Consider the following 115,343-nt stretch of genomic DNA (forward strand, 5'->3'; position numbering starts at 1 on the left):
TGTTAAAAAAGCTAATACACCCCATATCTTTTGGGTATTATTTTTAAACTTCCAAAGACCTCTAAAAATTTCTAATTTGTGTGCGTGTGCCATTATTTATGCTTTAAATTTCTATATATAGAAATGTATATCTATATTTTATTATTAAACTAAGTAGAAAAATGTAAATACAAATACCCAAACTAAATCTACAAAGTGCCAGTATAATCCAACTTTCTCTACCATTTCATAATGCCCTCTGCGTTCATACGTACCAAGAACCACATTAAAGAAAATTATAAGGTTTATTATTACCCCTGACAATACGTGAAAACCGTGAAAACCTGTAATAAAGAAAAAGAAATCCGCAAATAACCTACTACCATATTCATTATGAATAAGATTGGCCCCTTCTACAACCTGAGTAGCACTTTTAAGCTTTGCTAACGATTCTTCTCTAGAAAGCAAGGTCTTATGTCCTTTTTCATTTATTGTTTCTGTACGTACTAAAATATTTGAATTTGCTTTAAACCCTTTTACTACTTCGTTCACAGTATAACTTGGTAAACTACCTTCCCCATAGAACCAAACACCATTTTTGCTTTGATGCTCTGCTCTCTCTCCAGGAATTGCAACAGCAAAATCACTTAAAGCAGCGCGTTCTCCTGTATCTGCTTTAACAAATTGCAATATTCTTCCTCCTTTAGTTTCCAAAGCACCTTTGTCTCCTTTTATAAAGGTATTCCACTCCCATGCTTGCGAACCAACGAATATAGCTCCACCTATTACGGTTAAAAACATATACCATATAACCTTGTTCTTTTGCATTTTATGACCTGCATCTACAGCAAGAACCATAGTCACAGAAGACATAATTAAAATAAAAGTCATTAGTGCTACGTATATCATTGGGTAGCTACCATGTGTAAATGGAACGTGCGTAAAAACTTCATCAGCTATTGGCCAAGTTTCTATAAATTTAAAACGTGAAAATCCGTAAGCTGCAAGAAATCCTGAAAATGTTAGGGCATCTGAGACTAGGAAAAACCACATCATCATTTTACCATAACTTGCTCCTAAGGGTTGGTGACTACCGCCATTCCAAACATTTTCTTCTGTACCTGTTGTTACCGTTGTACTCATAAAAAGATTACTATATTAATAGAATTTCGACAAAAATACTTTTTTTTTTGACTAAGAAAAAGTGATTCTCTATCAAAACCTAATTTATTTAAAAATATTACTCTACAATAGTCATAAAGAGGATTAAATATACCCACAGCAGGCCTAAGAAATGCCAAAAAATGCCCCCAAGCGAAACTCCAAGTATATCTTCCGAGGAATATTTCCCTTTAATTTGATTGTACAAGACTACCAATAAAGATATTATTCCTGCTACTACATGTGCAATATGCACCATAGCTATTAAAAATATATAAGACATTTTTATACTACTAGTAGGCCCTGTGAAGTAGTAGCCTTGGGCTACCATCTCCGAAAACCCCTTAAACTGAAAGACTATAAAAACAACCCCCAACAAAAGAGTTACCCATAATAGCGCGGTGCCTTGTTTTCCTTTGTTAGTTTCAATAGCTTTTTTTGCCAAAAAATAAGTTACACTACTAATTATAATAATAAGCGTACTAATATAAAAAGATGTTGGTAAGTTAAATTCCTTTATCCAATCTTCCCTTTTGCTACTAATAATATACGCACTTGTCCACCCAGCAAACCCCATAAGCAAACTAACAATACCAAACAAAAGCATCATTTTTTTTGCTCTACTATTTTTCTCTTTCTCCGTTCCTTGTGTTAAATCCATTGGTATTATATAAATTTATCAATAACATAAACTATTTGTATTAGTGTAATATAACTTACACTAGCGAGCATTAATTTCCTTGCGGACGGATTATCCCTTTTCTCGTACAATTTAAATGCGTACACTAACATAACAACACCCATTACAAAAACAATAACTGCAGCAACAATAGATAAATGCAATCTTCCTGTAAAACCGAAAGCAGGGATTACAGATACCACAATCATCCAAATAGTATACATTATTATCTGTAAAGCTGTTCCTTTATCTTTTTTACCTGTTGGCAACATCTTAAAACCACCTTTTTTATAATCCTCATCTAACATCCAAGCTAATGCCCAAAAATGAGGAAATTGCCAAAAAAATTGAATCATAAATAAGGTTCCAGGCTCAACACCAAAATCATTTGTTGCCGCTACCCAACCCAACATGAAAGGAATTGCCCCAGGAAAAGCTCCCACAAAAACAGACAAAGGTGTTTTTGTTTTAAGAGGTGTATACACACTGGTGTAAAGAAAAATAGAAATTGCCCCAAACATTGCTGTTTTAGGATTTAGAATATATAATGAAATAATTCCTATTACCGTTAAAACAACAGCCATGATCATAGCTTTATTAACAGATATCCTTCCTGCTGGTATAGGTCTGTTTTTAGTCCTATTCATTAAAGCATCTAAATCTTTTTCAATGATTTGATTGTATGCATTAGAGGCTCCAACCATGCAATACCCTCCAAAAGCCAATAGTATAATTGCCCAAAAATCGATTTCAGTAGCACCTAAAAGATATCCTGCAATAGAAGAAAAAACAACACTTACAGCAAGTCTTGCTTTCGTAATTTCTTTAAAATCAGCAAATAACAATCCAAAAGAATTACTCTTTACCGAGCTAGTTACAGTCTTCATTTCTAATATTCTAGTCAAGGGCTGCAAATATAAGTCCAAGTCTAATTCCTCACAAAGATTTACTTCAATTAAATTCTATTTTTACATGCAGAAATATTTTATAATACAATGAAAACGAATTATTTACACCTATATATACATTACTATCCCAAATAATTTAATATAAAAAAGAAAAATGGCTATGAAATTTACACATAGCCATTTAAATACTAAACTTTTAATTTAACTGAAAATTTATAGGAATGCTAAAGGGCACTTTTACTGGCACCCCTCTTTGTTTTCCTGGTGTCATTTTAGGTAATTTCCCAATTATCCTAGCCGCCTCATTTTCTAATAATTTATGAGGTCCTCGTAATTCTATGTCTGAAATATATCCGTTTTTACCAATTCTAAAGCCTACATATACTTTTCCTCTTATATTCATCTCCTTAGCAGCATCTGGATACCTAAAATTTTTTTGAATATGCCTTTGTATTTTATCTGTAAAACAAGCTAAACGTTCGCCTTGCTCTACATTTTCACAACCAGGGAAAATTGGGGCATCTTCTACTAACCTAAAAACCATCTCTTCTATTACAGGAGGGTCCTTTACAAATTCAATATCACCAGGCTTTAAATCCATTGAGGAATCATCCGCAGGTATATCTATAAACTCTTCTTCTCCAGTGTCATTGTCATAATCATTCTCAACAACTTTAAACACTGGGTCTTTAATTTTTTTCTGAGTTACAAGTTTTTCCTTTGGAACTTTTTCCTCCACAATATACGTGTCGGGATAAAATTCTAAAACCTCTTCAATAGCATCCGTTTGGGCAACTTCCTTGGATTTTAAATTTTCAAAAGAAGCTTCCAAAGCAAAATAAACCAAACTCATGGCTATTATTAACCCAAACTGGAATCTTGTAGACCCTCTTTTTTGTAAATTTACACTGTGCTTGCCATTTCTATGGCTTGTGCTGGTACTCTTTCCGCTATTCTCATTGCCGTGAGAATTAGCTGTGTTACTTGCATTTTTATTCATAATATTACGTTTTAGACCCGATTATCGGGATTGTTATAATTATGTTAAAATACAATAAGCGTACCAAAAAAAAATCCCAAGCCTAGGCTTGGGATTTTACATATTTTATATGGAATATTTTACTGCAACTTGAACGTAATTGGAATACTAAATGGTACTCTTACCGCTCTTCCTCTTTGCTTACCAGGAGTCATTTTTGGTAATTTACCAATAATCCTTGCAGCTTCTTTTTCTAAGTTTTTATCCGGTCCACGCATTCTAACACCACCAATACTACCGTCTTTTTGTATAACAAACATTACACTAACACGACCTTGAACACCCATTTCCTGAGCAATTTCTGGGTAACGGAAGTTCTTACTAATGTGCTTTTGCATCATCTTGTTAAAACAAGCTCTCTTATTACTTTCTTTTTCACAACCAGGGAAAACAGGCACATTTTCAATAACCGCAAAAGGTACATCTACATCATCAAAAACTTCTTCAACTTCAACATCTTCTACTTCAATAACCTCTTCTTCTTGACTTGTTTCTGTTGACTCAATTACTGTCTCTTCAACCTCTTCCTCATCCTCAACAACTTCAATAATTTCTGGCGCAGCTGGTGGTGGTGGTGGTGGTGGAGTCTTAATTTGCTCTGTCATTGGAACTTCTTCATCTAAATCCTCATCTACATTCATAGAAACGTCATACTCATTTGTTTTTTCATACGTTTTCCATTCTAATGCTCGCCAAACAACTAACATAACTACAGCCAGCCCTATAACAAAGTACATGCTGCTATTTTTTGTTAAATCCGCTTTTGGATTCTTTTTAAGTTCCATATTTATATAATTTAGTGATTGCTAATTTAACTAATATTTTTTTACAAATCCAAATACTATTTCCATTTTAACGCCCATTTCTTTGAAAAATAGATTTTTGTAATAGCTCCTCCAAAAATTGCACCTATACTATTTGCCAACCCATCCAACACATCTCCTTGTCTATCAGCAGTATATACGGATTGAATAACTTCAATAACCATACCAAAAACAATTGCAACGCAAATCATTACAAATAAAGCTTTTATTAGGGAAGTTGAGCCTTGAGTTTTCTCTCTTATAGCAAACACCCCTAAAACTACAGCCATAAAGTAAAAAGTAAAATGAACGGCTTTATCTAGGTGAGGGATATTAAAACTTGGCGTACTTACCTCCGAAAAAGAAAATAAGCTGGAAAATGTTACGAACACCATCCAGCTTAAAAATGCGATTCTAAATATATATTTCTTAAGCACCTATCAGTTCTTTGTAACCCGCATCATTCAACAACCCATCTATCTGCGCTGGATCACTAATCTTTATTTTGATCATCCAACCTTCCCCATAAGGATCCGTGTTTACTTTTTCTGGTTCTTCTTCTAAACCTTCATTAAAAGCTATTATTTCTCCAGATAATGGCAAGAACAAGTCCGAAACCGTTTTAACAGCCTCTACAGTACCGAAAACCTCATCTTGGTCTAGGGTTTCATCTAATGTTTCAACTTCAACATACACTATATCACCAAGCTCACTTTGCGCAAAGTCTGTTATTCCTACCGTAGCAATATCTCCTTCCACACTTATCCACTCGTGATCTTTTGTATATTTTAATTCTGCTGGTATATTCATTGATTTATTTTTTAATTAGCAAAACAAATGTAAGGCATCTAAAAGTAGAATTCCAAAAAAAATATTCATTCCAGAGGCTCCTAACAAAACTTACATTAATTTCCGAAATTATATCTTAAAGTGAACCCTGCATTAATCGTTGTTTGCGGGAAAGCTGTAGAAACCGCAAACTGAGAGAATGAATGATCATAAAAGAACAAAGCATTTAAACTCTTGCTTAGAGCGTAATCTGCAGTAAACTTAATAGACAATAGATTTTGCCCAGAAGTTATTTGGTTATTATCTATATCTAGATTTCTAATAATCGTGATATTATCTCGCATTGTAACATCTGCCTTAAGGTTTAAATCCCCTTTAAGTCTTGTTTTTTCTCCTCCTATATGTGTCACGAATTGCACATCTTTTATTCTATAGCCTAAACCTACTGTATATTCCTTACCATTAATCTCTGTTAACAAGCTATTGTCAAAACTCAAAGACAAAGCTCTATCGGTACGAACTTCTGCAAGAATACTAACAGAGTTTTTCATTTCAAAATCAACTCGCACTAAAGGATTAAACTGATCTGTTAAAACTACATTGTTCATTATAAGTTCTGGCAAAAAATCTTGATTAGCTGCACCCGCTTCTATATCATTTACTCGGGCACCATTTTCTCTTTCTAAATTTGTCTGAAAAGAATTTATACTATAAGACGCTCTATAGCCATGACTTAAAGAAAAGCGTTTAAATTTCTTTTTAAACCATTTATTTCGCATTAAACCTGTATACTTTATATTCCAGTTAGGAATTGGTATTGCCCTAAAGGCATCTAAATTTACTCTATCTGCTTTTTGACCTGTATACGCTGCAAAAAATGCTGGCAACAATACATCTTGTTGTGTTTTACTATAACCCGCAGGAAAACCTTCAACATCCACCGCACCCGAAGATGGATTACCGCGATCTGCTTCTATTCTATTTGCAATAGTAATACGATTTTCTTTAAATTGATTAAAAGTCTCAGAATCGAACTCATCACTCTTACCAAATGCAGTACCAATCATGATAGTAGAAATACTAAAGTTTCCAAATTGATTTACAAGTCCATATCTGTCATCTTTCCAATCCTGAACACTATACGTTTCTTGATAGCTATTAGAATATTGCCTATCAGCAGATAAATCAATAGTTAAATCGCGAATTGGTTGTGCTGTTGCTGTAATATTCAATTGCTTATTGGTACGTTCTATATATTGTTCGTTAAAATCAGGGAACTCAGTTAACCAACCATTACGAGCAGCTTCAAAACGAACATCGGCCTGACTACCAAACACAAAACCAATAGATGGCCTGGTAGTTCCTATAAAACCAATAGATTGTGTATACCCTGGCAAAACCTTTCCATTACTTTCGTTATAATTAATATTTAAACGTTTTACCATAGTTAATACATCTACGGCTGTATTAAATAGTCCACTAGTTTTGCTCTTAGCTTTCTTTTCTTCTTTCCCATTACCTGCCTTATCTTTCCTCATTAGAGGATTTTTAGCTGCTGTGATTTTACCCGTTCTCTTTTTAAGTCCAAGCAAATCATAAAACTTCTGCATAGTCAAAGATGCAGTAAGATTATGTGTATTAGCATTTTGAACTGTATTTATAGAAACTCGCTCGTTAAAAAAATCTGATGCTACTTCAGCTAAAGCATCGCCTCCACGTTGCCAATCGAAATTACTTGTATAGCTATATTGTGCACTAATAAAATCTAGAGCAGGAATCTTATTGAACGGAATTTCGTAATTTAACTGCATTTCTTGCGCATGTCTGTTTGGTTCTCCTATATCAAAGAAACCATCCCACAATTCTAAGTCTTGATTAATTCTTGAATCCGGATTACCGTCTTCTTCAAAGTAATTACGCACAATATTAGTATTAGAACCTTTAAAGTTTAATTGTAAAGATTTAGTAATACTATAATTTAAGGCATATTGCCAGTTAAACTGATAATTTCTTTGTTGTAATTTTGGCAATTCTAATCTATCCACACCTTCTTCTAAAACATCTCTAAAACGTTGTTGGTTAAACTGCCTATTTATGTTAGAATTTACCGATATACTCGAAGGCAATAAATTCAAATTCAAATCTTTTAGCCATTTCCAATATTTACCCGTTAACATAGAATCTTTCTTCGCAAAAGGAGCAACTTCTACAGGATCAAAATTATGACTATATACGAAACCTGTATTCACGTTTTGATCTCTTAATTCTGCTATTTCAAAATCTCTATGATCGGTTTCATTATATGAATAATTGAACGTAAAGTTCTCCACATCATAAAAATTAGCATCCGCTTCTTCACCTCTATTCTTTCGAACACCGATTAGATTTATACTAGTACGTTTGGTATAATCTTCTGCTTGTTCTTCTATAACTTCAGCATTTTTTGCTATTTTCTCTGCTGCTACAGGATCTATTAATTTTAAATCATCATATTCTTTTTCTGCCGCTGTAATACGACTCTTTAATTTAAGATCATCATAAACAGGGTCAAATTCTGGTGTAATTACCTGTTCTGATATTCCATAGTTAAATGGAAGTTGAATACCCCATTTTTTTGGCAATAATTGCCCAACATTAACATTGGTAACCACATCATAAGTAATAGCGTCTTCTCTCGCTCGTTCATTAGGCATTTGATCTACTGCACCAAATCCCGAAGTACTTTTACTTCCTGTAGCAGAAACATTAGCAAAATCTGCAATATTTGCATCTACGGCTGCAACGGCTGCCCAACCTCCATTATTATCTAAACCAGCTAAACGAAGTTCATTAAACCAAACTTCTCCTCGAGCCCTAAGATTATCCAAGTTTTTTATACCAACCATCATAGAACGTATACTTCCTAAAGATGGATTTCCTTTTATTCCTATACGAATTCTACCCAAAGTTCTTGGAGCAAATTCCCCTACTGGAGTAATAGTACCGTTATTAATATCAAAATACTGCGCATCATCAAAGTTTCCGCTAGCTACTATTTTTGACTTAACTTCATTTAAATCGCTTACGGAAACCTCTAACTGATTAACATCTGGCCATATTTCGTTTTCAGAACTTGTTCCGAATGGTGTAAACTGCAAAGGCAATTCTATTTGGTAATAGTTTTCGCTAAAATCTGTACCTATTCTTAAGAAACCAACTAAAGGCGTTGCATTGTCTGAATAGTCACCATCATTTATTTTTTCTGCATGCATAAACATTTTCAGTTTTTTATACTGACGAATATCTATATCTAAATTTTTAAATACCCCACGAGAATCTTCAGATTCTAAATTCTCTACCTTTAAAGATAATGCTTGTTCATTCTGACGTATAATAGTGTTATTGTTATTTAATTGCTCCCTAACTACTCCTGGAGGCAATACATAAGGTATAGGTGTTCTAGTACCGTTTTCTTCTACATTAACTGTATTTACATCTAAAGTTGTCCCATCATCAGCAGCGTTATTATCTACATCATCTTCCTGTAAAGATTTTGTATAGGTACGCCAATCTCCACGAACTAAATCTAGAGTAGCAAAACGTAACACAGTAGGCGTTGTAAAACCGGTCATATACATACGCATGAAACTTACAGATCTAAAATCTGTAATACCACCAACAGCAGCTGAGAAATCACTTAACGGAATCTTATATTGGATCCACCTACGGTTAAGAGTAGAACCATTAGGTAGTTCTGGCGTAACACCTTCTTTTATATCTGTTACGTACGTATCATTAATACTAGTATTTGGTTTTATCTGAATACGATATTCATAATAACTATTTACCGTATTCATAGTTAAATCTCTATCAATATCTTCTACATCTGGCAAAGTTGTAGAACCACGATCCGTATTAGATACCGCAACAGGAGAGTTGCCGTCAGGGTTATTAAAATCTATATAACGTTCTAAAATACTTCCATCTCTGTTTAAATAGTATTGATAATTGTCTAAGGCCGGATCATTACCAGTATTATTGCTATATATAGCTCCTTCATCAGCATCATTTAAACCGTCAAAACCTACATCTTGCATTGTTCTATTTGCTTCTTCAGCATCAAAAGCATATACTAAAGCTTGCGTTTGCGGTACTACCCCCCAAGAAGTTGATCTAGTAGACTCCGTACCATTAGTATCTGGCAATCCGTTTTCATACTGTTTTTTACCATCCCTTAATACATCTTCGGAAATATTACCTAAGTTAAAAACCAATTCTCCTGAACTTGTAGCAATACCATCTACATAAGGATCCAATACCCAAAATTGTACAAACTCGACATTAGATTGTTCAAAATCGGTACTACTTAATGAACGCATAATTCCTGCCCATTTCTCTCCTCCTCCTTTATTTTCAAAACTTGGGTCATTATTATAGGGACCTTTGGCTTCTGGATAATAAGCAATATCTAAAGTACTTTGCACTTGTGTTTGCCCCTGTGCTACGTCTGTATTAGGAAAAACCTCATCTATAAAAACTCGACGACTAGGGTTTGTAGATATATCATCATCACTAATATCTGCTGGTCTTTGGTTAGTATAAAAAATAGGATCAATAGTATACCAAGCCATTTTAGCTCTTCCAAATCCGTTTCTTAAATTATCTGGATCTTCTATTCCTGAACCAAATAAAACATTCGCATCTCCAAATTCCAAAGGAGTACTCGCGAGTGTCCATCCTAAAGAAGCGCGGATATCTATTAATGCTTGGGCCCCTTCAAAATCATCTAAGTATGTGGTTGTTTCTCCTTGGAAATCTGCATTTTTAGGGGAATTTGGTCTTAACCAAGCAATTTCCGCACGCATAGAAACATTAGAAGGAACATCCGTATCTATATTAGGTAGCTTATTAACCATTCTTGTTAAAAAGGGAACTTCTGTAGAGAAATTACTGTTTAATCCAAAAATAGTATTATTTACAGGCTCAACTCCGTAATTCGATTTCTGTGTTAGTGGGCGCTCGTTCATATTCAAAAGCGTACCTCCTAAAACAAAATTCTTATTAAATTGATGTTCTACATTAACCCCTGTAAATCTTCTTGTTTGTTGCCCGAAAACCGCATTATTTTCAACAGAAATATTAATTGGCGTGTTAGATGCTTCTAAAGTAGGGTCTATTATTTGTACCGTACCTGCTTGATAATTTACGGTATAGTCTATGCCTTCTTGTAATTGACGACCACCAGCAGTAACTCTAACCGATCCTCTAGGCACATTAAAAGCCCCTATAGGAATACCATTATTCCCTTCTGATTTATAACGTCCTTTTAATAAAAACCTATTCTTTTCTGGAGTTTGTAGCGCTGCAGTTTTTGTTTGCTCATACATGTCTTTAAAGACATATTTCTTTTGATTTTCATTAAACGACCCCTCGTTCTCATCTGAATAATTACCACCTCCTAATTCCTCAAATAAAAACTCGCCAAACGGTTCTACTGTGGTGAATATAATTCTACCATTTTGAGTGTCTACGGTTAATCCGGGAATAAAATCGAAAAAACCATCTCCTCCTGGTTGTAAATCATTGTAAGCATTTAATCTGTCTAAATTAAAGACATCTAATAAAATTCTTTCTTCTAAATCTTTATTACCATTAATAGGCGCTGGAAAAGGCTCCACAGGGGTAATATAGTTTCTTGGTGTAGTTTCTGAATACAAAATATTCATTTTAAAGTCTTCTTGACTTAATCTATATGCCCCCGTAGCATATATATTTTTCATCATCAAATCCCATATTGGATCTGTAATATTTGTTATATTACTTTTTAGTAACTTAAGAATTAATGTGTTATTCTCAATTATTGGGTTAACTCCTCCTGAAACGGTTGTAGCGTCCAAACCACCATTAGCAAATTCACCAACTTGATACACTTCTCCATTATACGTATATTGAAACGCTACTCCTAAAACCTCATCATTACTTAATCTTTGGTTTAATGATAAATATCCTAATTGTGTATTATACTCATAATCTCTACCTGCCTCTAGTTTTCGAGCATTTTCTAGAATAGCATAATCAAACCCTTGATTTGCCTGATATCCTGGAATATTAAATCCTGCTTCTACGGTTGCAATATCTCTAATAGACTCGGTTAAAGCTCCTGAGCCTATATTGTCTGGATTGTAATCATTAGCGTCATTCCTAGGCAAACTATTACTAGGATTATTAAAAAACCCTGAAGGATTTCCATTTAATTGACCAATTCTACTAGTAGCCTCGGTAGCCTCTCCTAAATCCTGAATAGCTACAACATTCCTAACATTTAAAGTTTGCTGACTACGATTGGTAACCCAAACTTCTAAACGAGTAATTTGTATTTGACTACGGATGTACGGATAATTTGCTAGCGCATCATCATAATTATCTCTAAAGTAATGAGACAAGAAAAAGTGTTTATCCTCATCATAATCTAAAGCAGTTATAGAAAAATCATTAACTGTTCCTCCACCTTGCGCAACAACGGTATTATTTTGAGAACGTTGTTCTGAAAATACTGCTGTAACTTTGGTTTTACCAAATTGTAATTGAGTTTTAACCCCAAATAAGCTTTGCGCCCCAGTAATTAAAGAGCTATTCAAAGGCATATTTACATTACCCACTTCTATGGACTGAATAATATCATCCTCCGTAGGCGTATAATCTAACTTTACAATATTTTGAAAATCGAAAGTAGCTTCTGTATCGTAATTAGCAGTAACCTGAAGACGTTCTCCAATTTTACCCAACATACTTAAACTAATGCGTTGATCAAAATCGAAAGATAAATTGGTTCTATTTCTTGGTGATAAAGAGGGGTTATCATTTTTTTGCCATATAACCCCTAAGTCCATTGCAACAGAGCCTTGAGGCACTACTTCTATACCACCTTCTCCAAAAATAGATTGAAAAAACTTATTGTCTTTATAAAAAACAGGTAATAAATTCTTTTTTGCATCTTTACTACCAGCTTTTTTTCCTGAGAAAGCATCTGACTTTTCTTTAAAGTAAGATTTTATGCCTTCTCTTTTAATTAATTCGTAATACTCCGCAGGAGTAAGTATAATAGGGTAACCTATATCAAAATCACCAATACTCTCATTATAGATATAACGATCCAAATTTGCGTCATATAAATATTTAGACACAATACTGTTTGGATTTTCAAGTATTAACTTTCCTAAAGCATAGCCCGTCTTAACAGAATCTACCTGTTGTTCATTTGCTGTATCCCCAGTATTATCCTGTGCAACAGCGGTTACCGTAGCTCCAAAAAACAATACCAATAGGAAAGCAAACTTAAATGAAGATTTAAGATTTTTTTTTGCCCCTTGTTTCAAACTTCTTACAAATTTTTAAGCGCGAGTTTTATTATATCCTCGACGCTAAGTGTAGGATCTTGGCTAATGATCTTATCAACCACTTTTTCTGCTTGTCTTCTGACAAATCCAAGAACCTCTAAAGCAGATAACGCTTCATCTTTATTTGTATTGTTTGAACTAGTGTAAACTTCATCAATATCATGAACTTTCAAAATCTTATCTCTTAAATCTAAGATAACCCTTTGTGCAGTTTTAGCTCCAATGCCTTTTACAGACTGTATAGACGGCACATCTCCAGTTGCAATAGCATTCTTTAATTGTGTTGGATCCAAAGAAGATAACATAGTTCTTGCTGTACTAGAACCTATTCCAGATACGGACAGTAAAAGCCTAAAAATCTCCCTTTCTGATTTTTCTACAAAACCATACAAGGTGTGGGAATCTTCTTTAATTTGAAGATGTGTTAAAAGTCGAATATTTTCTGCATCACCAATTTTAGAAAAAGTATGCAATGATATATTCACAAAATATCCTACTCCTGCACATTCTATAATAACATGCGTTGGATTTTTTTCTACTAATTTACCGTTAAGATGAGTAATCATAATTTATGAATATAACTAGAATTCTTTAATGAAATCAGTCCTATTTTTGTCCCGTTTTTTCCTTTTTTCTCTTTTCTCTTTCTTGAGCATCTATCACCGCAACGGCAGTCATATTTACCATTTCATCTACACTTGCTCCTAGCTGAAGAATATGCACTGATTTTCTTAGACCAACCATTATTGGACCAATAGAATCTGTTCCATTCAGCTCTTTTAATAGTTTGTATGTGATATTCGCTGACTCTAAATTAGGGAATATTAAAGTGTTAACTTTTTTTCCTGCTAGTTTAGAAAAAGGAAATTTACTTTCTAATAGCTCTCTATTTAAAGCAAAATCGGTCTGGATTTCTCCATCCACTATTAAGTCCGGATTTGCCTGATGTAACATATTAACGGCATCCTTTACTTTCTTAGCGCTAGGATCTGTCGATGACCCAAAATTTGCATAAGAAAGCATCGCTATTACTGGTTCAAAACCAAAAGTCGTAGCTACATTTGCTGTCATTTGGGTTATCTCTGCCAACTCCTCAGCATTGGGGTCAATGTTAATAGAAGTATCTGCTAAGAACATTGGCCCTCTATCTGTATCCATAATGTGCACCGTAGAAACTTTCTTTACATTAGCTGCTCTACCTATAATTTCAAAAATAGGTTTTACAACCGAAGGATATGCTCTAGAGTAACCAGTTACCATACCATCTGCATCTCCTTCAACAACCATCATAGATCCGTAATGAGTGCGCTCTCTCATTTTACGAAGCGCCTCATACATACCAACACCGTTTCTTTTTCTATTTTGAAAATATGTTTCAGCATATTGCTTACGCTTTTCTAGTGCTTCATCTACTTTAGGGTCAATAATTTCAACATCCGCATCGAACTCTAGTTCTACTTTAAGTTCTTCAATAACTTCCTTTTTACCTAACAAAATAGGTATTGCTATTCCTTCATCGTAGGCAATCTGGGCCGCTTTTAATACATCTAGGTGGTCCGCCTCTGCGAAAACTATTCTTTTAGGATATCTTCTTGCCCTATCATGTAATAATCTAACAATTTTATTATCACTTCCTGAACGTTGTAAAAGTTCTTCTCTATACCTATCCCAATCTTCTATTGGCTCTCTTGCAACACCGCTTTCCATTGCTGCTTTAGCAACTGCTGGTGGAATTTCTGAGATTAATCTCGGATCAAAAGGTTTAGGTATTATATAATCTTTTCCAAAAGTTAAACGCGTTTTACCATAGGCAATATTCACTTGCTCTGGAACTGGCTCTTTTGTTAAATCAGCCAACGCTTTTACGGCTGCCATTTTCATAGCTTCATTAATTCCAGTAGCTCTAACATCCAAAGCACCTCTAAAAATAAATGGAAAACCTAATACATTATTCACCTGGTTAGGATGATCTGATCTACCTGTTGCCATTATTACATCTTCTCTTGTTCTACAAGCTAAATCATACCCTATTTCAGGGTTTGGATTAGCCATTGCAAATACAATAGGGTTGTTTGCCATTGAAAGCAACATTTTGGGCTTCACCACATCTGCAATGGAAAGACCTACAAATACATCTGCATCTTGCATAGCTTCCTCCAAAGTATCGATTTTACGATCGGAAGCAAATTCTAACTTCTCCTTTGTTAAATTATTGCGATCCTTTCGAATAACACCTTTGCTGTCGAGCATAACAATATTTTCGGCTCTTGCCCCAAAAGCTTTATATAATCTTGTGCAAGAAACAGCAGCTGCACCAGCTCCGCTTACCACTATACGTACTTCTTCTATTTTCTTTTCTGCAATCTCTAGAGCATTCAGTAAAGCCGCTGCAGAAATTATTGCAGTTCCGTGCTGGTCATCATGCATTACAGGAATATCTAATTCCTCTTTTAATCTTCGTTCAATCTCAAAAGCCTCAGGTGCCTTTATATCTTCCAAATTTATCCCTCCAAAAGTGGGTGCTATATTTTTTACTGTCTGAATAAATTCCTCTACATTTTCAGTATCTACTTCAATATCAAAAACATCAATATCTGCAAAAATTTTAAATAACAAACCCTTGCCTTCCATTACTGGCTTAGATGCTTCCGGACCTATATTACCTAGTCCCAACACCGCTGTACCGTTTGATATTACTGCTACTAAGTTTCCTTTTGCAGTATATCTATACGCATTGTTTTTATCTTTCTCTATTTCTAAACAAGGTTCTGCTACACCTGGGGAGTATGCCAAAGCCAAATCTCTTTGCGTTGCGTAAGGCTTAGTAGGAACAACTTTTATTTTACCAGGAATTGGTTTTGCATGATAAATTAGTGCTTCTCTTCTATTTCTTTGTTTACTCATACCTAAAGTTTAGAAATACAAATCTAAGAGTATTCTTTTGTATTTAACACTTAAATATTGGTTAAGTGCATTAATTTTTTTTATTCTCAAATAACAATTTGTTATACTATTATTTAAGAAATTTAATATTTCTTTGAAGCCCTAAGAATTTAGTTCTTTTTACAGCAGATTTCTGAAACACTTTTCTAAATACATCTTCTGTTATCTCTTCCCAATCTTTTTTGTTCATACTAAGCAGATCCGGATGCGGATTAAACAGAGGTTCGGAATGCGCTTTAGAAAATCTATTCCAAGGGCATACATCTTGGCAAACATCACATCCAAAAATCCAATCATCCATTTTACCTTGGAATTCTGATGGTATTTCTTCTTTTAACTCGATAGTTAAATAAGATATACATTTACTACCATCTACTTTATAAGGCTCTATTATTGCTTGTGTTGGACAAGCCTCTATACATGCAGTACATGTACCACAGTGATCGGTTACTCTGACATCATAAGATAAATCTAAATCTACTATTAGCTCTGCTATAAAATAAAAAGAACCGACTTGCTGGGTTAATAAATTACTGTGCTTACCAACCCACCCTAAACCACTTTTAGCCGCCCAAGCTTTATCTAAAACAGGAGCCGAATCTACAAATGCTCTACCTCCTACTTCTCCTATTTCTTCACTTATAAAATTCTGAAGTTCTCGTAATTTAGATTTTATAATATAATGATAATCATGTCCATAAGCATATTTAGACAACTTAAAACTGTCTTCTGTTTGATTTTTTTCTGGAAAGTAATTAAGCAATAAGGAAATAACCGATTTAGCACCGTCTACTAGTAAACGAGGGTCTAAACGTTTATCAAAATGGTTTTCCATATATTGCATCTTTCCATTTCTGTTTTCTTTTAACCAATTTTCTAGGCGAGGTGCCTCCTCCTCTAAAAATTCAGCTTTAGAAATACCACAAGAAAGAAAACCCAAGCGCTTAGCTTCTTCCTTTATTAATGCACTATGTTTTTCCCTTACATTCATTAATTAGCAAAAATAGGTATTCCCCTCTAGGCATACTTTATTATTTTAAAAATAGAAACATATCTGTAACAATTCTTATAAGATGCCTACTAACACAACAATGATTACTAAATCCTTCTTATGATTAAAATTGAGAATTTAACAAAATCCTTTACTACCAGCACAAGAAAAGGATTTAAAACTAATACAACGACTGTAAATGCCGTAAATCAAATTTCTTTTCAATGTGTTCCTGGACGAATTTTTTCTCTTCTTGGACCAAATGGAGCTGGAAAAACAACTACATTAAGAATGATTGCTGGTATTATAAACCCTACATCCGGGTCAGCTATAGTTGATAATTACGATATTTCTCAAGGAAGCAATGAAGTTAAAAAACGAATTGGTTTTTTAACTGGTTCTACTGGATTATACGAACGACTAAATCCTGATGAGACTTTAGATTTTTTTGGGAAAATTTATAAAATTCCCGAAGAAAAACTCAAAGAACGCAAAGCCTATCTTTTTGATAAATTAGGCATTAACGACTTTCGTAAAAAAAGAGTGGGCCAAATGAGCACCGGAATGAAGCAAAAGGTTTCTATTGCTCGTACGCTTATACACGACCCCGAGGTTCTTATTTTTGACGAACCTACTTCTGGATTAGATGTTATTACAGCGGAAAGTATAATTGACCTAATAAGAGAATCTAAAGAAAATAACAAAACAGTAATTTTTTCTTCCCATATTATGAGCGAAGTAGATTTATTATGCGATGATCTTGCAATAATTAATAAAGGCTCTATCATATACAATGACACCTTTCATAATTTTAAAAATGAAATGAAAGCCAACAACCTTACTCAAGAATTTATAAATAGAGTTAAAGAAGCATAAACTATGAGAGATTTACTTATAATTATAAAAAAAGAATTATCGGAGCTTTTAAGAGATAAAAAAACTATCATAAACTCTATAGTTCTTCCTACTCTATTAGTTCCAATTTTGTTATTTGGAGTGATGAAAGTTACCAAAATGATTGAGAAAAAGGAACAACATAAAACTATAAAAATTGGGTTAGTAAATGCTCCTAAAGCCTTTCTGCATTTAATTAAAACAGATACTTTAAATACAATAAGCACCTTTTCTGAAGGTGATGATTTTAAAAGCTTAATTGATAATAAAACTATCCATACCGCTATTGTTTTTCCTAGTAATTGGAAAACTCAGATGGATAGCTTAAACATTAGTTCTATTAAAATATACCGTAATAGTTCTAAAAACAACATAAATCAAAGAGTCTCAAAAGTTATTACTGCGTACAACACGCAATTAAAAGAAGACAGAATTGCCCAATTGCAGATTCCTATTGAGAAAATGAAACCTTTTACTAAAAATTATATTGAGGTCGGAGAACAAAAAGAGCTTATAGGTAAGCGCATCGGTGGTTTTATACCATATTTATTTATATTAACCATGTGGGGAGGCTGTCTTTTAGCTGCTATAGATTTAGTTACAGGGGAAAAAGAAAGAAAAACTATTGAAACAACCTTATCCTTACCCGTTTCTAAGTTCAAAGTCTTATTGGGTAAAGCATTTGTAGCATCTTTCTTAGGGTTTATACCTGCAGTATTAAATTTATTAGGGCTTATAATTGGATTAAAAATTGTTGACGACATTCCCGATTCTTTTAAATTAGTAATTAATGAGATGCTAAATTTTGAAGCTGTTACCTTAATACTATTACTTTTAATTCCTTTTTCTTTATTCCTTTCCGGACTTATTATTTCTTTAGTTGCCGGGGCATCTACATTTAAAGAAGCTCAAAGTAAAGCTACGCCAATAATAATGCTAATAATAATCCCTTTAGTTTTAGCTATGATGCCAGGTATAGAGCTAAGTTGGTCTACCGTTTTAATTCCTGTTTTAAATATTGGATTAGGGGTTAAAGAAATAATGGCAGGCACTATAGATATGATGCAATACGTAGTTATCCTACTATCTCTAATTGCCTTTGCTATAGGAACTATTTACTTTAGTTATAAAAAATTCTCTGATGAAAATGCTATTTTAAAATAAGCTATAATATATAAGAGCGATAGTCATAAAAACTATCGCTCTTTAGTTTTTAAAACATAAGAAGATTAGAACAATCCTCCTTGCACGTTTCCTTTTATTTTTCCTAAATGCTTATAGGCTTGCTCCGTTACTTCTCTTCCTCTAGGTGTACGCATAATAAACCCTTGTTGAATTAAAAAAGGTTCATATACCTCTTCTATTGTTTCAGGACTTTCGGACACAGCGGTTGCAATAGTAGAAATACCTACAGGCCCACCTTTAAATTTATCTATAATGGTAGTTAATATTTTATTATCCATTTCATCCAGCCCATGCGCATCTACATTAAGAGCTTTTAAGCTAAACTTAGAAATATCCATATCTATTTTTCCATTCCCTTTTATTTGAGCAAAATCTCGAACTCGTCTTAAAAGAGCATTACAAATTCTAGGAGTTCCTCTACTTCTCCCTGCTATTTCTATTGCTGCTTCATTTGTAATCGGCACTTGTAAAATTTCTGCACTTCGTTCTACTATGGTCGAAAGTAATTCCGTAGAATAATATTGCAACCTACTCTGAATACCAAAACGAGCTCGCATAGGTGATGTTAATAAACCAGACCTAGTAGTAGCTCCAATTAAAGTAAAGGGGTTTAAATTTATTTGTACTGTTCTGGCATTGGGGCCAGACTCTATCATTATATCAATTTTATAATCCTCCATAGCGGAATATAAATATTCCTCTACTATAGGGCTAAGTCTATGAATTTCATCTATAAATAGAACATCACGCTCTTCTAAATTAGTCAAAAGACCTGCTAAATCCCCCGGCTTATCTAGCACAGGACCGGACGTTATTTTAATACCAACCCCTAGTTCGTTTGCTAAAATATGAGCTAAAGTTGTCTTTCCTAAACCTGGAGGCCCATGAAATAATGCATGATCCAAAGCTTCTCCTCTTTGGTTTGCCGCTTCCACAAAAACTTGCAAATTTTCTAGAACCTGTTCTTGCCCAGTAAAGTCATTAAAACTTACAGGCCGTAAGGCTCTTTCTATATCAAATTCCTCTGAAGAAAAATTTTCTGTGGTAGGATCTAAGTTCTCATTCATATAAAACAAAGATAGGAAAATTCAAATGTTAAAATTTAAAGAAATATTCATTATTACAACGTTATAGTTAACTGACTATCAGGGAATATGACATATGTCATCTTTTTTATTTGTAATAATACCATCCTTTGTATAGAATTATTAACAACAACAAATACCAATTTTTAAAATAACGATAATGGCAACAAAATTTGATTTACACCAGTACGGAATTGAAACCGAAAAAATTTACAGAAACAGTAGTGTTCCTGTATTGTATGAACTAGGATTAAGATTAGAAAAAGGAACTGCTATTTCTGATGTAGGTGCGTTAATGACATTCTCAGGAGAAAAAACAGGACGTAGCCCAAAAGATAAGCGCATTGTAAGACACCCTGATTCTGAAAATAACATTGATTGGGGAGATATTAACATTGGATTAGATGAGCATACTTTCATGGTAAACCATGAACGTGCTTTAGATTATCTAAATACTTGCGAGCATTTATTCGTTGTTGATGCTTACGCAGGATGGGACCCTAATTACAGAATTAAAACAAGAATTGTTTGTACTCGTGCATACCACGCATTATTTATGCAGAACATGCTTATTATGCCAACAGAAGAGGAATTAGCTAATTTTGGAGAACCAGATTACGTTATTCTTAATGCTGGTCAATTTCCTGCAAACAGATATACTTCTGAAATGACATCTAAGACCAGTGTTGACCTAAACTTAGAAAGAAAAGAAATTGTAATCTTAGGTACAGAATACGCAGGGGAAATGAAAAAAGGTATTTTCTCTATCATGAACTACCTAATGCCATTACAAGATGTATTACCAATGCACTGCTCAGCCAATGTAGGAGAAGAAGGAGACGTAACTATCTTATTTGGACTTTCTGGAACAGGAAAAACTACTTTAAGTGCAGACCCAAAACGTAAATTAATAGGAGATGATGAACACTGTTGGACAGACGATGGTACTTTTAACATTGAAGGTGGTTGTTATGCAAAAGCCATTGATCTTTCTGCAGAAAAAGAACCAGATATTTTTAACGCGATTAAATTTGGTACTGTATTAGAAAATGTAGTGTACGACAAACAAACAAGAGCAGTAGATTATACCGATGTTTCTATTACCCAAAACACTAGAGCATCTTACCCAATACAATATATTGATAATGTGCAAATGCCTTGTGTTGCAGGACACCCGGTAAATATTATTTTCCTTACTTGTGATGCTTTTGGAGTTTTACCTCCTGTAAGTAAACTTACACCCGAGCAAGCTAGTTATCACTTTATCTCTGGATATACTGCAAAAGTAGCAGGAACAGAAATGGGAGTTACAGAACCCCAAGCAACATTTAGCGCTTGTTTTGGAGCAGCATTTATGATGTGGCATCCTAATAAATATGCCGAATTATTAGCAAAGAAAATAAAAGGCCATAAAGTAAATGCTTGGCTAGTAAATACAGGATGGAATGGTACAGGTTCTAGAATGAAACTGAAGCATACAAGAGCAATGATTGATGCTATTCACCATGGTGACTTTGACAATGTAGCTTATGTTAAAGATGAAGAATTTGGCTTCCAAGTTCCTACAGAATGTCCTGGTGTTCCAAGTGAAGTTTTAGTACCTATTAATACTTGGGATGACAAAGAGAAATATGCTGTAACTAAAAACAAACTTATTTCTTTATTTGCCGAAAACTTCAAACAATTTGAAGGCGGCGTAAACCCAGAAATTTTAGAAGCTGGTCCTAAATCACCAGAACTGGCATAATATTCTGTTTTTTTTAATAGCCCCTTGATTATAATAATATAATCAAGGGGCTTTTTTTTTGAGTTTAGTTTTTCAGATAATAATTGTAATTTCATTTTATGGAAAAACCAAAATACTCTAAAGCCACTTTGCAATACCTCCCTTTTTTTTATGTTATTTGGTCAGATGATTTGCTTTCTGCCTCTGAAACGAATGTTGTTAAAACGGCAATTTTAAAAGATAAATCTCTTTCCCAAAAAGACATAAAAATTTTAAATTCTTGGCTAAACAAAGAACAACCACCAAAAAATGAAGAATTTAAATCTTGGAAAACATTAATTGATTCCTCAAAAATTCAATTAATTGAAAATGATTCTTTCCCTTTGACTTTGTTTAGTCAAAAAATAGGAAATCTATATTATGATAATTGCCCTGTTAATGAGTCTTTAAAACATATTGAAACTAATTTAGGGCTACAACCTAACCACTATAATCATCTTTTTTCTACTCTAAGAGACAAGCCATTTAATTCTAAAGAATACGACTCCAAGATTATAGATTCGTTACTGAAAGGAAAACAAACCAAAGCCGTAAACAATTTTAGAGAAGAGCTTTCTTTTCCAATTTTTAAAAGGTCTCTTAGCAGGGACAAATCTATACATCGTAAAAAAGTATTAGAACAAGTTTCCTTTTTAGGAGAACGAGGATACGGTGCTATGGCCTACCCAAAAGAATACGGAGGAAAAAATGATATGGAAGGCTATGCTGCAATTTTCGAAAACATGATGTATGTAGATGGCAGCATGGCTATAAAATTTGGTGTACAATTTGGCTTGTTCGGAGGTAGTATTCAAAAATTAGGTACGGAAATACATCATAAAAAATATTTAGAAAAAACAGGAAAGGCTGAGTTACTGGGTTGCTTTGCTATGACAGAAACTGGTCATGGCTCTAATGTTCGTGGTATAAAAACTACAGCTACTTATGACAAAGTATTGGATCAAATTATAATTCATACTCCTGGTGACTTAGACAATAAAGAATACATAGGAAATGCTTTAGATTCCAAAATGGCATCTGTTTTTGCTCAATTAATTGTAAATGGAAAAAACGAAGGTGTACATGCTATTTTAGTACCCTTAAGAGATGAAAATCACAAACTGCTTTCAGGTATAAAAATAGAAGACAACGGATATAAACTTGGTCTGAACGGTGTAGATAATGGTAAAATTTGGTTTAATCAAGTTGCCGTACCTAAAGAAAACCTACTGAACAAATATGGCTCTATTGATTCTAAAGGAAACTATTTTTCCAATATAAAAAACCCCAACAAACGTTTCTTCACCATGCTTGGCACTTTGGTTGGAGGCAGAATATGTGTGGCAAGAGCTGGTCTAGGTGGCGCAAAAAAGGCCTTGACTATTGCAATAAAACATGCTCTACAAAGACGACAATTTAATGACAATAAAAAAGCGCAAGAAGACTTGTTAATGGATTACCCAACACATCAACTACGTTTAATTCCGTTAGTGGCAAGTGCCTACGTGTATCATATTACTTTGGATGATATGATGAAACAGTATTGCGATGATACTGTACTAGATAAAAGAAAAGTAGAAACCCAAGCTGCAGGGTTAAAATCTGTTATTACATGGTATGCAAATAATGCTATTCAAGAATGTAGAGAAGCATGTGGCGGGAAAGGATACTTGCAAGAAAACACTATTGGTGATTTAAAGAACGATGTAGACATCTTCACTACTTTTGAAGGAGATAATAACGTGTTACTATTATTAGCCGCTAAAGGCGTTCTATCAGAATTTAAAACCGAGTTTAATAGTGCAGGATTCACTTCTGTATTAAAACTATTAAGCATGCAGATAAATGATAAAATAACTAGTATAAATCCTATATATACCAACAAAGTAGATACGGCACATTTATATGATTCCCATTTCCACATACATGCTCTAGAATATAGAACTAGAAGACTAACCTATAGTGTGGCCATGCGTATACGAGATTATATTAAAAAAGGAATGCCTTCTTACCAAGCATTTCTAAAAGTACAGACACATTTATTAGCTCTTGGCAAAGCTTATAGTACAGCATTAGCGTATAAAAAATTCCATACTTTTAACTCCCAAATAAAAGACGATAAGTACGCAAAATTATTAAACAAGATTGGCACTCTCTATGCCCTACAAGAAATAAGACAAGATGCCAGCTGGTATTTAGAGCAAGGTTACATTAGCGGGACTAAATCGAAGGCTATAAGACAAAGGGTTGAGCGTTTATGTACGGAACTAAGACCTCATATTAATGTCCTAATAGATGGTTTTGGGGTTCCAGAACATTGCGTAAATGCTCCTATAGCCAGAAAAATTTAATTTTTACGTCGATAGAGCTCCGAAGTATCCAAGAACTCAGAAAGTATAATTTTACCTTCACCATAACAATAGGTTTTAGAGGAACCTGAAGAGGTAAGTTCTAAATGCTCTTGTGCATTTACTCTAGCAGTAGGAGATTCAATTAATGCAGCAATAACACTTGTTGCCTGTAGCTTTTCTGCCTTTAAATTAGATTTACCTTTTAAACTAACCATTAAGTTGTTTGTTGTACCATCCATCTTTGCTGAAGAAGTATCTTGCATATCCATAGAAACAAAACTACTTGTTGTATAGAGTCTAACATCTATGCGATCTTTTAAGTTAACTGATAAAGAATCCGTGTCGATATTAAAGTCCCCAGAACTATTATTTTCCATATTAACATGAACCAAGGGTGCATTCGCATTAAGCTCTAACTTAGAGGATTCAAACATATGCACAAACAACTCTTCAGAATTAACAACGTCATTCATTCTTATTCTACCAGCTCTAACGGTAATAGAATTTAAACTTTGGTAATTAACGGTTATCTCTAATTTCTTTTTACTTGTTATTTTATAAAAAGAACTAATATGTAAGGTACCATCTATCACTTTAAATTTAAGAACATCTATTAGGTTATCATCTGCGTTAAGTACATAACCTTCTACTCCCGTATTTTGAATATTAATATCCAAGTCATCCTTAAGTTCAATAGAAGAAAACACAGGTAACTCTTGTATTACTTCAACCACATTCTTATTTCCCTTTATTTTCGGTTTTCTTTGTGCGTGCAAATTCACACAAAACACAAAGACAAGTAATAAAACTATTCTTTTCATTATTGTTCTAATTAAATTAGTTAATGGTATTCTAACTTACAAAATAAATTGCAGAAAGATTAGGTTATCCAATAAAGTAATATCAAAAAAAATGCCCAACTCAGAAAGTTGGGCATTTTTTTAATTATATTATAAGATTATTAATGATGCATTTCTTCTTCACCATCTTGCAGCGGTACGGTCTGCGGAACAAAATCTTGCCCTGCAATAATGTACTCTCCATTCTCATCAACTTTACTATAATCATATGCCCAACGATGTACTTCAGGAATAGGTCCATGCCAGTTTCCGTGGAAATGCTCATGTGGCGTTGTCCATTCTAATGTATTCGACTTCCAAGGGTTTAAAGAACCTTTCTTTCCATAAAATATACTAGTAATGAAGTTATATAAAAATACCAACTGTGCAGCTGCCGCTATAATAGCAAACACGGTCATAAGCACCTGTACATCTGTCAATTCATCGAACATTGGGAACGCAGTATTTTCATAATATCTTCTTGGAACACCAGCCATACCAACAAAATGCATTGGAAAGAATACTCCATAAGCACAAACTGCTGTTATCCAAAAGTGCACATAACCTAAGTTCTTATTCATCATTCTACCCTCAAACATTTTAGGGAACCAATGATAAACACCGGCAAACAAGCCATATAAAGCAGATATACCCATTACCAAGTGGAAGTGAGCTACTACAAAATAAGTATCATGAACGTTAATATCTAATGTACTATCTCCTAATACGATACCCGTTAAACCACCAGTAATAAAGGTAGAAACTAAACCTATGGAAAACAACATCCCAGGATTTAGTTGCAAATTACCCTTCCAAAGTGTTGTTATATAGTTAAAGGCTTTTACTGCCGAAGGAATTGCAATTAATAAAGTCGTAAATGTAAATACAGATCCTAAGAATGGGTTCATTCCAGAAATAAACATGTGGTGACCCCAAACGATAGTGGATAAAAAGGCAATTGCAATAATAGATGCAATCATAGCTCTATAACCAAAAATAGGCTTACGAGCATTTGTAGACATTACTTCTGAAGTAATACCCAGTGCAGGTAATAATACAATATATACCTCAGGGTGACCTAAGAACCAAAATAGGTGTTCATATAATACAGGTGAACCTCCTTGATAGTGTAAAACCTCTCCTTGTATAAATATATCTGACAAAAAGAAAGATGTTCCAAAACTTCTATCCATAATCAACAATAAAGCCGCAGACAAAAGTACAGGGAAAGAAATAACACCTATAATCGCCGTTACAAAGAACGCCCATATTGTCAATGGCAACCTTGTCATTGACATTCCTTTTGTTCTTAAATTAATGACAGTTACTATATAATTTAAAGATCCCAATAAAGATGATGCAATAAAAATAGCCATAGAAACCAACCATAATGTCATCCCCATACCAGAACCTGGTTGCGCCATTGGCAAAGCACTTAAAGGAGGGTAAATTGTCCATCCAGCAGCTGCAGGGCCCGCTTCAACAAATAAAGAGCATAACATTATTACACTAGACAAAAAGAATAGCCAATAAGACACCATATTCAAAAAGCCAGATGCCATATCTCTTGCTCCAATTTGAAGTGGAATTAGTAGGTTACTAAAAGTACCACTTAAACCTGCTGTTAATACAAAGAATACCATTATGGTACCGTGTATTGTAACTAATGCCAAATAAATATCGGCATCCATAACTCCACCTGGAGCCCATTTTCCAAGTACGGCTTCAAAAATAGGAAAAGACTCTCCTGGCCATGCTAATTGCATTCTAAATAATATAGACATTGCAATTCCAATCGTTCCCATGATTAAACCAGTAATTAAATACTGCTTTGAAATCATCTTATGATCGGTACTAAATATATATTTTGTTACAAAGGTTTCTTTGTGATGATGCCCATGATCATCATCGTGACCTTCTACCTGTGCATGTGCTGTTGCTGACATAATCGAACTAGTTTTTTATTACGTTGAAATTTTACTTTAATTATTGTACAGATGCTACTGTTTGCTTAAAAGTTTGTTGCTCTTTAAGCCACTCATTGTATTCTTCTTCGGTTTCTACAATAATTTTCATCTGCATATTGTAATGAGACTTTCCGCAAATCTTATTACAAAGTAAAATATAATCGAACTCCCATGGATCAGAATTATCTTCTCCATTAGCAGCTTTCTTTGCTCTTATAGCATTAGTTCTTTTTACTTTATCAACCACATCCGGATTTAATCTCATCTCTGCGGTTGTTGTAATCGGTGTAAAAGAAAATTCAGTTATCATTCCCGGAACACAATTCATCTGTGCTCTAAAATGAGGCATATATGCAGAATGTAAAACATCTTGCGAACGCATTTTAAAATTTACTTTTCTACCAACTGGCAAATGCAATTCTTTTACAATAATATCATCAGCACCATAGTTATCAGATTCATCCAAACCTAAAACATTGGCATTATCAATATCAATCATCCTAACGTTAGCACCTCCAAGAACATTGTCTACTCCTGCATATCTAGCGGTCCAATTAAATTGCTGTGCGTATAATTCAACAATTAAAGGGTCATCCTCATCATTAATATCCATAATAGTAGTCCAAGTATAAAGACCCCAAAGTATTAAACCAGCCAAAACAATTACAGGAATAATAGTCCAAATAAACTCTAACTTATCATTATCTGCATAGAACAAAGCTTTATTTCCTTTCTTACCTCTATACTTATATCCAAAATAGTGCAATAAAGCCTGTGTAAGTGTTTGAACTATAAATATAATTACAAAAGACACCAACATCAAAGAATCATATTCTGCCCCATGTGCAGAAGATGCCGTTGGCAATAACACTTTAGTATACTTCCAAAAACTAAATATGGTTATACCATAGATAAAGATTAGAAAAGCGAACAATAGATAACCATTGTATTTGTTATCCTCATCGTTTGCAACTTGTGAATTTTCCGTTTTAAGCTGAGATAATTCAAAAATTTTAGTCATTTGCCAAATAGCAACTGCTACTAAAATTAATACAGCTAAAGTTAATAGTGTAGTCATTGTATGATTTAAAAATTATAGCTTATTAATAATGAAAATGTCTACTCTCCTCAATAAAAGGATTTCGTTTTGGTTGTAATGGCGCTTTACTTAATGCTCTAAAAACCCAGAAAATAAATAAGCCTGCAAAAAACAACACGGCGCCTATTTCTGGAATACCAATAAACCATTGATCCCCTACTGTAGAAGGCATAATCATATTAAAGATATCCAAATAGTGGCCAGCTAATATAACAACACCTGCCATAATAACAAACCAATTAACTCTTTTAAAATCGCTATTCATTAGTAACAATAATGGGAATACAAAGTTCATTGCTATCATTCCAAAAAATGGCAGCTTATAATCTTGTATACGTGTTACATAATATGTTACCTCTTCTGGAATATCGGAATACCAAATTAACATGAACTGAGAAAACCATAAATAGGTCCAAAAAACACTAATACCAAACATAAATTTAGCTAAATCGTGAATATGACTATCATTAACATCTGTTAAGTGACCTTTAGATTTTAAATAAATAGTTACCATAGCTATAACTGTAATTCCAGATACAAACATACTTGCAAATACATACCATCCAAACAAAGTACTAAACCAGTGTGGATCTACACTCATTATCCAATCCCAAGACATCATAGACTCTGATATTAGATAAAAAACTAAAAAGGCTGCAGAAATTCTAAAATTCAATTTAAAATTAGAGTCATCATTAGACTCATCCTGCTTTAAAGATAATTTTCTGGAATATTCTCTATACAAAATCCATCCCGCTAAAAATATCGCCGCTCTTATTAAGAAAAAAGTAGGGTTTAAAAATCCTTTTTTTCCTTGTAATAAATGATCATGAGCAACAACATCTGCATCCATCCAAACGAATAAATGGTTCATATGCAAGACAGACAATACTAAAATTACAAAAACAATAATACCACCTGGCACCAAATAAGATGTAATACCTTCCATTACTCTAAATAATAGAGGTGACCATCCTGCTTGTGCCGCTCTTTGAATAGCATAAAAGGCTAACACACCAAGAGATATCATCATGAAAAAGAAAGCCGCCACATATAGCGCTGCCCAAGGCTTATTTTGTAATTGATGTAATAAGTGTTCGTCATGAGAAGCATCATGCTTCCCGTGAGCTCCTACCTCTTCTCCATGCGCATCATGATGTGTGGTTTCTGCACCATGTGCATCACCATGACCGTCGGAGTGACTAGCAACAATAGCTTTCGCTTCTTCTATAGTTCCTGGAGCAGACAAAAACCCAGCACCAATACCTAATAATCCAACTGCCATCAATATGAAGGAAGCAATTTTTAATTTGTTTGAAAACGTGTACATATCGTAATTATCTATGTATTATTTTATTAAATCTTGTTTCAATGTCATTACATACTCAGAAACTTGCCACATTTCTTTTGTATTCAATTGGGATGCATAAGAACCCATAGAATTTAAACCGTATTGTATGGTATGAAAAGTAGTACCTACAGTAACATTCCTAGCAGCGTCAGCATAACTTGGCACACCAAGAATCTTTTCTCTTTTTACTAAATTTCCTTGACCTTTTCCTTTTGTACCATGGCAAATTCCACAATAGATAGTATACAATTCTTTCCCTTTAGCTAAATTGACCTCAGATTGTAATGAATCTAATGGACTAAGATTTAATCTAGCAATTTCCTTACCTTCAATTGTATTTTCAATGCCATAAGGTATCCATCCCCTCGAGATTGTATTTTCTACTGGCTTCATTGCCTCCATACTATTTGGCAAAAAATCTACTTCACTATACGTCTCATAGCCAACAGATTCATACATGTTAGGCATATATTGATAATTAGGTTTACTCTTATCAGCACATGATGCGACTAATAGCACCATTCCTAATACAATTACTATGTTTCTAAAACTGTTCATATTTAATGACTGTTTTTTTCTGATATATTTATTTCTACTGCTCCTGTATTTGCCAACAACTCTTTCAATTCATTTTCGTTATTATGAATTTCAATCTCCATTAAAAAATGGTCATCCGTTGTTCTAACGTCTGGATTTTCTGCTTTCTTAAATGGCCACAATCTACTTCTAAGGTAAAAAGTTATAACCATTAAATGGGCTGCAAAAAATACAGTAAGTTCAAACATTATAGGAACAAAAGCAGGCATATTTTCTAAATAGCTAAAACTTGGTTTTCCACCAATATCCTGTGGCCAATCTTCTATCATGATAAAATTCATCATAGTAATGGCTACTGTTAAACCTACACAACCATATAAAAAAGCTGTAATAGCTAATCTTGTTGGTGCTAATCCCATTGCTTTATCCAACCCGTGTACTGGGAAAGGACAATACACTTCATCAATATGATGTTTTGCTGCTTTTACTTTCTTAACAGCAAGCATAAGCACATCATCATCATCATAATAAGCATGTAATACTTTAGACGCCATATATCTATTTATTTGAATTTAACTTATTGGCCTGACCAGCCCAATCATCTCTTTGTGCACGCCCAGGAAATGAGCCTGTAATAGAATCTAACAAATCGTACTCTTTCTCTGTCATTTTTCCAACTTGAGCAAAAGTGTAAATTCCTATTTCGTTTAAAGTAACTTCCATTTTTGGACCTATACCTTTCACTTTCTTTAAATCGTCTGCAGTTTCTGTTTCTGCATCAAAAACTCCAATAGTATCAAACAAAGCAGAAACTTGCTTTTCATCTACTTCTATAGTTTCATTAACAATTTCTTCTGTCACTGTTTCTGTAACTTCTGTATTTCCATTAATTTGATATAATGGTTTTCCTGAATCTCTTAATTTCTTATATTTTTCTCCAGAAGATTTTAAAATAGATTTTACCTCTGCCTGAGCAATTACAGGGAATGTTCTAGCATATAACAAGAACAATACAAAGAAGAATCCTATAGTACCTATAAATATTCCGATATCTACAAAAGTAGGAGAGAACATTGTCCAAGAAGATGGTAAATAATCTCTATGTAATGATGTTACAATAATTACAAAACGCTCAAACCACATTCCTATGTTCACAATAATAGAGATAAAGAAAGAGAACATAATACTTGTTCTTAATTTCTTAAACCACATAAATTGAGGAGAAAACACATTACAAGTCATCATGGACCAGTAAGCCCACCAGTAAGGACCTGTTGCCCTATTCAAGAACGCATATTGTTCGTATTCTACTCCAGAATACCATGCCATAAACAACTCCGTAATATAAGCACAACCTACAATAGAACCTGTTAACATAATTACAATGTTCATTAACTCTATATGCTGTACTGTAATATAAGCTTCTAAATGACAAACCTTTCTCATGATAATTAACAATGTATTTACCATTGCAAAACCAGAGAAAATTGCCCCTGCCACAAAATATGGAGGAAATATTGTAGTATGCCATCCCGGAATTACCGATGTAGCAAAATCAAAAGATACGATAGTATGCACAGAAAGTACTAATGGTGTTGCTAAACCAGCCAATACCAAAGAAACCTCTTCAAAACGCTGCCAATCTTTTGCTCTACCACTCCAACCGAAACTTAATAGTCCGTATATTTTCTTTTGAAAAGGAAGAATAGCTCTATCTCTTAGCATTGCAAAATCTGGTAATAAACCGGTCCACCAGAATACTAATGATACCGATAAATAGGTAGAAATTGCAAATACATCCCAAAGAAGAGGGGAATTAAAGTTTACCCATAGAGAACCAAACTGGTTAGGTATAGGTAAAACCCAGTAAGCCAACCAAGGACGCCCCATGTGAATAATAGGAAACAATCCCGCTTGAACTACAGAAAATATTGTCATAGCCTCAGCAGAACGGTTAATTGCCATTCTCCATTTTTGTCTAAACAATAATAATACTGCAGAAATTAATGTTCCTGCATGTCCGATACCTACCCACCATACAAAGTTGGTAATATCCCAAGCCCAGTTTACAGACTTATTAAGACCCCATGTTCCAATACCAGTTGAAACTGTATAAATAATACAACCTAATCCCCAAAGGAATGCTATCAATGCAATGGAAAAAACAATCCACCAATGCTTATTAGCTCTTCCCTCTACAGGAGCAGCAATATCCACTGTTACATCGTGATAGCCTTTATCTCCAACTACAAGGGCTTTTCTAATAGGTGCTTCGTAATGCGACGCCATAAACTTCTATTATAGTTACTTTCTTATTATTTTTTTATGCTTCGTTTGTGTTTCTTACCTGTACATGATAAAAAACGTTTGGCTTAGTCCCAACATGCTCCAACAAGTGATACATACGGTCATCCTCTTTTAAATGAGCCACTTTACTATCCTTATCATTTACATCTCCAAAAACAATTGCACCATCGCCACAAGCAGCAGAACAAGCAGTCTGGAATTCTCCATCCTCAATAACTCTACCATCTCTTTTGGCATCCAAAATAGTTTTTTGGGTTTTCTGAATACACATAGAACACTTCTCAATAACCCCTCTTGAACGTACATTCACATCCGGATTAAGAACCATTTTACCCAAATCATTATTCATATGATAATCAAACTCGTCATTATTATTATATAAGAACCAGTTAAACCTACGAACTTTATAAGGGCAGTTATTTGCACAATATCTTGTACCTACACATCTGTTATACGCCATTTGGTTTTGACCTTGACGCCCGTGCGATGTTGCAGCGACCGGACAAACAGTTTCACAAGGTGCATGATTACAATGCTGACACATTACAGGCTGAAAAGCTACTTGCGGATTAGCCGAAGGGTCTTCCAATTCCAAGAACCCACCTAAAGAGCCATTATCACCCGAAAGACCATCAAAACCAGCTTTCTTAGCATCATCTCCTTCAAAAGATTCCTCAGAAGAATAGTACCTATCAATACGCAACCAGTGCATATCTCTAGACTTTCTAACTTCTTCTTTACCTACTACAGGCACATTATTTTCTGCATGACAAGCTATAACACATGCACCACAACCAGTACATGCATTTAAATCTATAGACATATTAAAATGATGCCCAATAGATCTATCAAAACTTTCCCATAAATCTACAGACGTAGCCTCAACCTCTTGATGATCCAAAGAAACCATTGGTTGAGGATTCCACTCCTTATGATTTTTAGTATTAAATATCTCTAGAGTAGTTTCTTTAATAATATCTCCTCTTCCCATAAGCGTCTTATGCAATTGCACACAAGCAAACTCATGATCCTTAACACCTTGCACTTTTTCAATAGACACAGACTGAGTATTCTTAAAATCTTGATACAAAGGAAAAGCATTAACTCCTGTTTGCATCTCTTCTTTTAACCCAACTTTCTTACCATAACCCAAAGAAAAACCAATAGAACTCTTTGCCTGACCTGGCTGAACAACTACCGGCACTCTATCTACAACAACTCCATTAACAGTAAGTTTAGCATAACTACCATCCATACCACCATTTGCCACATTATAATTTTCCAAACCTAACGCCTCTGCATCTGCTTTAGAAACTGTAACATAATTATCCCAAGCTACTCTAGTAATTGGATCAGGAAATTCTTGCAACCAAGGGTTACTAGCTTGTTGCCCATCACCCATTCCTGTTTTAGAATACAATGTCAATTCAAACTCACCCTCACTAGTAGCTCCTGATAATGCCCTTACAGCAGCATCAATTGAATTTTTCTTTACCAGTAACTCCTCTTCTATTTCATCAGAAACAGAAATAGAAGCAACTTCCTGCAAAACTTCATCTTTAACCACAAAGACACCATCATGCAAAGCCAAATTCCAATCTGCACCATTTAAAACAGATGCAGTCCATGTTTCTTTTACATAATCATAATAAGTAGATTCACTACCCATCCAATTTAACAAGGAAGACTGAAACTGACGCGTATCAAACAATTCCTTTATAGCTGGTTGAATTAAACTATAATTGCCTTTCTTAATCTCCACATCACCCCAAGACTCTAAGTAATGATTAGCGGCAGCAGTATAGGTAGTAACTTCTGTAGTTTCATTCCAATTCGTCGCGTAAGCAACAGAAACATCAACCTTCTCAATCCCAGATTTAAAAGCAGCAGAATTAGGCAATGAATACATTGGATTAACACCATCCATTACCAAAACACCAACTTTACCCGCATTCATATCTGCAACTAACTTATTAACTGCATTAACATTACCTTGTCTTACATACCTAGGAGCAACTGCATCATAAGCTCTACTTCCTAGCATTTCATTTATAGCAAGAACAACCGCCTGAGCATTCTCATCATCTAAACCTGTAACAACAACAGATCCTTTTTTATTTTTATTTATTAAAGCCGCCACACTATTAACCGCTTCTTCCGCATAAGCAGGTATTTCACCTGAAGCAGAAGTGCCAGCAAGCTTAGCGTATAATTTTGCCAAAGCTATTTTTTGTTGTGTCGGAGTTAAGGCCACACGTTTATCCGCATTTGCACCAGCTAAAGACATATTAGCCTCAAACTGCACATGCTTAGACATTTTCCCATTCTTTGGAATACGACCCTTAGAATAACCACTATTATAACCTCCACCTTGCCAATCTCCAATAAAATCAGCACCGAAAGAAACTATAACATCGGCTTTTTCAAAATCATAATCCGCTAAAGCCCTTTGCCCATATCTACTCTCAAAAGCATTTAAAGCAGCATCCTGCGAAATAGCATCATACACTACATGATTAACACTAGAATTAACCGTTTTAAATTGCTCCATTAATCTAGCTGTAGAAGGACTAGCGTATGTTTGCGTTAAAAAAACAGCTTGCTTACCCGTATCTTTCAACGCCTCTATCTTAGATTTAACATCTGCATTCAAGACACTCCACTCTACAGGCTCTCCACCCTTAGAAGCACCTTGCAATCTCGTACTATCATATAAAGATAAAACCGAAGCTTGCACTCTTGCGTTTGCAAAACCACCGACATTGGCATCCGTATTATTTTCAACCTTAATAGGCCTTCCCTCTCTAGTTTTTATTAATATACTAGCAAAATCAAAACCATTAGCAATAGTCGTAGCATAATAATTAGCCACCCCAGGAACAATATTTTCTGGTTGCACTACATAAGGAATAGTTTTTACCACCGGACCTTCGCAAGCCGCTAAAGAAGCAGCCGCAGTACTAAAACCAACATATTTTAGAAAATCCCTTCTATTGGTATTAGACTCAGATAAATTTTCTTTATCTCCTAAAAACTCATCAACAGGAATTTCCTCAACAAATTCATTCTGTTTTAGCGTCTCAACAATGGAATCGCTGGGATTTAACTCCGCTTCGTTTTTCCAATATTTTTTGTTTGATGCCATACTTTATATATGTAATTAGCTTCTTTTGATTAAATTAATAGTGACATTTTCCACATTCCAAACCACCCATCTGAGCAGCAGTAAGCTTATCAACACCATATTTTTTAGAAAGTTCAGAGTGTATTTTTTCATAATACGCATTCCCCTCAACTTTTACATTAGTTTCTCTATGACAATTAACACACCAGCCCATTGTTAATGGAGAATACTGGTACATAATTTCCATTTCCTCTACTGGCCCATGACAAGTCTGACATTCTACTCCAGCAACAGAAACATGCTGTGAGTGATTGAAGTACGCAAAATCAGGAAGATTATGAATACGAACCCACTCTACCGGTTTACTTTCTCCCGTGTAATTTTGATTTTCTTCATCCCAACCAACAGCCTTATATAGTTTTTTAATTTCTCCTGTATAAAACTCATTTGTATACCCATTTGCCAAATCCTCTGAAGAAGGCCCTTCAGCATTTCCTTTATACTCAAAAATAGACTTATGACAATTCATACAAACATTTAAAGCAGGTACACCAGAAGTCTTAGAAACCCTTGCAGAAGAATGACAATATTTACATTCGATTTTATTATCACCTGCATGCACTTTATGAGAAAAATGTATAGGCTGTATTGGAGCATAACCCTGATCCACACCCACTTGCATCATCCATCCATAAGCAAAATACGCACTACCCAACAACATTAACACAACTGTTACTAAAACCAAAAATTGATTCTGAGCAAAAGCTTTCCAAATAGGCAATCTCTTTTCTGCATTCTCCTGCTCCAAAGAAACCCCATTAGCCTCCGCAATACGTCTTAATGTTTTATTCACTAAGAACAACATCATGACCAAAAGACCAAAAACACAGGTTAGAGCACCCAATATTACCTCATTAGAAATTCCAGATGAAACACCTTGCGCCGCGGCAACACCTACACCTTCTGACGACTTCACTACAGGAGCAGCCGGAGCGGCCGCTGTATAAGCCAATATATTATCAATATCCGCATTAGACAATGTTGGAAAAGCCGTCATTGCAGCTTGATTAAACTCCGCATACACTTTATTAGCATAAGCATCACCCGACTTTATAAGTCCAGGGCTATTTTTAATCCAAGCATACAACCACTCTCTATCCAACCCTTCATCCTCAGAAAGACGCTCCTCCACTTTTTCCAAAGCAGGACCAGTCATTTTACGAGTTAAAGAGTGACAAGCTGCACAATTTTGATTAAACAACGCTTTTCCTTTCACAGGGTCACCTCCAGACGCATTTGCCTCGTCTTGAGCAAAAGCTGAAATAGAGAAAAGCAAGAAAAGCACTACACTGATATTTAGCACTTTAAAAATCTGATTGCGGTTTATAACCTTTTTCATATAATAGAATATTTCAATCGGAATTTATGGCATGATATTAGTCATTGTTATTTAAAATAACCACACCTCTACCTGAATTGATCGCAAAAATACAACATAGACTTTATTTTGAAAATGTTAAGGTATTTATAATTTGTAATTTATAACTATTCTAAATAAATAGAAAAAATCATGAAAATGACTTTTAAAATTTACATTTGCAAAGCTATAAAACGCATAAACACAATAAGATGAAAACATTACTAACAATAACAGCTTTTGCAGCATTTACAGCCTTTTCCCAAGCACAAGATGGACAAGTAACTATAAATCAAGACAATAAAATTGTTGAACTATTAGAGATATACAAGACTGCCACAAACAATGCCAACTACTATAGGATACAAGTTGGATTTGGCTCTTATGCTAAGGCTCAAAGAATTAAATCTAATGTAGAAATAGACTTCCCTGACCTTGTTTCTAAAATTGATTTTGACTCCCCTACTTACAGAGTAAGATTAGGTCGTTTTAAATCTAAATTAGTTGCTGAACGAAAATTTAAAGAAGTTAGAAAAAAATATCCCGAAGCGATATTACTAAAACCAAAAAAATCGACCAAATAGGTCGATTTTTTTATTTATAACATGAAGCTATTACCTTATTTTAACTTTTTCTTCACCGCTACTTCTTGGAAAGCTTCTACTACATCACCCTCCTTAATATCATTGTAGTTCTTAATTTGCAATCCACAATCATACCCTTTAGCAACTTCCTTAACATCATCCTTAAATCGTTTTAATGAAGCAAATTCCCCAGTATATATTACAACACCATCACGGATTAATCTAATATTAGAGTTTCTGAATATCTTCCCAGTAAGAACCATACAACCTGCAATAGTACCCACTTTTGATATTTTAAACGTTTCTCTTATTTCCGCTGTACCTGTAATCTCTTCTTTCATTTCCGGAGATAACATTCCTTCCATTGCATCCTTAAGATCATTAATAGCCGCATAAATAATAGAGTACATTCTAATATCTATTTCTTCTTTTTCCGCAACCGCTCTAGCATTACCCATTGGACGCACATTAAATCCAATAATTACAGCATCAGAAGCAGAAGCCAACAATACATCAGATTCCGTTATCGGACCAACACCCTTGTGAATAATATTCACCTGAATTTCATCTGTAGACAATTTCTGGAAAGAATCCGTAAGCGCTTCAACAGAACCATCCACATCCCCTTTAAGGATAATATTAAGCTCCTTAAAGTCCCCAAGAGCAATTCTTCTTCCTATTTCATCAAGAGTTATATGTCTTTGTGTTCTTACAGATTGCTCACGCTGCAATTGAGAACGTCTTGTCGCAATTTGTTTCGCCTCACGCTCATCTTCTAGAACGTTAAATTTATCACCTGCCTGAGGAGCACCATCTAAACCGAGTATAGAAATTGGTGTTGATGGACCAGCTTCTTTAATACTATTCCCTCTTTCATCGTGCATTGCCTTAATCTTACCACTAGTGGTACCCGCCAAGACATAATCCCCAATTTTCAAAGTACCCGCTTGTACTAATATAGTAGAGACATAACCTTTACCTTTATCTAGAAATGCTTCAACCACAGTACCTACAGCTAGTTTTTCAGGATTAGCCTTCAATTCTAGCAATTCAGCTTCTAACAGTACTTTTTCCAAAAGCTCTTTTACACCCTCTCCAGTTTTAGCAGAAATATCATGAGATTGTATTTTACCACCCCAATCTTCTACTAACAAGTTCATTTGCGCAAGACCTTCCTTAATCTTATCCGGATTAGCCGTTGGCCTATCTATTTTGTTAATCGCGAACACAATTGGAACACCAGCTGCCTGCGCATGACTAATTGCTTCTTTTGTTTGTGGCATTATATCATCATCCGCTGCCACTACAATTATAGCTATATCCGTTACTTGAGCACCTCTAGCACGCATAGCCGTAAACGCTTCGTGACCAGGCGTATCTAAAAATGCTATTTTCTGCCCATCTTCTAAAGTTACACCATAAGCACCAATATGCTGTGTAATTCCTCCACTCTCTCCTGCAATAACATTTTCTTTACGTATATGATCCAGCAAAGAAGTTTTACCGTGATCCACATGCCCCATTACTGTAACAATAGGCGCTCTTGATTTTAAATCTTCTGGAGCGTCCTCTTCCTCTACAATACTCTCCTCAATATCTGCAGTAATAAACTCTACCTCATAACCAAACTCATCCGCTACAATAGATAATGTTTCTGCATCTAATCTTTGGTTCATGGTAACCATAATCCCCAAGGACATACAAGCAGAAATTATTTCCGTTGTACCAACCTCCATCATAGTAGCCACTTCACTTGCCGTAACAAATTCTGTAACCTTTAGAATTTTACTTTCTAATTCTTGTTTCTCTAAATCTTTCTCTGTTTGCTGACGGTGTTGATCCCTCTTATCTCTTCTATACTTAGCTCCTTTTCCTTTTTTAGATTTACCCTGAAGTTTCTCTAAAGTCTCACGTACTTGCTTTTGTACATCTTCTTCTGTAGGCTCCACTTTAGCAACTTGACCAAAACGCTTACCTCCTTTATTAGGACCATTATTTCCTCTTGGACCAGTACCTCTAGCTCCTGGTCTTGCAGGACCTCTACCCGGAGCAGATCCTCCTCCATTGTTATTACTTACTATTCTTCTTCTGCGTTTTTTCTTATCTCCACCCGCATTAGAATCTTTAGTTTCTTCTTTTTTCTTTTTAGGCTTCTGAAACTTAGACAAGTCAATTTTAGCTCCTGTAATTTTAGGGCCACTCAACTTCTTATACTGGGTAGTTAATGTTTCATTTTCCGGAGTTTTTTCCTCTTGCTCAGAAACCTCCTCTTTCTTCTCGTCTTTTTCCCCTTCAACCGGAACAACAACTGGCTCCTTATCTTCTACCTCTTTTTTAACCTCAACTTTCTCATTAGTCTTTTCTTCCTCCTCCTTTACAGGTGCTTGAGAAACAACTTTAGGCGCTTTAACCTTAGGCACTTCAGCCCTAAATTCTACCTTCTCCGGAACAACAGGTTTTTCCTTCACTTTTTCCTGAACTACAGGGGCTTTAACTTCTTCAGCCGGCTTTACATCCTCAGACTCCTTTTTCTTAGGGTTTAAATCTATTTTACCAACAGTTTTAGGCCCTGAAAGCTCTACTTTAGCTTTTATTATGCGTTCCGAAGAAGCTGCTCTTTTCTCACGAACCAACCTTCTTTCTTCTTGCTCCTGTTCTAATTGAACTCGAATCGCCTCTTTCTCTTTTCTCTTTTCTTCTCCAACTTCTTTAGACGCAACCTTTTTACTCATGTCCGTCTGGAATTCATCCAAAAGGACTTGATACACCTCATCAGATATTTTCGTTGTAGGCCTAGCCTCTACAGTATGCCCTTTTGTAGCAAGGTGATCTACTGCCCTATCCAATGAAATATTAAGTTCGCGAAGAACTTTATTAAGTCTTATTTTTGCATTGTCTGCCATAAATACTGATTCCCGTTCTTAAAAATTACTGCTAATATATAGTTAATCTTCTAATTCTTCTTTTAGAATGCGAACAACTTCTACAATTGTTTCTTCTTCTAAATCAGTTCTTTTAACTAGATCACTAACATCTTGCTCTAAAACACTTCTTGCAGTGTCCATCCCAATCTTCTTGAATTCTTCAATAATCCAAGCATCGATTTCATCTGAAAATTCCGTCAACTCAACATCTTCCTCAACTCCTTCTCTAAATACATCTATCTCATAGCCAGTCAATTGACCTGCTAATCGAATATTATGACCTCCTCTTCCTATAGCCTTAGAAACCTCTTCTGGCCTTAGGTACACTTGAGCAGTCATCTTTTCATCATTAAGTTTCACTGAAGATACTCTTGCAGGACTCAATGCTCTTGTTACCAACAATTGCGGATTACTTGTCCAGTTGATAACATCTATATTTTCATTTCCCAGCTCTCTTACTATACCATGAATACGAGAACCTTTCATACCCACACATGCCCCTACTGGATCAATACGATCATCATAAGAATCTACAGCAACTTTTGCTTTTTCACCAGGAATACGAACTGCTTTTTTAACCGTAATTAAACCATCAAAAACTTCCGGTATCTCTTGGAAGAACAATTGCTCCAAAAATTTAGGAGAACTTCTAGACATAATTATAGTAGGCTTACTTCCTTTTAACTCTACACTTTCAATTATTCCACGAACGTTATCTCCTTTACGGAAAAAATCCGAAGGAATCTGTCTGTCTTTCGGTAAAATTATTTCATTCCCCTCATCATCTAACATTATAATAGCTTTATGTCTTATATGATGAACTTCAGCCGTATAAATTTCTCCTTCTAAATCTTTAAATTGCTTATATATAGTAGTATTATCGTGCTCATGGATTTTTGAGATAAGATTTTGACGCAATGCCAATATAGCTCTTCTTCCCAAATCTATCAGTTTCACTTCTTCTGAAACATCTTCTCCCACCTCAAAATCTGGTTCAATCTTACGAGCTTCAGTTAAGGATATTTCTTCATTAGGCTCTTCTACCTCACCATCCTCAACTACGATTCTATTTCTCCAAATTTCTAAATCTCCTTTATCTGGATTTATAATAATGTCAAAGTTATCATCCGAACCGAATTTCTTTTTCAGAGCGTTTCTAAAAACATCCTCTAAAATCGCCATAAGCGTAACTCGGTCGATAAATTTATCATCTTTAAATTCCGAGAAAGATTCAATCAGCGCAATATTTTCCATTTTTACCTATCTATTAAAATTTTAATACAACTTTTGCTTTCTTAATTTCAGAAAAAGGTATTTCAACTTTTTTCTGAACTGTCACTTTACCTTTACCTATTGGTTTAGGCTCTCTTGCCTTCCACTCCAGAGTAATAGATTCTTCACTTGCTTCCGTTAAATTACCCTCATAAGAAATACTCTCTGTATCCACTTCTACTTTTCTACCTACATTCTTCTTATACTGTCTTGGCAATACTAATGGCGAAGCCGCTCCTGCCGAAGCTACTTCTAAAGAAAAATCCTCCTCTTCCCTATCCAAATTATGCTCTATTGCCCTACTAACTCTTACACAATCTTTTACCGTAACACCGTTATCACCATCGATAACAACATTAATTTTATTATCCATTGTAATTGTAAAATCTATTAAAAAAATAGACTCATCTTCTTGCAAAGCAACTTCTAATAATTCTTTTACTCTATGTTTGAGCATAATTTTAAGTAATAAAAGAGGGGACAAAATGTCCCCTCATGAATACTTTATATCCTTTCAGTTTCGCAAATATACAATATTTTTGTTTTCTACAATGGACTATTACTAGTAATAAGTACCTAAAAACATGATAAACAATAAAAAATTGTAAAATCATTCCTTTTTCTACATATTTTTTATTCCTTTTTCTATTTTAGAAACATTATTTTTAGACATTCAACAAAAAAACCTAAAGACTTAGTTCATGGAAATATTCTCTTCTTACAATCTTATTATAGGCGCTTCCATTATTGTAGTTCTTTCTTTTTGGTTTAATGGAATATCCAAAAAAACCAATATTCCCTCTGTACTAATGCTTATTGTATTAGGTATAATACTACAATATGTTTTAAAATATTTTATTGCAGATTTACCTAATTTCGATGGAGCTCTAGAGCTCCTAGGTATTGTAGGACTTATAATGATTGTATTAGAAGCCGCCCTAGAACTAGAGTTAAAAAAGAGCAAGATTATACCCATCCTTAAAGCAATGGCTATTGCACTAATAGGACTAATAGGATCCGCCTACGTCGCTGCTTTAATTTTACATTATTTTATCCCTAATATGAGTATGCAATCTGCTTGGCTATACGCAACCCCTCTTTCTATTCTCTCAAGTGCTATTATTATTCCAAGCGTTAGTGGCCTAAGTGCCCAAAAAAAAGAGTTTCACATATACGAAAGCACTTTCTCTGACATTATGGGAATAATGATGTTCTACTTTTTAATAGGAGGACTAAACCCTGCCGAAGATTCTGGAGTAGCTGGTTTCGCAGGTAATATTGCCCTAACCATAGGAATTGCTCTTATAGCAAGTTACGCTATTATACTTATTTTTCAGCGCATAAAAAGCCAAGCAAAGCAATTTTTGCTTATCGCAGTACTACTACTTCTTTATGCTATTGGAAAAAAAATGCACTTATCATCTTTAATAATAATTCTCATATTCGGTTTAGTAATCGCCAATGTAAAACTCTTTTTTCCCGGCAAAACAAAAATCTTTTTAGAAAGCGAAAAAATACACCAAATATACCATGAATTACATATAATAACTTTAGAAACTGCTTTTGTGGTTCGTACTTTTTTCTTTGTAATATTTGGCATCACTATTGTTCTTTCCTCCTTATTTAACCTAACCGTAGTTTTTGTTAGCCTCCTCATTATAGCCTCGATTTACCTAATTCGCTTTTTAATCCTTAAAATATTCTTTGGAAAAGACATTCTGCCGCAATTGTTTATTGCTCCAAGAGGATTAATTACTGTTCTTTTGTTTTATGCAATACCTAAAGAGGCACAAGTGGCAACTTTTGAATCTGGTATTCTCCTTTTTGTAATTATTGCCACAAGTCTTGTTATGACATGGGCAATGATTAAAGACAAACGAAAAATGAATACTCCCCTGGATGAGATTGATGAAGAAATGCGCGAAAGAAATGAAGCAGAAGATATGCTCCATGAAAAGCAAAACGAACTAGACCAATCCCCAGAAACAAATAAAGACCCGACCAACAATGCTACAGAAGAAGACAACCAAATCTTAGATAAATAACAATTTCATTCTACCACATTAAATGCAACCTGATAATTTCACAACTTCCTTTTTTGGCATTGGCATTCAAAATGGAAAAACTCCAGAAAACCTTGGGGTTCTTTGGAGAACAGCACAAAACTTGGGCGCTAGTTTTATTTTCACCATAGGAAAACGATACGCGAATCAAGCCTGCGACACCCATAATGCAATAAAATCTTTACCATATTATCACTATAAAAATTTTGAAGCTTTTTTTGAACACCTCCCTAAAGGTGTAAGAATAGTAGGTATAGAAAAAACAGATAAAGCAGAAAGCCTAGAGACATTTTCTCATCCAAAACGCTGTGTTTATCTTTTAGGAGCGGAAGATAATGGATTAACATTGGAAGCTATAGAACGCTCTCATTTTTTAGTGCAATTTAATTCCCAATACAGTCTTAATGTTGCCGTAGCAGGGAGTATTGTACTATATGACAGAAGCAGGAACAAACCAATGCAGTAAACACCAGAAACAACCCCTATTAACTTTAAAATTATAGCAATAAAAAATCCCAACATCTAGGATGTTGGGATTAAACCTTAAACTTTAGTTGGCCCACAAGGACTCGAACCTTGAATGACGGTACCAAAAACCGGAGTGTTGCCAATTACACCATGGGCCAATAGTTATTAAGAGCGTGCAAATTTAAAACAAACTTTCATTTGCGCAAGCATTTTTTAAAGAATAATTTAAAAATACGAAAAAAGCCTGTTAAAGGTTTATCAAAATTATTCCTTTGTATCTATATAAATTAGTAAATTCGCTCATCAGGTAAAACTTCAAATTACATGTTTTCTAAGAACTTTAAAAAATGGGACACCATCCTAGGATGGGCAGTTTTCTTCATAGCGCTTATTACTTATTCATTAACCGTAGAGCCAACTAGTAGTTTCTGGGATGCAGGGGAATATATTGCCACATCTGCAAAATTACAAGTAGGCCACCCACCAGGAGCTCCTTTATTACAGATGATAGGGGCATTTTTTGCCATGTTCGCTTTTGAACCTGAACAAGTAGCACGTATGGTAAATTTCGTGTCTGGTGCATCTAGTGCGTTTACTATTCTTTTTATGTTTTGGACTATTACAAACCTTACAAAAAAACTAATAGATAAAGACGAAAAATTTACAAACAGCAAAGCTATTGCTGTTCTAGGAAGCGGAATTGTTGGAGCGTTAACTTTTACTTTTTCTGATAGTTTTTGGTTCAATGCTGTTGAAACCGAAGTGTACTCTATGGCAAGTTTTATAATGGCTTTATTACTATGGATGGGCCTTAAATGGACAGATAATTTAAATACCCCAAGAGGAAACAAATGGATTATCTTAATTTCTTTCGTAGTAGGCTTAACATTCGGTATACAATTTATGGGGTTTTTAGCTATACCAACCATTGGATTGCTGTACTATTTTAAAAAATACAAAAAGACTACAGTAAAGAACTTTCTAATTGCCAATATCGCCGTTATAGCAGTGCTAATGCTTGTATACAAATTTTCTCTTACGTATGTTTTAAAGATATTTGGCTGGGGAGAAGTTTTCTTTGTAAATAATATTGGGCTTCCTTTTAACTCGGGATCTATAATAATTGGCCTTCTTTTTATTGGAGCGTTCTATTTTGGACTAAATTATACTAGAAAAAATAATTTTAAAAGTGCTAACACAATTGTACTATGTCTTTTGTTTTTATTCTTAGGTTTTTCATCTTGGATTATGCTTCCTATTAGAGCAAATGCTAATGTTGTAATTAATGAAAATAACCCTTCAGATGCTAGATCCCTACTCGCATATTACAATAGAGAACAATACCCAGGTGTAGACAGCCCCTTCTACGGCGCGTATTATTCCGACGCTTTTGCAGACGCTGGACCAGAAAGAGATGAAAAACCTAAGTACGAAAAAGATTTTACCACAGGTAAATATATTATAGTAAATCATTTTAAAGATGCCTTACCGGGCCCTAACGAAAAACATTTAGGCCTTTTACCTCGTATGTGGAGTACACAACATGCCGAAAATTACATGCGCTATTTTGGTCCGTTGGACTTTAAAATGACCAAATCTAATGATGAACTAAGAGAAGCAGTTTATCAAGTTAAAAGCGGTATTAAGAGCGGCGAAATAGACACCGAACAATACATTAGCTTTTTGAGAAGGTTTAGCGATTACATAGAAGTACAACCTCCTACCTTATGGCAAAACATAAAATATATGGTAGAGTTTCAATTCAACTATATGTACATGCGTTATTTTATGTGGAATTTTGCAGGTAAGCAAAATGACATTCAAGGACGTTATAATGAAAATGGAAATTGGATTAGCGGTTTTACCCCTATAGATAGTTGGCGACTTGGAAGTCAAGAAAATCTTCCAAGTGACGTACTAAATAATAAAGGAAGGAACACCTATTTCTTTTTACCATTATTCTTAGGTATTATTGGTTTGTTTTTTCAGATTTCTAAAAACCCAAAACACTTTTGGGCGTTACTAGTCTTTTTCCTTTTTACAGGTTTAGCAATTCAATTTTACACGAACCCATATATATTTCAACCTCGAGAAAGAGATTATTCCTTGGTAGGTTCTTTCTACATTTTTGCAATTTGGATAGGAATTGGTGTTTATGGCTTGTTTAATGAGTTTAAAAAATGGATTCAACCAAAAATTATAGCTCCAGTAATTACCCTTATATGCCTATTAGCAGTTCCTTCTCTTATGGCTTACCAAAACTGGGACGACCATGACCGCTCTGGGAAATATACAGCGCAATCTTCTGCTAAAGCTTATCTCGACTCTTGTCAAAAAGACGCAGGCTCTATATTATTTACTATTGGAGACAATGACACTTTTCCTTTATGGTATGCTCAAGAAATAGAAAACTATCGTACCGATGTTAGAGTTATTTGCACTAGCCTTTTTGAAACAGATTGGTACGTAGATCAAATGAAAAGAAAAGCGTATGAAAGCGAAGCTATACCGTCGCAAATTACACACGAAAAATATCGATGGGGGTCTAGAGATGTATTATATCACCAAGGCATTACTGAAAACAGATGGCCTCTTAAAGATTTTATTAATTGGATAGACAGCGACAAACCAAGAACAAAATTAAAATACATACTACAACAACAAGGCGGAGACATTAACGAATACTCTAAAAATACGCAGAGTATAGTATACTACCCTACAAATAAAATACGTATTCCTGTAAATAAGAAAAATGCTATAGAATATGGCATAGTCAAAGCGAAAGACTCTTCTTTAATGGTCGACTTCATAGATATAGACTTACCTTCTGCCATCACCAAAAAGAGCATGATGATGCTAGATATTTTAGCAAATAACGATTGGAAAAGACCTATATACTTTTCTGGCGGTAGTTTTGATGATGCTGAATTTATATGGATGAAAGATTACTTGCAGTTAGATGGTCTCGCCTACAAACTAGTACCTATTAAAACAGAAAGACAAAACTCTTTTGACATGGGCCGTATTGACACCGATGTAATGTACAAGATTGTAAAAGGATGGGATTGGGGTAATTCTGGAGCAGACATTTACCATGATACGCAAACTCGTATTCAAGGATTATCTTTCCGCGGCAATTTAGCACGTCTTATGGAAGCTTTAATTAAAGAAAATAAAATTGACAAAGCAAAAGAAATTATAGACCTTTCTATAACACAAATGCCTGTGGACTATTTTGGTTATTATACTTTCGTAGAACCATTTGTAGATGGTTATTATAAAGTTGGAGAAACCACAAAAGCAAGAGACTTATTCAACAAATTAAAAACAAAGTACCAAGAACGTCTTAATTATTATGCAAACACCACTTTAGATGAGCAGTACAGTAAAATTGATGAAATTATTACCGACATGGAGGCTTATAGAAGAAATATTGATATTCTAATTTCTAACAATGATCGTGAGATGGCCGAAAAGGAAACTTTAATATTCAATGAATATATAGATAAATTTCAGCATTTTTATAAAGACGACATCCTAGAAGAACCTACTGCAGAGCCAACTACTAATCCTGATTTAAAAGATACCGTAACTATAAAAGACACTACACTCTCCGCAGTATCTGAATAACAATATAACTAGAACGTAAAAAAGCAAGGTATTTTAAAAAATACCTTGCTTTTTTATTAGAAGAAAATCTAAATATTATTATACGTATTCATTTAAGATACCAATCAAGGTATTAGCATCTTGTTCTCCACTTTGACGCCAAACCATTTCCCCTTTTTTATAAATCATTAAAGTAGGAAGCCCCTTTACTCTTAGAGCCTGCGAAAGCTCTTTATTTTTATCTACATCAATTTTTATTACCTTTCCTTTATCTCCTAAGGCCGCGGCCACATCTCTTAACACAGCATGCATGGCAGTAGAATGATCGTTCCATTCCGCATAAAAATCTAACAATACAGGAACATTCAAATCTATTAATTCACCAAATTTAGACATATAAATAACTTTGCATTATTTTTCAAAAGTAAGAAAAATTGTTAAAATAAGAATACAACACACCTAATTGCAGCTAAACCAATAGGTTAAATTCATGTTAAGGATTTCTTTTTAAGTGTAATTACAGTTATTTCTGGCCAAATACCAACTCTTCCTGGGTACCCCAAAAACCCAAATCCTCGATTTACATTTATAAATTGCCCCATCTCTTTGTATATGCCGGCCCAATACTTATAACGCCATTTAACAGGACTCCATTTAAACCATCCTGGAATTTCAATACCAAATTGCATTCCATGGGTATGTCCGCTTAATGTTAAATGATAATGATAAGGGTCATCAACAACCTTTTGCTCCCAATGTGAAGGATCATGACTCATTAATATCTTAAAGTCTTCTCTCTTAATTTTAGAAGCTGCCTTACTTAGATCTCCAGCTTTTTTAAAACCACCTTTACCCCAATTCTCCACTCCAACTAACGCTATTTGATCACTTCCCTTAACTAAATACCTACTATCATTTAACAAAAGATCAAAGCCCATTTCTTTTTGTACATCTTTTAAATTTTTAAGATTCTTCTCCTTAGCCTCTTTAGAAGGCCAGTTTACATAATCCCCATAATCATGATTTCCTAAAACCGAAAACTTTCCGTCTTTAGCCTCTAAAGTTGCGAAAAGGTCCTTCCAAGGGTACATTTCTTCTGCCTTATTATTTACCATATCCCCCGTAAACAATAAAACATCACTCTTTTGTTTATTAATTAAGTCTATTGCATATTCAATTTTCTTTCGATCATCAAAACTACCGCTATGCACATCAGAAATTTGAGTAATTTGATACCCGTCAAAAGCATCTGGTAAATCATCGTACTCTAAATCATATTTTAACACTTTAAAATTATACTTACCCTTATACATACCATAAAGTAACGCCCCAAACGGAATAGCAGCCATTCCTAAAGCTAATTTGCTTAAAAACTTCCTCCTATCTGGCATAGCAAAAGATTTAGTTTCCCCATAAAACTTAGTATACGTTGCTATAAAAAAACGAATTATATCTTCCGAAAAAAGAAAAATAACAGCAACCAAATTAAACACCAAGAGCATCACAAAAAATGTAAAGGCATATGTTTTATTTCTTGTTAAAGCACGACCTGTATCTACTATCGTAAATTGATAAAAAAGATTACATAAGACCAACAAAGACAAACCAACATATATATACACCAACCAAGGGTTTTTCGTAATAGTCTTCACCCCTTGTAAAACATAGGCCCCTAAACCAACATATAGAATTGTAAAAATTATCAAACGCAACATCATTCTTGTTTTTTTATGCAAATGTATTTGTTTACTCTACCTTTTTTAAACATTTACCTTTTATTTAACGCTATCCACCAATGCTCTAATGACTTCGAAATCCGTTTCAACGGTAACGGCATCTCTTAAAAAACTAGAAGAGTACATAGAGGTTTTAGTCGATAATATTTCTCTTTCCTTAAGTTGGACTCCAGAAAGATGCACAAAGGAAAAACTCTTTTCAACAAACGATCCAATATTAGAAGAATTAATTCCTCCTCCGGGCATAATAACGCAGTTTTTTGCAATATTTTTCAACTCTTGCAAAAGCCTAATACCTCCCAAGGCTTTTTTTTGCTGTCCGGAAGTCAACACATAATCTACTCCTAATTTTTCTAATTGCTGCAGTGCTTTTTTAGGATTATCTACCCAGTCAAAAGCCCTATGAAATGTAAAGTTTATACCATTAGATTCTTGAATCAAAATTGCAGTTCTTTCTATATCTATTTTAAAATTTTCAGTTAACACACCCGAGACTACACCATCGAAACCTAAGTCCACGCATAATTTAATATTACTTCTCATTATCTGAAACTCCGAATCTGAATATGTAAAATCTCCACTCCTAGGTCTAATAAGAACATGTACAGGAATTGACACTTGCTCTTTTACACTTTTTAAAAGGCCGTAAGATGGCGTAACACCACCTAAACCAAGCTCCATACAAAGCTCAATTCTATCGGCTCCAGCTTTTTCGGCATTTAATGCCGATTGTAAAGAATTAGCACAAACTTCAATTTTCATTTTCTTATATTTAAAACTCTAAATTAACCAACAGAGCTCCATGAAAAGAAGAAAATTTCTAAAAAATTCAACTTTAAGCACTGCCAGTATTTTATCTGCTTCCGTATTAACATCTTGTAAGGAACAGAAAACCCTTAAGGATACAAAAAATATCGCTTCTATTAAGCCGATTGCTATTTGCACATGGAACTTTTTAAATGCCACGACGAAGGCCTGGGAAGTATTAAATAATGGAGGTAGCTCTTTAGATGCGGTGCAGCAAGGAGTAATGGTTGAAGAAGCAGATATAAACAACCAAACTGTAGGCCTAGGAGGAAGACCTGACCGAGACGGCAATGTTACTTTAGATTCTTGTATTATGGACAAAGATGGTAATTGCGGTTCTGTTGCTTACCTACAAAATATTGCCAGCCCTGTTTCTGTAGCCCGTAAAGTAATGGAAGACACCCCCCATGTTATGCTTGCAGGAAAAGGTGCAGAGAAGTTTGCTTATGAAAAAGGGTTTCAGAAAACCAATCTACTAACCGAACAATCTAAAAAAGAATGGTTAGAATGGAAAAAAAAATCGGAATACAAACCAATTATTAATATTGAAAACCATGACACTATTGGCATGCTTGCCATAGACAAAAATGGGGACATTTCTGGCGCTTGCACTACTAGCGGTATGGCTTATAAAATTGGAGGTCGTGTTGGTGATTCCCCCATTATTGGAGCAGGACTTTTTGTAGACAATGAAATTGGAGCAGCAACAGCAACAGGTGTTGGCGAGGAAGTAATAAGAACAGTAGGTAGTTTTTTAATTGTAGAACTTATGCGACAAGGAAAAACACCGCAAGAAGCTTGCGAAGAAGGTGTAAAAAGGATTGTTTCAAAAAACAAAGACAACACCAATTTTCAAATAGGATTTATTGCTATCAATAAAAAAGGAGAAACAGGAAGTTACTGTATTCATCCTGGATTTACATATAGATCCTACTCTAAAAAAGGACATATAAACATCCCTTCGGATTCCTATATAAAGAACTAGAATATTTTAACCACTTAATTTTAAAAAGGAAACTATATATTTTATTCATTAACACATTAATTCGTAGTTTTGAAATTCTACAATAACAACACTAATGGCTGAACAAAAAAGACTTTTTTTACTCGATGCGTTTGCATTAATTTTTAGAGGATATTACGCTCTTATAAAAAACCCAAGAATTAATTCTAAAGGAATGGACACGTCTGCCATAATGGGATTTATGAATTCTCTATTAGATGTTATCCGAAGAGAAAAACCCGATTACTTAGCGGTTTGTTTTGACAAAGGTGGTAGTGTAGACAGAAAAGAAATATTTCCTGAATACAAGGCAAATAGAGACGAAACTCCAGATGCAATTCGTATAGCTGTTCCTTATATTCAAGATATCTTAAAAGCCATGGATATACCTGTAGTTGTTTTAGAAGGATATGAAGCCGATGATATAATAGGAACGTTAGCAAAACAAGCAGAAAAGGAAGACTATAAAGTATATATGGTTACTCCGGATAAGGATTTTGGACAATTAGTATCCGAGAATATATTTATGTATCGCCCAGCACGTATGGGTAACGGTATAGAAATCTGGGGAATTCCAGAAATACAAAAACGTTTTGGCGTGCAACGTCCTGATCAAGTCATAGACTATTTGGGCATGATGGGAGATGCTAGTGACAATATCCCCGGACTGCCAGGTGTTGGAGACAAAACCGCAAAAAAATTCATTGAACAGTTCGATTCTATGGAAGGCCTTTTAGCAAATACAGATAAGCTTAAAGGTAAAATGAAAGAAAAAGTAGAAGCAAACGGAGAACTCGGTTTACTTTCTAAAAAACTAGCCACAATTGACATTCATTGTGATGTAACTTTTAAAGCCGATGATTACAAACTCTCTACCCCTAATAGTGAAAAAGTCCAAGAAATTTTCGAAGAGCTTGAGTTTAGAAGACTAAGAGAACAATTCTTAAAGTTATTTGCTCCGCAGCCAAATGAAATTCCTAAAGAAGTAAGCCCTAATACTAAAAAAGAAAATTCTAAAAAAGCTTCACCAGCGGGGGAAGGACAATTTTCCCTTTTCGGTGGAGACGGAGAATCTCCTGCAACTCTAGAAGTTGTTTCTAGCAGAAAAACAATTAAAGATATTGCTCATGCCTATCAAAGCATAGCACCAGGAATGGCGATGAAACTTTTTGTGCAAAACCTCATGAAACAAACATCTGTTTGTTTTGATACGGAAACCACAGGATTAAACCCATTAACTGCAGAATTAGTTGGCATTGCCTTTTCGTGGCAGGCTACTAAAGGGTTTTATATACCTTTTCCAGAAGAAAAAGAAGAGGCCCAAAATCTTATAGAACAACTACGCCCTTTCTTCGAAGCAGAAAACATTGAAAAAATAGGTCAAAACTTAAAGTACGATATCAAGGTACTACGCAAATACCAAATAAAAGTAAAAGGTCCATGTTTTGATACCATGTTAGCGCATTATTTAATTAATCCGGATATGCGCCATAACATGGATGTTCTTTCAGAAACCTATTTAAATTACACTCCTGTTTCTATAACAGAATTAATTGGTAAAAAAGGAAAGAACCAACTTTCTATGCGAGATGTTCCTTTAGATAAGCAAACAGAATATGCTGTTGAAGATGCAGACATTACTTACCAACTAGCACAACACTTTAAACCAGAGTTAGCAGAAGCCAAAACAGATGGCTTATTTAAAGATATTGAAATTCCACTTCTCCACGTACTTGCCGAAATGGAATTAGAAGGTATCAATTTAGACAAAGTATTTTTAAATTCTCTATCGGAAGACTTAAATTCAGATATAGAAAATCTTGTTGCCAAAATATATGAAGCCGCTGGTGAAGAGTTTAACATAGCCTCTCCGAAGCAATTAGGTGAAATACTATTTAACAAACTAAAACTAGTAGACAAGCCAAAAAAGACAAAAACAGGTCAGTTTTCCACGGCAGAAGATGTGCTTTCTTATTTAGCAAAGGACCATGAGATTATTCAAAATGTTTTAAACTATAGAGGACTTGCTAAATTAAAAAGCACCTATGTAGATGCCCTTCCGGAACAAATTGAAGAAAGTACTGGACGTGTTCATACAGACTATATGCAAACAGTTGCTGCAACAGGGAGATTAAGTAGCAACAATCCAAACTTACAAAATATTCCTATCCGAACAGAAAGAGGTAGACAAGTACGTAAAGCTTTTATTCCGAGAAGTGATGAATACACATTATTGGCTGCTGATTACTCTCAGATTGAACTTCGTATAATTGCCGCTTTAAGTGAAGAAACTACAATGATTGAAGCTTTTAAAAATGGAGAAGATATTCATGCCTCTACTGCCTCTAAAGTTTTTAATGTTCCAATAGAAGAAGTAACCCGAGAGCAACGTAGCAATGCAAAAACAGTAAATTTTGGGATCATATATGGTGTTTCTGCTTTTGGATTAAGCAACCAAACAGACTTGTCTAGAGGAGAAGCCAAAGAACTTATAGATACGTATTACAAAACATACCCAAAACTTCGTAATTATATGAGCGAGCAAGTAAACTTTGCTCGTGATAATGGCTATGTACAAACCGTTTTAGGTCGACGTAGGTATTTAAAAGATATTAATGGTAATAATGCTATTGTTCGTGGAGCAGCAGAACGTAATGCTGTGAATGCTCCAATTCAAGGAAGTGCTGCAGATATCATAAAAATTGCTATGATAAATATTCATAAAAAATTAGAACAGGGTACGTACCAATCTAAAATGCTTTTACAAGTGCATGATGAACTAGTTTTTGATGTTTACAAACCAGAACTAGAAGAGCTACAGACTTTAATTAAAGTAGAAATGGAAAATGCATATAAAATTGCTGTTCCATTAGATGTAGAAGTTGGCTTAGGGGATAATTGGCTGGAAGCCCATTAAACACCAACTGTTAAATAATAGTCAAAATTGATATTCGTAACGCTATAATTCTCATTATAGCGTTATTGTTTATATAGAAGACTATAGTATGAAAAGGCTCCTTTTTACATTATTTACAACATTCATATTTAGTGTTGCAATTACTGCTCAATCTAATGGAATAAGCAAAGACATTAAAAAAACTACGTTAAAGGTTTTTCCAAACCCTGCAAAGAACATTGTTAATGTACTAGGGTTAAAGAACTCCCACACCTCTAGCATTACCATCCTTGATTCATATGGAAACATTGTTCTACGACATACGTGGGAGATAAAAAATAACGCCCTTAACATACCTATACCCTCTCTTTCTACAGGAATTTACGTAATTAGCATTCACTCCAAAGAACAACAACTTCAAACTAAATTTTATAAAAAATAAAACAAAAAAAACCACTTAGAGTTTACTAAGTGGCTTTTTATATACTATAATTGAATTTACTATTTCTTATTAAAGATTAATTCTCCCTTAACATTAAAATTTGGAAGATCCAATCCTTCTGCATCTACAGTCATTACATCACCATCTATGGAAGCATTAGCACTAATATCATCCCCATTTTTATCTTTAAATTTAATTACCCCGTCTATATAAGTATACGTTGTTGTTTCTGTATCTTTTTCTGTTGGGCATGGAACTATTAATCCTGTTAAGCCAGCACTAATATCCAAATAATTAACAGCATTCTCCGTTACTAACTCAGCATCTTCTTTAAATTCAAAAGTGACTATAGCACAGCCTTCTTCACTAAGCTTTTCTAGAGCATCCTCTGCCAAATTTGTATATGTTCCAGCTGCTTCTGCATCTACATTAAATTCGGATAATTCCCAGACACCAACAATTTTGTTAGAATCTGTAAGGCCATCAATTAATTTTTCTACTACGGCATCTTTAGAGCAAGAAGCAAATAAAGTACCTACAGCCATTAAGCTAAATATTAATTTTTTCATTGGTTTCGTTTTGGTTAAGAATTGGTTTTATATATCAACCAAACGAAAAGCAAAGAACAATATTGCCAACTACATTAAAGTATAAATCTGTAGGTAGCCTTTATTAAAAAGGTATTATCCTTTTTCTGTCCCAAAATTTGGCGATCCAAATCTCTTCCTAAAGTATTCATTGGATCTCCACTACCTGTAACGCCCTGAGACCAAACCAAAAAGATTTCAGACCCAGGAGTGTATTCCCATCGCAATACTAAATTAGAACGAAACTGAACATATGAAAAATCCGGATTTTCTATTTCATAGTCTACCGTTCCATCTAAATCTTCGTCGATTAAGTAACCTCCTTCAACTTCAGGTCTAGAAATTTGATCAGGAGTATACCAACTAACTCGATTATAAACATTTGCAGCAGCAGCATTACTTACATAATTAAAATTGGTATAAGTTCCTTGAGAAATAAAAGGCTCTCCGTAATACTGAATTGATAAATTAGGATTTAAACTATAATTAAGTCGAATAGAGGTGCTAAATGTTTTTTGGTCTATTGCCGCTGTTACATACCTAGTAATATTTCCGTAATCTATTTGATCCACATACCTTGTTTTATTAGGATTCTCTTCATATTCCGAAGAAACCGACAAGCTAAAAGCATCGAAAGGCTGATAATTAAACCTAAAAACGTAGCGTAAAAACTCAAAATTTTTCTGTTTCGCTTGACTGTTTACATACCCAAGTGTAAAGTTAAATTTCTTCCTTCTATCTGAACCAAAGAAAAGGTATCCAAAATTTTCTTGTGACCATTGCCATCTAGGACCTCCTCGTAAAACAGAATTGGAATAAATTCTTGGCTTATGAGCAGCTCCTATCTCTGTCCACCAATTATTCTTATAATTAATATCTCCTTCAAATTGGTATTTTATTCTATTATAATTCCCTTCAAAATCATAATTAGACTCTTGCTCTAAACGCAGCCCCATCCTCCTATAAACATTGGTAGGTTTTAAAAACAGTCTTCTCACTTGCGCATATTGCACTATTTCATCTGTTTGCCTTAAAAAACCAACATCATTGAGCTCTAATTCTGGAGAACGCCAAACTACACCTGCTTCATACCTCCAATTTCCCCCACCAGCTTTACCGTATTCCAATTTACCTCCTGTTCCAGTAAGAGAAGTTCTTGTCGGGTCTACACGTACATGCCCTGCATCTTCTCTTTGAAATAAATGTGTTATACCTCTTTGCGTATCTTCAATTGCTTTTGCACTTCCCGTTACATGACTTGTCACAATATTTCCCTGAAAATAATAATTTCTATCCTTCCAATTATGCTTAAAATCCAAGCCACCTGTATAAGCAGCCTTTCTCAAAAATTCCATTTCACTTGGCAGCTTTCTATTAGTCGCTGTAAAAATACCTCCGATATACGAATTACGTTTATTAAAATCTTTTTGAACCCTACCTACTAAATAATTGGTAAGGGGCTCTACTAACTCATCTCTCCTTCCTCCATTAATATCCTCTACTTCCGCATACATATTCCCAGTAACACTTTCTAACAATCCTACTGACCATCCGTTTTTTGTCTTTCCAGAAAATTTAGCTGCTCCCAAAATGGTAGAATTAGTAGGTTGATCCACATAAGCAACATCGTCATGATTACCAACAGAACGTTGTGGACTTCTCCCTATCCTTCTACTATAAAAAATATTATCATTACCCCCTGCAAAACGAAAATCGAAGATGTTCTTATTCTCTACAAAAAAAGGCCTTTGTTCCTGAAAAAATATCTGAAACCCATCTAAGGCAATAGCCCCTGGATCTGCTTCTACCTGGCCAAAATCAGGATTAACCGTAAGATCAAGGGTTAAATCATTTGTTAAGCCAATTTTGGCATCCAAACCTCCATTTAACTTAAAATCAGCCCCGTCTCTAAAAGGATTACCTTCCTCTTTCGGATAGGTATCTTGTTGCAAAACTGTAAATGGCTGAACCTCTAATTGCCTTTGAGGCTGTATATTCATTAAACCACGGAGGGTTCCGAACTCACTTATCCATCCCGGAGCATCTCTAGATATTGGTTGCCAAATAGAGCGTTCTTCTTCCCTAAATAATCTACGATGCATTTGCAAACCCCAGATTTGCTCTTTTTGCTTTCCAAATTTTAGTTGACTAAAAGGAATTTTCATTTCTGCCGTCCATCCTTCTTTATCTATATTAGCCGCTGTATACCATATTGGATTCCAACTCGCATCCCAATTATCTCCATTCTGAGAAACAAACTCATCTCCTTTTACCCCTGCCGCAGACACATTAAATGAAAAAGCTGTTCTTTTATCATTATAACTATCTATATTAATTTCTATCCAATCACCTGAAAAATTATCACGCCTTGCTAGTCTTTTTTCAATTAAATTTGGTATACTATCGAAACAACGTACACCTATATATAGATACTTATCATCATAGGTAATCTTAAATTTAGTGTCTTGGTTAGGAGCAGCACCATTATCAGGTTCAAAAACAGTAAATCCTTTTGACCACAGAGCATTAGACCACTCTTTATCTTCTAAAATACCATCTACTACAATGTTATTACCAGCCTTTATCGGAGAAGTAACGTATTCCAATTTATCTATAATTCGTAGAGTATCCTGAGCATATAATTTAAAACATAACAATAGGAATATAAGAGAAAACAATAAAGAGCTTTTCATTTTTTGGTTGTTTTAGTCCATTAAAAGACTTTAACATTATACAGACGTTACAGTATAAAAAATATTTAATAAAATTTTAACAAAAATACCCTCCAAGAAAATCTTAAAGCATCGAAATTTATTGACCTTTTGAAAAAAGTAAAAATAATAAGAAACAACCATTTGGATTTCAACTTAATAGTTGTACATTTGCAGCCCTCTTACAGGGAAAGAAGTGTATAATAGAAAAAAATAGCAGTAGTGGATACATTAAGTTATAAGACTGTTTCAGCAAATAGAGCAACGGTAAACAAGGATTGGTTATTGGTTGACGCTGAAGGTCAAACATTGGGGCGTCTTGCTTCTAAAGTAGCAAAATTACTTAGAGGAAAGCATAAAACAAACTATACTCCTCACGTAGATTGTGGAGACAACGTAGTTATTATTAATGCAGAAAAGATCACCCTTTCTGGTAACAAATGGGATTCTAAATCTTATAGCCGTTACACAGGATATCCTGGAGGACAAAGACATACTTCTGTAAAAGATATGTTAGCTAAAACTCCAGAGCGCATTGTTGAAAAAGCTGTAAAAGGAATGCTTCCAAAAAACAGATTAGGTTCTGAATTATTCAGAAATCTAAAAGTTAATGTTGGTCCAAATCATGATCAAGAAGCGCAAAAACCAACTGTTATTAATTTAAACGAATTCAAATAATGGAGATAATTCATAAAATTGGTAGAAGAAAAACAGCTGTTGCTCGTGTTTATCTTTCTCAAGGAACAGGAAATATTACTATAAATTCTAGAGATTTAAATGAGTATTTCCCAACAGCAACTTTGCAGTACAAAATTAAGCAAGCTTTTACTTTAACTGAAACTGTAGATACATACGACGTTAAAGTAAATGTATACGGAGGTGGAAACACAGGTCAAGCAGAAGCTATTCGTTTAGCTTTATCTAGAGCAATGTGTGAAATCGATGCTGAGAACAGATTAACACTGAAGCCTGAAGGTCTTTTAACTAGAGACCCAAGAATGGTAGAACGTAAGAAATTTGGTCAGAAGAAAGCTCGTAAGAAATTCCAGTTCTCTAAACGTTAATACAAGATTACCAGGGTATTCTAACGAATACCCTTTTTATATTTTTAACTAGTTCATTGAAAGTCTCTAAAAAGAGACACTTATAAATCTTATTAGTTATATTAAAAAATTAATAAGTAAGGGTAGATTTTTAATCACCCATTTAGTTTAGCATCTAAATAGTAGAGGCTTGCATTTTTATGCATACCACTCTAGTATTGCTAATTCATAAGAACGTAAACTAAAACAAAAATGGCGAAAGTCGAAGTAAAACAATTATTAGAAGCAGGTGTGCACTTTGGACACCTTACAAGAAAATGGAATCCGAACATGGCTCCTTACATCTACATGGAGCGTAATGGGATTCACGTAATCAACCTTTACAAAACAGTAGCAAAATTAGATGAGACTAATGAAGCATTACGCAAAATTGCAGCTTCTGGTAGAAAAATCTTATTTGTTGCCACTAAAAAACAAGCAAAAGACATTGTAGCTGACAAAGTATCTAAGGTAAACATGCCTTATATTACGGAAAGATGGCCAGGTGGAATGCTAACTAACTTTGTAACTATACGTAAAGCTGTTAAAAAAATGGCTTCTATTGATCGTATGAAAAAAGATGGTACGTTCATGACTCTTTCTAAAAAAGAACGTTTACAGGTTGACCGTTTAAGAGCTAAACTAGAAAAGAATTTAGGTTCTATTTCTGAAATGACTCGTTTACCAGGTGCTCTTTTTATAGTAGATACCATGAGAGAACACATTGCTGTTAAGGAAGCTCAAAAATTGAATATTCCAATTTTTGCAATGGTAGATACCAACTGTGACCCAAGAGATATTGATTATGTAGTACCAGCAAATGATGATGCATCTAAATCTATAGACATCATTATGGAACAAGTTACTGCTGCCATTGCTGAAGGACTAGCGGAACGTAAATCTAGTAAGCAAGAAGCACCAAAGAAAGATACTCCTAAAAAAGAAGCATCACCAAAAGCAGAAACTCCTAAAAAAGAAGAAGCTAAAGTTGAAGCACCTGCTGCTCCTGTAGCTAAAGCTACGCCTGCAAAAGCAGATGATTTAACAAAAGTAGAAGGAATTGGACCTAAGGCTGCTGAGGCTCTAGTAAATGCCGGATTTGTTACTTTCGCTGACTTAGCTAAAGGTGACGCCGAAAAGATTAAAACAATCTTAACAGAAGCTAGCTCAAGAATGGCTCATTTAGACCCAACTTCTTGGCCAAAGCAAGCTCAAATGGCTGCTGATGGTAAGTGGGACGAGCTTAAAGAATGGCAAGATAATGTAAAAGGTGGTGTAGAATAAATTTATAGATACATCAAAATATCTATAATTTAACATTAACCTAAAAACGGATACAATAATTGTGTCTTATTTTACTTAATCAAAAAAAATAAAAGAAAATGGCTAAAATTACCGCCGCAGAAGTAAATAAATTAAGAAAAGCTACAGGTGCAGGAATGATGGACTGCAAAAAAGCCTTAGTTGAAGCAGAAGGAGATTTTGACAAAGCAATTGAAGTTCTTCGTAAGAAAGGACAGAAAGTTGCTGCTAAAAGAGCCGATAGAGATTCTTCAGAAGGTGCTGCTATATCTAAAGTAAATGCAGACAACACTGTTGGTGTTGCTATTGTTTTAGGTTGCGAAACTGATTTTGTTGGTAAAAATGAAAACTTTGTTGCTTTAGCGAATCAACTTGCTGATCAAGCAATAAACTTTGACAACAAGGAAGATTTCTTAGCTTCAGATTTCGGAGGAATGACTGTTGCTGAAAAATTAATTGAGCAAACAGGTGTTATTGGTGAAAAACTAGAAATCAATGCTTTTGAAAAATTAGAAGCGCCATATGTTGGTACTTATGTTCATATTAACAAAATTGCTGCTTTAGTTGGTTTATCTGCTAAAAACGAAGAGGTTGCTAAAGATGTAGCTATGCAAGTAGCTTCTATGGGCGCAACCACTTTATCCTATAAAGATTTTGACCCTGCCTTTATTGCTTCTGAGACAGAGGCAAGAATTGCAGTTATAGAAAAAGATAATATTGAATTAGGTCGTTTAGGAAAAACACTTAAAAATGTACCTCAATACATATCTATGGCGCAGTTAACTGACGAGGTTTTAGCTAAAGCTGAAGAAGCCGCTAAAGCTGAACTTGCTGCAGAAGGTAAACCAGAGAAAATTTGGGATAAAATTCTTCCAGGTAAAATGCAAAGATTTGTTTCTGACAACACTACACTAGATCAAGAACAATGTTTATTAGATCAGAACTTTATTAAAGATGAGAAAATAAACGTTGCCAAATATGTTGCGTCTGCCGGAGATTTATCTGTAACAACGTTTAAGCGTGTTGCCTTAGGATAATAACCTCTGTACATTATGTCGTATAAAAAACCGCCTAATAGGCGGTTTTTTTTATGTTCATTGGTACTTCTTCCTACAATCAAAAAATGTCACTTTGTTAAGTGACATTTTTTAATCTATACTATCCTGTAAACTAATTCTTTAACCACGCCTCTCTAAGTCTTACTATCTTATCAGAAGGTTTTTCTATGCTAGTTAGCTTAGTAACATTAAGCGATGGCGTACCGACTTTTCCTTCTACAGAAATCTCCTCTCCGTTACGCTCTAAAATCATCTTAATAGGTGTTTCGGCTGTCCAACCAAAACTTTGCCCAATAATAGGTCTAATAGACTCCAAGTTAATAGATGTTCCATTAATACTCTTAATAACATCTCCTCCTTGAATACCCAAATCTGTGAAAAAAGTACTTAAAGTAATACCCTTACGAATAAAAATAGCATTATTATTCTTAGCATCCACATCAATAAAAGGCATTTCTCCTTCCAAAAAATATCCAGTCTGCTGCTCCTCTGTACTATTTTCCAAACCAACTTTTGCCAAATAAACACTATAGTCTATAGGGGTACTCCCTATAACATGAGTATCAAATAAAATTCTTAACTCAGGATATGTCATCTCCACTATTTCATCTATTAACTTATCGTCCTCAAAAGGAGTAGAAACATCATACTTTTTAGATAGTTCTTTCATTAACCAAAGAATACCTTTTTCTCCATCACTCAATTCTCTCAAAGTAATATCTAAAGCCATATTAATTAAAGTCCCTTTTTCATATACGTTGGCATAATTCTCTTCATACGGCTCTTCTAATATATTTTTACTCATGGTAGTAAAAGACATAGCATCATCATAACTCTTAGAATTATTTATTTTATCCATAATTCTTTTATAGAACTCATCTTCTGTAATTAATCCTTGTTGAATTTGAAAAAGATTAGCAAAATACTCTGTAGTACCCTCATACATCCATAAATGTTGCGACATCTTAGGGTCATTAAAATCAAAATACTGCACCTCTTTAGAATGTACATTTAAAGGTGTTACGATATGAAAAAATTCATGAGAAACCACATCTACCATAGCTTGTTCTAACCTTTCTTTTGGCATCGCCTCTGGCAAAACCACAACGGTAGATGTATGATGCTCTAAAGCCCCAAAGCCTCCTGCGTCTTTATTATCCATTTTAGACAAATACAAAAGAATATTATATTCCTTGGTTCCATCAATATCTCCTAAAAATGCTTTTTGAGCAGTCATCATTTTCTCCATCCGGTCTTTTAAACTTGCCGCTGTATAGACACCATTAGGAGAATAAACGCTTAAATTAACAGTGATGTCATTTATCTGAAAGCTTTCTGTATTTGTTTTAGCATATAAGATTGGATTATCTATTACATCAAAATATCTAGCTGCTACAAAAACCTCCCGAGTAGTATTAGATTCTGCACCATTCTTTAACATTAGAGAAGTTGTAGACTTTAACTTCTCATCCTTCGAAATTACCAACTCATAAGCAACCTCTTTTAGTCCTTGAAAATAGCCCACAAATCCATGCAAGTTTAAAACAAAATTAGAATCCTTGGCTATATTAGTACCGGAAGGAGAAAATACAGCATCCTCTACTTCACTTTCCGTATCGTAAGTATCATTTACAAAATAAGTAACCTTATCTAATTCAGTAGCATTACTAATAACCCATGTATTGGCATCAGTATGCGAAAATTCTAAATCTTTTCCGTTATAATCAATTGCTTTAAACCCTTCTACATACTTCCCATAATCATCTGTACTATATGTACCTGGAACGGTTTTAGGTATAAAAAATGAAATAGTTTCAGATGATATCTTTCCTGGATTAACGCTAACTTGTACTTTATCATCCACTATATTTATCAAGTCAATACTAGTAACTATAGGAGTTCTAGTAGCCGATAAAATATTCTTTGTAGAACCACAATTATAAAAAAACACACTTAATGCAAAAACAAAAATAATTTTCTTCATTTTAAAAATTTAATTTAACTCTAATTAACCCTAAAAAACTGGTTATTTTTTATTGAAATACAAGAATATAAAAATTAAAAGAGTTCCCACTCTTTATTAAGAAATAATTATAGCTCATTTATACAGTACTGTAACGGGGATAGATAATTTTTTTGATTATTTTTGCCACAACTAATCATAAAACATGCAATACAAAAGAATACTTTTAAAACTTAGTGGAGAAGCATTAATGGGTGAAAAGCAATACGGAATAGATTCTGAAAGGCTTTCTGAATATGCAGAAGAGATTAAACAAGTAGTAGCCAAAGGTATTGAAGTTGCTATTGTAATTGGTGGAGGAAACATCTTTAGAGGACTTGCTGGTGCGGCAACAGGAATGGACCGCGTACAAGGAGATCATATGGGAATGCTTGCTACTGTAATTAACGGATTAGCTCTACAAAGTGCGTTAGAAATCAAAGAAGTACAAACAAGACTGCAGACAGCCATTAAAATCAACGAAGTAGCCGAACCTTTTATTCGAAGAAAAGCAATGAGACATCTTGAAAAAGGGCGTGTCGTTATATTTGGAGGAGGAACAGGAAACCCTTATTTTACAACAGATTCTGCTGCTGTACTTAGAGCAATAGAAATTGAGGCTGATGTGATACTAAAAGGAACTCGCGTAGACGGTATTTATACATCCGATCCAGAGAAGGATAAAAATGCTACTAAATTTGATACTATTTCCTTTAAAGAGGTTTTAAATAAAGGCCTTAAAGTAATGGACACTACAGCCTTTACTTTAAGTCAAGAAAACGAATTACCTATCGTTGTTTTTGATATGAACAAAAAAGGTAACTTATTGAAAATTGTTGACGGACAAAATATTGGAACCGTTGTAAACCTGTAATTTGGCTTTATTATTGTTAGATATAATTAAAAAATAACTAATGAACGAAGAAATACAATTTATACTAGACAGCACAAAAGAAAGCATGGATGCTGCCATGTTACATTTAGAAAAAGCATTTTTAAAAATACGTGCAGGTAAAGCTAGCCCGGCAATGCTAGCTAGTGTAATGGTAGACTATTATGGCTCACAAACCCCTTTAGGTCAAGTTGCAAATGTAAATACTCCAGACGCAAGAACCATTACAGTACAACCATGGGAGAAAAACATGCTTCAAGAAATTGAAAAAGCTATTATGATTGCAAATCTAGGATTTAACCCTATGAATAATGGCGATAGTATCATCATTAATGTTCCGCCATTAACTGAAGAAAGAAGAAAAGATTTAGCAAAACAAGCGAAAGCAGAGGCAGAAGATGCAAAAGTTAGTATTCGTTCGGCCAGACAAGATGCGAATAAAGAAATTAAAAATTTAGAAGGAGCTTCTGACGATTTAAAGAAAAATGCAGAAGCAGATGTTCAAGAATTAACAGATACTTTTACAAAAAAAACTGATAGTTTCTTAGCTTTAAAAGAAGCTGAAATTATGAAAGTATAACCTGTATTACGAATACACAAAGCGGCTACTTTAGCCGCTTTTTTTGTTTTTACAAACCGTATATTTTAAAAACAATATTTTGATTACGCTTTTTAGGAACACAACCTATCATTATTTACCTTTGCAATCTTGCTTTATAATTGCATTTACAAATAGAAGCTTTACTTCATGGTAGCAAAACTTACACAAGGATTTTGGGCTAAAACAGCTAATATAATTCTTAGAAACAGAATCTTAATTTTACTACTAATTGCTGCATTTACGGTATTCATGGGGATGCAATGGGAAAACATGCGTTTCTCTAACTCCCAAGCTAATTTATTACCAGACGACCATCCTGTAAATTTAGAGTACAATTCCTTTTTAAAGCAATTCGGAGAAGAAGGCAACGCCGTAGTATTTGCTATAAAAGATAGTTCCTTTTTCTCCACGAAAAATTTTAATCGTTGGAATAAACTAAGCAAGCAACTAGGCGCATTTCCAGAAGTAGATTTTGTTTTATCCACAGACAACTTACAGGAACTTAAAAAGGACACTACCCAACAAGCGTTTGTTATGGTTCCTTTAATAAAAAACAAGCCCCAAAACCAAGCCGAAGTAGATAGTATAAAAAACCACCTATTTAACAACCTCCCATTTTACGAAAGTCTATTATTCAACAAAGAAACCGGTACCATGCGTACTGTAATGTACTTAGATAAAGACATTGTAAATACCTCGGTAAGAAAAGATTTTATCCTAAAAGATATGACACATCTTATCGAAAACTTTGAAGAAGAAACAGGATTAAACGTTCGTATTTCTGGAATGCCGTACATACGTACTATGAATTCTCAAAATATTATAGATGAAATTGGAAAGTTTATATTAGCAGCTCTAGGAGTTACTTCTCTAATCTTTTTCTTCTTTTTCAGAAGCGTACGAGCCACTATAATATCCATGTGCATAGTAATTATTGGGGTAATGTGGGCTTTTGGTATACTTGGACTTTTACAATATGAAATTACCGTATTAACTGCTTTAATTCCTCCTTTGATAATTGTTATTGGCATACCCAACTGTATATTTTTAATAAACAAATACCAACAAGAAGTAAAGAAACATGGCAACCAAGCATTATCTCTTCAGAGGGTAATTTCTAAAATTGGAAATGCTACTTTAATGACAAATATTACTACGGCTTCTGGTTTTGCTACTTTTATTATTACAGACAGTAAGTTATTAAAAGAATTTGGTATTGTTGCTTCTATTAATATAATTGGAATATTTATACTATCCCTCCTTATAATTCCAATTATATACAGCTTTATGCCTTTACCAAAAACAAAGCATTTAAAGCATTTAAACAAAAAATGGATTGACGCTTTTGTTAATTGGACAGAAAGAATAGTGCGCCACAAAAGAATTGCAGTTTATATAACATCTATTATATTACTTGTAGTTAGTATAATAGGAATTTACCAAATAGATATTTCCGGAAGCCCTATTGAAGATATGCCTAAAAAAGCAGAATTTTTTCAAGATATACGTTTTTTTGAACAAGAGTTCGATGGCATAATGCCTGTCGAAATTGTAGTAGATACCAAGCGCCCTAAAGGAGTACTAAAACCTACCACACTTAAAAGAATGAATCGTTTAGGAGAAATCATTGAAGATATTCCCGAACTATCCAAACCGGTCTCAGTTGTAAACTTAGTTAAATATTCCAAGCAGGCATTTTACAATGGCATCCCTAAATATTACCAATTACCCACTACGCAAGAAAACAACTTTATTATGGATGTTGCCCGAAAATCATCTGACAACGGAAATATGCTGAAAAGTTTTGTAGACAGTACAGGTCAAACTGCTAGAATTACCACTTTCATGAAAGACGTAAAAACTAGTCGCATGGAAGAAATTGAAATTAGACTAGAAGAACATATTGCTAAAATTTTTCCTGAAGAAAGATACAATGTATACATGACAGGTAGCGCCCTATTATTCTTAAAGGGAACTAAATATTTAGTAAAAAACTTAATTATGTCCCTTGCCCTTGCTATTGGTTTAATAGCATTATTTATGGCATATTTATTTCGTTCTTTCAGAATGATTGTAATTTCATTAATTCCTAATTTACTCCCACTTTTAGTAACCGCCGGCGTAATGGGTTATGTTGGGGTACCAATAAAACCATCTACAATATTAGTTTTTAGCATCGCTTTTGGTATTTCGGTCGATGATACCATTCATTTTCTTGCCAAATACAGACAAGAGTTAATTGCAAATAAATGGCGTATTAAAAAATCTGTTTATGCAGCCCTAAGAGAAACTGGCGTAAGTATGTTCTACACTTCCATTGTTCTTTTCTTTGGATTTTCTGTTTTTGTAATTTCGAATTTTGGAGGTACTGTAGCTCTAGGAGCTCTTGTTTCTGCCACTTTATTATTTGCTATGTTAGCAAATTTAATACTGCTACCTTCATTATTGCTTTCGCTAGAACGAAATATAGCTAATAAAGAGGTTCTTAAAAAGCCTCAAATTGATATTCTTCCTAAAGAAGAACTAAATAGTAAAGACGCAAAAAAATAAGTTCCTTTTAATACATTAAAGAAGACTAACATTTTTTATTAAAAAGGCTATCTTTGATTTTTTAATATTTGATGCATTTTTAATATGAAGTCCACTAGTGTAAAAGAACTATTATCTGGAAAACATCTATTACAGGAAGTTACTGTAAATGGATGGGTAAAAACCTTTAGAAGCAAACGTTTTATAGCCCTTAATGACGGCTCTACCTTAAACAACTTACAATGTGTTGTAGATTTTGAAGAGCTAGACGAGAATCTCTTAAAACAAATTGCTACTGGTGCAGCTTTAAAAATTACGGGTACCTTGGTAGAAAGTCAAGGCCGTGGTCAAAGTGTAGAAATACAAACCAAAGACATCTACGTTCATGGTACAGCTGACCCTGAGACTTACCCAATTCAGCCTAAAAAGCATTCTTTAGAGTTTTTAAGAGAAAAAGCACATTTACGTATAAGAACTAACACTTTCGCTGCGGTAATGCGGGTGCGCTCTGCCTTATCTTTTGCAATACATCAATATTTTAGACAAAACGATTTCAACTATTTCCATGCTCCTATAATTACTGGTTCCGATGCCGAAGGGGCTGGTGAAATGTTTAGAGTAACTACTTTAGACCAAAAAAATCCTCCGCTAACAGAAGAAGGAGATGTTAATCATAAAGAAGACTTTTTCGGAAAAGAGACCAATTTAACAGTATCTGGTCAATTAGAAGCAGAGGCATATGCAATGGCATTAGGAAAGGTATATACCTTTGGGCCTACTTTTAGAGCTGAAAATTCTAACACTTCGAGACATTTAGCCGAGTTCTGGATGATAGAACCAGAAGTAGCATTTAACGATTTAGACGCTAATATGGATTTAGCAGAAGATTTCATTAAAGATGTTATTAATTACGTTTTAACGAACTGTTCAGAAGATCTTGAGTTTTTAGAAAAAAGGCTTTTAGACGAAGAAAAATCTAAACCGCAAGCAGAACGCAGTGAAATGCCACTTATAGAGAAACTGAAATTTGTTGCTGAAAACAATTTTAAAAGAGTTAGCTATACAGAAGCCATTGACATATTAAGAAATAGCAAACCAAATAAAAAGAAGAAATTTAAATACCCAATAGATGCTTGGGGAGCAGATTTACAAAGTGAACATGAGCGCTACTTAGTAGAAAAACACTTTAAATGTCCGGTTATTCTATTTGATTATCCTGCCGATATTAAAGCATTTTACATGCGTTTAAATGAAGACGGAAAAACTGTTAGAGCTATGGATATTCTTTTTCCAGGTATCGGAGAAATTGTTGGTGGCTCCCAAAGAGAAGAGCGCTTAGATGTGCTATTAGAAAAAATTGCTGCCCTGGGTATTGATGAAAAAGAGCTTTGGTGGTATTTAGATTTAAGAAAGTTTGGTAGCGCCGTGCACAGTGGTTTTGGATTAGGTTTTGAACGTCTAGTTCTCTTCGCTACTGGCATGGGTAATATAAGAGATGTAATTCCTTTCCCAAGAACACCTCAAAATGCGGAGTTTTAACGGGATTTACTTAACTTTATAATTAGTAGAAAGTAACCCTATGCTTAAACAACATTTACAATTTAAATTATCTCAAAAATTATCGCCTCAACAAATTCAATTAATGAAGTTGATTCAATTGCCTACACAGGCCTTTGAACAGCGTCTTAAACAGGAGCTAGAAGAAAACCCTGCGTTAGAAGGTGGTAAAGAAGAAAAAGAAGCCTTAGGAGATGATTATGCCGATGTATATGAAGAAAGTGATAGCGAAACTATAACTGCAGAGGATATAAATATTGATGATTATCTAAGTGATGACGAAATTCCTGATTACAGAACTAAAACTAGTAATTACAGTGCGGACGAAGATGAAAAAAGCGTACCATACGCCTCTGGGACTACTTTTAATCAGTTCTTATTAACGCAATTAAATACAGTTTACCTATCTGATGAAGAATGGGGGATTGCCGAATTTTTAGTTGGTAGTGTTGACGAGAGCGGATACATAAGACGGCCCATTACAGATATTTTAGATGACCTTGCTTTCACTCAAAACATATACACCAATGAAGAAACCATATTAAAAGTTCTTCATATAGTTCAAGCACTAGACCCTCCTGGTGTTGCTGCAAGATCCTTGGAAGAATGTTTAATTATTCAGTTAAAAAGAAAAGAAACTACTACGAGTATAGAACTTGCTATTACCATACTAGATAAATCGTTTGAACAATTCACTAAAAAACATTACAAAAAGCTAATAAACAAGCACAACATAACAGAAGATCAGCTAAAAGAAGCTATATCCGAAATAGAACGTTTAAATCCAAAACCAGGCGGTTCTTATGCCGGTAACAATAGAATCGTGGAACATGTGGTTCCTGATTTTTCTATTAAAATTGCAGATGGAGAATTGGAACTCACATTAAATGGCAGAAACGCACCTGAACTTCATGTTAGTAGAGAGTACAGCAATATGTTACAGGGTTACAAAGATTCTAAAGAAAAATCTAAATCCCAGAAAGATACCGTTCAATTTATAAAGCAAAAACTAGATGCCGCCAAATGGTTCATTGATGCCATTAGACAAAGGCAACAAACTTTGTTTATTACTATGAATGCCATAATGCAATATCAAAAAGAATACTTTTTATCTGGTGATGAGCGCAATCTTAGACCAATGATATTAAAAGATATTGCAGATGAAATTCATATGGATGTTTCTACAGTTTCGCGCGTTGCAAATAGCAAGTATGTAGATACACCCTACGGAACCAAACTAATAAAAGAATACTTCTCTGAATCCATGAAAAACGAGCAAGGAGAAGACGTTTCTACTAAAGAAATTAAAAAAATATTAGAAACTGTTATCGCTGAGGAAACTAAGAAAAAACCACTTACAGATGATAAATTAGCAGCAATTTTAAAAGATAAAGGATATCCCATTGCCAGAAGAACAGTAGCAAAATACAGAGAACAACTAAGTATTCCTGTTGCCAGACTACGTAAACAGATTTAATGAAAAACTTTCAAGAGATAATTTCCTATATCTTTCACCCATTATTCACCCCAATTATTGGAACATTATCTTATTTTGTATTAACTCCAAAATACAGCCCCATCACCCTACAGAGTGGAAACATTTTGCCCATATTTATACTAACCATTATCATTCCCATTGTTTCCTATCTGATTCTTAGAAATATTGGAGTAGTTCATACCGTTTTTATGCCTACTTTACAAGAAAGAAAATATCCATTATATATTAATATTGCGTTGCTTTTAATGGTTATTTACAAAGTAATACCGTACAATTACACAAGTGAACTATACTATTTCTTTATCGGTCTTGTTTGCGCATATTTTAGTTCCTTATTGCTTCTTTTTTTTAATTTCAAAAGCAGTATGCATCTAATAAGTATGGGCAGTCTTATTATGTACCTCATAAGCTTAAGTATACATTTTGAAATAAATATAACTCTTGCTCTATGCTTTTTTACAGTGGCAACTGGTCTAGTAGCGTCTTCCAGACTTTATTTAAAAGCCCATAGCAAAGCAGAAATTTTCGTTGGCTTCATTGTTGGTGTTACCTCTCAACTACTGACTATCAAATTCTGGCTTTAAGCTTTAATTAACTATTTCCTCCCCTTCATAAGTAATATAGTTTATCTTTAAAGCATTCACCTTTCTAAGTTCTTGCTTAATATCCGAAATTAGGCCCATATTGGCTTTTTTATCCACCTTTAAAGCCACTGTTACAAACCCTCTTAAATGGCTTGGTTTTTTAGCTATTTCAGCCAAAACAAAAGGACCAACATCGGAAACATTTGCAAGCTTATCATTCAATTGAATTTTTGGCTCCTCTCCTACTATATGAACATAATTCTGAGTAGGCTTTCCAACATATATATAAACTATTCTATCTTTATGTTCCATTTTCTTTATCTCCGTGGCACTTGGTAATATATTTTCCACTTTTAAAGCTTCCTCTTTCATAACAGTAACAGTCATGAAAAAGAATAAAAGCATAAATACAATATCTGGCAAAGAAGCTGTGGAAATCTCTTGGGATTTAGCGACATTATTTTTTTTAAATTTAGACATAATATAAAGGATTTAATTTCTATTAGCTTCTGACAAATTCAATGGAAACATGTTCTGAATAGCTTTAATCTTTTTCTTTGCTTTTTCCTTTTCAGCAGAAGTAACATCAGGAGCGTTATACATAGCCTCTAAGGAACTATAATCAACATTATATAATCTATTAGCTTCCCTTGAACGAAGCTCCCCATAAGCCAATAACAATTCATTCTGAATGGATATATAACCCTCATACACTGCATCTCTACTTGTAATTAATGATATTATTGCTTTTAAAGGACTATCTGAAGATTTAGCGTCTCGTTTACCTTTACAATAGCTACAATAAAAATCATCAGAACTTATCGCCCCGCCATTATCCAAAAATTCTATAGCCAAAAGTTTTAAATCACTTAAAGCAACTATATCATCATCAATTAGTAATTCTCCTTTATCATTGACAGTTATAGCCAAAATATTTTTCTTCTTTACATCCATAGTAGAAATAGTATCTATTGGAGGTAACAAACGATTCATACCAGAATCTGTTTCAATACTAGTAGTAACTAAAAAAAAGATAAGTAACAAAAAAGCAATATCCGCCATAGAACCGGCACTTACTTGAGGCATTTCGTCTCTTAAAGCCATAATACAAACATTTAATTAAACAATAGGTTTTGCCTAGCTAACTAAGTGCGTAAGTTCATTAATCTAAATTGTGGGGCAATTACTGTTAATAAAATATTAATATCAACATTTATGCCATTAATAAGAAAATAAAACTTAAAGTATATAAAAAATTAGACCTATTCGCAACGGTCGCATTAATATAGGATCACCATTAATTAACACATTGTCTTTAAACAAACTATTTAAACCATAGTAAGCATGGAAATTAAACGTATTATAACCGAGACTAAACGTTAATCCATAAACCAATTTTTCAGTATCCTTATTATAAAAAGAATCATCCCCAAGATCACTAACAATTTTTGATCTTGAGCTTACAACATAACCCAATTTGAAACCAGCGTAGATTCTCCAAAATTTATAATTGCTAGGTGTTGCATTTCGCCATCTAAATTCTAATGGCATTTCAATTAAATGAGATTCTAGTTTATTTCTCTTATAATCCTTACTGCTTACAATAGAATACTCAATATCAGAACCTATCTCAGTAGCTCTTAAATTAGAGTAATAGGTATTTATAGCATAACCCAAACCCAAACCTAATGCCACATTTCTATCTTTAGACAAAGGAATATCTTTTATAAACCCAGCTTGTAAACCATAAGACAAGTTTCTTTGACCTACATCATCATTGGGTTGATTTACTAAAAAATTGTAGGTCACCCCAAGGTAAACTTGGTCTTCTAAAAAAGAGGAGTCTAAACGTAAAGAATCTACTTTGTTTTGCCCTTGAGTAGAAATAAAAAACAAAATAAGTAGCAGTAAATTAAAAAATTTCATAAAGTAAATTTACACAAATAAAAAAGCGCTTCAAATAAAATTTGAAGCGCTATTAAGTTTGAAAGTATATTAACTAAACTAATTTTTAAATGCATCACCTTCATAGGTGGTATAATTCACCTTAAGGGCATTCACTTTTCTTAATTCCAATTTAATATCCGCTATTAAACCCATATTTGCGTTTTTATCTACTTTTAAAGAAGTAGTTAAAACATTCTGCAGCTCTTGTGATTTTTTTGCACGCTCCATTAAAATATAGTCACCAACCTCTGAAGGATTAGCGAATTTATCATTTAATTGAATCTTAGGTTCCGTACCATATGTTTTGGTGTACTCCTTTGTAGGTGCTCCAACATATATGGTAATAACTCTATCCTTTTTCTCTAATTTTTTAATCTCATTAGCCTGCGGAAGTTCATTAGAAACTTTAACAGAACTATCTTTCATAACTGTTACCGTCATGAAAAAGAATAAAAGCATAAATACAATATCTGGAAGTGAAGCAGTCGATACCGCTGGCACTTCTCCATCTTTCTTTTTTGCGAACTTTGACATACTGTTATTTTTTGCTTAATTAATTAGACGTGGATGTTTCTGCTTCAGAAAGCTTTTGAGGAAATAAAGCTTGTATTCTCTTTACTTTTTCCTTTAATTCTTCTTTAACATCTTTATCCGTTTCTGGATTTAAGTACTCGGCCTCCATAGCTGTAAAATCTTTTTTATAAAGTCTTTGCGACTCTCTATCTCTAAGATCATTATAAGCTCCAACTAATTCATTTTGTACTGTTATGTAAGTACTATATTTAGTTTCTCTATCACTTTTTACAGAGATAATTGCTTTAGAAGGACTATCTGATGAACTAGCATCTCTTTTCCCTTTACAGTATTTACAATAATCCTCAGTTCCTGAAGGTGCACCACCATTATCTAAAAATGCAGTAGCTTTTTCTCTTAACTGATTTAATTGAATTAGCTCTCCATCGGCTAATAATTGACCACTCTTGTTAATGCTAACCTGAAAAATATTTTTCTGCTTAACAATAACATCCTGTTCTGTTGGCGGCTCCATTGGCGGTAACATACGATCCAAACCTGCATCTGTTTCAATAGTTGTTGTAACTAAGAAAAAGATTAACAATAAGAATGCTATGTCTGCCATAGAACCGGCGCTTACTTCTGGTGCTCCCGCTCTTCTTGCCATAGTCGTTTTATTTTATTTACTAAACATTTTTTTAACTGCTGGTACTACTAAAGAACCTACTGCAATAATAGTTAGGATATAAAATATATTCAATCCCATTCCTATTTTCTTTACAGTACTCTCGTCGCTCATAGCCATAGCTTTATCATCTACATCAGTACCGCTAGCTAAAACGTAAGAAACAATTACAACTAATAAAAAACCTCCGATTACAAACAAAGCTTTTTTAATCCCCTGAGGGTTTGCTAAAAGATTCTTAATTGTAAAAATTAAGCTAAACACAACTGCTGCACCTAGTAATAAATAAGTAATTAAGAACATAGCGCCCATTGCGCCATTTTCAGCAGCCTCAGCAACTGGCATTTCACTATCTGGAAGCATAAACCATAATACAGCTCCTATAAGGCCTATTACGATTAATACTATTTTTAAAATTTTATGCATGACATTAATGTATTAAGTCCGACTTATTTTTTATGATCTACCAACATATCAATCAACGAGATTGAAGAATCTTCCATATCATTAACGATACTATCAATCTTAGCGATAATGTAGTTATAAAAGATTTGTAGAATAATAGCCGTAATAAGACCAAATACAGTTGTTAATAATGCTACTTGTATATCACCTGCAATAAGAGATGCACTTAAGTTACCTACAGCTGCAATCTTTTGGAAGGCTTGAATCATACCAATTACCGTACCCATGAAACCAAGCATTGGTGCAATAGCGATAAATAAGGATAACCAAGAAACGTTTTTCTCTAATTGACCCATTTGTACACCACCGTAAGCTACAACAGCTTTTTCAGCAGATTCTACACTTTCACCAGCTCTATCCAAACCTTGGTAGTATATAGAAGCAACAGGTCCTTTTGTATTTCTACAAACCTCTTTTGCAGCTTCAACACCTCCTGAAGCTAAAGCATCTTCTACTTGTTGCTTTAATTTAGAAGAGTTTGTACTTGCTAAGTTTAAATATATAATTCTTTCTATTGCAACAGCCAATCCTAATATTAAACATAAAAGTACTATTCCCATGAAGCCTGCGCCCCCTGTAATAAACATTTCTTTTAATACTTGTGTAAAACTTTTTGCTGCTTCAGCATCTCCTTGTAATATTACTACTGCTGCTGATGTTTTTGCACTTACTGTATTTGCACTTAGAACAAATAACCCAGTCATTGCTAGGGTAGAGAATAATTTTTTCATTTTTTCAAACTTAAATTTAGTTAGTTAATAAGGGTTAAAGATAAATAAAAATACATTATAATTAAAAAATTTCTGCAGAGAGGAAGGGATTCGAACCCTCGATACCCTTTTGGGGTATACACACTTTCCAGGCGTGCGCCTTCGACCACTCGGCCACCTCTCTATTTTAGCCTTAAAGGTCTGCCAAATAACAAAAAAAATATTAGTTAAAGAAATATTCTGTGTTATTTTTAACACATCTCTCCTCGAAGAGATGTTTCAAAAATTGTCTTAAACGATTTCGTAGTCACACCATTTCCCAGCATATACATTAACTTAGTTATTGCTGCCTCCGTTGTAATATCCTTACCGTTAATAACTTGCATATCCAACATAGCTTTACTAGTTTCATATTGACCCATTATAACACTTCCACCGGAGCACTGGGTAACGTTAATTATAAATAAATTATTTTTTATTGCTTTTTTTAATTCATCCAAGAACCAATCCTCCGTAAATGCATTTCCCGCACCATATGTTTCCAAAATTAATGCCTTTAATCCTGAAATTTGAAGTACCGATTGCAAAACTTTAGGGCATAATCCCGGAAAGAGTTTCAAAACAGCAACATTATTATCCAACCTTTTATGAACAAAAAACTTTTTCATTGCTTTTGGACGAAATAAATTTTCTTTAAAAACTTTTAAATGCACCCCCGATTCTACTAATGGCGGATGATTTAAAGAAGAAAAAGCTTCAAAGTGCTCTGCATTGATTTTAGTTGTTCTATTCCCCCTATATAACTTATATTCAAAATACAAACCAACCTCTTGCACTACAGATTTCCCTTTCTCTTTTAACGCTGCTATTTGTATGGAGGTTATTAAATTTTCTTTAGCATCTGTACGCAAGTCTCCAATTGGCAGTTGCGAGCCCGTAAATATTACTGGTTTTCTTAAATTCTCTAAAAGGAAGCTCAAAGCTGAAGCCGTATAACTCATGGTATCACTTCCATGTAAAACAACAAACCCATCATGAGTAGTATAATTATCCTCTATTACACTTGCTATATGAACCCAATGCTCTAAATTCATATTAGAAGAATCAATAGGCTTATCAAAAGAATAAGTTTCTATATCGCAATCTAACTGATTTAGTTCTGGGATATTGTTTAAGAGTTCATCAAAATTAAAAGCTTTTAAAGACCCTGTCTCATAATCCTTTACCATACCAATAGTACCTCCGGTATAAATTAACAATATTCTATTTCCTTTCTCTTTCAATTAGCTTCGCATTTAAAATTAGACCTCCTCACAACTCCTAAACTCCAAATACCTCTTTAGAGTTTAAGGTAGTTTGCTTTGCAACCTCTTCCTGGGCAACTCCATATATTAAAGATACCTTTTCTAAAACATTAAGAATATAAAGACTTTCATTTCTTTTTCCCCGATACGGCACTGGGGCCAAATATGGGGCATCTGTCTCTAAAACAATATGACTCAAATTAATTTGATTTAAAAAAGTATCTATTTTACCATTCTTAAAAGTAACAACCCCTCCTATACCAAGTCTCATATTATAGGAAATTGCTTTTTTTGCTTGCTCTAATGTACCAGTAAAGCAATGAAAAACACCAAATAAATCCTCCCCTTTTTCAGACTCTAAAACCTCGAACACCTCATTAAAAGCATCTCTACAATGGATAACAATAGGTAATTTGTATTTTTTCGCTAATTGAATCTGCTCCTTAAAGGCTATTTGCTGCTCTACTAAAAAAGATGTATCCCAATACAAATCAATACCAATCTCTCCTACTGCAACATATTTCCTGGCCACTAACTGCTCTTTCACATGTCGTAATTCTTCCTTAAAATTCTCTTTCACATGTGTAGGATGCAAGCCTGTCATTAAAAAAACATTTTCAGGAAATGTTTTTTCCAATTGCAACATAGACTCCGTATAAGTAGAATCTATCGCCGGAATAAAAAATCTTTCCACTCCTTTATCTATAGCTTTTTGTATTACCTCTTTACGATCTTCATCAAAAGCTTCACTATATAAATGTGTATGTGTATCTGTAACAATCATAGCGCAAAAATAGCCTTATCTTTGATAAAAAGAATACATGTCATCGTTGAAAAATTTCTTAGAAAAGAAAAAATACACTAAAGTCCCTCTAACATTAACCGCAACTAATCATTTTGAAATAACAGCAAAATTAAACAACATCACAGGTCGCTTTATTTTGGACACAGGAGCCTCTAATACTTGCGTAGGGTTCGACAAAATGGAATTCTTTAATCTTACCTCAAAAGCATCTAAAATTAAAGCAGCAGGAGCGGGAGCAACAAATATGGAAACTTTAATATCTACCAAAAACAAAATAGAAATATTAGACTGGCAAATGCATAAACTAAAACTCGTTTTATTTGATTTACAACATGTAAATGAGGCTTTAACCTCGCACAATGCACTTCCTGTAGATGGTATTATTGGCGCTGATGTTCTAAAAAAAGCTAAAGCAATAATTGACTATAAGAAGAAATGTGTTTACCTAAAGCAAAAAGCCTAAAGAAAATTTTCTTTAGGCTTTTTGCTTTATATATTATTCAGAAATTTTACAGTTCCAAAGCTTTTTTAACATTCGAAGCCATTAAAATTTCTTCAGGATTTTCCAAAGCTTCTTTTACTGCCACTAAGAATCCTACAGATTCTTTGCCGTCAATAATTCTATGATCATAAGAAAGAGCAACATACATTATAGGAGCGATAGCAACCTCTCCATTTTTAACTACTGGTCTTTCTACAATATTATGCATTCCCAAAATTGCACTTTGCGGTGGATTAATAATTGGCGTAGATAACATAGAACCAAAAACACCTCCATTGGTAATTGTAAAAGTACCACCTGTCATTTCATCCACAGTAATCTCCCCTTCTCTAGCTCTTATTGCCAAACGTTTTACTTCTGACTCAACCCCTCTAAAAGTAAGGTTTTCCGCATTCCTTATTACCGGAACCATAAGCCCTTTTGGACCAGAAACAGCAATACTTATATCACAAAAATCAAAAGAAAGCATTTCTTTACCATCTATCATAGAATTAACAGATGGATACATTTCTAGCGCTCTAACCACTGCCAATGTAAAGAAAGACATAAAACCAAGACCCACACCATGTTTCCCTTTAAATTCTTCCTTGTATTGCTTCCTTAATTCAAAAATAGGTGCCATATCCACTTCATTAAAAGTGGTTAACATCGCCGTTTCATTCTTAACAGAAACCAAACGCTCTGCTACCTTTCTTCGCAACATAGACAGTTTAGATCGGCTTTCTCCACGATTACCTCCTGTTGGTGTTCCCATAGACGGTACAGCATTAACTGCATCTTCTTTAGTAACTCTACCATCTTTACCTGTTCCTTTTACAGAACCTGCATTAATACCTTTTTCGCTTAATATCTTTTTTGCTGCTGGTGAAGCACTACCCGTTGCATAACTTTCTTTTGTAGGAGTCGCAACTACTTCTTTTTTAACTTCTTCCTTAGGAGCTTCAACTTTACTTTCTTCCACAGAATCTCCACCTTCTGGTTTTGCTGCACTTGTATCTATTAAGCAAACTACTGCCCCTACTTCAACCGCATCACCAACTTCCGCTTTTAGAGTAATAACCCCACTCTGTTCCGCTGGCAATTCTAAAGTAGCCTTATCTGAATCTACCTCAGCAATGGCTTGGTCTTTTTCTACATAATCACCATCTTCCACTAACCATTCCGCTATCTCAACTTCTGTTATAGACTCCCCCGGAGAAGGAACTTTCATTTCTAGAATCATTATTTATCTAATTTGATGTATTATTATTTTTTTGGTCTTGTTAAATTATTTTTGGTTTTATCAAAAACATAATCTATTACTTGTTGATGCCTCATTTTAGAGCGAACAGCACTACCAGCTGCTGGTGCCGCATAAAATCTTCTTGAAGCTACACGAAGTTTTTGGGCTTCGCTAAAATGCATCATCATATGACTCCATGCTCCCATATTCCTAGGCTCCTCTTGCGCCCAAACAAAATCATCAGCATTTTTATATTTATCCATTATTGCCTTCATCTGATTTTCTGGCAATGGAAACAACTGCTCCACACGCACTAAAGCAACATCTTCTCTATTTTTTGATTCTTTAACCGCCAGTAAATCGTAATAAAATTTACCCATACAGAAAACTACAGATTTCACTTTTTTTACCTCTACACTAGCATCATCAATTACTTCTTGGAAACCACCTGATACAAAATCTTCAATTGGAGATACTGCTTTAGGATGTCTTAACAAGCTCTTAGGAGTAAAAACAACTAACGGCTTTCTAAACTTAGCTTTCATTTGCCTCCTTAATATATGAAATATTTGTGCAGGTGTACTCACATCTGCTATATACATATTATCTCTCGCACACAATTGTAAATAACGTTCCATTCTCGCGGAAGAGTGCTCTGCTCCTTGCCCTTCATAACCATGAGGCAATAACATTACCAATCCGTTTTGCAGTTTCCATTTATCTTCGGCAGCAGAAATATATTGATCCAACATAATTTGCGCTCCATTACTAAAGTCTCCAAATTGAGCCTCCCAAATGGTTAAAGTGTTGGGGCTAGCCATCGCATAACCATAATCAAAACCGACAACACCGTATTCAGATAATAATGAATTGTATATTTGAAATTCTCCTTGTTCTTTACCTATTGAGTTAAGAAGTAGAACTTCTTCCTCGCTCTCTTCTACTTTTATCACGGCGTGACGGTGAGAAAAAGTCCCTCTTTCTACGTCTTGTCCAGACATCCTTACATTAAAACCTTCTTTTAACAGAGAGCCATAAGCTAAAAGCTCACCCATCGCCCAATCTAACTTATTGGTTTCGAAGAACATTTTATGTCTGTCCTTTATTAGCTTTTCGACTTTTCTTAGGAATTTTTTATCCGAAGGGAGCTCTGTAATAACTTTAGCAATTTCCGAAAGACTTTCTTTATTAAAAGCAGTATCTACTTTTTTAAGCATTTCCCACTCCCGAACATTTTCAAATCCGCTCCACTCATCCGCCATAAAAGGAGTGATGATTGTTTTATCTTCCTTTCTTGAATCTTGCAATTCTTCTTCTAGAGATTCTTTATATTGTTTTTCTAGCCCTTTAACATAACCAGAATCAATAACACCCTGCTCCATAAGTTTAGCTGCATATATATCTCTAGGATTTTTATGCTTAGCTATTGTCTTATACAGTTTAGGCTGCGTAAATCGAGGTTCATCTCCTTCATTATGACCGTATTTACGGTATCCTAATAAATCGATAAAAACATCTCTACTAAAACGCATTCTATATTCTAATGCAAACAAAAATGCATGTACAACCGCTTCGGCATCATCTGCATTAACATGCATTACAGGGCTCAAAGTAACCTTACCTACATCTGTACAATAAGTAGATGATCTAGCGTCCAAATAATTTGTAGTAAAACCAATTTGGTTATTTACTACTATATGAATTGTTCCTCCTGTTTTATAACCATCTAAAGTAGCCATTTGCACTACTTCATAAACCAATCCTTGCCCAGCAATAGCTGCATCTCCATGAACAACTATAGGAAGGACTTTAGAAAAATCTTCTTTATATTGGGTATCTTGTTTTGCTCTTGCAATTCCCTCAACTACAGCTCCAACCGTTTCTAAATGTGATGGATTTGGCGCAATACTCATTTTAATTTTATTGCCATTATCTGACATACGGTCCGATGTCCACCCTAAATGATATTTAACATCACCATCAAAAATTTCCTCTTCATAATCTTTACCATCAAACTCACTAAAAATATCTTTAGCTGCTTTACCAAAAATATTGGTTAAAACATTAAGTCTTCCACGGTGAGCCATTCCCATTACAAATTGTTTTACTCCCATTTCGGCAGCTCTTTCTACTATTGCATCTAAACCAGGGATTAACGATTCATTACCTTCTAAAGAAAATCTTTTCTGACCCACATATTTAGTATGCAAAAAACTTTCAAAAGAAACAGCTTGATTCAGTTTCTTTAAAATATGTTTTTTATCCTCATTACTGAGTGCTGCTCTATTATCGTTAACATTCAGCCAATTTTGAATCCACTCTACACGCTCAGGGTTCCTTATATACATATACTCGACCCCAATAGCATCGCAATAAATACTTTTAAGGTGTTTTATTATATCTCTAAGTGTACTTGGACCAATACCAATAACCTCTCCTGCATTAAAAACTGTGCCGAAATCGTTTTCCGAAAGACCAAAATTTTCGATATCTAAAGTTGGAGTGTATTTACGTCTTTCCCGAACAGGATTTGTTTCTGTAAACAAATGCCCCCTACCTCTATAACCATTGATTAACCTAATAACCTGGAATTCTTTTTGCAAAGTAGTAGGGATTTCCACTTCTTTACCATCAGCTCCTAAAATGGTACCGTTTTCTGATGAAATCTCTAATTCATCAATAGCACTTTCCATTCCAAAATCGAAACCTTGAAAAAAAGCTCTCCAACTAGGCTCAATACTATCTGGGCTAACTAAATACTTGTCATATTGCTCTGCAAAAAAAGATGTATGCACAGCATTTAAAAAGGAATATTTATCCATTTATTTTTTTCTGTAACTTTAGAATAAATTTTACCAAAAATACAACTTTTACGATTTCTAATGGTATCTTAACTAGTAATTCTAGAAATAAATAAACAATTATGACTAAAACCGACAAAACCTTATTAAAAAGCTTTTTTTGCCTTATCTTTTTTGCATTAAGCATCAATTTATGCAACTCTCAAAACCTCACTAGTCAAAATTCTTTCTGGAAAAACGTTCAATTTGGTGGTGGTATTGGCCTTGGGTTTTCCAATGGTGGTTTTAACGGGACTTTATCTCCTAGCGCTCTTTATAATGTAAATCGCTATATTTCCACTGGAATTAGCTTGAATATAAATTACGCCAAATACGATTTCAATAAATTATTTGCATACGGAGGAAGTATTCTTACACTTTACAATCCTACATCTTTTTTACAACTATCTGGCGAATTAGAGCAATTACGAATTAACGAAACTTTAGATTTAGTTTCTGGGACTATAAAAAATAATTATTGGTCACCAGCTTTATTCTTGGGTGCGGGTTACAGAAGCAACAATATTACTTTTGGCATTAGATACGATGTGCTTCATGACAAAAACAAAAGTATTTATGCAGATGCTTGGATGCCTTTTGTAAGAGTATATTTTTAATTACCTGTACTTTTCTTTTAACCTGACTTTTTGCAACTCCCTCTTTATAATTAAAAAACAAACCTGCTCTGCAATATCTACAGCATCCGTTACTTTTATTTCTTTAAAAGCTTTTTCAGGCACATCTACAACATATAACAGATTAAGATACTTATCAAATTTTTCTAAGATTAAAACATAGATTTTTTCATGTAATAACGCTATCAAGTTTATAGGCTCCACTTTTAATGAAATTTCTAAATCTATATTTGCTAGGATAAAATCTTTCTTTATTTGTTCTACTAAATTAATATACAATTTTTCTGAAATTGCCTCCCCAACAAGCTCTTTTATATTCTTAAATTTCATACTCCCAATAGACCCAAAAGTCAAATAGTCAAATAGTCTTTTACCTTTTATAAACCACGCCTTCTTTCATAACAAAAGAAACCTTTTCTACAGTATGTATATCATTAAAGGGGTTATTATCTACCGCAATAATGTCTGCAACGAACCCTTCCTTAATTTGCCCTATTTTATCCTCTACCCCTAATAGTTTAGCGTTTGTAATAGTAGCTGATTTAAGCGCTTCTTTAATTGGCATTCCTACTTCAACCATATACCCGAATTCTTTTGCATTAAGACCATGCGGAAAAACACCTGCATCCGTACCAAAAGCAATTGGCACTCCTTTTTTATATGCCCTCTTAAACATATCTTGAATCAATGGACCAATAGCTGCAGCTTTTTGCGCAACAATTTCTGGAAAAAAACCTTGTATTTTAGCTTTTTCTGCTACTTGTTTCCCTGCAGTTATCGTTGGAACCAAATACGTATTATACTGCTTCATTAATTCCATGGTTTCGTCACTCATCATGGTTCCATGTTCTATAGTTTTTATCCCTCCAAGAATTGCTCTTTGCATTCCTTCATCACCATGGGCATGTGCAGCTGTTAACATACCGTAGTCTTTTGCCGTTTCCGTAATTGCTTTTATTTCCTCTATTGTAAATTGAGGATTATGACCACTTTTAGCCACACTAAGAACTCCCCCAGTAGCTGTTATTTTTATAACATCTGCACCATCTTTATATCTTTGTCTGACTGCTTTTTTACCATCTTCCGGAGAGTTAACCACCCCTTCTTTAGGGCCAGGGTTCCCCATTAGCTCCTTCTTCATCCCATTGGTTGGGTCCGCATGACCTCCAGTTGTAGCAATTGCTTTACCCGCAGTAAAAATTCTTGGTCCAACAACCAATCCCTTATCAATAGCATTTCTTAAAGCTATATTTACTCCAGTTCCTCCTAAATCTCTAACCGTAGTAAATCCCGCCATTAATGTTCTCTTAGCATAAACAGTAGACTCAAAAGCAACATCCGCCTCATTATCAGTAAATCGTTTGGTATACGTTTTCGGCCCTGACTCTTGCTCAATATGCACATGCATATCTATAAAACCAGGAAGAACAACTTTTGTTTTTAAATCGATTACAATATCTTCATTAGTTCCCGATGTAAATCCGTTATCAATAGTTTTAATCCTATCTCCCGACACAACAATAGTTTTTTCTAAAATAGATTTACCATTAGCTACATCTATAATTGTTCCACATTGAATATAGGTGTCTTGCGCCGTAATTGTATATACAGATAATAAAAGAAAAATATGAAGTATGTTTCGCATAATAAAAAAGGTATAAAAATTAGTCAGGGGAAATATACTAATATTTCCCCTGACTTTCTTTTTTATTATAAACTTAGCAAAGTTCTTAACTTCTTATTTTCTCTTCCCAGTCCCAAGCCGATTTCATAGCTTCGTCTAAGGAGTATTGAGACTTCCAACCTAACACTTCATTAGCCTTTGTAGTATCTGCATAAGCGGAAGTAATATCTCCTGCTCTTCTATCCACTATTTTATAATTTAATTTTTTACCAGAAACTCTCTCAAAACTTTGGATTACCTCTAATACAGTACTTCCTTTTCCCGTACCTACATTAAATACTTCGTAGTTCTCTGTATTTTTACCTTCTAGTAATCTTTTTAGAGCTAAAACATGTGCTTTTGCCAAATCTACTACATATATATAATCTCTTACACATGTGCCATCTGGTGTAGGATAATCATCCCCAAAAACAGACAATTCCTCACGAAGCCCTGCTCCTGTTTGCGTAATAAAAGGCACTAAATTTTGTGGAACTCCAATTGGTAATTCCCCTATTTGCACACTTGGGTGCGCTCCCATTGGATTAAAATAGCGCAATGCAATAGCATTAAGGTTTGCATTTACTTTACAGGTGTCTGCAATTATTTCTTCTCCCATTTGCTTAGTATTACCATAAGGAGATTCCGCTTGTTTTACCGGAGCACTTTCCGTTATCGGCATTTTATCTGCTTGTCCATATACTGTACATGAAGAACTAAAAATAAAACTAGCCTTATTTTTAGCTGCTAATTCTTTTAAAAGATATACTAGTGTTCCAATGTTGTTTTCATAATAAAGTAATGGCTTCTCAACACTTTCTCCAACCGCCTTAGACGCTGCAAAATGAATAACACCTTGAACGTCTGCATGACGTTTAAAAAAATCTTCAACTTTAGATCTCTCTTTCAGATCAATTTTTTCAAACAATGGTGTTTTTCCCGAAATAGAAGTAATTCCGTCTAAAACTTTTTCCGAAGAGTTAGAACAGTCATCTATAATAACAACCTCATAACCTTCATTTTGTAATTCTACTACAGTATGTGACCCGATAAACCCAAGACCTCCAGTAACTAGTATTTTCATTTATTTTTATTTTATGGTAACGTTTAGAATTTGCAATAGTAAAACCTATATTTTTTATCCGTTAACAAAATCGATAAGCGTATTCGTTATATAGGTTATCTGCTCATCATCTAACTCTGTATGCATTGGCAAAGAAATAACTTCTTCTACCAGTTGATTTGTCACAGGAAAATTCTCTTCCAAATATCTTTCATCTACATACGCCTTTTGCTTATGTAAAGGAATAGGATAATAAACACCACAAGGAATATCTTTTTCGCTAAGGTGCTCTACTAATGCATCTCTTTTTCCGTTAGTTATTCTTAATGTATATTGATGAAAAACATGATTATCATAGGAATCATTCCCTTTTGTTTGAGCCATTTTAGGCACAACAATATTCGACTGCCCCTCAAAAGCTTTTGAATATTTACTAGCAGATACTCTTCTACTAGTGCAGTACTGATTTAACTTAGGTAATTTTGCGCTTAACACCGCTGCCTGAATAGAATCTAAACGAGAATTTACACCAACAACATCATGGTGATACCTCTCGTACATGCCATGATTTACAATTCCTCTTAAGGTATGAGCCAAGGCGTCATCATTTGTAAAGATTGCTCCCCCATCCCCATAACATCCTAAATTTTTCGACGGGAAGAAACTAGTAGAACCTACGTGACCTATTGTCCCCGCTTTTTGTTTACTGCCATCTTTAAATTTATAATCCGCTCCAATTGCTTGTGCATTATCTTCAATTACAAAAAGGTTATGTTTTTTTGCTATATCTAGTATAACATCCATATTAGCACATTGTCCAAACAAATGTACAGGAACAATCGCTTTTGTTTTAGGTGTAATCGCCTTTTCTATAGCCACTGGATCTATATTAAAAGTATCTAGCTCCACATCTACCAAAACTGGCGTTAATTGTAATAAACCAATAACCTCAACAGTTGCTGCAAAAGTAAAATCAGCGGTTATAACTTCATCTCCAGGTTTTAAACCTAAACCCATCATGGCAATCTGTAAAGCATCTGTACCATTAGCACATGGAATTACATGTTTAACCCCCAAATAATCTTCTAGTTCTTTTTGGAAAGCATGCACATGGGGTCCATTAATATATGTAGAAGATTCTAAAATTTGGGTAATGGAAGTATTTACTTGCTCTTTAAGAGATTGGTATTGCCCTTGAAGGTCAACCATCTGAATTTTTCTCATTTTGCTCTTATATAAGTGTGTAAAATTACAAAATTAAGGGAGCGTAACCAATGATTTTATAGAAAGAAACGTATTTTAGCATTAAACCAAAAATAGGTGTATTTTTTCTATAACACTATAATATCAGTTGCAGCTATATTACTTAGAGTAATAGCTCTTTTTAGTCCTAAGATTTCTCTGTTTGTTAAGGGGCGTAAAGACGTTTTTTCCGCACTAAGGAAAAACATATCTGCATTAGACAAAACTATTTGGATTCATGTCGCTTCTCTTGGAGAATTTGAGCAAGGCCTACCTGTAATAGAAAAACTAAAATCTATTTATCCTAAATATAAAATCTTAATAACTTTCTTCTCCCCATCTGGCTATGAGGTAAAAAAAAATACAACAGCGGGCGACATTGTAACTTATTTACCACTAGACACTAAGAAAAATGTATTACAATTCTTAAATACAGTTCAACCGGAGCTAGCAATTTTTGTAAAGTACGAGGTATGGCCTAATTATTTGAGAGAACTTCAAAAAAGAAAAATACCAACAATACTACTCTCCGCTATTTTTAAAAAGGAACATATTTATTTTAAAACCTATGGCGGTTTTATGCGCAAAACACTTTCTAAGTTCACGCATATTTTTGTGCAAAATGATACTTCCAAAGAATTACTTGACACCATAAACTATGAAAATGTAAGTATTAGTGGAGACACAAGGTTCGATAGGGTTGCCGAAATTCTAAGAAGAGACAACTCTTTAGATTTCATTTCTAATTTTAAGGGGGCTTCTAAATGTTTTATAACAGGTAGTTCTTGGCCTGAAGATGAAGCAATAATTACACCATACATTAATCAATGCAGCAGGAATGTAAAATATATTATTGCTCCGCATAACATTAAAGCTGATCATATTTTAGCATTAAAAACCTCTATTAACAAAGCAGTTATTTGCTATTCCGAAATACAAAATAAAAATATTGCGGATTACGATGTACTAATAATAGACACCATTGGTTTATTAACCAAAATATACAGTTACGCTGAAATAACCTATGTAGGTGGGGGCTTCTCTACTGGTTTACACAATACTTTGGAACCTGCTGTTTTTGGTGTTCCGGTTATTATTGGCCCTAATTTTTCTGGATTTAAAGAAGCGGAAGATTTGGTGAAATTAAAAGGAGTTTTACCCGTTAGCAGTACGTCTGAGTTTGAAAAACTAATGAATAAATTTCTTGAAGATTCTGACTTTCTTAAAACCACCAGTACCATTAACAAAAATTATGTTCAGAATAATACTGGTGCTAGCATCCAAATACTAGATTACATCCGTACTTTATTATAACAATCTATTCCATTACATATGAAATTGCCCCAAACTTTCATTGTTCTGGTTTTGGGAATACTTTGTTTTTTTTCTTGCAAAAAAGACATCCGCAAAGGCTTACCCCAAAAACAAGAACAAAACAACATTACAGATTCTCTAAAGACTGCTCCTAAAAAACAACAACCTGTTCCTTATTTTCCTAAAACGACCCCCATTAAAAAGAAAGAGACCACCAAAAGTGACACTTTAAAACCGAGGTTTGCTACACCTTAAGCCAATACATTATTGCAAATAATTGATTTTTATTTCAATTTTAAAATCATGGATTAGCTTCGCAAAAATACCATTTTAACGAAAAAACAAGCATTTCAACGAGACAAAATACTGTAAATTAAGTATTTAATCGAAATCCCCTATGAATTTTGAGGTTATACAAAACTAAAATCTTACATTGTAATAAATAAATAATATTATGGAACAGGAAATTACATTCGGTGTAAAATTACTGAACGGATTCCTAGGTATTACCGTAATCGCTTTAGTAGGTGTTTTGATATCTGTAGCATTATGTCTTATTCTTTGGTCCGTTGGTATTTTGTAACCACAAAAGAGCTGATTTCCCCAAATTGACTTCCTATTTATTGTTTAAAATTTAATTTTGACAAGCCAAAAAGCTCCTTAAAAAAGGAGCTTTTGTTTTATATAATATAGCACACTAAACTTCTATTAGACAAACCAAACAGATAGTACATAATATAAGGCAAATTAAAAATCTTCAAGGTCTTCTTTATTTTCTACTCTTTTCTTTATAGCTTCAAAAACACTAATCCATTTATCATCTAAAGAGATATCCTTATCTATTAAATTCTTTATATAACTTTCTACACTATCTTCTTTATTCTGCTGAATTAATGAATCTATCCAATTACTTTGTTTTACCGATAATTCAATTGTAATCTTTTTTCTCACTTTACAAAAAATTTTGGATTTTACTACTACACTATATAACAACTAACCTACTATCTCTCTTTATTCTTATCAGAACTTATTCTCATTCTATCAATAATTGGCATTTTATCAATTTCCAATTCTATACTGTCGAACAGCTCCATAACTTCTAAATGTTTATTATTGTATATGCTATCTAGGGCTTTAGAATATTCTTTCCATACAGGTTTAAGTTCCTCTAAAAGTGTAATTCCTTTATCCGACAACCCAACCAACTTAGAACGACCATCATCTGGATTAATTACCACATGAACTAGTTCTCTTTCTTTTAGTTCTTTTAATACATTTTTAACGGTAATATGTGTAAAACCAACTTGCAAGGCAATATCATTTATCGTCAATTTGTCTTCAGCACATGCTAGTGCATGATAAACGGGGGACCAAACAGTTTTAAAATCTATGCCCGATTCTTTATAAACACGATCCCCTTCAGCATATAATTTTTCACTTATGCGTCTAAAGGCAGAAGCACCAACTAATCTTCCAAATTGTTCAAAAGAGACATCCATATTGTTTTTTATAAAAGGCCTTTCATAAAAATATGAAAGTTGTTTCATATATTCAAAAAAAACTCACTTTATTTAATGTAAGCTGATTCATTCTTATTAAAATATTACGTAATCTATAACGTTCGAATAAATTGTGTACGACTAAAAGTTCCCTAAAAAAAAGTTTCAAAAAAGCACTATTTACATATAGTATTCGATACTTTTTAAAACAATATGCATAAAGTCATAAAAGTCAAATGATAATTCTGTTTAAGAGATAAAATAAGAATTTACACTATTCATACGGATTTTTCCTAAATATTGATGAAGTCGAAGACCAGTTACAACTACATCTTCATGAAATTCAAAAAATAAGTATCATTTAACCAAACTTCGCATAAAAACTAAATCAATACGCTTTTCAAAACCCCCATATATTTCTCCATTTCAGAAAAAGTAAGCGAAGCAAAACCTAAACGCGTTGCATTGTGCGATGGTGCATAATAAGGAGTTAAAACTATATTGAGATTTTTAGCTAAAGCTCGCTCATAAACTTCCATCAAATTAATAGATTCATTAAACTTAGCCCAAACGGCTAATCCCCCTTCGGGTATTTTAAAATCAATCTCTTCAGAAAAAAGCGTATTCAATATCTCACATAAATAATCTCTACGTTGCATATAAATATTTCTTGACCGTCTAAGCATTCTATCAATTTCTCCTTGTTGTAACAAAACGCCCATTGCTCTTTCCATAATTGGATTTCCCTGAAAATCAATTACTTCACGTATTTTAACCGCTTTCTCTATTATTTTTTTATCTGCTAGCAAATAGCCTATTCGTAACCCAGGACCAATAGTTTTAGAAAAAGAGCCTGTGTAAATCGTATTTGTAAGACCGTCTAAGCTTGATAGCGGTAACAAAGGGGCATTATCGTAGTGAAAATCGTAGTTGTAATCATCTTCTATGATATAAAACCCATGAATTTCCGCCAATTTTAATAAACTCATTCTTCTGGACGGACTTAAACTTACTGTGGTTGGATGGTGGTGATGAGAAGTTACATATATGACCTTTACTTTGTTTTTTTTGCATATATCTTCTATTTCATCAACAACCAATCCTTCCTCATCTACCGAAACCGTTAACACATTAGCTCCTATATATTCCAAAACATTAGTTGTTCCAAAATAACAAGGATTACTAACAATGGCAATTTCATTGTTTTTAAGCAGAATTCTCATTCCTAAAAAAATAGCCATTTGACTTCCTCTCGTGATAAGTATATTTTCCTCATCACAGGGTATTCCTCTCGTATCGTTTAAATGTTTTACCAATTCTTTACGAAGCATTGTATCGCCGTAGGCATTGGTATATGAAAACAAGGTTGTATAACGGTCTGCTTTTAAAACGTTTCTATGAGCCCTTGCAATAGCTTGATTATCTATTATTCTATGATCGGGCAGTCCTCCATCAAAAATTAATGCTTTTTTACTTTTTGTTGTGAATACGGATATTGAATTTTCGGAATAATTCTTACTACTTCTTTTAACCGTTCTTTCACGCTGATTGTTCCAGTTTTTGGGTTTGAAATCTGGCAATTTTTCAGAAACAAAGGTTCCTTTTCGTGGAATACGTTTTATCCATTGTTGCAATTCTAATTCCGTATAAACCTTTTCAATGGTGTTTTTATTAACATTTAGCAAGGTAGCCAAAGACTTTATTCCCATCATTTTAGTTCCTGGTCGCAATCTACCAGATTGTATTTCTTTTATTAGGGTATTGACAATTTGCAGATACACAGGTGTCCCTCTTTCCCTTTCAATTTTAATAGTATTATATATTGAATTCTGACCCATTCAAATTATTCATTCTGCCCCATATTAACAGGTTAAATATACATTATTTTTGTTTCAAATAAATTAATCTTCTTAAAGAAACAATATCTTATGAAACATTCAACCATTCTGTTTGTCATTGTACTATTTATAGCATTTAATTCAACCGCTCAAGCCCAAAAGAAATCTACTATGGCTAAAATGCCAAGCACAAAAATCATCTCAGCGGTAGATGTCGAGGAAGAAATAGATGGCCAATCAGCACGTGTTTCGACGGTTGAAGTAACTCTTCAGCCTAAAGCAGAATCTATGCCACATCGTCATCCGGGGCCCGTATATGGTTATGTTTTGGAAGGTACTTACGAATTCAAGGTTGAAGGTCAACCCCTTAGAACGCTTCACCCTGGCGATACATTTTATGAACCCTTGATGGCATTACACGAAGTTGGAACTAACCCAAGTAGTAATTCTATAACGAGAGTACTGGCTATTGTGACACATCCAAGAAGTGCAAAAAATCTTGTAATTCTCGAAAAGGCTATGGAAATGGCTGAATAAATTAAATCATAAAATTATTTTTAAGGTTCGGTATTGGATTTGATTTTTTGTTTGTCGTTTAGGGCATCTAATAATCCAACATACGAGCTAAACCGTTGCCACATAACAAGAAAAACAGAACAAAATGAAAAAATACATAGTTTTAACAATAATGACTTTCGCAACTATTCTGATAAGTTGCAACTCTGAAAAATCGAAAAATAAGCTCGAAAAAGAGAACATAAATCAAATCGAAATAGCTTCGGATACGCTAACAAAACACCTGAAACCATTCAAATCGGAATTACCAACAATCGGACTTTTGATGTTTAACGGAGTTTTACAAAGCGAAGTAATTGCAACTTCCGATGTTTTCGCTAAACCCACCGAAAGCGGAAAACAAATTTTTAACGTAATCACGATTGCAGATTCTGAAAAACCAATCACAACTGAAGAAGGAATTAAAATTGTACCTGATTTTACGTTTGAGAATTGCCCAAAATTAACAGCTCTTTTTGTGCCAAGTGCTTATGATATGTATGCACAAGTTCACAACGAAAAAATAGTAAACTTTATAAAAGAAAAAAATAAAGAAACTGAATATGTTGTGAGTAATTGTGCTGGAGCTCAATTAATCGGAAAATCTGGAATTGCAGATGGATATAAAATCGTCACTTATATTGGTGGTGGAGAACAACTACAAAAAGACTATCCGAAATTAAAAGTACAGAATGATAGTTTGGTAGCTTTTGTTGAGGACGGAAAATTCAGTTCGTCAAATGGAAATTTAGCAAGTTATATTTCAGCCTTAAATTTATTGGAGAAAATGACCAGTTCTGAACATAAAGAATTCGTGGAAAATTATTTATATCTAGACCGACTTCAAAATTGGAAAAACTAAAGTACTGTGGGGCAACAAAGTGTCCTATGAAAAGTTCTAGTCCAGAGCTCTAAGTTTAATTAATATTTTAAATCACCTTATGAAATTTCAGGTGAAATCTCGGGATATTTTAACGGACCTGGTATTTGGGAAGGTGTTTTTTTATACGAACCTACATATAGCTTGAATTTAGGTTTGCAACGAAAATTCTTAAAAGAAAAAATGAATGTAAAGTTAAGTGTCTCCGATATTTTTTTCCAGAGTGGATGGAGTGGTTTTTCCGATTTCAATGGATTATATTCTAGAGGTAATGGTAATTGGGATAGTAGAAGAGCAAGTCTAAGTATTTCATACAAATTAGGTAATCAAAATATAAAATCTAACGGATAGTCTAAATAGTATATTCACGTTTTTTCATACGACGTTTAAAGGCTCATAAATTTTATGTTTATGGGCCTTTATAAAAAACTACAAAAGATTTTTTTTCTTATCCTCTTAGAATATATTAACCACTGCTTTTAAAAGTAGTTTTAATGGTTTAATTTAGTTTTTTGATTTATAAATTTGATGTTTTATTTTCTATCCTGTAATGTTAATAAAACACAACAAAGGAAGAAGTACAATCTTTTTATGATGTACAGTTTGGCAATATCGTAGGTGGGGCTTTAATTAAAAACAAAATATTTTATTACGTAAATTTTTGAGCAAGCACTATCAAACACCCTTGTTTTAAACGCTCCAGGAAGTACCTCATCAGATATCTCAATTAAAGATGTTACTGCTATTCGAGATAAACTCCTAAAAGAACACAACTATGACCCTAAGTTTTTTCAAAGTGCAGACCTACAAACTGCTAACTCCAAACTATTTACCATACTAGATTACAATCTTTCTGACATTCAGGAGCTAACGCATCGTAACAACTGCGTTGGCAGCAACGAGGATAACCTAGAGCGGAATAGTACTTTTTTTAAATTTTGTAAATCAGGACTATAGACACAATAGTATTGCCACTAATCTTGCCTTAGAACTAAAATCAAATCTTAAAAATGGTAATACTAATTAACTTTCGCTGGGTTATTTTACAAATAAAGATTGGGGACGACTTGTATTTGCGCCTAATGTGGTGAATTCTAGTTTTAGTTTACTAAATTTTAGAGAAATTGAAAACAACGAGCCTCAATTCCAATTTAATATCCCTCAAGGTACTAACCTTTATGTAACCGACTTGTTTAACTCAAGATGAAGAGCTCAACTGGGAACGAAATATAATTTTTAAAAGAAGTTCTATTCTTATGAAGAAAACATCAAAACAAAAAACCTTCCAATTTTTCTTGAAAGGCTTTTACTTTGTACAGACGGAGAGACCCCCTTAGACAATAGTCAGGATAAACTTCTCCCCTCTTTCAGATATTTTACTTTCAAAATTTATTACAAACGAAAAAAGCTCTCAATTTCTTGAGAGCTTTTAGTACAGGCGGAGAGACTCGAACTCTCACACCTCGCGGCACTAGATCCTAAGTCTAGCGTGTCTACCAATTCCACCACGCCTGCAAAAGGAGTGCAAATATAAAGTAAAAAATCAATTTTAAAATAATCTATCTTTAAAAAAGTTCTTTTGTATTTTTAACATGACTAATTAAAACATACAATGCAAAACATAAAAACCTATATATCAGACCATAAAGAACGTTTTATATCTGAGCTTTTTGATCTATTAAAAATGCCATCCGTGAGTGCTGACCCTGCATTTTCCGAAAATGTAATCCAAGCAGCGCAAAAAATCAAAGAAAACTTGCTTGATGCTGGTTGCGATTTAGTGCAAATTTGTGAAACCGATGGGTACCCTATTGTTTACGGAGAAAAAATTATAGATAAAGATCTACCAACTGTTTTGGTATACGGCCACTATGATGTACAACCCGCAGATCCAGTTGAACTTTGGGATTCCCCACCATTCGAACCTATCATAAAAAAAACAGAAAAACACCCCGAAGGAGCTATTTTTGCACGTGGTGCGTGCGATGACAAAGGGCAAATGTATATGCATGTAAAAGCATTAGAATTTATGGTTAAAACCAATCAGATACCATGCAACGTAAAATTCATGATAGAAGGCGAAGAAGAAGTTGGTAGTAATAATTTAGGGATTTTTGTAGCGAATAATAAGGAGAAGTTAAAGAACGACATTATTTTAATCTCGGACACTGGAATGATAGCCAATGACACCCCTTCTATTACAACAGGTTTACGTGGTCTTAGCTATGTAGAAGTAGAAGTTACTGGCCCCAATAGAGATTTACATTCCGGTTTATATGGCGGTGCAGTTGCTAACCCAATTAACATATTAACTAAAATGATTGCTTCTTTGCATGATGAAAATAATCATATTACCATTCCCGGCTTTTATGATAATGTTGAAGAACTATCTACAGAAGAGCGCGCAGAAATGGCAAAAGCTCCTTTTAATCTGGAAGATTACAAAAATGCATTAGATATTAATGCCGTTTATGGCGAAAAAGGATACAGTACTAATGAAAGAAATTCTATAAGACCAACACTAGATGTAAATGGTATTTGGGGAGGTTATATAGGCGAAGGTGCAAAAACTGTTATTGCAAGTAAAGCTTATGCAAAAATTTCCATGCGCTTAGTACCAAACCAAGATTGGGAAGAAATTACGGAACTCTTTAAAAATCACTTTGAGAATATTGCTCCAAAAGGTGTAACCATTAAAGTAACTCCCCACCATGGTGGTCAAGGCTATGTTACCCCTATTAATACTATTGGCTATAGCGCTGCCTCAAAAGCCTATGAAACTACTTTTGGCAAAAAGCCAATTCCGCAACGTAGTGGCGGTAGTATACCTATTGTAGCTCTTTTTGAGAAAGAGTTAAAGAGCAAAACAATCCTTATGGGCTTTGGATTAGATAGCGACGCCATACATTCGCCTAACGAACATTTTGGCATATGGAATTACCTGAAAGGTATAGAAACAATACCATATTTTTATAAATACTTTACTGAGCTATCTACATAGAAAAATAGACTTAAAAGTAAATAGCCTTCAATTAGAAGGCTATTTTTTTTGTAACAAATTATTGCACTTAACGTCTTATATGATTCATCAATCAATCAAATCATGCTACAGCAATTTTTTATTCTCTGTTCAGGGGCAGATACTTCTATTTTAAAAACTTGTTCTAAAGGAGAACAAAGTAAATATGGGGGTATTGGCGCTACAGTCTTCTTTACTGCACTAATGGCTTTCATTGCTAGCAGCTATGCCCTATACAGGGTATTTGATTCTATTTATATATCTATATTTTTTGGTTTAATATGGGGGCTTTTAATTTTTAATCTAGACCGATTCATTATTTCTACTATTAGAAAAAGAGATGATTTTAAAAAAGAAATTGTACAAGCTATCCCCAGAATAATCCTAGCAGTTATAATAGCTATTGTTATTTCTAAACCTTTAGAGATGAAAATATTTGAAAAAGAAATAAATCAGATATTATTAGAACAAAAAAATGAACTGTCCCTTGCTAACCAACAACAAATATTACAACAATATACTCCAGAAATAATGGAGCTAGAGAAAAATATTACACAACTAAAAAACGACATTCTCCTAAAAGAGATGGAAACTAATACTTTATATGACATCTATATTTCTGAAGCCGAAGGTACTGCAGGAACTAAACTTTTAGGCAAAGGCCCCGTTTACAAAGAAAAAAGAGAAAAACACGATGCATCTTTAACAGAATTACAGCAATTAAAAGAAAAAAATAATCAAAAGATTAGCCAAACAGAAACCCAAATTGCCTCCCTAAAAAAAGAGTACAATAACAATGTTAACAACGCACAACCAATTATTGATAATTTCGACGGACTTATGTCCAGAATCAATGCTTTAGAAAAATTACCTTGGCTCCCTTCTTTTTTTATCTTTTTCCTTTTCTTGGCAATTGAAACCTCTCCTTTAATCGCCAAATTACTATCACCAAAAGGAGAATATGATTGGAAATTAGAAGAGGAAGAAAGCAATCTTAAAACGAGCATAGCTAATAAAGTAAATCAACAAAACCATGTATTAGAAACTGGTACCTTTCTTAACGAGAAAATCTACTCTGAGATAAAAGAGGAAGAGGAGGTATATGCTTATAAGAAGAACAAAGCACAAGAACTTTTAAAAAAACAGGCGGATGCTTTTTTGGATATGCAAATAAAAAACATATAAAGAGGACCTGTTTTTACATAAAACAGGTCCTCTTGGTAAAATTTGGGGGGAACTACCACTAATACTTTTTTTTCAAATTAAATTGTACTTAGTATAATTGCCTTGTCTGAAAATTTAATATCACAGATTTGATATACTTTCTTTGCCTTGTTCGTTAAAATAAATCCTGTATACTTCTTTTTTTTCTTTGCTTCCATAGTTTGGGTTTTTGGTTATTCCAAAAGTAGTCTACTATTAAAAAGCTAAGTATCAATTTTAGATAGATGACCATTTACTACCTCTCAACTGTTATTTTACTTAGTTAAAGAAAAGTGCACTTATAGTCATGGACATAGTGCACTTTACAAAACCAACTAATTACCTCGCTGTCAGGTATTGTAATGAAAAGCAATTTTAGCCAATTGCCCCACTATTTTTACAGAATCTTTCATAGACAATTTAGAACCATCTGCATGAACCCATCTTTTTAAAGGTTGTTCACATATTAAACTTTGTACGTTTTTCTTTCCGTAATGCTTACGCATGCGCATAAATATCTCTACATCGAACAACCATCTGGTTATAAACTTCTTTGTGAACATATTCTCTATAATATCTTTATCCATGATTTTTGCACCACATTGGGTATCATTAAATGGCATACCAAGAATTGTTCTAATAATAAGGTTAATAGTCATACTAATAATCTTTCTAGCAGATTCCTTAGTAATGTTAGCCCCCATTCTGCTCATTCTAGAACCACTTACAATTTTAAAGTCTGAATTTTGTAATGTTTTAACTAAATCATCAAAATCTCTAAAATCCGTTGATAAATCTGCATCTAAATAGCCTATATAATCTAACTGCGGATCTTTAGCTAAATGTAAAACTCCTTGTCTTACCGCTTCTGCCTTCCCTCCATTTTTTTCACAGTCATATATACTAATCGTATTTTCATGTCCTTTTCTTAATTCCTGTAAAACTTCTAATGTGTTATCTGTACTACCATCATTTACAAAACACAAATGATACCCAAGGTTTCTATGTGCAAAATCTTTAAACTCCACACCAGAAAGTCTTTCCTCTTCATTATAGCATGGTATAACTACACCTACGCAGTATTCTTGCAACATTCTTGAAGAACTCTCTTCCGTATTTTTTACAGAAATTTTATTATCTCCTAATATTCGTTTTACTCTTGCTGAAACCTCATTAAGACTTACTGGTTTTTTCATGTAATCATCTATACCCAGATCAAAACCATCCATAATTACGTTTTCATCTGTATTACCAGACATAACCATTATTGGCGTCTTAGATTTTTGCTCTATTCGTATAAACTTTACAACTTCTAAACCAGACATATCTGGCATGTTTATATCTACAATAACTAAATCTGGCTTAAAAGACTCAAATAAAGACTTACCATCCGACCCACAATCGGCAGTTTTAATATCATACCCTAACTCTAACAATCTCTTTTCAAGAGAAAGTAATATTAGTTGTTGATCATCAATAGCGAGGATTTTCATAAATATTTTTTTTTTAGATATGAACTATTTTAATAATAGCTCTTAAAATTTGGGTTACTTAACTATAATTTTTAAATTTCTTAATAGGTTAAAAATCTTTCACTTACCATTTAATAATAACATAAAAATTACTCATTTGTAAGTTTTTTCTTTCTTAGAACGTAAGCTATTCTTCTTTTATTGTAATGTTCACCTCATATATTTTATTTATATCTTTATGCAGAATTAGATTTTTTAATACATTTTGAAGAAAAAAACCAATACCCTCTTAATACTTGCCTTAATAGTTGGTCTCGCTTTTCATGGTTCCGCTATATTTTTTACTTTAGAATACACCTACGATGCATTAATTCATTTATTTTTTGCAGATCATTATGCCTCTAGTTGGTTTGATCCATGGGAATATAGATGGTACACAGGTTTTACGGTGCAGTCTTATCCACCGCTAGTACATCAGTTAATTGGTATACTCTCTTATATTGGCGGATTAAAATTTGGAATGTACACTGTAGGTCTAATCGCTATAGTCTTATTTATTACAGGAGCTTATCGATATACCTTGTTAATGACAGGAAGCAGAAGAATTGCGGGGTATGGTGCTGTCTTAGCCGTCTTTTCTTCTACTTTTGTTGAAACCCTACATATTTTTGGGCAATTACCAAGTGTATCTGCCTTATCCATTTTACTGCATTCAATGACAGAAATATACCTGTGGATTAAAACTGGTAAAACAAGGTATTTTATTACATCTGCGAGTATGCTTGCTGTAACAGTTACTTCACATCATGTAACTCCCTTATTTGGTATGGTGTTTTTTATTGCTCCGTTAATGGGAATGACGGTAATGGATGCAGCTAGGGAGAAAGTAGATTCTTATAAAAAACTTTCCTTTAAAGTATTTTGGAGCACCACTTTACAACACTTTTGGCGCATAGCAAAGTTTGGTTTTACAGCTATATTTTTACTCGTATTCTGTATTTTTCCATATTGGTACAACTCCAAAAGAAACCCAATTACCCAAGTCGCAATTCCGCATGGATCAAGAGATAATTTCCTAGAAATAACTTCTTCGGGACTTGTATTTTTCTTAATACCATGGGGTGTACTTCTATTTATTTTACCCTATTTCTTTTATAGATATTTTAGCAAAAGATATCTTTTCTTTGGATTATCTTTTACACTATTAACCATTTTAGGAACAGGAGGAACCACCCCTGTTCCACTTTTAATGCTTGGCGAAACTGCCTTTAACATTCTTACACTAGATAGGTTTACTTTATGGGCCACCATTATGGCTCTACCTATATTTGCAGAATTTGCTTACCGGATGGTTGAAGGCGATTTAAAAACCCTAATACAATCTAAATTTGGAGGAGTTTACCATAGGGTCTTGGGCGGATTAATTGCCGGAGGCATGCTTTTTATGGTCCTTTTCACTATGACTTTAGGTTATTTTAGACCCTCACAACCAGCACAAATTAAAATGCTTCCTATCGTTAACTTTCTTGGGGCCGATTCCCATGATTCTTGGCGTTATTTGCCCTTAGGTTTTGGGGATCAAATGGCTTGGTTATCTGCGCAAACTAAAGCGATGACTGTAGATGGCAATTATCATTCCGCTCGTAGGTTACCCGAACTAACAACAAGAGCTATTGAACGGATAGAAAATTCTAAATTTAGAGGTGTAGAAGGTATTGGCTCTTTACAGCAATTCTTAACCGTACCCGAAAAATATAACTTAAAATATATTTTCTCTAATGATAAATTCTACGATCCCATACTCTATTATTGTGGTTGGCAACGTTTACAGCAACTAGAAAATGGTATTATGGTTTGGGAAAAATTAAATGTGGCTCCAATTCCACAAATTATGCCTAAACAAGATGTTCCTACTATTATGAAAATAATGTGGGGAATAATTCCTATCTCAACCGTATTGATAGCAATTTTCGTTAACATTCAAATGATTTGGGTTCGTTTATTAAAGTCTAGAAAAACAGAAGTGCATTCTTTTATGAAACTAGAACTGCCCTATAATAAATTCCCAGCAAAACTTTTAACAATATCTCATTGGTGGTCCTTAATTGTATTACTATGCATAGGGTATGGTATGTATCTATTTTATATTAAAAACGTAGAACAAATATCTCCTAATAACGTAGTCGAATCTTACTATGACGCACTAGATTTTAAAGAATTTTCTCGTGCCCATTCGTATCTAGATCCCGAACAAAATATTGACATTGCGCAGTATATGTTAGAAGTATCTGTAACCGATGGTATATTAAGTTCGTATGCAAAATTAGATTCTCTAAATATTAACATTTATGATGTAACCGAAAATAGTGCAAAAGCTAAAGTAGCAACTATGTGGATTACGCCATTAGAAAATGTTTTTAACGACGATTATCATGAACTGGTAAAACGAAAAAATAAATGGTATATAAAATCCTCTAAAGTTGATAATGACATCCCGCCTGATCAACTCTTTACAGCCAATGGCACAACTTTTTACAACCATGGTAGACGAAAAATCACAACACAAGAAACCTATCATGAAGATGTTCTAAAACAACCTGTATTAGAAATTCTTACAGCAAAATTAGTACAATACAAAGGACAATATAGTATAATAGGTGAACTTCAAAATGTTGACGATACACCTGCAGATATTGTGATTAAGGCTACGCTCTACAATGACCGAAACAAAGAACTAGCAAATTACAATGCTAAGCATCAAATAAAGCATAAGTTAATGCCAAAGGAAACAACAACATTTAAAATTAATTTTGAAGGTATTGCCTGGTCTTCTACAAAAGATACAATACCGCCTACCTTTAATCCTGATGAGTTTACTCCTGTTAGTTTTGAGGAACAACCTACTAAATTTAATTTGCAATCTGCAGGAAATACTGCAAACACAGATTTGTACAAGCATTTAGCATTGCAAGATTTAGAATATACAGAGCAAGGGTTTAACGGTGTATTATTTAATTCTGGGGTACAAGAAGTCACCATTCCGCAATTAATAATTTCTTATTATGATAAAGACCATGAGCTCCTATGGGTGGATCATAAGTTTGTGACCTCAGGTGTTCGTATTCAACGAAAACAATTTTTCAACTACAAACCTTTGGATTTAGATAGCCTTAGGATTGTTAATAGTAGTCTAAAAAACTGTTTTGTAAATGGTCTTCCAAATGCCGCAATTGCGGAAAAAATATTTCCAAACAGAAAAACTATTCATGGCCCTAAGCAAAGTCAGCCGTTTAAAGGAAAAGGTTACGAGTACATAAAATTTGAACTGAATAGTTATATAGGAAACCCAAAATAACATGTATTTAAGACTTTTTATAATTTTATGTTTATTCCTTATTGGATGTTCTTCCAAAAAAGAGAAGACCCAAAAAAAACACGTATTACCTAAAGTAGTTTTAGAAACTAAACAAAAAAACTATGTTGCCGGCGATTCTATTTCTTTAACTTTTAAAGCTGATAGTGGAACAGAAAGGCTAATATTACAAGTTAAAAACGCTTACGGAAATACCCTTTTAACACCTGAATTAATCAATGATAACTCAGTCCAGTTTTTAATTCCAAAAAACTACACTAGGCTTGCTGGCCCTTGCCGTTGGATATTATTACATGAGGGAGAAACGGCTTCAAAAGGAAAAATAAACATTGCTACAAATGCTCCAATGGCTACACATATAGAATCCTATTTTGGGCCACGAAGTATTACTGCTGGTTATATAGACTATTCCATGTTAACCGTATCTCCTACAGATATTTACGACAACCCATTAGATGATGGTACAGAGGTTACAGTTAAATATCAGTTTGAAGAAAATATTAGTGACCTAAAAATTACCACTCAAAGTTTTTTTTCGTGGTATAATGTACGTTCAACAACAAAATCTGGAAGAATTTTAGTTACATCAGAATGTAACGGTACCACATCTAAAGAACTTGCTACTATAGTTTTCCCTTCTAATGCAACAGATTTTTCTATTAATGCCAAAAGTGCTCATAATTACGCAGACGGCAATCAAATAATAACATTTACCTCTGACATTATAAAAGATGAATTTGGTAATACTGTAAGTAATGGTACACTAGTGACTTTCATTATAAAAAATGAAAAAGATTCTTATTTATATACTATAGGCACAACGCTTAATGGCATTGTAGAAGCAAGAACACTACATCCGGACAAAGCATCTAAATGGGAAATACAAGGATTTGTGACAGGAGCCGCAGAAAGTAATATTATAGAATTTGATTTTAATGCTGCAATAAAAGATTACCCTGTTCATTTTTCACAAGGAAATAGAAATATTGATATAGGACCTTTTGAAAGTTTTATGAAACAACTTATTCCTGATGGTTTACTTATAAAACTTGATATTTATGACGCAAAAGGAAATTTTATACAAACTAATAAAACAACAACTAAAAATGGATCTTGTAATATTTTCTTAGGAGCGCATTATCTTCCTGAAGGAGATTATATTTTAAAATTAGAAGCTGCAGGAATTAAAAAAGAATTTACAAAAAACATACATGGCAATTAAATTAAACAAAGTATTCTACCGTACCATATTGATAGCCACTTTCTTGGCCATTAATATGCTTATTATTTCTGGTATAGGATCTGCCTGGGCCTTTATGAATACTGGTGCAGATAAAACTTCTATGCTACACTTAGAGGTTCCTATGGAAGATGTGTACAAGCCAAGTTTAGAATGGATTAATACAGAAAATCCGGGAAGACCTATGGAAATACAAGCTCTTGGAGAAATTACAAATGACTATATGAATGCCTGGCATGTACGCAACATTGCATACAAAAAAAATGACCCATATGGTATTGAAGATTTTTATACAGATAGTGCAAGAGTTCGTTTGTACGACCACATAGACGCAAATAAAAAAAATAATAATTGGTACAAAAGAACCACCCTAAATCATAATTCATCTTTAGACTTCTATACTGCTGATGGCACCATGGTTGTATTTAAAGATTATAATGTAGAAGAGTATCAAGAAATTTATCAAGGTGAAGAATTAATTCTAAAAGAAAAAGACACTACCAGTTACCAAGTAATGATGCTTTTAGAAGATGGTTTTTGGCGAATAAGACACTTAAAAGAAATCCCTACACCTATAGATACTGCAAAAATTGTAAAGCGTACAATAGATAAAAAACTTGCAAAAGTAAAAAATATTAAAGGTATAAACTACTACCCTAAAGACTCTCCATGGGATACTTTTGGGAAGAAGTTTAGTGATAGTATTATTAATCGAGATTTTAAAATTATTCAAGAAATGGGTTTAAATACCATACGTGTATTTATACAATATGAAGACTTTGGAAAAAACCGCGTGGATTATAAAAAATTAGCATTATTAAAAACCCTTTTAGATACTGCAGAAGAGAACAACCTTGAAGTTTTAATCACTTTATTTGACTTTTATGGGGATTATGATGTTTCTAACTGGACACTTACACATAGACACGCAGAAAGTATTATTAAAGCCATGAAAGACCATCCTGCATTATTAGGATGGGATATAAAAAATGAGCCCGATTTAGATTTTGATTCTAGAGGTAAACAGCGTGTATTGAGTTGGCTAGAACAAATGATTGATAATATTAAAAAATGGGATAAAAACCACCCTATTACTATAGGTTGGTCTTCTCCAGAAGCTGGTATTGAACTTGCCGATAAGGTAGATTTTGTTTCTTATCATTATTACCGAGAACCTAAGGATTATAAACTCGCTCATAATAAACTAAGGGCGTTAGTACCTACTAAACCAAAGGTTTTACAAGAATACGGCATGTCTTCTTATAAAGGCCTATGGAATTTGTATAGAGGTGCCGACGAACAAGGACAATTGGCCTATTATAAACAAATGCAACAAATATTAAAAGAAGATAATATTCCATATATGTTTTGGACATTATACGATTTTAAAAAAGTACCAAGTTCTGTTGCCGGAAGCCTACCTTGGAAAACAAAAAAGCAGCACTTCTTTGGTTGTTTAGATTCTTTAGGAAACAAAAAACCTGTTTATCATGAATTAGCAAATAAAAAAAGGGAATAACTATAGTGCTATTCCCTTTCATTTTAACTAACCTAATTTATTATACATGTTGTTCCTCTAACTCACTTATTTTCTTGGGCAAATTGAGCTCAAAACCCTCTTTTTTCGAAATTTTAATGGCTTTAAAATACTCTACATACATTCTAGCTATCTCGGACATTGGCAAAGAGCATGCGGCTTTATAATTTGTTTTTCCTAATTGAATTCTATACGCATCGTGAGTAATAATTTTTTCTATAGCATCTGCCAAAGAAGCTGTATTAGAAGGGTTAAAAAACTCGCCGGTATATCCTTCTTCCCGTACTAAAACACTTAAATCTCCTAAGTCTGGTAACACTACAGCATTACCATAACTACCCGCTTGGTGTAACACCCCAGAACTTCCTGTGGTTGAAGTGTACGGAAATACAGTAACTGCACTTTCCCCAAATAGTATTGGTACATCTTCTTCTGCTACATAACCGGTAAAACGTATTTGTGGCACATGACTATATTTTTCTTTCATCTCATCTAAATACCCTGGGGTATTAGGGCTATCCGTTCCCGCTATTACAATTTCAATATCTTCAGAGCACCTTGCTCGTATTAGCTCTACAGCTTCAATTAATATTTCTACCTTTTTATAGGTTCCAAATTTTCCAAATGCCATAACCTGTTTTGGTCCAACTGGCAAAGAGTATTCTGGCTCCGGTGGTGTTTCAAAAGAACCATGCGGAATTAAGGCTATATTCCGAGCTTTATATTTTTTCTCTATAATAGACACATATTTACTTATAGTAACTGCAACTATATCAGAAGCCAAAACAAAACGTGTTAAGGTTGTTCCAATAAAATTATACACCTTCTGTAAAAGTCTGTTTTTTGTAAATCCGGCATTTTCCAAATCTACTTGTTCTAGAATATTATGCAGTAAAGATATTGTTGGAATTCCTTTTAACTTACATAATAGTGGCAACATTAAACCTAAAGCTGCTGGGATTTTTTTATCTCCAAATTTTAAAAACTGAAGATTAAATAATACCGCATCTGGTTTGGTTTGCGAAATTGCCTTATTTACTCTAAAGAGATTAGTATAACTATTAAAATCCCAAGCTTCTTTTACAGTTATCTTACATCCTTTCTCTTCAAAATTTAAGTCTTTATCTTCTACGGTTTTATCTGTAATCAAAACAATTTCGGACACTTGTTCTTGTAATCTAAAATGTTTTACTAAATGATAACCATACTCGGTCAAAGTTACTTTACTCGGGGGATAAGCGGTTACTATTGCTAATTTCATAATTTAAGGTTTTGGGTCAAAAATTTGGATTATTCTATTGCCTTAGATGGCACATTTTTTTTAGTGATAAAGTATAATAGTTGAACCACCAAGAGTATAGACATTGCTATAATTTGCATGTGTACTACCATTTCTAAGTTTTCGTGAAAAAATGCTACAAGAAATACTTGAGACATTCCTAATACTCCAGATAACACAACTGGCACATAATGATCCAAGGATAAAAAGTAGTAGGCAAATATGTTAGAGATTGCAAATAATGATGTAGCCAACGCATATTGCCATAAGAGACTAGCTACAGAAACATAAGCATCTCCAAACATTAGAGTAATTATTAAATCTGGAAAAAAATAACAGCTTAAAACAATTACTGTAGACAATAACCCTATGTAAGAAACATATTTAAACAAAACAGGTGCCGTAGGTTTTCCATCTTTATGCCTTTGTACAACTGTCGGTAATAACAACATTACAAACATCCAAGCTACAAAGTACACTACTCTTCCTATTAATGCGAGAGAAGCATACAATCCTGCATCTAAGGCATTAAAATAATGCTTCACCAAAAGCACATCACTATTATTAATTATTATCTGGGTTAACTCGTAACAGGCCGTTAATAAAATGAACTGCGAAACCCTTTTAGCATTTTCTGGTTGTAAAACGGACTCTTTTCTAAAAGACACTCCTTTAATATCTGACGGAAATAAGCCAAAAAGAAAAGATATTAATATTCCTAAGGCAACCAATATACCTGGCTGAAGCGGAACCAAAAATAATAATCCCATTGTTATTAATAACCTACTCCACATTTCGGTTTGGTAGGTTAAAGAGAGTTTGTTAAATTGTAACTTCCCTTGAAAAGTACCGCGGTTAACACTCATAAAAAAATAACAAGGTATACCTATAGCAAATACAACAAACATCCAATGACTCTCTGTATTAAAAATTTGTTGTAATTGCCTAGAGAAAAACAAAATAACAAGCCCCACAGCAAGTCCAAAATAACTGGACTGTTTGTACATTTTATTTCTAAAATTATTCCATTCGTCCCCTGAAAAAATAACTGCAAATTTTGCCGTTGCTAATTGAAAAGTCATCCCCATAAAGGATAAAACTAACAATAGAGTAACCAACAGTGCAGCCTCTGCAAAAGCAGCTGGTCCTAATATTCTTCCTAAAAACAAATTATACAAGTAATTTCCTCCATTCACGAGAAGAACACTACCCATAAACCATTGTTCAGGGGTTACTTTTTTTAATACTAGTTTAAATGCGGTCATTACTTAAAATATAATGTGTTTTGGTAGTAGTCATCATGTTCATGATTTCCCTATTTTGTCTACCTATAATAGAGATAACCTTGTTTGTTTTTGCAGCATTTCTATATAGCTTTTCTAACATAAAAGCGCCACTTTTATCTATATGCTTAACATTTTCAATATTTAATATAATCTTCTCCGAAGAATGGATTAAAGTTTCAAAATAGTTCTTTAATGAATTCATATTCTGCGAAGAGATATTACCTATAACTTCGAACATTCCATTCTTCTCTTTAATTTCTATTGCCATAGCAAAACTTATTTGGGATTAATATTTGTCATCTGCATTATGCAGTATATAGATAACGTTATTTCCTTATAATATTGTAGTATTTTTCCTATTTTAATAAATATTCAACGCAAATATCTGTTTTTCAACACATTACACAAATCAATGTCTTCAATAAAATTTATCTGCATTACATAACTAACTATAAGTATATGATACTAAAACAGCTACAAAGCTCTACTAACGCTACAAATTACGAATAAACTATTTATAGAAAATTCTTACAAATTCTCTAATAATAATTCAAAAATGGCGTTATCTCCTTGTAATAATTTACTTACTATTATAACTATGTACAAATACGCTTTTATTTTATTGTTTATACTACCCTTAATTTCTTTTGCGCAAAACGACATGACAGAAGGCTTTAAGTTCCTAGAAAAAGGGGATTTTCAGAATGCCGAAGATTTCTTTGAAGGCATTTTACAAAAAGAACCAACAAACAAAACTGCAAGATTATGTTATGGACGGGCGGTAGGTTTAAGTGGAGAACCCAAAAGAGCAAACTCCCTATTCTCTGAATTATTAGAAGAATATCCTGGTGATTTTGAAGTAGAAATTAATTACAACGAATCCTATTTATGGTCTAAAGACTATAAATCTGCAAGACCTTTGTATAAAAAACTAGTTTCTGATTATCCCGATAAATTTGGTGCCGTGCTCGGTTTTGCTAATACTTTAAGTAATCTAAAAGAATATGAACTTGCTTTAGAATGGGTAGATAAAGCTATTGCATTAGACCCAGAAAACAAAAGTGCTTTGGTTTCTAAAAAATATATGCGTTTGGGTTACGCCAACGCCTACGTAAACAATCAGCAATACGCCAAAGGGGAAGAATACTTGCAAAAGATATTTACTGATTTTCCTGAGGATAAAGACGCATTGCAAAATTTAGCAAACCTCTATTTAATAATTAAAAATGTTGATAAAGCTAAAGAGACATACAAAAGATACGCAACTAATGCCAAAGATTCTATAATCGCCTTAAACGGTATAGCGTTGGCTGAGCATATAGGAGAAAAAAACAAAACTGCTTTAGAAATTGCACTAAAATCTAAAAGGGAAGTATTAAAAGTAAGAGATACTCCCTTGACAGAACAAACTTATAATAGGTATGTGCAAGCACTAATATGGAATCAGAAATACAAAAAGGCCCAAAACCAAATAGATAGTTTAATGGTAACAAATCCTAATAGAAATTGGATTATGGCTCTTGATGCCACTTTGGGAATGTACACAGCAAACTTTAAAAAGAGTATTAAAAATTATGACAAAATACTTGCCAATGACAGCACCTCATTTGATGGGAATTTAGGAAAAGCCAATGCCCTATTTGCCTCGGACAAAATTATCCCTGCTTATAAAGCGGCTAAACAAACATTAGTAATTTATAAAAAACAGAAAGATGCCACCAATTTCATTGAGAAACTGGATCTACAATTTACTCCGAACGTAGAAGAACATGCAGCTTATACCTTTGATAATGGTAACAATACAGCATATTCTACTAAAACAACTACTCAATTAGCATTGTCTACAAAGTTTTCTTCTACTTTTTCTTATCAATATAGGTTAACGGAAAATACTGTTACCTTAAACAAGGCAAGCTCTCATGTACTTATTGCTGGTTTACAATATAAATTATTTCCAAAAACCAATTTAAAAACTGTATTCGGAGTTAATAAATCTATTTCAACAGACACGTCGTTTTCTCAACCTGTATTAGATATAAGGCTGCAATTACAGCCAATGCGACTACAAAACTTAGACCTAATATACACTAGGGAAGTTCAAAGTTTTAATGCGGAGCTTATAGAAAGAGAGATTGTAATGAATCACTACGGACTTACCTATAATTTAGGTACTACTTTTAATTTAGGCTGGTATACGCAAGCTATATATACAGAACAAACAGATTCTAATAAAAGAAATCTACTTTTTAGCTCTTTGTACTACAACTTATTTAAAAAACCTGCTGTTAAGATTGGTGTTAACTACCAATATTTAAGTTTTTCCAATCAAGTACCGAGTATCTATTTTAGTCCATCTATATACCAAGCCGTAGAATTTTTTGCGGATGTAAGAGCAAAGTTATCAGATAAATCTTTATATATGATAAGCGCAGCTTCTGGCTATCAAAAAGTTGAAGAAGATCCTATGACTGTAATTTTTAGAGCAGAAACAGGTGTTCAACATCAATTTTCAAAAAGGTTAAGTGGCAAGATTTATGGAAAATATAGTAACATAGCTTCTGCAACTGCGGCTGGATTTCAATTTACAGAAATAGGTTTTAAACTAAAGTGGTTATTTACTAAAAAGCCTTTATTCTATGCTAATCTTCAAAAGAAAATAGCATTAAACTAAGACTTAACAAGGACTGTACTTTAATAGAATAGTTAATAGCTTTTATACCACAAAAAAAACCTATACATCTTTATTCGAGATAAAGATGTATAGGTTTTTTATTATGGAGAAAATATGTAATTTAATAAGGAGGGAATCTTACACTTTATAATTTCAGAAAAACAAAGTTCTTAGCTCAAAAGGTTTAAATGTTTCATAAGTTTAGGTTTATTAGACCTACTTATTGGCACAACACTCTTATCTATTAAGACACTATTATCTTCAATATCAATAATTTTAGTGAAGTTAATTATATACGAGCGGTGTATTTGTAAGAAGACGTCTTCTGGTAATTTTTCTTTTACCTTTTTAAGAGTATTATGCACTTTATACTCCTCTTTCTCTGTTTTTATCTTAATATAATCTCCCAGAGCTTGTATTAAGAGTATGTCGTTGAATTTAAGTTTAATTAATCGGCGATCTATATTAATAAATAACTCACCCAAGTTTGCTGCTCTTGCAACTTTAGATGCATTATTAATAATCTTTTGGTTTTCGATAGCAGTTTTAACTTTAACTATACTTTTCTCAAAACGCTCTTTTGTAAGTGGTTTTATTAAGTAATCTACTATGGCATCATATTCATAGGCTTGTAACGCTAAATCTTTATCAGAAGTAATTAATACTATTTTAGGCGGAGTTTTTAAAGTTTCTACAAAATCAAAACCTGTAAACCCTGGCATATGGACATCCAAAAAAACAACATCAATAGTTTGTTTATTTAAAAATTTTATAGCGTCTATTGCATTTGAAAATTCTTCCTTAATTACAATTTCTGAAGTATCTTCACAAAATTTAGCAACTATAGCTCTTGCTGTTGCCTCGTCATCGACTATAATGCAATTCATCATATTAAACAGTTAAGATATAGTTTTCAATCGTGACTAAAACTCTCAAAAAATCATCTTTGAGTTTATTGCTTCCACGCTTAAGTTCCTCTTCGTAGGCTACTGCTAATTTATATCCTTTTTCTAACCCTAGAATATTAAACTTATGCTTTAGCTTATGTACAATTTCTGCTGTTCCTTTAAAATCTTTACGTTCCGAACAGCTAATATATTCTTGTTTTTCAACGGGAAATTCCCCTTTTACAATATCTAAGAATTTAAGCTCAAATGCTTTATCATTACCGGATAGTTCTTTAATATAATTTAAGTTTGGCTGCTCCATAATCGTTCTTTTATTTTTTTATAGTAAAGTAAAATACGGTCCCTTTTTCTAACTGAGATTCTAACCATATTTCTCCGCTATATATATTTACAATTTTTTTTACTAAAGCCAACCCTATACCAGTTGCATTAGCATTATTTTCAAGTTTTTTAAACATATTAAAGATACTTTCTTGGTATTTTTCTGGTATACCTTTTCCATTATCTTTTACACTAAATTTCCAATAGTCTTTCTTTTCTATGGCTGCTATAATAATTTCGCCTTTTAGTAACCCTTCTGTAGCTTTTACTGCATTGGTAATAAGGTTTTTAAAAAGGTGCTCTAGCTTATATTTATCTTTATACAAAACGGGTAAAGAGCCTTCTATATTTACCTCTATATTTTCGGGGATAAATATGGTATTTTTAATTTCATGAATTAACTCGTTCAAAGAAACGTTAGTTTTTTCTTCCTCATGCGCTTCTAGAGTAGCATGCCTTAAAATACCATCTATTAAATTATCTACTTTTGTTAAATTCTGTGTTACCAAAGAACAATTATATTTGCTCTCTTCTGAAAATTTTTCATGCTCTTCTTCTGCTATCCAACTCATAAGAGTATGCATATTTCTAATAGGAGATTTTAGATCATGAGAAACCATATGTGCATAATTATTCAATGACTCGTTTTGCTCTTCTAAATCATTTAACAAATCGTTTTTTTCTTCTGTTAGTTGTAATATTTTTTTCGTTTGTTGTTCTATTCTGGCAGCGATTTTTATAGCACCAACTTCTTCTTTATTATCATCCAAACCGTTTTCACTATGATCCATTACACGAACCACTTCACTTAAAGAATCGAAAATCTTTTTTTGATTTTTAATTTTTTGAAGTAACTCTCTGTTTGCACTAGATAACTCTTTAGAGCTTATAGTGGTAGACCTCTGTATCATCTCTAATTTATCATCATTATTTTGATAAGATCTACTTACAGCCTGTAAAAAAAAATCCAATTCAGGCATTTCTGCTACATCCGCAGGTAAAAATTTTCGTATTTGTCGTTTTAATAAAGAATGCATTATTCACTAATAAGGGTTAATGTCATAGTTTGGTTATGCAATCTACATTTATTTTGCCCTGCAAAGGGAGCCATTTCTCCGTAGGAATAAAAACCAGATACTTTGGCTTGATTACCAATAACCTCAATTACCTCCTCGACTTCTTCTTCTGAACGTTGATCCATCACCAATTTTCTACCCACACAACTAACCAATAATGCCAATTCTGGTTTTGCTTTTCTATCTCGCATCGCATATTCTGCGGCCGTATAAGCTCCTTCAACTATATCATCTACTGTAGACATCATTAGCTGTACAATAGACCCTTCTGGTATATCTCCTGCTAAAGTCATACTATTTTCTTTTTCGTTAATATTTAAAATAGTACGCACTATAGTTTCTTCTTGGTCTTTTACTTTTACACTTAAAGGATAAAGTAAAGCCGCTTCTGGTAAATCTTTTACTTTATCTCCTAAATATTGCTTATATAGGTCTAATGCCGGTTTTTCATCCAATTCAAACAATACATTATTCTCCGATTTGGTTACTATTCTCTCTGGACCAAAGGCTGTCCATCCTCCATAATTAGCACAACTAACTTCTAAACTTTCTCCATATAAACCTATAACAATAATCTCTCCTTCTTTTGGATTGTTGTTATAAGATGCAATTGTTTTTTCAAATCTAGAATCATCACCACATAGCCCTCCAGAAATAGTTACTTTTTTACTAAGGAATTTCTCTAAACCCATAATAAGTGTGCTACCATTTATTGTACTACCTTCAGATACTACAAAAATATGTCTTAGATTTTCCTCTGGTAACTTCTTTAATAATTCGGTTCCCAATAACTCCACATTTCCATTGTACGTTTTTATATTCGCCTTTTTTACTACGAAAGAACTTTTCTGAAATTCTATTGCTGTAAGGCAAAGTGTATTATCCATGACATTATCTCCTAGAATCTCGCCAGAAGTAGAGCCAAATACAATCTCACCATTTGGATAAATTGATCTAATTTCTTCATAAATATTTTCGTTTTCTAATAAAAATCTATTTCCAAAAACCAATACTAACGGGTTTTGTAAATCCTCATTAGAACCTACAAATTCCCATAAACTATTTTCTTTTTTAACTGCTTGTTGTATTTTCATTTTTGCTTTTTTAAAGTGAAGAAAAAAGTAGTTCCTTTTCCTATTTCACTTTTTAACCAAACCTTACCTTCGTATAGGTCTATTATCTTCTTTACAATAGATAAGCCAATTCCTGTTGATCGTTCTTTATTCCCAATAGATTGGAATATCTTAAATATTTTTTCATGGTATTCCTTTGGTATACCAACGCCATTATCTTTAATACTAAACTCCCAAAACTTAGGCCTTTCAATACAATCTACCTCTACCAAACCTCTTTTTTGCTCTATATGTACTACAGCATTACTTAAGAAATTCTGGATTAATTGATGAATTTTCGTTCGGTCTGCATAAATAGTTGGTAATTTCCTAACAATTACAACCCTAACGTGATCTGGTATATAAATAATATCTGTAATTTCTTTAACTACTTCATTAACATCCACTATAGAGTTGTCTAAATTATCACTCTTTATAGTAGAATATTTTAAAATTCCATCTATAAGTTTGTCCATGGATTCTACCTTTTCTTGCATCATTTTAAGGTTATAAACACCGTTATCATCTAACTTATCTTTATAATCCTCGTACATCCATGTGGTTAACGCACTTATACTACGTAACGGCGACTTTAAATCATGAGAAACTATATGTGCATATTCTTGCAATCCTTTATTACTAGATTCTAAGTCTTTTACTAATTGTATTTTCTCTTCTTCTAACTCTAACTCATGTGTTATATCTTCTATTAAAGCTACTTCATATTCTAATACTCCTTTACTATTCTTAACAGCATTTACAGTTGTTTTTGCTGAAAAGACAGAGCCATCTTTTCGTAAATATTTTTTGTTAATAGAAAAATTATCCATGTTCCCCTCATACATTTTTTCTCTAAGTACTTGAGACTCTTTTAAGCTCTCAATGGAAATAAAATCTTGTACATGTAAGGCCATAAGCTCATCTTCCGAATAGCCTAGCATTTCTTCAATTGTTCTATTACTTTTTATTAAATCACCTTTTACCGTAAGTAAAATACCTAAAGGAGAATTCTCTACTATAATGTCTAACCTTTGCCTTTGTAAATCGAGTAAGGACTTCATTTCAAATTCATAGGTAATATCTCTTAAAACACCTTGAGCCGCTATTGGTTTCCCTGTTTTATCTTTAACTATACTACCATTTATTTCTACATATCTTAGTCCCTTATTTTTTGTGAATATTCTGGGTCTATATCTCTTAATTAAACCTGTGGTATATAATGCTGAAAAAGAATTTATAGAATATTGCTTATAATCTGGGTGTACCAAATCTGTAAGCATAATATTATCTTCTATGGTATATCCCAGAAATTCTTCAGCGGCGGTATTCATTTTTATCATTTTACCACGCAAATCCATTACTATATATGGATCTACAATGTTGACAAAAACATTATCTAATTCAGAGTTCTTTTCTTCTAATAAATTCTCAAGAATTTTATTAGTTTCTTTTAAATGAAGAGAAGTATCATATAACTCTTTTGATTTTTCTTCTAAAATTTTTTCCGCTTGTTGTCTTGCCTTCTTTTGGCGTAGTAATGCCTTTTTTAACAATGTAATATCTTTACTCTCCATCTTGTACAACATCAAATTTAACTTCGGTTCCGTCTTCATTTAGCACCTTAAAACTTACTTTGGCTGTTTTATTAAAGTGTTCAAAACTTTTTTCAATAAGTCCGTGTGCTAGTCTGTATAGACCTCTACTAGAACAATAAATTAAAGAAATCGATTTATCCGTTTTCTCTATAATTTTAAAGGTGGGTAACTCTGCTTCTGGATAGAGTTTTTTTACATGCACATGTATATGGTCCTCTATAGAATATAATAAGGAAATTGGATTATTGTAATTTGCTACTACCTCCGGATGAGCTGTAACTAGACTAGAAAATAAAAATAGGCCAAAAGCATAGATTAAATCATCTATAGGCATTTTAACCCTATTACTTAGATTAGTTATTAAACTAATCATTTCATTAAAATCATAAGTCCCTATCGAAGTATAAATACCTTCAGAAGGCAAATTTGAATCTTCAATAATAGAATCTACCACTTCTAGGCCGAATTCCGATTCTACCATTTCTAAGAACTCTGTAAAAACAATTCCTTTCATTATAAAAAAATTACAAATAATTTCTTCAATAAATGTAGGAATTTTACTCTTTTTTGTAAAATTATTGTTGTGAAACGTTAAATTTAGTTATGCTTTAACTAGCTCATTATTCTCCCAATACGTAAATACACTTTCTAGCTTAGCCTCGTAATCCTCATATTTTAAGGGCTTTATAACATAACCGGCAATTCCAATTCTATAACATTCAAGCAAATCTGCTCTATTCTCAGATGTTGTCAAAACAATTGTAGGAAGATAC

Annotated in this window: 93 protein-coding genes, 3 tRNA genes and 1 pseudogene (2 of these 97 running past the window's edge); 34 read left to right on the forward strand and 63 right to left on the reverse strand. The window is 33.7% G+C overall.

Annotation, left to right across the window (positions count from 1 at the left end):
- The 12 genes from Q0856_RS02175 to queG form a co-directional block, all read right to left on the reverse strand.
- Positions 1-93 carry the 5' end (the start) of a cytochrome C oxidase subunit IV family protein gene (locus Q0856_RS02175; RefSeq protein ID WP_298473612.1) on the reverse strand. 291 nt of this gene lie to the left of the window's left edge, so the window shows 93 of its 384 coding nt (coding positions 1-93); its start codon is at positions 91-93; the stop codon falls past the left edge of the window.
- A gap of 51 nt (positions 94-144) precedes the next feature.
- Positions 145-1,122, reverse strand: coding sequence for a cytochrome c oxidase subunit 3 (locus tag Q0856_RS02180; protein WP_298473614.1), 978 nt, complete (start codon positions 1,120-1,122; stop codon positions 145-147).
- 97 nt (positions 1,123-1,219) lie between these two features.
- Positions 1,220-1,801 carry a cytochrome c oxidase subunit 3 gene (locus Q0856_RS02185; protein ID WP_298473617.1) on the reverse strand — a complete coding sequence of 194 codons (582 nt, stop codon included), beginning with the start codon at positions 1,799-1,801 and terminating at the stop codon, positions 1,220-1,222.
- Between the two features lie 5 nt (positions 1,802-1,806).
- Complete coding sequence (gene cyoE, locus Q0856_RS02190; protein WP_298502174.1) at positions 1,807-2,706, reverse strand: heme o synthase; 900 nt, start codon at positions 2,704-2,706, stop codon at positions 1,807-1,809.
- A gap of 217 nt (positions 2,707-2,923) precedes the next feature.
- Entirely contained in the window at positions 2,924-3,727 is an 804-nt protein-coding gene (locus Q0856_RS02195; protein WP_298502177.1) for an energy transducer TonB, read from the reverse strand.
- Between the two features lie 119 nt (positions 3,728-3,846).
- Complete coding sequence (locus Q0856_RS02200; protein WP_298473628.1) at positions 3,847-4,551, reverse strand: energy transducer TonB; 705 nt, start codon at positions 4,549-4,551, stop codon at positions 3,847-3,849.
- Between the two features lie 56 nt (positions 4,552-4,607).
- On the reverse strand, positions 4,608-4,964 hold the full coding sequence (locus Q0856_RS02205; RefSeq protein ID WP_298475126.1) for a VanZ family protein: 357 nt from the start codon (positions 4,962-4,964) through the stop codon (positions 4,608-4,610).
- A gap of 34 nt (positions 4,965-4,998) precedes the next feature.
- Positions 4,999-5,379 carry a glycine cleavage system protein GcvH gene (gene gcvH, locus Q0856_RS02210; RefSeq protein WP_298473631.1) on the reverse strand — a complete coding sequence of 127 codons (381 nt, stop codon included), beginning with the start codon at positions 5,377-5,379 and terminating at the stop codon, positions 4,999-5,001.
- Positions 5,380-5,474: 95 nt separating this feature from the next.
- The gene (gene sprA / locus Q0856_RS02215; protein ID WP_298502180.1) at positions 5,475-12,713 is read right to left on the reverse strand and encodes a cell surface protein SprA; all 7,239 of its coding nucleotides are present in this window, start codon (positions 12,711-12,713) and stop codon (positions 5,475-5,477) included.
- 5 nt (positions 12,714-12,718) lie between these two features.
- Positions 12,719-13,300, reverse strand: coding sequence for a Holliday junction branch migration protein RuvA (gene ruvA / locus Q0856_RS02220; protein ID WP_298473637.1), 582 nt, complete (start codon positions 13,298-13,300; stop codon positions 12,719-12,721).
- Positions 13,301-13,340: 40 nt separating this feature from the next.
- Positions 13,341-15,638 carry an NADP-dependent malic enzyme gene (locus Q0856_RS02225; protein WP_298473639.1) on the reverse strand — a complete coding sequence of 766 codons (2,298 nt, stop codon included), beginning with the start codon at positions 15,636-15,638 and terminating at the stop codon, positions 13,341-13,343.
- Positions 15,639-15,747: 109 nt separating this feature from the next.
- Positions 15,748-16,668, reverse strand: a complete 921-nt coding sequence (queG, locus tag Q0856_RS02230; protein WP_298502185.1) for a tRNA epoxyqueuosine(34) reductase QueG — start codon at positions 16,666-16,668, stop codon at positions 15,748-15,750.
- 120 nt (positions 16,669-16,788) lie between these two features.
- Between queG and Q0856_RS02235 the strand changes: the two genes are divergently transcribed.
- Complete coding sequence (locus Q0856_RS02235) at positions 16,789-17,544, forward strand: ATP-binding cassette domain-containing protein (RefSeq protein WP_298473645.1); 756 nt, start codon at positions 16,789-16,791, stop codon at positions 17,542-17,544.
- A 3-nt stretch (positions 17,545-17,547) separates the two neighbouring features.
- Positions 17,548-18,726, forward strand: a complete 1,179-nt coding sequence (locus Q0856_RS02240) for an ABC transporter permease (protein WP_298473648.1) — start codon at positions 17,548-17,550, stop codon at positions 18,724-18,726.
- Between the two features lie 65 nt (positions 18,727-18,791).
- Here the strand turns inward: Q0856_RS02240 and ruvB are convergent, their stop codons facing one another.
- A complete protein-coding gene (gene ruvB, locus Q0856_RS02245) occupies positions 18,792-19,814 on the reverse strand; it encodes a Holliday junction branch migration DNA helicase RuvB (RefSeq protein ID WP_298473651.1) in 1,023 nt (340 codons plus the stop codon).
- A gap of 178 nt (positions 19,815-19,992) precedes the next feature.
- On the opposite strand from ruvB, the gene pckA reads away from it, so the two are divergent.
- Positions 19,993-21,579, forward strand: a complete 1,587-nt coding sequence (pckA, locus tag Q0856_RS02250) for a phosphoenolpyruvate carboxykinase (ATP) (RefSeq protein ID WP_298473654.1) — start codon at positions 19,993-19,995, stop codon at positions 21,577-21,579.
- A gap of 98 nt (positions 21,580-21,677) precedes the next feature.
- Positions 21,678-23,948, forward strand: a complete 2,271-nt coding sequence (locus Q0856_RS02255) for an acyl-CoA dehydrogenase (protein WP_298502188.1) — start codon at positions 21,678-21,680, stop codon at positions 23,946-23,948.
- On the opposite strand, the gene Q0856_RS02260 is transcribed toward Q0856_RS02255, so the two are convergent.
- The 9 genes from Q0856_RS02260 to Q0856_RS02300 all read right to left on the reverse strand — a co-directional run bounded on the left by Q0856_RS02260 (position 23,945) and on the right by Q0856_RS02300 (position 36,571).
- On the reverse strand, positions 23,945-24,769 hold the full coding sequence (locus Q0856_RS02260; RefSeq protein ID WP_298473660.1) for a DUF2807 domain-containing protein: 825 nt from the start codon (positions 24,767-24,769) through the stop codon (positions 23,945-23,947). The two genes, Q0856_RS02255 and Q0856_RS02260, sit on opposite strands and share 4 nt — an antisense overlap.
- 140 nt (positions 24,770-24,909) lie before the next feature.
- Positions 24,910-26,733, reverse strand: a complete 1,824-nt coding sequence (locus tag Q0856_RS02265; protein WP_298473662.1) for a cbb3-type cytochrome c oxidase subunit I — start codon at positions 26,731-26,733, stop codon at positions 24,910-24,912.
- A 40-nt stretch (positions 26,734-26,773) separates the two neighbouring features.
- Positions 26,774-27,832, reverse strand: a complete 1,059-nt coding sequence (locus Q0856_RS02270; RefSeq protein ID WP_298502191.1) for a cytochrome c oxidase subunit II — start codon at positions 27,830-27,832, stop codon at positions 26,774-26,776.
- Between the two features lie 25 nt (positions 27,833-27,857).
- Positions 27,858-29,183 (reverse strand): quinol:cytochrome C oxidoreductase, encoded by a 1,326-nt coding sequence (locus Q0856_RS02275; protein ID WP_298502194.1) that lies wholly within the window; start codon positions 29,181-29,183, stop codon positions 27,858-27,860.
- Positions 29,184-29,201: 18 nt separating this feature from the next.
- Positions 29,202-29,762, reverse strand: a complete 561-nt coding sequence (locus Q0856_RS02280) for a cytochrome c (protein WP_298473674.1) — start codon at positions 29,760-29,762, stop codon at positions 29,202-29,204.
- A gap of 2 nt (positions 29,763-29,764) precedes the next feature.
- Positions 29,765-30,295, reverse strand: coding sequence for a DUF3341 domain-containing protein (locus Q0856_RS02285; protein WP_298473677.1), 531 nt, complete (start codon positions 30,293-30,295; stop codon positions 29,765-29,767).
- Positions 30,296-30,299: 4 nt separating this feature from the next.
- Complete coding sequence (gene nrfD, locus Q0856_RS02290; RefSeq protein ID WP_298502197.1) at positions 30,300-32,030, reverse strand: NrfD/PsrC family molybdoenzyme membrane anchor subunit; 1,731 nt, start codon at positions 32,028-32,030, stop codon at positions 30,300-30,302.
- 34 nt (positions 32,031-32,064) lie between these two features.
- Positions 32,065-35,193 (reverse strand): TAT-variant-translocated molybdopterin oxidoreductase, encoded by a 3,129-nt coding sequence (locus Q0856_RS02295; protein ID WP_298502199.1) that lies wholly within the window; start codon positions 35,191-35,193, stop codon positions 32,065-32,067.
- 34 nt (positions 35,194-35,227) lie between these two features.
- The gene (locus tag Q0856_RS02300; RefSeq protein WP_298502202.1) at positions 35,228-36,571 is read right to left on the reverse strand and encodes a cytochrome c3 family protein; all 1,344 of its coding nucleotides are present in this window, start codon (positions 36,569-36,571) and stop codon (positions 35,228-35,230) included.
- A gap of 230 nt (positions 36,572-36,801) precedes the next feature.
- On the opposite strand from Q0856_RS02300, the gene Q0856_RS02305 reads away from it, so the two are divergent.
- Complete coding sequence (locus Q0856_RS02305; protein ID WP_298473687.1) at positions 36,802-37,173, forward strand: SPOR domain-containing protein; 372 nt, start codon at positions 36,802-36,804, stop codon at positions 37,171-37,173.
- Positions 37,174-37,208: 35 nt separating this feature from the next.
- Here the strand turns inward: Q0856_RS02305 and infB are convergent, their stop codons facing one another.
- From infB to rimP, 3 genes are read right to left on the reverse strand one after another with little or no spacing between them, the layout of a single operon-like run.
- Positions 37,209-40,076: a translation initiation factor IF-2 gene (gene infB / locus Q0856_RS02310; protein WP_298502205.1), complete on the reverse strand. Its 2,868-nt coding sequence runs from the start codon at positions 40,074-40,076 to the stop codon at positions 37,209-37,211.
- A 42-nt stretch (positions 40,077-40,118) separates the two neighbouring features.
- Entirely contained in the window at positions 40,119-41,351 is a 1,233-nt protein-coding gene (gene nusA, locus Q0856_RS02315; protein WP_298473692.1) for a transcription termination factor NusA, read from the reverse strand.
- A gap of 13 nt (positions 41,352-41,364) precedes the next feature.
- On the reverse strand, positions 41,365-41,826 hold the full coding sequence (gene rimP / locus Q0856_RS02320; protein ID WP_298473695.1) for a ribosome assembly cofactor RimP: 462 nt from the start codon (positions 41,824-41,826) through the stop codon (positions 41,365-41,367).
- 244 nt (positions 41,827-42,070) lie between these two features.
- Here rimP and Q0856_RS02325 point away from each other — a divergent pair, with 244 nt between their 5' ends.
- On the forward strand, positions 42,071-43,414 hold the full coding sequence (locus tag Q0856_RS02325; protein WP_298502208.1) for a cation:proton antiporter: 1,344 nt from the start codon (positions 42,071-42,073) through the stop codon (positions 43,412-43,414).
- Between the two features lie 22 nt (positions 43,415-43,436).
- A complete protein-coding gene (locus Q0856_RS02330; protein WP_298502211.1) occupies positions 43,437-43,898 on the forward strand; it encodes an RNA methyltransferase in 462 nt (153 codons plus the stop codon).
- Positions 43,899-43,986: 88 nt separating this feature from the next.
- Here Q0856_RS02330 and Q0856_RS02335 read toward each other — a convergent pair.
- Positions 43,987-44,058: transfer RNA gene (locus Q0856_RS02335), tRNA-Gln, on the reverse strand.
- Between the two features lie 166 nt (positions 44,059-44,224).
- On the opposite strand from Q0856_RS02335, the gene Q0856_RS02340 reads away from it, so the two are divergent.
- Positions 44,225-47,530 (forward strand): DUF2723 domain-containing protein, encoded by a 3,306-nt coding sequence (locus tag Q0856_RS02340; protein ID WP_298473704.1) that lies wholly within the window; start codon positions 44,225-44,227, stop codon positions 47,528-47,530.
- A gap of 78 nt (positions 47,531-47,608) precedes the next feature.
- Here the strand turns inward: Q0856_RS02340 and Q0856_RS02345 are convergent, their stop codons facing one another.
- The 3 genes from Q0856_RS02345 to Q0856_RS02355 all read right to left on the reverse strand — a co-directional run bounded on the left by Q0856_RS02345 (position 47,609) and on the right by Q0856_RS02355 (position 50,007).
- Complete coding sequence (locus tag Q0856_RS02345) at positions 47,609-47,905, reverse strand: thioredoxin family protein (protein WP_298473708.1); 297 nt, start codon at positions 47,903-47,905, stop codon at positions 47,609-47,611.
- Positions 47,906-47,997: 92 nt separating this feature from the next.
- Positions 47,998-49,224 carry a metallophosphoesterase gene (locus Q0856_RS02350; protein ID WP_298475128.1) on the reverse strand — a complete coding sequence of 409 codons (1,227 nt, stop codon included), beginning with the start codon at positions 49,222-49,224 and terminating at the stop codon, positions 47,998-48,000.
- A gap of 60 nt (positions 49,225-49,284) precedes the next feature.
- Entirely contained in the window at positions 49,285-50,007 is a 723-nt protein-coding gene (locus tag Q0856_RS02355) for a copper homeostasis protein CutC (RefSeq protein WP_298473711.1), read from the reverse strand.
- 40 nt (positions 50,008-50,047) lie between these two features.
- Between Q0856_RS02355 and Q0856_RS02360 the strand changes: the two genes are divergently transcribed.
- From Q0856_RS02360 to Q0856_RS02370, 3 genes are all read left to right on the forward strand, one after another.
- The gene (locus Q0856_RS02360) at positions 50,048-51,037 is read left to right on the forward strand and encodes a N(4)-(beta-N-acetylglucosaminyl)-L-asparaginase (RefSeq protein WP_298473714.1); all 990 of its coding nucleotides are present in this window, start codon (positions 50,048-50,050) and stop codon (positions 51,035-51,037) included.
- 94 nt (positions 51,038-51,131) lie between these two features.
- On the forward strand, positions 51,132-53,972 hold the full coding sequence (polA, locus tag Q0856_RS02365; protein WP_298502213.1) for a DNA polymerase I: 2,841 nt from the start codon (positions 51,132-51,134) through the stop codon (positions 53,970-53,972).
- Between the two features lie 88 nt (positions 53,973-54,060).
- Positions 54,061-54,393 carry a T9SS type A sorting domain-containing protein gene (locus tag Q0856_RS02370; protein ID WP_298502215.1) on the forward strand — a complete coding sequence of 111 codons (333 nt, stop codon included), beginning with the start codon at positions 54,061-54,063 and terminating at the stop codon, positions 54,391-54,393.
- A gap of 59 nt (positions 54,394-54,452) precedes the next feature.
- Here Q0856_RS02370 and Q0856_RS02375 read toward each other — a convergent pair whose 3' ends face one another.
- Both Q0856_RS02375 and Q0856_RS02380 read right to left on the reverse strand, forming a co-directional pair.
- Positions 54,453-54,962: a hypothetical protein gene (locus Q0856_RS02375; RefSeq protein ID WP_298473724.1), complete on the reverse strand. Its 510-nt coding sequence runs from the start codon at positions 54,960-54,962 to the stop codon at positions 54,453-54,455.
- Between the two features lie 74 nt (positions 54,963-55,036).
- Positions 55,037-57,673 carry a DUF5916 domain-containing protein gene (locus tag Q0856_RS02380; protein ID WP_298502217.1) on the reverse strand — a complete coding sequence of 879 codons (2,637 nt, stop codon included), beginning with the start codon at positions 57,671-57,673 and terminating at the stop codon, positions 55,037-55,039.
- A 240-nt stretch (positions 57,674-57,913) separates the two neighbouring features.
- Between Q0856_RS02380 and rplM the strand changes: the two genes are divergently transcribed.
- The 4 genes from rplM to tsf all read left to right on the forward strand — a co-directional run bounded on the left by rplM (position 57,914) and on the right by tsf (position 61,112).
- Positions 57,914-58,369, forward strand: a complete 456-nt coding sequence (rplM, locus tag Q0856_RS02385; RefSeq protein ID WP_298473730.1) for a 50S ribosomal protein L13 — start codon at positions 57,914-57,916, stop codon at positions 58,367-58,369.
- Entirely contained in the window at positions 58,369-58,755 is a 387-nt protein-coding gene (gene rpsI / locus Q0856_RS02390; protein ID WP_298473733.1) for a 30S ribosomal protein S9, read from the forward strand. Before rplM ends, rpsI begins: the two co-directional genes overlap by 1 nt.
- A 231-nt stretch (positions 58,756-58,986) precedes the next feature.
- Positions 58,987-60,057 (forward strand): 30S ribosomal protein S2, encoded by a 1,071-nt coding sequence (gene rpsB, locus Q0856_RS02395; protein ID WP_298502220.1) that lies wholly within the window; start codon positions 58,987-58,989, stop codon positions 60,055-60,057.
- A 98-nt stretch (positions 60,058-60,155) separates the two neighbouring features.
- Entirely contained in the window at positions 60,156-61,112 is a 957-nt protein-coding gene (tsf, locus tag Q0856_RS02400) for a translation elongation factor Ts (protein WP_298473738.1), read from the forward strand.
- Between the two features lie 133 nt (positions 61,113-61,245).
- Here tsf and Q0856_RS02405 read toward each other — a convergent pair whose 3' ends face one another.
- Positions 61,246-63,117 (reverse strand): peptidase M61, encoded by a 1,872-nt coding sequence (locus Q0856_RS02405; protein ID WP_298502223.1) that lies wholly within the window; start codon positions 63,115-63,117, stop codon positions 61,246-61,248.
- A 184-nt stretch (positions 63,118-63,301) separates the two neighbouring features.
- Between Q0856_RS02405 and pyrH the strand changes: the two genes are divergently transcribed.
- From pyrH to Q0856_RS02435, 6 genes are all read left to right on the forward strand, one after another.
- On the forward strand, positions 63,302-64,009 hold the full coding sequence (gene pyrH / locus Q0856_RS02410) for a UMP kinase (protein WP_298473743.1): 708 nt from the start codon (positions 63,302-63,304) through the stop codon (positions 64,007-64,009).
- Between the two features lie 40 nt (positions 64,010-64,049).
- Positions 64,050-64,607, forward strand: a complete 558-nt coding sequence (gene frr, locus Q0856_RS02415) for a ribosome recycling factor (protein WP_298473745.1) — start codon at positions 64,050-64,052, stop codon at positions 64,605-64,607.
- Positions 64,608-64,775: 168 nt separating this feature from the next.
- Entirely contained in the window at positions 64,776-67,178 is a 2,403-nt protein-coding gene (locus Q0856_RS02420; protein ID WP_298502226.1) for an efflux RND transporter permease subunit, read from the forward strand.
- 84 nt (positions 67,179-67,262) lie between these two features.
- Positions 67,263-68,696 carry an asparagine--tRNA ligase gene (gene asnS / locus Q0856_RS02425; RefSeq protein ID WP_298473751.1) on the forward strand — a complete coding sequence of 478 codons (1,434 nt, stop codon included), beginning with the start codon at positions 67,263-67,265 and terminating at the stop codon, positions 68,694-68,696.
- Positions 68,697-68,736: 40 nt separating this feature from the next.
- Complete coding sequence (rpoN, locus tag Q0856_RS02430; RefSeq protein ID WP_298502229.1) at positions 68,737-70,191, forward strand: RNA polymerase factor sigma-54; 1,455 nt, start codon at positions 68,737-68,739, stop codon at positions 70,189-70,191.
- Positions 70,191-70,796, forward strand: coding sequence for a hypothetical protein (locus tag Q0856_RS02435; protein ID WP_298502231.1), 606 nt, complete (start codon positions 70,191-70,193; stop codon positions 70,794-70,796). The genes rpoN and Q0856_RS02435 overlap by 1 nt, the downstream gene beginning before the upstream one ends.
- A gap of 3 nt (positions 70,797-70,799) precedes the next feature.
- Here Q0856_RS02435 and Q0856_RS02440 read toward each other — a convergent pair whose 3' ends face one another.
- The 10 genes from Q0856_RS02440 to Q0856_RS02485 all read right to left on the reverse strand — a co-directional run bounded on the left by Q0856_RS02440 (position 70,800) and on the right by Q0856_RS02485 (position 77,204).
- Positions 70,800-71,276 carry a biopolymer transporter ExbD gene (locus Q0856_RS02440; protein ID WP_298502236.1) on the reverse strand — a complete coding sequence of 159 codons (477 nt, stop codon included), beginning with the start codon at positions 71,274-71,276 and terminating at the stop codon, positions 70,800-70,802.
- A gap of 12 nt (positions 71,277-71,288) precedes the next feature.
- Positions 71,289-71,900 carry a biopolymer transporter ExbD gene (locus Q0856_RS02445; protein WP_298502238.1) on the reverse strand — a complete coding sequence of 204 codons (612 nt, stop codon included), beginning with the start codon at positions 71,898-71,900 and terminating at the stop codon, positions 71,289-71,291.
- A 135-nt stretch (positions 71,901-72,035) separates the two neighbouring features.
- Entirely contained in the window at positions 72,036-72,722 is a 687-nt protein-coding gene (locus Q0856_RS02450; protein WP_298502241.1) for a porin family protein, read from the reverse strand.
- A 78-nt stretch (positions 72,723-72,800) separates the two neighbouring features.
- Complete coding sequence (locus Q0856_RS02455; RefSeq protein ID WP_298473761.1) at positions 72,801-73,277, reverse strand: biopolymer transporter ExbD; 477 nt, start codon at positions 73,275-73,277, stop codon at positions 72,801-72,803.
- Between the two features lie 19 nt (positions 73,278-73,296).
- The gene (locus tag Q0856_RS02460; protein ID WP_298473763.1) at positions 73,297-73,923 is read right to left on the reverse strand and encodes a biopolymer transporter ExbD; all 627 of its coding nucleotides are present in this window, start codon (positions 73,921-73,923) and stop codon (positions 73,297-73,299) included.
- A gap of 12 nt (positions 73,924-73,935) precedes the next feature.
- On the reverse strand, positions 73,936-74,367 hold the full coding sequence (locus tag Q0856_RS02465) for a hypothetical protein (protein ID WP_298473766.1): 432 nt from the start codon (positions 74,365-74,367) through the stop codon (positions 73,936-73,938).
- A 23-nt stretch (positions 74,368-74,390) separates the two neighbouring features.
- Positions 74,391-75,137, reverse strand: a complete 747-nt coding sequence (locus Q0856_RS02470; RefSeq protein WP_298473769.1) for a MotA/TolQ/ExbB proton channel family protein — start codon at positions 75,135-75,137, stop codon at positions 74,391-74,393.
- Between the two features lie 75 nt (positions 75,138-75,212).
- Positions 75,213-75,300 (reverse strand) — tRNA-Ser (locus Q0856_RS02475).
- Between the two features lie 67 nt (positions 75,301-75,367).
- Positions 75,368-76,399 carry an asparaginase gene (locus Q0856_RS02480; protein WP_298473771.1) on the reverse strand — a complete coding sequence of 344 codons (1,032 nt, stop codon included), beginning with the start codon at positions 76,397-76,399 and terminating at the stop codon, positions 75,368-75,370.
- 37 nt (positions 76,400-76,436) lie between these two features.
- Entirely contained in the window at positions 76,437-77,204 is a 768-nt protein-coding gene (locus Q0856_RS02485; RefSeq protein WP_298502244.1) for a TatD family hydrolase, read from the reverse strand.
- Positions 77,205-77,241: 37 nt separating this feature from the next.
- Here Q0856_RS02485 and Q0856_RS02490 point away from each other — a divergent pair, with 37 nt between their 5' ends.
- Entirely contained in the window at positions 77,242-77,688 is a 447-nt protein-coding gene (locus Q0856_RS02490) for a retropepsin-like aspartic protease (RefSeq protein ID WP_298502247.1), read from the forward strand.
- A gap of 46 nt (positions 77,689-77,734) precedes the next feature.
- Here the strand turns inward: Q0856_RS02490 and odhB are convergent, their stop codons facing one another.
- Positions 77,735-78,949 (reverse strand): 2-oxoglutarate dehydrogenase complex dihydrolipoyllysine-residue succinyltransferase, encoded by a 1,215-nt coding sequence (odhB, locus tag Q0856_RS02495; RefSeq protein WP_298502249.1) that lies wholly within the window; start codon positions 78,947-78,949, stop codon positions 77,735-77,737.
- Between the two features lie 23 nt (positions 78,950-78,972).
- Positions 78,973-81,771 carry a 2-oxoglutarate dehydrogenase E1 component gene (locus tag Q0856_RS02500; protein WP_298473782.1) on the reverse strand — a complete coding sequence of 933 codons (2,799 nt, stop codon included), beginning with the start codon at positions 81,769-81,771 and terminating at the stop codon, positions 78,973-78,975.
- Positions 81,772-81,872: 101 nt separating this feature from the next.
- Here Q0856_RS02500 and Q0856_RS02505 point away from each other — a divergent pair, with 101 nt between their 5' ends.
- Positions 81,873-82,406 carry an alpha-ketoglutarate decarboxylase gene (locus Q0856_RS02505; RefSeq protein ID WP_298473786.1) on the forward strand — a complete coding sequence of 178 codons (534 nt, stop codon included), beginning with the start codon at positions 81,873-81,875 and terminating at the stop codon, positions 82,404-82,406.
- Here Q0856_RS02505 and Q0856_RS02510 read toward each other — a convergent pair whose 3' ends face one another.
- The 4 genes from Q0856_RS02510 to Q0856_RS02525 all read right to left on the reverse strand — a co-directional run bounded on the left by Q0856_RS02510 (position 82,407) and on the right by Q0856_RS02525 (position 86,374).
- Positions 82,407-82,754, reverse strand: a complete 348-nt coding sequence (locus Q0856_RS02510; protein WP_298502252.1) for a hypothetical protein — start codon at positions 82,752-82,754, stop codon at positions 82,407-82,409.
- A gap of 40 nt (positions 82,755-82,794) precedes the next feature.
- Positions 82,795-84,069 carry an amidohydrolase family protein gene (locus Q0856_RS02515; protein WP_298502255.1) on the reverse strand — a complete coding sequence of 425 codons (1,275 nt, stop codon included), beginning with the start codon at positions 84,067-84,069 and terminating at the stop codon, positions 82,795-82,797.
- An 85-nt stretch (positions 84,070-84,154) separates the two neighbouring features.
- A complete protein-coding gene (gene galE, locus Q0856_RS02520; RefSeq protein WP_298502256.1) occupies positions 84,155-85,171 on the reverse strand; it encodes a UDP-glucose 4-epimerase GalE in 1,017 nt (338 codons plus the stop codon).
- Between the two features lie 54 nt (positions 85,172-85,225).
- The gene (locus Q0856_RS02525; protein ID WP_298502257.1) at positions 85,226-86,374 is read right to left on the reverse strand and encodes a DegT/DnrJ/EryC1/StrS family aminotransferase; all 1,149 of its coding nucleotides are present in this window, start codon (positions 86,372-86,374) and stop codon (positions 85,226-85,228) included.
- A gap of 96 nt (positions 86,375-86,470) precedes the next feature.
- Here Q0856_RS02525 and Q0856_RS02530 point away from each other — a divergent pair, with 96 nt between their 5' ends.
- Together Q0856_RS02530 and Q0856_RS02535 are read left to right on the forward strand one after the other, a co-directional pair.
- Positions 86,471-87,706, forward strand: coding sequence for a glycosyltransferase N-terminal domain-containing protein (locus Q0856_RS02530; protein WP_298502260.1), 1,236 nt, complete (start codon positions 86,471-86,473; stop codon positions 87,704-87,706).
- 454 nt (positions 87,707-88,160) lie between these two features.
- Positions 88,161-88,289: a hypothetical protein gene (locus Q0856_RS02535; RefSeq protein WP_298473806.1), complete on the forward strand. Its 129-nt coding sequence runs from the start codon at positions 88,161-88,163 to the stop codon at positions 88,287-88,289.
- A gap of 164 nt (positions 88,290-88,453) precedes the next feature.
- Here the strand turns inward: Q0856_RS02535 and Q0856_RS02540 are convergent, their stop codons facing one another.
- From Q0856_RS02540 to Q0856_RS02550, 3 genes are all read right to left on the reverse strand, one after another.
- A complete protein-coding gene (locus tag Q0856_RS02540) occupies positions 88,454-88,657 on the reverse strand; it encodes a hypothetical protein (RefSeq protein ID WP_298502263.1) in 204 nt (67 codons plus the stop codon).
- A 50-nt stretch (positions 88,658-88,707) separates the two neighbouring features.
- A complete protein-coding gene (locus Q0856_RS02545; RefSeq protein ID WP_298502266.1) occupies positions 88,708-89,253 on the reverse strand; it encodes a winged helix DNA-binding protein in 546 nt (181 codons plus the stop codon).
- Between the two features lie 335 nt (positions 89,254-89,588).
- Positions 89,589-91,043, reverse strand: a complete 1,455-nt coding sequence (locus Q0856_RS02550) for a PLP-dependent aminotransferase family protein (RefSeq protein ID WP_298502269.1) — start codon at positions 91,041-91,043, stop codon at positions 89,589-89,591.
- 90 nt (positions 91,044-91,133) lie between these two features.
- Between Q0856_RS02550 and Q0856_RS02555 the strand changes: the two genes are divergently transcribed.
- The 3 genes and pseudogenes from Q0856_RS02555 to Q0856_RS02565 form a co-directional block, all read left to right on the forward strand.
- The gene (locus tag Q0856_RS02555; protein WP_298502272.1) at positions 91,134-91,580 is read left to right on the forward strand and encodes a cupin domain-containing protein; all 447 of its coding nucleotides are present in this window, start codon (positions 91,134-91,136) and stop codon (positions 91,578-91,580) included.
- 124 nt (positions 91,581-91,704) lie between these two features.
- The gene (locus Q0856_RS02560; RefSeq protein ID WP_298502275.1) at positions 91,705-92,460 is read left to right on the forward strand and encodes a DJ-1/PfpI family protein; all 756 of its coding nucleotides are present in this window, start codon (positions 91,705-91,707) and stop codon (positions 92,458-92,460) included.
- 78 nt (positions 92,461-92,538) lie between these two features.
- Positions 92,539-92,829, forward strand: a pseudogene (locus tag Q0856_RS02565) (outer membrane beta-barrel protein); the annotation flags it as partial.
- A 1,082-nt stretch (positions 92,830-93,911) separates the two neighbouring features.
- Here Q0856_RS02565 and Q0856_RS02570 read toward each other — a convergent pair.
- A tRNA-Leu gene (locus tag Q0856_RS02570) sits at positions 93,912-93,993 on the reverse strand.
- A 97-nt stretch (positions 93,994-94,090) separates the two neighbouring features.
- Between Q0856_RS02570 and Q0856_RS02575 the strand changes: the two genes are divergently transcribed.
- Complete coding sequence (locus Q0856_RS02575; protein WP_298502278.1) at positions 94,091-95,479, forward strand: dipeptidase; 1,389 nt, start codon at positions 94,091-94,093, stop codon at positions 95,477-95,479.
- Between the two features lie 102 nt (positions 95,480-95,581).
- Positions 95,582-96,682: a DUF4407 domain-containing protein gene (locus Q0856_RS02580; protein ID WP_298502281.1), complete on the forward strand. Its 1,101-nt coding sequence runs from the start codon at positions 95,582-95,584 to the stop codon at positions 96,680-96,682.
- Between the two features lie 368 nt (positions 96,683-97,050).
- Here Q0856_RS02580 and Q0856_RS02585 read toward each other — a convergent pair whose 3' ends face one another.
- The gene (locus Q0856_RS02585) at positions 97,051-98,193 is read right to left on the reverse strand and encodes a response regulator (RefSeq protein ID WP_298473830.1); all 1,143 of its coding nucleotides are present in this window, start codon (positions 98,191-98,193) and stop codon (positions 97,051-97,053) included.
- A gap of 244 nt (positions 98,194-98,437) precedes the next feature.
- Here Q0856_RS02585 and Q0856_RS02590 point away from each other — a divergent pair, with 244 nt between their 5' ends.
- Genes Q0856_RS02590 through Q0856_RS02600 form a run of 3 tightly spaced genes read left to right on the forward strand, consistent with a single transcriptional unit; the run spans position 98,438 to position 104,304 of the window.
- Positions 98,438-101,527 (forward strand): hypothetical protein, encoded by a 3,090-nt coding sequence (locus Q0856_RS02590; protein ID WP_298473832.1) that lies wholly within the window; start codon positions 98,438-98,440, stop codon positions 101,525-101,527.
- Between the two features lies 1 nt (position 101,528).
- Complete coding sequence (locus Q0856_RS02595) at positions 101,529-102,767, forward strand: hypothetical protein (RefSeq protein WP_298502283.1); 1,239 nt, start codon at positions 101,529-101,531, stop codon at positions 102,765-102,767.
- Complete coding sequence (locus Q0856_RS02600) at positions 102,757-104,304, forward strand: glycoside hydrolase family 2 TIM barrel-domain containing protein (protein WP_298502285.1); 1,548 nt, start codon at positions 102,757-102,759, stop codon at positions 104,302-104,304. Before Q0856_RS02595 ends, Q0856_RS02600 begins: the two co-directional genes overlap by 11 nt.
- A 40-nt stretch (positions 104,305-104,344) precedes the next feature.
- On the opposite strand, the gene Q0856_RS02605 is transcribed toward Q0856_RS02600, so the two are convergent.
- The 3 genes from Q0856_RS02605 to Q0856_RS02615 are packed head-to-tail and all read right to left on the reverse strand — an operon-like array spanning position 104,345 to position 107,155.
- Positions 104,345-105,583 carry a glycosyltransferase gene (locus Q0856_RS02605; protein ID WP_298502287.1) on the reverse strand — a complete coding sequence of 413 codons (1,239 nt, stop codon included), beginning with the start codon at positions 105,581-105,583 and terminating at the stop codon, positions 104,345-104,347.
- Between the two features lie 29 nt (positions 105,584-105,612).
- Positions 105,613-106,866 carry a sugar isomerase gene (locus tag Q0856_RS02610; RefSeq protein ID WP_298502290.1) on the reverse strand — a complete coding sequence of 418 codons (1,254 nt, stop codon included), beginning with the start codon at positions 106,864-106,866 and terminating at the stop codon, positions 105,613-105,615.
- Positions 106,853-107,155 carry an STAS domain-containing protein gene (locus Q0856_RS02615; protein WP_298502293.1) on the reverse strand — a complete coding sequence of 101 codons (303 nt, stop codon included), beginning with the start codon at positions 107,153-107,155 and terminating at the stop codon, positions 106,853-106,855. The genes Q0856_RS02610 and Q0856_RS02615 overlap by 14 nt, the downstream gene beginning before the upstream one ends.
- Before the next feature lie 288 nt (positions 107,156-107,443).
- Between Q0856_RS02615 and Q0856_RS02620 the strand changes: the two genes are divergently transcribed.
- Positions 107,444-109,558 (forward strand): tetratricopeptide repeat protein, encoded by a 2,115-nt coding sequence (locus Q0856_RS02620; protein ID WP_298502296.1) that lies wholly within the window; start codon positions 107,444-107,446, stop codon positions 109,556-109,558.
- Positions 109,559-109,728: 170 nt separating this feature from the next.
- Here Q0856_RS02620 and Q0856_RS02625 read toward each other — a convergent pair whose 3' ends face one another.
- From Q0856_RS02625 to Q0856_RS02655, 7 genes are all read right to left on the reverse strand, one after another.
- Positions 109,729-110,445, reverse strand: coding sequence for a LytTR family DNA-binding domain-containing protein (locus tag Q0856_RS02625; RefSeq protein WP_298503039.1), 717 nt, complete (start codon positions 110,443-110,445; stop codon positions 109,729-109,731).
- 4 nt (positions 110,446-110,449) lie between these two features.
- Complete coding sequence (locus Q0856_RS02630) at positions 110,450-110,767, reverse strand: Hpt domain-containing protein (protein ID WP_298473849.1); 318 nt, start codon at positions 110,765-110,767, stop codon at positions 110,450-110,452.
- Between the two features lie 10 nt (positions 110,768-110,777).
- The gene (locus tag Q0856_RS02635) at positions 110,778-111,824 is read right to left on the reverse strand and encodes an ATP-binding protein (RefSeq protein WP_298502299.1); all 1,047 of its coding nucleotides are present in this window, start codon (positions 111,822-111,824) and stop codon (positions 110,778-110,780) included.
- On the reverse strand, positions 111,824-112,957 hold the full coding sequence (locus tag Q0856_RS02640; RefSeq protein WP_298502302.1) for an FIST N-terminal domain-containing protein: 1,134 nt from the start codon (positions 112,955-112,957) through the stop codon (positions 111,824-111,826). The genes Q0856_RS02635 and Q0856_RS02640 overlap by 1 nt, the downstream gene beginning before the upstream one ends.
- A complete protein-coding gene (locus Q0856_RS02645) occupies positions 112,954-114,549 on the reverse strand; it encodes a PAS domain-containing sensor histidine kinase (protein ID WP_298502305.1) in 1,596 nt (531 codons plus the stop codon). The genes Q0856_RS02640 and Q0856_RS02645 overlap by 4 nt, the downstream gene beginning before the upstream one ends.
- Positions 114,539-115,084 carry a heme NO-binding domain-containing protein gene (locus Q0856_RS02650; RefSeq protein WP_298473860.1) on the reverse strand — a complete coding sequence of 182 codons (546 nt, stop codon included), beginning with the start codon at positions 115,082-115,084 and terminating at the stop codon, positions 114,539-114,541. Before Q0856_RS02650 ends, Q0856_RS02645 begins: the two co-directional genes overlap by 11 nt.
- Before the next feature lie 87 nt (positions 115,085-115,171).
- Positions 115,172-115,343 carry the final stretch of a response regulator gene (locus tag Q0856_RS02655; RefSeq protein WP_298502307.1) on the reverse strand. It continues 233 nt past the right edge of the window, so 172 of the gene's 405 nt are visible here — the last part of the coding sequence; the start codon falls outside the window, past its right edge — the gene reads right to left on this strand; its stop codon occupies positions 115,172-115,174.

Origin of the sequence: uncultured Maribacter sp., assembly GCF_947496775.1 — a bacterium.
GTDB lineage: Bacteria > Bacteroidota > Bacteroidia > Flavobacteriales > Flavobacteriaceae > Maribacter_B.

Excerpts from the sequence above, each read along its gene's own strand:
- Q0856_RS02585 (WP_298473830.1), bottom strand. The coding sequence starts at position 98,193 with ATGAAAATCCTCGCTATTGATGATCAACAACTAATATTACTTTCTCTT.
- Q0856_RS02545 (WP_298502266.1), bottom strand. The coding sequence starts at position 89,253 with ATGAAACAACTTTCATATTTTTATGAAAGGCCTTTTATAAAAAACAAT.
- Q0856_RS02645 (WP_298502305.1), bottom strand. The coding sequence starts at position 114,549 with ATGGAGAGTAAAGATATTACATTGTTAAAAAAGGCATTACTACGCCAA.
- Q0856_RS02595 (WP_298502283.1), top strand. The coding sequence starts at position 101,529 with ATGTATTTAAGACTTTTTATAATTTTATGTTTATTCCTTATTGGATGT.
- Q0856_RS02200 (WP_298473628.1), bottom strand. The coding sequence starts at position 4,551 with ATGGAACTTAAAAAGAATCCAAAAGCGGATTTAACAAAAAATAGCAGC.
- Q0856_RS02225 (WP_298473639.1), bottom strand. The coding sequence starts at position 15,638 with ATGAGTAAACAAAGAAATAGAAGAGAAGCACTAATTTATCATGCAAAA.
- Q0856_RS02440 (WP_298502236.1), bottom strand. The coding sequence starts at position 71,276 with ATGTCTAAATTTAAAAAAAATAATGTCGCTAAATCCCAAGAGATTTCC.
- Q0856_RS02560 (WP_298502275.1), top strand. The coding sequence starts at position 91,705 with ATGAAAAAATACATAGTTTTAACAATAATGACTTTCGCAACTATTCTG.
- tsf (WP_298473738.1), top strand. The coding sequence starts at position 60,156 with ATGGCTAAAATTACCGCCGCAGAAGTAAATAAATTAAGAAAAGCTACA.
- gcvH (WP_298473631.1), bottom strand. The coding sequence starts at position 5,379 with ATGAATATACCAGCAGAATTAAAATATACAAAAGATCACGAGTGGATA.
- Q0856_RS02265 (WP_298473662.1), bottom strand. The coding sequence starts at position 26,733 with ATGTCAGCAACAGCACATGCACAGGTAGAAGGTCACGATGATGATCAT.
- Q0856_RS02305 (WP_298473687.1), top strand. The coding sequence starts at position 36,802 with ATGAAAACATTACTAACAATAACAGCTTTTGCAGCATTTACAGCCTTT.
- Q0856_RS02620 (WP_298502296.1), top strand. The coding sequence starts at position 107,444 with ATGGCGTTATCTCCTTGTAATAATTTACTTACTATTATAACTATGTAC.
- Q0856_RS02325 (WP_298502208.1), top strand. The coding sequence starts at position 42,071 with ATGGAAATATTCTCTTCTTACAATCTTATTATAGGCGCTTCCATTATT.
- Q0856_RS02535 (WP_298473806.1), top strand. The coding sequence starts at position 88,161 with ATGGAACAGGAAATTACATTCGGTGTAAAATTACTGAACGGATTCCTA.
- cyoE (WP_298502174.1), bottom strand. The coding sequence starts at position 2,706 with ATGAAGACTGTAACTAGCTCGGTAAAGAGTAATTCTTTTGGATTGTTA.
- infB (WP_298502205.1), bottom strand. The coding sequence starts at position 40,076 with ATGGCAGACAATGCAAAAATAAGACTTAATAAAGTTCTTCGCGAACTT.
- Q0856_RS02580 (WP_298502281.1), top strand. The coding sequence starts at position 95,582 with ATGCTACAGCAATTTTTTATTCTCTGTTCAGGGGCAGATACTTCTATT.
- nusA (WP_298473692.1), bottom strand. The coding sequence starts at position 41,351 with ATGGAAAATATTGCGCTGATTGAATCTTTCTCGGAATTTAAAGATGAT.
- Q0856_RS02185 (WP_298473617.1), bottom strand. The coding sequence starts at position 1,801 with ATGGATTTAACACAAGGAACGGAGAAAGAGAAAAATAGTAGAGCAAAA.
- Q0856_RS02450 (WP_298502241.1), bottom strand. The coding sequence starts at position 72,722 with ATGAAATTTTTTAATTTACTGCTACTTATTTTGTTTTTTATTTCTACT.
- Q0856_RS02600 (WP_298502285.1), top strand. The coding sequence starts at position 102,757 with ATGGCAATTAAATTAAACAAAGTATTCTACCGTACCATATTGATAGCC.
- polA (WP_298502213.1), top strand. The coding sequence starts at position 51,132 with ATGGCTGAACAAAAAAGACTTTTTTTACTCGATGCGTTTGCATTAATT.
- Q0856_RS02465 (WP_298473766.1), bottom strand. The coding sequence starts at position 74,367 with ATGCATAAAATTTTAAAAATAGTATTAATCGTAATAGGCCTTATAGGA.
- ruvA (WP_298473637.1), bottom strand. The coding sequence starts at position 13,300 with ATGATTACTCATCTTAACGGTAAATTAGTAGAAAAAAATCCAACGCAT.
- rpsI (WP_298473733.1), top strand. The coding sequence starts at position 58,369 with ATGGAGATAATTCATAAAATTGGTAGAAGAAAAACAGCTGTTGCTCGT.
- pyrH (WP_298473743.1), top strand. The coding sequence starts at position 63,302 with ATGCAATACAAAAGAATACTTTTAAAACTTAGTGGAGAAGCATTAATG.
- Q0856_RS02345 (WP_298473708.1), bottom strand. The coding sequence starts at position 47,905 with ATGTCTAAATTTGGTGAATTAATAGATTTGAATGTTCCTGTATTGTTA.
- Q0856_RS02650 (WP_298473860.1), bottom strand. The coding sequence starts at position 115,084 with ATGAAAGGAATTGTTTTTACAGAGTTCTTAGAAATGGTAGAATCGGAA.
- Q0856_RS02505 (WP_298473786.1), top strand. The coding sequence starts at position 81,873 with ATGACTAAAACCGACAAAACCTTATTAAAAAGCTTTTTTTGCCTTATC.
- galE (WP_298502256.1), bottom strand. The coding sequence starts at position 85,171 with ATGAAAATACTAGTTACTGGAGGTCTTGGGTTTATCGGGTCACATACT.
- Q0856_RS02470 (WP_298473769.1), bottom strand. The coding sequence starts at position 75,137 with ATGAAAAAATTATTCTCTACCCTAGCAATGACTGGGTTATTTGTTCTA.
- Q0856_RS02525 (WP_298502257.1), bottom strand. The coding sequence starts at position 86,374 with ATGAGAAAAATTCAGATGGTTGACCTTCAAGGGCAATACCAATCTCTT.
- Q0856_RS02280 (WP_298473674.1), bottom strand. The coding sequence starts at position 29,762 with ATGAACAGTTTTAGAAACATAGTAATTGTATTAGGAATGGTGCTATTA.
- Q0856_RS02435 (WP_298502231.1), top strand. The coding sequence starts at position 70,191 with ATGAAAAACTTTCAAGAGATAATTTCCTATATCTTTCACCCATTATTC.
- Q0856_RS02510 (WP_298502252.1), bottom strand. The coding sequence starts at position 82,754 with ATGAAATTTAAGAATATAAAAGAGCTTGTTGGGGAGGCAATTTCAGAA.
- Q0856_RS02300 (WP_298502202.1), bottom strand. The coding sequence starts at position 36,571 with ATGAAAAAGGTTATAAACCGCAATCAGATTTTTAAAGTGCTAAATATC.
- Q0856_RS02515 (WP_298502255.1), bottom strand. The coding sequence starts at position 84,069 with ATGCGAAACATACTTCATATTTTTCTTTTATTATCTGTATATACAATT.
- Q0856_RS02255 (WP_298502188.1), top strand. The coding sequence starts at position 21,678 with ATGGAAAAACCAAAATACTCTAAAGCCACTTTGCAATACCTCCCTTTT.
- Q0856_RS02355 (WP_298473711.1), bottom strand. The coding sequence starts at position 50,007 with ATGAAAATTGAAGTTTGTGCTAATTCTTTACAATCGGCATTAAATGCC.
- Q0856_RS02460 (WP_298473763.1), bottom strand. The coding sequence starts at position 73,923 with ATGGCAAGAAGAGCGGGAGCACCAGAAGTAAGCGCCGGTTCTATGGCA.
- asnS (WP_298473751.1), top strand. The coding sequence starts at position 67,263 with ATGAAGTCCACTAGTGTAAAAGAACTATTATCTGGAAAACATCTATTA.
- Q0856_RS02575 (WP_298502278.1), top strand. The coding sequence starts at position 94,091 with ATGCAAAACATAAAAACCTATATATCAGACCATAAAGAACGTTTTATA.
- Q0856_RS02195 (WP_298502177.1), bottom strand. The coding sequence starts at position 3,727 with ATGAATAAAAATGCAAGTAACACAGCTAATTCTCACGGCAATGAGAAT.
- Q0856_RS02270 (WP_298502191.1), bottom strand. The coding sequence starts at position 27,832 with ATGACTACACTATTAACTTTAGCTGTATTAATTTTAGTAGCAGTTGCT.
- Q0856_RS02550 (WP_298502269.1), bottom strand. The coding sequence starts at position 91,043 with ATGGGTCAGAATTCAATATATAATACTATTAAAATTGAAAGGGAAAGA.
- Q0856_RS02640 (WP_298502302.1), bottom strand. The coding sequence starts at position 112,957 with ATGAAAATACAACAAGCAGTTAAAAAAGAAAATAGTTTATGGGAATTT.
- Q0856_RS02405 (WP_298502223.1), bottom strand. The coding sequence starts at position 63,117 with ATGAAGAAAATTATTTTTGTTTTTGCATTAAGTGTGTTTTTTTATAAT.
- rpoN (WP_298502229.1), top strand. The coding sequence starts at position 68,737 with ATGCTTAAACAACATTTACAATTTAAATTATCTCAAAAATTATCGCCT.
- Q0856_RS02295 (WP_298502199.1), bottom strand. The coding sequence starts at position 35,193 with ATGGCATCAAACAAAAAATATTGGAAAAACGAAGCGGAGTTAAATCCC.
- Q0856_RS02285 (WP_298473677.1), bottom strand. The coding sequence starts at position 30,295 with ATGGCGTCTAAAGTATTACATGCTTATTATGATGATGATGATGTGCTT.
- Q0856_RS02490 (WP_298502247.1), top strand. The coding sequence starts at position 77,242 with ATGTCATCGTTGAAAAATTTCTTAGAAAAGAAAAAATACACTAAAGTC.
- Q0856_RS02610 (WP_298502290.1), bottom strand. The coding sequence starts at position 106,866 with ATGACCGCATTTAAACTAGTATTAAAAAAAGTAACCCCTGAACAATGG.
- rimP (WP_298473695.1), bottom strand. The coding sequence starts at position 41,826 with ATGCTCAAACATAGAGTAAAAGAATTATTAGAAGTTGCTTTGCAAGAA.
- Q0856_RS02615 (WP_298502293.1), bottom strand. The coding sequence starts at position 107,155 with ATGGCAATAGAAATTAAAGAGAAGAATGGAATGTTCGAAGTTATAGGT.
- Q0856_RS02605 (WP_298502287.1), bottom strand. The coding sequence starts at position 105,583 with ATGAAATTAGCAATAGTAACCGCTTATCCCCCGAGTAAAGTAACTTTG.
- Q0856_RS02360 (WP_298473714.1), top strand. The coding sequence starts at position 50,048 with ATGAAAAGAAGAAAATTTCTAAAAAATTCAACTTTAAGCACTGCCAGT.
- Q0856_RS02180 (WP_298473614.1), bottom strand. The coding sequence starts at position 1,122 with ATGAGTACAACGGTAACAACAGGTACAGAAGAAAATGTTTGGAATGGC.
- Q0856_RS02330 (WP_298502211.1), top strand. The coding sequence starts at position 43,437 with ATGCAACCTGATAATTTCACAACTTCCTTTTTTGGCATTGGCATTCAA.
- Q0856_RS02350 (WP_298475128.1), bottom strand. The coding sequence starts at position 49,224 with ATGTTGCGTTTGATAATTTTTACAATTCTATATGTTGGTTTAGGGGCC.
- nrfD (WP_298502197.1), bottom strand. The coding sequence starts at position 32,030 with ATGGCGTCGCATTACGAAGCACCTATTAGAAAAGCCCTTGTAGTTGGA.
- Q0856_RS02375 (WP_298473724.1), bottom strand. The coding sequence starts at position 54,962 with ATGAAAAAATTAATATTTAGCTTAATGGCTGTAGGTACTTTATTTGCT.
- frr (WP_298473745.1), top strand. The coding sequence starts at position 64,050 with ATGAACGAAGAAATACAATTTATACTAGACAGCACAAAAGAAAGCATG.
- Q0856_RS02420 (WP_298502226.1), top strand. The coding sequence starts at position 64,776 with ATGGTAGCAAAACTTACACAAGGATTTTGGGCTAAAACAGCTAATATA.
- pckA (WP_298473654.1), top strand. The coding sequence starts at position 19,993 with ATGGCAACAAAATTTGATTTACACCAGTACGGAATTGAAACCGAAAAA.
- Q0856_RS02445 (WP_298502238.1), bottom strand. The coding sequence starts at position 71,900 with ATGGCTTTAAGAGACGAAATGCCTCAAGTAAGTGCCGGTTCTATGGCG.
- rpsB (WP_298502220.1), top strand. The coding sequence starts at position 58,987 with ATGGCGAAAGTCGAAGTAAAACAATTATTAGAAGCAGGTGTGCACTTT.
- Q0856_RS02340 (WP_298473704.1), top strand. The coding sequence starts at position 44,225 with ATGTTTTCTAAGAACTTTAAAAAATGGGACACCATCCTAGGATGGGCA.
- Q0856_RS02625 (WP_298503039.1), bottom strand. The coding sequence starts at position 110,445 with ATGAATTGCATTATAGTCGATGACGAGGCAACAGCAAGAGCTATAGTT.
- Q0856_RS02555 (WP_298502272.1), top strand. The coding sequence starts at position 91,134 with ATGAAACATTCAACCATTCTGTTTGTCATTGTACTATTTATAGCATTT.
- odhB (WP_298502249.1), bottom strand. The coding sequence starts at position 78,949 with ATGATTCTAGAAATGAAAGTTCCTTCTCCGGGGGAGTCTATAACAGAA.
- ruvB (WP_298473651.1), bottom strand. The coding sequence starts at position 19,814 with ATGAATGAGAACTTAGATCCTACCACAGAAAATTTTTCTTCAGAGGAA.
- Q0856_RS02370 (WP_298502215.1), top strand. The coding sequence starts at position 54,061 with ATGAAAAGGCTCCTTTTTACATTATTTACAACATTCATATTTAGTGTT.
- Q0856_RS02205 (WP_298475126.1), bottom strand. The coding sequence starts at position 4,964 with ATGGTGTTCGTAACATTTTCCAGCTTATTTTCTTTTTCGGAGGTAAGT.
- Q0856_RS02380 (WP_298502217.1), bottom strand. The coding sequence starts at position 57,673 with ATGAAAAGCTCTTTATTGTTTTCTCTTATATTCCTATTGTTATGTTTT.
- Q0856_RS02455 (WP_298473761.1), bottom strand. The coding sequence starts at position 73,277 with ATGTCAAAGTTCGCAAAAAAGAAAGATGGAGAAGTGCCAGCGGTATCG.
- Q0856_RS02235 (WP_298473645.1), top strand. The coding sequence starts at position 16,789 with ATGATTAAAATTGAGAATTTAACAAAATCCTTTACTACCAGCACAAGA.
- Q0856_RS02275 (WP_298502194.1), bottom strand. The coding sequence starts at position 29,183 with ATGTACACGTTTTCAAACAAATTAAAAATTGCTTCCTTCATATTGATG.
- queG (WP_298502185.1), bottom strand. The coding sequence starts at position 16,668 with ATGAATGTAAGGGAAAAACATAGTGCATTAATAAAGGAAGAAGCTAAG.
- Q0856_RS02635 (WP_298502299.1), bottom strand. The coding sequence starts at position 111,824 with ATGCATTCTTTATTAAAACGACAAATACGAAAATTTTTACCTGCGGAT.
- Q0856_RS02500 (WP_298473782.1), bottom strand. The coding sequence starts at position 81,771 with ATGGATAAATATTCCTTTTTAAATGCTGTGCATACATCTTTTTTTGCA.
- Q0856_RS02630 (WP_298473849.1), bottom strand. The coding sequence starts at position 110,767 with ATGGAGCAGCCAAACTTAAATTATATTAAAGAACTATCCGGTAATGAT.
- Q0856_RS02240 (WP_298473648.1), top strand. The coding sequence starts at position 17,548 with ATGAGAGATTTACTTATAATTATAAAAAAAGAATTATCGGAGCTTTTA.
- Q0856_RS02485 (WP_298502244.1), bottom strand. The coding sequence starts at position 77,204 with ATGATTGTTACAGATACACATACACATTTATATAGTGAAGCTTTTGAT.
- Q0856_RS02260 (WP_298473660.1), bottom strand. The coding sequence starts at position 24,769 with ATGAAAAGAATAGTTTTATTACTTGTCTTTGTGTTTTGTGTGAATTTG.